This window comes from Dyella solisilvae, assembly GCF_003351225.1.
GTDB lineage: Bacteria > Pseudomonadota > Gammaproteobacteria > Xanthomonadales > Rhodanobacteraceae > Dyella > Dyella solisilvae.
In genome coordinates this window covers 1-115343 of sequence record NZ_QQSY01000007.1, presented here as the reverse complement: position 1 = coordinate 115343, position 115343 = coordinate 1, and the positions used below count along the sequence as shown (strand labels likewise).

Here is a 115343-nt window from a genome sequence, read left to right as displayed (position 1 = left end):
CACCGCATAGGAGAAGCCCGGCTGGATCGCGAACGCGCCGACCTCGCCGTGGTGATTCATCGCCAGGAAACCCACCTGCAGATCCTTCGATGCGTTCGGGCGCTTCCGGACGATGCGCATGACGGCCTCGTGACACGCCTCCTGCGGCGACCGTCCCTGACGCATCAGCTCCACCACCAGGAAGCTGCCGGCGTTGCGGATCACTTCCTCGCCGACGCCGGTGGAGGTCGCAGCGCCCACCTCGCCATCCACGTACAGGCCAGCGCCGATGATCGGGCTGTCACCGACGCGGCCGCGCAGCTTCCACGCCATGCCGCTGGTGGTGCAGGCGCCGGCCAGACGACCGCTGGCATCGATCGCGAGCATGCCGATGGTGTCGTGGTTGCCCTTGCCGCCGGGCATGCCTGTCTTGCCGTAATCGCGCACTTCGCTGTTGGCCGACGGCTGGTAGTGGGCGTTCTTGAGCCACTCCTTCCAGGCTTGCTCGGATTCGGGGGTCAGCAGTTCTTCCTTCTTGAAGCCCTGCTCCAACGCAAACTGCAGCGCGCCGTCGCCCACCAGCAGCACGTGCGGGGTGCGCTCCATGACCCGGCGCGCCACCTGGATGGGATGGGCAATGTGCTCGAGCGCCGCCACGGCGCCGCAGCTTCCGTCGGCATCCATGATGCTGGCGTCCAGCGTGACATGGCCGTCGCGATCGGGATAACCGGCGCGGCCCACGCTGTGGTTCTTGAGGTCGGCCTCCGGCACCATCACGCCGGCTTCGACCGCGTCCAGCGCATGGCCGCCCTTGGCCAGCACGGACCAGGCGGCTTGGTTGGCGGCCACGCCGAAGTCCCAGGTCGACACCACGCGTGCGCCCGCTTTGCTCTTGTCGCTGCTCCCGGCAAGCGCGTTCGCGCCACCCGCCAGCGCAAAGGCCGACGCGCCCAGCAGCGAGGCCTTCAGGAAATCTCTACGGTCCGCCATCTTTGCTCCCACGTTTCAGCCGCCCAAAAAGAAGCCCCGCGTCTTGCGACGCGGGGCTTCCTCGTTTACTGCACTGACCGGCGCAAGCGCCGGCTCGCCGTGATTAGGCGATTTCGACGCCCGAAGCCTGGGCGCCCTTCGGACCCGTGGTCACTTCGAACTTCACGCGCTGACCTTCCTGCAGGCTGCGGAAGCCCTTGGCGTTGATCGCCGAGAAGTGAACGAACACGTCCTCCCCACCGTCCTCGGGCGCGATGAAGCCGAAACCCTTGGCGTCGTTGAACCACTTGACCGTACCGAAACGCATTGCGTGAACCTCTGAATCATGGACTGGATGCACCACGGTAAAGCGCTGAACCACCTTGACCCCTTGGTCCGCCGCCCCTGGCACAGCGGAAGTATCAACATGTTTTATGGCAAAGCGCAATACGGTATCGTTTTTGGCTCGATCAAAACCCGATCTATTGCTCAGCTTTTGAGCAACTCGCCGAGGATACGGGGCACCTCGGCGGTGGCCGCGGCCAGATGGGCGAAGATTTCTTCGATGCTGATTTCCGCTTCATCCCCGCAACCTGCTGCAAAATTCGCCACCAGGGCAAGGCATGCGTAAGCCAGGTCGAGTTCGCGGGCGAGCACCGCTTCGGGCATGCCGGTCATGCCGACCAGATCGCAACCGTCGCGCTTCATGCGGGCGATCTCGGCCCGGGTCTCCAGCCGGGGACCTTGCGTGGCCCCATAGCAACCACCATCGATGACCGCCACGCCCGCCTTGCCGGCGGCTGCGATCAGTTGCTGACGCAACGATTCGGTATAAGGCTCGCTGAAATCGATGTGGCGCACTTCGGCGCCCTCGACATCGCAGAAGCTCGTAAAGCGGCCATGCGTGTAGTCGATGACCTGGTCGGGCACGACGATGACCCGTGGCCCCATGTCCGCCCGGATGCCACCAACCGCATTGACGCCCACCACGCTGCGGGCGCCCAGCGCATGCAGCGCCCACAGGTTGGCGCGGTAGTTGACCCGGTGCGGGGGCACGGTATGGCTCTCGCCATGACGGGCCAGGAAGGCCACGCGGCGACCGGCGAAGTCACCGATCACCACGTCGCCGGACGCGGCGCCAAACGGCGTGTCGACGCGATGGCGGGAAGCGTTTTCCAGGCCAGGGAAGTTGTACAAACCACTGCCGCCGATGACGGCCAGATCGATAGTCACGGGTCGTTCCTGTCTTTCCAATTAGAAGTCTTTCGCCGTCGCCGCCAGGCGCGCGGCGAACCCTTGCAGATGGCGCCCCAGCGCCTCGCGTGTGCGCTCGTCGGTGAGCCGTCCTTCGACCAGCTTGGTGTGAGCCTGGTACACCAGCACCTCCCCCTGAGGTTCGGTGCGGGCGCCGGCGCGGCGCAGCACCAGCCGCAACTGGTCCTGTGCGCGCACCGTGCCGGTGATGCCGGGACTGGCGCCGATGAGGCACACCGTCTTGCCGGCCAGCGGCGCCACCTTGCGCGACTTGCCGCTGCGCGAGGCCCAGTCGATGGCGTTCTTCAACACGCCGGTGATGCCGCCGTTGTATTCCGGGCAGGCCATCAGCAAACCGTCGGCCTGCTCGATGGCGTCCTTGAACGCCGCCACCGGCGCCGGATCACCCTGTTCTTCCACGTCCTGGTCGAACAGGGGCAGCTCGTGCAGGCGATGGATATGGATGTCCATGCCGCCCGGCGCAAGCTCCTGTGCCGCGTGCAGCAGCGCGGTGTTGAACGAGGCCTGCCGCAGGCTGCCGGAAATGCCAAGGATGTTCATGCGCCCTCTCCGTGCTCGTCGAACCGTCGCCCATGGCGACGGCCCTGGGTCCACTTACTTCAGCGCGTAGATGCCCGGCAGGTTGCGTCCCTGCTCGTGGTAGTCCATGCCGAAGCCGAACACGTAGCGGTCCGGCAGCTCGACCCCGTTGAAATCGGAAACGATGCCTTCGGCGAGGCGGTCGTGCTGCTTGGTGCACAGGCTCGCCACCAGCACGCGGCGCGCGCCACGGCGCAGGCAGTCGTCGCGCACGGCCTTCAGCGTGTGACCTTCGTCGAGGATGTCATCGACCAACAACACGGTGCGGCCGGCCAGGTCCGCCGCCGGCTCACGCAGCCAGTGCAGGTCCTTGCCGGTGGTGGCGCCGCGATAGCGCGTGGCGTGCACGTAGTCGAATTCCACATCCGTACGGATCGCCAGCGCCAGGTGCCCGGCGAAGATCAGCGCGCCATTCATCACGGTGAGGAACACCGCGCGCTCACCATCAAGCTCGGCGTCGATGCGTCGACCCATGTCGGCGATCACCGTTTCGAGTGCGCCGCGGTCGTACAGCAGATCGGCATCGGCGAGGGCCGCAGCCAGCGAGGGAGTGTTTGCAGTCATGCCTGGGTTGATCCTTCCACGGCATGCAGCGCCGTGATGCGCGCGATGAAACGCTCGCGCTGCGGGTTGTCGATAAGTCCTTCCCAGGTGGAGGCCACAGCCCCACGCAGGGCAGCCAGCCGTTCGGGAGCCGAGGCTGGGCGCCCGTGCACGGCGGCAATCGCCTCCTCCACCGCGTCCGGGAAACAGGCCAGCACGAGGTCGCAGCCTGCATCCAGGTGGGCGTTGACGCGAGCCGCCACACCGCCGGCGGCGCCGGCGGCGGCCATGCTGATGTCGTCGCTGATCACCGCGCCGTTGAAGCCCAGCTCCTGACGCAGCACCTCGCCGATCCAGCGTCGCGAGAACCCGGCAGGCTGCGCATCCACCGCGGGATAGATCACATGCGCCACCATCACCGCCTCCGCATGGGCGGCGATGCCTTCCGCAAAGGGCACGAGATCGTCGCGGCGAATCTCGTCCAGCGAGCGCGGATCAATTGCAGCAGCCTTGTGCGTATCCACCGCGACCGAACCGTGTCCCGGGAAATGCTTGAGCACCGTGGCCATGCCGCCCAGATGCATGCCGCGTACATAGGCCTGCGCCAGTTCGGCTGTGACCGCAGGGTCGGCGTGGAAGGCGCGCGGGCCGATCGCGGCGTTGCCGCACGCCAGGTCGACCACCGGCGCGAAGCTGAAGTCCACGCCGCTGGCGCGCAGCTCGCTGGACATCACCCAGGCGTGCTCCTCGGCCAGCCGGATGGCATCCTCGGCGTCGCGGTCGTACACGGCGCCGATCGCCGACAGCGGCGGCAGGCGGGTGAAGCCTTCGCGGAAGCGCTGCACCGGGCCGCCTTCCTGATCGACGGCGATTAGCATGTCCTCGCCGCCCACTTCGCGGATCGCTTCGACAAGCGCGACCAATTGGTCACGCGAGTTGAAATTGCGCGAGAACAGCACGACGCCCGAAACACCGGGCGCCGTGAGCCACGCATGCTCGGACGCGGCCAGCGTGGCGCCGGCCAGGCCGATCATCAACATGACAGCGGCTCCACCGCGGCGCTGCGTTCCTCCGCCGTCCACTGCGCATACGGGTGGTCGATCAGGTTGACGTTGTAGTAGCGCGGCAGATGGCTCACCTCACGCCCCAGCCACGAGGGCCGGGGGAACGAGGCATCGGTCGAGTCCAGCTCAACTTCAGCCACCACCAGGCCGGCGTTGTCGCCGAAGAATTCGTCGACCTCGAACAAGGCGCCGTCGACGGTGACGTAATGGCGGATCTTCTCCAGCACGCCGTCGCAGAGGGTGGCGAGCATCTGCTCGGCATCGTCCAGCGGAATGGGGTACTCGAACTCCGCCCGCTCGATGCCGAGCTGCGCGGACTTGATGTTGAGCCAGGCATGTTCGCCGGTGCGACGGACCCGCACCGAGGAGAGCGCCAGCCCGTCGCGCAGCGCCTGCGCGCCGATCAGATACCCCTGGGCGATGCGCTCGCTTCGCGAGGCGGCGTCGCGCCAGCCATCGCCGTTGAGGAGGAATTTGCGTTCGATCTCGATGCCCATGGCCTGAACCGTTGGATGGGTTGGAGGAAGGGAAGATGGCGGATGCAGGACAACTGCCCTGCCCCACTCACCTGCCTAGCGTTCGAACAGAGCGATCGATTCCACGTGGGCTGTATGCGGGAACATATCCATCACGCCCGCTGCGCTCAAGCGAAAACCGTGCTTCTGCACCAGGATGCCGGCGTCACGCGCCAGCGACCCCGGGTGACACGAAACGTACACAATGCGCCGGGTTTCCTTGTGCGGCAGGTATTCCAGCACCTTGTCCGCGCCGGCGCGCGGTGGATCGAGCAACATCTTGTCCCACGGCTGCCTGGCCCAGTGCGCCTGGCGCTGATCCTCGAACAGGTTGGCCACTTCGAAGCGCGCGTGAGTAATTCCGTTGCGCGCGGCATTCTCCGCGGCGCGCTCGACGAGCCCGTGCTCGCCCTCCACGCCAACCACCTCGGCCACGCTACGGGCGATCGGCAGGGTGAAATTACCCAGGCCGCAGAAAAGATCGAGCAAGCGGTCGGTCGGCTGCGGGTCGAGCAACTGCATCGCCAGCGCCATCATGCGCTGGTTCATGCCGGCGTTGACCTGCACGAAGTCCAGCGGCCGGAACTCCAGCTCCACGTCCTCGATCGCCGCATCGCCACTGGGAATGCGGAAGGCCAGGCGCGGATGCTCCGGCCACAACGGATGCACGCTGGACACGCCGCCGGGCTGCAGGTAGATGGCAAAGCCATGCTGCTGGCCGAAGGCGATCAGCGCCGCACGGTCGCGCTCGCTCAACGGAGACATGTGACGGAACACCAGGGCGATGGTGTCGTCGCCCGCGGCGAACTCGATCTGCGGAATCTCATTGGCGGCGTCCATGGAGCTCACCAGCTCGGCGAGCAGGCCGATCTTGGGACCCAGCGCGGGGTGCACCACCTCGCAATGGCTGATGTCGGCCACGAAACGCGGATTGCTCTCTTCGCGAAAACCCACCAGCACACGGCCCTTCTTGGCCACGGAGCGCACGGACAAGCGGCCCTTGCGTCGGTAGCTCCAGGGCTGGTCGGTCAGCGGCGGCAGCCACCGCGCCGGCTCGACCTTGCCGATGCGCTCGAAGTTGTCCTTCAGCACGCGCTGCTTCACTTCGATCTGCGAGTCTGCATCCAGATGCTGCAACGAGCAGCCACCGCACTGGCCGAAATGACGGCAGCGCGGTTCCACGCGGTGCGGCGAACGGGTGATCAACTCGACCACCTCGGCTTCGTCGTAGTGGCGATGGCGCTTGCGGATGCGCAGCTTCACCTGCTCGCCGAGCAGGGCGCCGCTGACAAACACGGCCTTGCCGTCGATGCGGGTGACGCCTTTGCCGTCGTGGCTGAGGTCGGTGATGGTGGCTTCAAGTTCGGTCATGGTGTGCAACATGGGTTGAAAACGCGCGCGCCCGGATCAGCAGACCCGGGCGCGACAATCGGGCAAGGGATGGGCGAACGGCTTACTTCTGCTTCCAGGCGCCCGAGGGGTCCTGATAATACCAGCCCGGGTGCGCCCGCTCGATCCAGCCCTTGGCGAAAGTGGCGCGAATCTGTGGTTCCCATTCGGGGTGATTGTTGGCGTTGGCCACCTCGCGATACAGCGCCTCACGGTCACGGTTCTCGTCGGCCACAGCGGCGCTGACGGCCGCGCGCTGTTCCAGCGGCACCTTGGCCGCATCGCGGACGGCTACCAGGCCATCCTTGGTGAAACCGACCACGCCACTGTCGAACAGCGCGTCCAGCGTGCTGTGGAAGCGCTCGCGCATGCGGTCGTGGATCGCGTCGGCGGCCGGGGTCTGCACGCGCAAATTCGGCACATCCGCCGCGTACGCGGCGGGAAACAGCAGGTCCAGCAACATCGCGGAAGGCTGGTTGCTCTTCTTGGGCGGTGGCGCCGGCTGCGGGTTCTTGGTGGCGGGAGCCGGGGTGCTGTCGAGCACGGTGCCGATGAACTGGTCGGCTGCCTTCTGCGCCGCCGCCTCGGGGAAATACACGTTGATGGTGACGCAGCCCACCAGCGCGACAAGCACCGAGGCCAGCAATCCATAGACAAGCTTGCGCATGTTCGACTCCTTCCGGGCGCCGCTCACGGGGGATGAGCGGCTTCAATGCACTTCGGGTCCGTTGCCTTCGATGGCCGCCCTCACGCGCCGGACCAGGGTGGGCCAATCTACCTGTGTCTGGTGGCCGATGACTTGCAGATGCGGCAGGCCGCTCCCCTCGACGATTGTGTAGCCATCCGCATCGCCGTCCAAGCCGCCCATATGGCATACCGAGGCTTCAAGTGTGCAAGTGAGGCCGATCCGCTTGTAATTGAAGGTCTTGAACAACTTCAACATGGCGCCCTGCAGGCCCGCCGCCCCGCCTCCGCCGCCAACGGCCGTGAGATTGTTGACCGCGCGCTGGCTGATCTTTCCGCCGCTGCCGGCCAGCAGGTTGGCCTGGAACGCCACCGGGCTCCAGTTGACCATGCGCAGCTGGTTGATTGAGCCATCCATACGTCCGGTGATGCTGCCGAAGTCGAAGACGCTGGTCATCGCCGCCAGGTCCAGCTGACGCAGTTGCACGTCGCTGGTGACCACCGACGTCTGGCCGAACGGCCCCTGCATCGACAGCCGGGTAATGTCGACGAAGCCACCGAATACGTTGATCGACAATCCGCCCTCGAGTTCGACGCGATCGTCCACCCAGCGCAACGCCGGGACAGCGCCGCCCAGCGTGCCCGGGAACTCGGGCCAGCCCATCGCGCGCGAGAAGGCCGCCATGTCGATGCCGGCGAACGCCAGGGAGGTCGACAGTCGACGCCCCCTGGCCGCGGCGGGACGCCATGCGAAGTCGCCTATGCGCGCCCTGCCATTGAGCACGGGCACCTCCAGCGGGCGCTGCAGGCTCAGTTCGCCGCCGCGACTCTGCCAATGCCCCTGCGCAGCGCCATGGGCGATGCGATAGATCTGAAGGCTCTGCCAGCCCAGGGTGGTGGGCGGGCGATCGCCCTCGACCTTCCAGTCCACGCTGCCGCGCAGCCCCTTGACCGCCAACCGGCCCGCGCCGTCGGCCACGTCCAGCCCGTCGGTCTCGAAGGCAAAGCTGCGCAGGCCGTCCGTGTCCAGATCAAGGCTGCCGCTGAGTTGCCCGTCCGTGCGCATGTCGCGCATGCCCAGCGTGGCCAGCCAGGCCTGGCCATAGCGCTGGTAGGCCGCCGGAAAGCGCGACTGCAGATGCGCCAGCTTGAGCTTCTGCAGTTCACCCTTGGCGTTGAAGGCCAGCGCGCCGTCAAATTGCAGCGCATCGGCGTCGGCGACACGCAGACGGTTGAAGTCCACGGCCCCGTTACGGGTCGCCGCCGCCAGGCTGACCTGGACCGGATGATCCGGCAACCGGGCAAAGATCGGGCCCAGCAGCAACTCGCCGCCACGCAGGCTCGCGTCGAGGTCGATGCGTGACGGCGTGGTGGTCGTATCGATGTTCACCCGGCCATTGCCATTGACCGCCTGCCCGGCGAGCGTGCCGCTGGGAGTATCGAAGCCGCCGCCGCTGAGCGCGAACTGGCCGGAGGCCTGGAAACCCTTGTCGGCCACATCCAATGCCATGTCGGCATCGAGCTTGCCGGCAGTGGTGCGGCCGGACCAGAAGGCGCCCAGCAGGCCCTGCAACCAGACCGTGGGCACGCCCTTCAGGCTTATCTGCGCATGCGTCGGCTGGTCCAGCGGCAGCGCCGTGCTGGCCCCGGCCTGCCCCTGGGTGATGTCGATCTGCAGCGTGTTGGCCGCCTCGTCGATCACCATCGCCACCTTGGCGTTGCCGAAGGCGCCGCCAGGCGCGCCCACCAGCTGCACGGTTCCATCAAACAACCAGCGCATGTGCACGTCACGCTGCAGGACGCCCTGCAGATCCAGCCCGACGCGCTTCCAGCCAAGCACCGGCATGTCGGCCTTGGCGGCCTTCAGGGTCAGCTTGAGGCCGCCCTGCCCATCCTCGCCCACCAAGGCCTGCACATCCTGCATTTTCAGGCCTGGCATGCCGACGACCTTGGCGCCCAGGGCGATGTCAGCCCGCGCCGGCATGGCCAGGACCATCCCTAGCAGGATGCCCAGACTGAGTAGTAGATGGCTTGATGTGCGACGCATGAAGCGTCATTCTGCCAAAAACAGCTGAACGACACGGACTAGTCATGTTCAACACGCTTTCCAGCAGTGCTTCGCGCGCCCCCGGCGTGCCCGAAACCGTCCGCGCCCTGGTCGCCGACGACGATCCCACCAGCCGCCTGTTCCTGGTTGAAGCACTGCGCGGCCTCGGCCTGGACGCGTGCGCCTGCCCCGACGGGGCCGCCGCCATCGCGCTGGCGCACGACCAGCCGTTCGACCTGCTGCTGCTGGATTGCCGCATGCCTGGCGCCGGGGCTGAGCAGGTGCTGTCGGCCCTGCGCCACGACCCTGGCGCATGCTCCAGCGACTGCACGGCTGTAGCCACCAGTGCCGAGATGGACGCCAATGAGCGTGAGCGCCTGTTGGCTGCCGAATTCAGTGAAGTCCTGCAAAAGCCCTGCAGTGTGGCGGACTTGCGGCGGATTCTCGGCTTGGTGCAGGCAGGCGCGGCAGCCATGCCACTGCTCGACGACGCGGCCGCCCTGGCCACCATGGGGGATGCGGGCGTGGTGGTCGCCATGCGCGACCTGCTGCGGGCCGAACTGGCCACGCTCTACCAGGACCTGGAAGAACTGCGCGAAGACCCCGGAACGCTCGCGGAACGCCTGCACCGCTTGCGCTCTTCCTGCGGATTCTGTGGCGCGGCGGCGCTCGCCGCGCAGGCCACGGTTCTGCAACGCCACCTCAAGCTCGGTCACCCCGGCTCGATGGCGCCGTTGTCACGCTTCCGCAAGATACTGCTGGCCACGCTCGACGCGCTGGAGCCGGCTGGCACGGTCTGAACCACCCTGCACCTCAGGCTCGATCAGCGTCGCGACATCGCCGCGCCCAGCACCTGCCAGGCGCGCAGTTCGCCACCACCCAGATGGAAGCGAATGACGTCGCGCATCATCACGCGCAAAGCCGAAAGGCCCGCCGCATCGGGTATTCGATCTTCAGCCAGCGCCAGCAGATCGCTGCCGCGCAGCGCATGCGCCATGCCCGGACGGCACGGCGATGGGCCCAGTTCGGCGGTGTAGAGATACAGCTGGGAGGACTCGACCGGTTCACCCGTTTCGGCCTCGAACTCCAGCTGCAACCCGTAGCCGATGGCCTCCAGCAGGTCACGCTCGAAGCGTCGCAGGCTCCAGGCCAGCGGCTCACCCGCGGCCAGCCGAGGCAACGCCAACGCGTAGGCTTCATACAGTTGCGGCTGCGGATCCTGGCGGCCGGTAAGCCGTACCACCAATTCGTTGAGGTACAGGCCGGCGAGGCCCGCGTCGCCGGTCAGGCGTAGCGGAGCCCCGAAGCCTTCGGCGGCCAGCAAGGTGGCCAGCTCGCCCCGGAACAACAGATCGACGGCCAGCGGCTGGAACGGCTCAAGCTGCGCGCGCTGAAGGCGGGCGCGTTCGCGCCGGACACCCCGCGCCACCACGCCTACGCGCCCGTGGTCGCGGGTCAGACATTCCAGCAGCAGCGAGGTTTCGCGATAGGGCCGCGAATGCAGGACATAGGCTGGCTGCTGCTCGATGCGCATATGTCTTCAGACGGTGGTTGCCAGGGAATTGCCGACGGACGCCGCGTTCCAGGCCAGCATCACCGTGACGGAGCTACTCATCGGCGGCCGGCCGAGGTCAATCGGTGTAGCCGAACTTCTTGAGCATGGTCTCGTCGTCCACCCAGCCCTCGCGCACCTTCACCCACAGCCGCAGGAACACCTTGCGTTCGAATGCACGCTCCATGTGGCGACGCGCGCCGCTGCCGATGGCCTTGAGCTGGGCGCCGCCATTGCCGATCACGATGGCCTTCTGGCCATCGCGCTCCACCCAGACCACGGCATGAATCTCGGCCACGCCGTCCGGACGGTCCTTGAACTGCTCGATCTCAACGGTGGTGGCGTACGGCAGCTCCTGGTCCAGGCGCAGCATCAGCTGCTCGCGCACCATCTCGGCGGCGAGGAATCGCTCGCTGCGATCGGTGATCTCATCCTCACCGTAGACCGGAGGCGCCACCGGCAGGCGCTTGAGGATGCCCTGCTCCAGTTCCTTCAGGCCCTTCTCTTTCAGTGCGCTGACGTAATACACGTCATCAAAACTGTGGTGGTTCATCAGTTCGGCCACGAAGGGCAGCATCGTGGCCTTTTCCTTGGCCAGGTCCACCTTGTTGATCACCAGCAGGCGCGGCGTCTTCTGCTCGACCAGCGCGTCGTACAGCGCCTGGTCCTCGTCGGTCCAGCGCCCCGCCTCGATCACCTGCACGACCACGTCGACTTCGCTGATCGCCGAACGCGCCGCGCGGTTGAGGCTGCGGTTCATCGCGCGCTTGGCGCCACGATGCAGGCCGGGCGTGTCCACGTACATGATCTGCCCCGCCTCGTTGGTGGCGATACCGAGGATGCGGTGGCGCGTGGTCTGCGGGCGCGGGCTGACAATGGACAGGCGGAAGCCGATCAGGGCGTTGAGCAGGGTCGACTTGCCCACATTGGGGCGACCCGCCAAGGCGACCGTGCCGCAGCGAAAATCGTCGTGGGGAAGCTCGGCGGGCGCGCCGCCGAGGTCGAATTCATCGTGGTCGTTCATGATCAAGGCCTGTATCGGTTGTTCCCGCGCGTGCCGGCATGCGCGGGCTACCCGGACGGGAAACAAGGGAAAGTGTAAGTCGTTGAAGGCGCGAGGTGATAACGCCGGCCGCCCTGGCGGTCACCGCGAGTACGCTCCGACCATACGGTCGATCAACCCTGCAGCTGTTCCTGCAGGCTGCGCAGCACGGTTTCAGCGGCCTCCTGCTCGGCCGCACGGCGACTGCTGCCGGTACCTTCCGCCCGGATCGCGGCCGGTTCAGCAATGGCGCACGCGACATCGAAGGTCTTGGCGTGGTCCTCGCCGCGGCTGTCGATCAGCTCATAGTGCGGCAACGGCCAGCCGCGCGCCTGCAGGAGTTCCTGCAGGCGCGTCTTGGCATCCTTGGAAGAACGCGGGATGGCCGCCACCAATGGCTCGAACAGCGCGCGCACGACGGCGCGGCATTCGGCGAAACCCGCATCAAGGTAAACCGCTGCGACCAGCGCCTCAAACGCATCCGCCAGAATGGACTCGCGCCGGAACCCACCGCTTTTGAGCTCACCGGAACCCAGCTTGAGCTCGTCGCCAAGTTCAAGCTCGCGCGCGATCACGGCCAGCGCCTGCCCGTTGACCAGTTGGGCGCGCAGGCGCGACAACTCACCCTCACTGGCGTTGGGATGGGCTTCATACAGCAACTCCGCGACTACGACGCCCAACAGGGCGTCGCCGAGAAATTCCATACGCTCATTGTTCGGCTTGCCCGCGCTGCGGTGGGTCAATGCCAACTGAGCGAAGGCCGGATCACGAAAACGGTAGGCGAGCCTGGTCAAATGCGGTGCCTGTGCTTAATCGCCGAGACTTCCCTGCAGCGTCACGCTCTTCTCGAAGTGAAGCAGGAAGTCGATGTTGTACATGAACGGAATACGCTTGTCGTAGCTGATGTTTAGTTGCGCGGTGTTGTTTTCACGCTTAATCGTGATGTTTTTGGACCCGATCGTATCGTCGCCGACATACTGGAAATCCATCTTCTTCATCAAGTCTCCTCGCACACTTGCCAGCGACTTGCCCTGTACTCCATCAGCTGCTTCCTGGTTCATAGCCTTGGTGACACCTAGGAACTCGGTGTACGCCGGCACCAGCTTCATGGCCATGAAGCCGAAAAACCCGGCGATGACCAACATGAACAGGAACCCGATCAGGGTGATGCCCGTCTGCTTCGATTTCATAGTCCCCTCGCTATGCCGCCGTGCGGCGTCAACCGGTTGTCCAACTGCTCGACCGCCGGCATGCCGGCGTCACGAACAGTATGCCCGCATTGTCGCCGCAAGCGACCCGAGCGTCACTGTCACCCGGTCAACCCGCGTCACGCTTTTATCAATGAATGACCGTGCCCATGCGGTTGAACGCCACGCCCGAGCCAGTCCAGCTCAACCAGATCAGGAAGGCCTTACCGGCCAGGTTTTGCTCCGGCAGGCATCCCCACCAGCGACTGTCGGTGCTGTTGTAGCGGTTATCACCCATGGCCAGATAGCAGCCCTGCGGCACCACCAGCGGGACGCGGGCATTGGGCAGCGGCGGGGGGATGGCGTAGTTCGGCATGCGGGCGGTCAGATGATTGACCACTCCACCCTGCCCGTTGGGTAGGTGCTCGTTCCACACAGTGGCGCCCATCTCGAGCATCAGGCGCGATTCGGCGCGCTTGGGATCACCCTCGTAGGGACCGACCAGGTCAGCCGCGACCGGCTCGCCGTTGATGATCAGCTGGTCGCCGCGCATCTCCACCCGGTCACCCGGCATGCCGACGACGCGCTTGATCCAGTTCTGGCTCGGTACGGGGGCGTGCGGGTCCACGCAGCTCTGGTCGCCGCTGCGCACCAGGCGGCCGCCGTCCTCGCAGAGGTAGCCGGGGAAGCGGAACACCACCACGTCGCCGCGCCTGGGCTCGCCGAGGCTCAGGAACTTGTTGTTGAACGCCGGCATGCGCAGGCCGTAGGCGAACTTGTTCACCAGGATGAAGTCGCCCACATCGAGCGTCGGCATCATCGAGCCGGACGGAATGCGGAACGGCTCGGCCACGAACGAGCGCAGCAGCAGAACCACAAGCACCACCGGGAACAGCGAGCGGGACCAGTCCACCAGCACCGGTTCGCGCAGCTCGGCGCCTGCTGCATCCGCCTTGGCCTTGCGCTGTTTGTAGAAGAACAGGCGGTCAAGACCCCACACCACGCCGAACAGCACGGTGAGGCCAAGCAGAATCGCCGAAAAGTCGAAATCCATGCCCTACTCCAAGGTTGTCCGGCGCGGGGGACGCCGAATCCGCAGGTTTGTTATTTGTCCACCTTCAATACGGCAAGGAAGGCTTCCTGTGGGATTTCCACGCGGCCGACCTGCTTCATGCGCTTCTTGCCTTCCTTCTGCTTCTCCAGCAGCTTCTTCTTGCGGCTGACGTCGCCGCCGTAGCACTTGGCCAGAACGTTCTTGCGCAAGGCTTTCACGGTGCAGCGCGCCACGATCTGCGCGCCGATGGCGGCCTGGATCGCCACATCGAACTGCTGGCGCGGGATCAGGTCCTTCATGCGCTCGACCAGGTCGCGGCCGCGGCGTTCGGCGTGGATACGGTGCACGATCAGGCTCAGCGCGTCCACGCGGTCGCCATTGATCAGTACATCCACGCGCACGAACGGACCCGCTTCGAAGCGCTCGAAGTGGTAGTCCATCGAGGCGTAGCCGCGCGAGACCGACTTCAGGCGGTCGAAGAAGTCCAGCACCACCTCGGCCAGCGGCATCTCATAGGTGATCTGCACCTGGCTGGCCAGGTACTGTATCGAGCGCTGCACGCCGCGCTTCTCCTCGCACAGCGTGATGATGTTGCCGATGTAGTCAGGCGGCGTGAGGATGTTGGCGACGATGATCGGCTCGCGAATTTCCGAGATCAGGTTCGCCGCCGGCAGCTTGGCCGGGTTGTCCAGCATCAGGATCGTACCGTCGCTCTTGAGCACCTCGTAGACCACCGTCGGGGCCGTGGTGATCAGGTCGAGGTCGTATTCGCGCTCCAGGCGCTCCTGCACGATCTCCATGTGCAGCATGCCGAGGAAGCCGCAGCGGAAGCCGAAGCCCATCGCCTCGGAACTCTCCGGCTCGAAGAACAGCGCGGCGTCGTTGAGGCGCAGCTTGTCGAGCGCCTCGCGCAGCGCCGGGTAATCATCGGCCGATACCGGGAACAGTCCTGCGAACACGCGCGGCTGCATGGTCTGGAAACCAGAGAGCGGCTTTTCGGCCGGCTTGCCCGCCAGGGTCAGCGTGTCGCCCACGGGGGCGCCGTGCACGTCCTTGATCGACGCGGTGATCCAGCCCACTTCGCCCGGCGCGAGCTTGTCGAGCTTCTTGCGCTTGGGCGTGAACACGCCCACTTCGCTTACTTCATGAGCGCGGCCGGTGGACATCACCAGCAGCTTGTCGCCGGGCTTGATCTCGCCCTGCACGACGCGCACCAGCGACACCACGCCCAGGTAGTTGTCGAACCAGGAATCGATGATCAGCGCCTGCAGACGGTCAGTGTCACCCACCTTCGGCGGCGGAATGCGCGCCACGATGGCTTCGAGCACCTCGACCACGTTCTGGCCGGTCTTTGCGCTGACCGCCACGGCGTCGTCGGCGTCGATGCCGATCACCGCCTCGATCTCGCCCTTCACCTTCTCGGGGTCGGCGGTGGGCAGGTCAATCTTGTTGAGCACCGGCACCACTTCCAGGCCCATTTCAACGGCCGTGTAGCAGTTGGCGACGGACTGCGCCTCCACGCCCTGGGCGGCGTCCACCACCAGCAGCGCGCCTTCGCACGCCGCCAGCGAGCGGCTGACTTCGTAAGAGAAGTCGACGTGGCCCGGGGTATCGATGAAGTTGAGCTGGTAGGTCTTGCCGTCGCGTGCCGTGTACGGCAGCGACACGGACTGCGCCTTGATGGTGATGCCGCGCTCGCGCTCGATCGGATTATTGTCGAGCACCTGCGCCTCCATCTCGCGCTCGGTCAGGCCGCCGCAGATCTGGATGATGCGGTCGGCCAGGGTCGACTTACCGTGATCGATGTGGGCGATGATGGAGAAGTTTCGAATCAGTTCCATGGAACACGCTGGCTGCGTTCACTGCCCGGCGCAGCGCGCGGGCAGCGTATCACCGGGATGGTGACACGAACCCGGCATTATCGCATGGAACCATCCCCCGACGGGCGCCGCAGCGGCAGCGGCCATCTGGGTGAACAAGTGGTGAAGTTCGTCGCGGGCAACCGAACGCCCCGTCCAGGCCGGGACGATGGTGGCCCAAGCGCCCACCGTCCCGGTCAGGACATTAACGGGAAAGCCCGGGCCGCCGCGCTGCCACGCGGCGGCCCGGATCGGTCACTCGTCGCCGCTTCCCGGAACGGTAAGGCCGACAAAGCCGCTCTGATCGCCGTGGCGGACCAGCAACAGCACGGTGTCGCCGGGCTTGGTGTCCTTGGTCGCATCACGGAAGGCAGCGGCGCTGCCCACCTTCTTCTGGTTGACCATCAGGATCACGTCGCCGGGCTGCAGGCCGGCGCGCGCCGCCACCGGACCGGAGACATTACTGATGCCCACGCCCTCGCCGGCCCTCAGACCGAGCTGCTGACGGGCGTCGCTATCCAGGTCCTGCACCGACAGACCCAAGGCCGTCGATCCGGCGTGGGCCGCCGGCTGGTCCGCGTCACCCGACGCCAGCACCGCGTTCTTGTCCCGAGGCATCTCGCCCACGGTGACTGCTACATCTTGCTTCTTACCGTCGCGCAGGATCTGCACGGTGGCCTTGCTGCCCGGCGGGGTCTGTCCCACCAGCGGCGGCAGGTCCGCGCTGGAATTGATGGGTTGGCCGTTGTAAGACAGGATCACATCACCGGCATGCAGGCCGGCCTTTTCAGCCGCGCTGCCCTTGGACACCTGGGTGACCACTGCGCCGGAGCCGCTGTCGAGCTTGAATGCCTTGGCGATGTCGTCGCTGACCGGCTGCACCATCACGCCGAGCTGGCCACGCGAGACATAACCCTTCTCCTTGATCTGCTTGACCACGTTCATGGCCACGTCGATCGGAATGGAGAACGCGACGCCCTGGTAGCCGCCGGTGTTGGAGTAGATCTGCGAATTGACGCCAACCACACGCCCCTGCAGGTCGAACAGTGGGCCACCCGAATTGCCGCGGTTGATCGGCACGTCGGTCTGGATGAAGGAGGTATACGGCTGATCCTGGCTGCCCAGGTTGCGGCCCACGGCGCTAACGATGCCCTGCGTCACCGTGTAGTCGAAACCGAACGGCGAACCGATCGCCAGCACCCACTGGCCGGCCTTGAGCGCGCGGGAATCACCGATGCTCACGGCCGGCAGGTTGCCCTTGGCGTCCACCTTGAGCAGTGCGATGTCGTACTGCGGATCGCTGCCCACCACCTTGGCGTTGAGGGTGCGGTGGTCCTGCAGCCGCACGGTCACCGTATCGGCGCCCTCGACCACGTGGTTGTTGGTGAGGATGTAGCCATCACCGGAAATGATGAAGCCCGAGCCCAGCGCGGTGTGCTGCTGTTCCTCCGGCGAGGGTTCCGTCGGCATGCCGAAGAAGCGCCGGAACATCTCCATCTGCGGGTCATCGTCATCGGGCGCGCTGGGCATGCCGCGCGCCGCGGAGCGCCCCTTGCTGCTCTTCTTGCCGGTGTACTTCGCCTCCACGTGCACGACCGCCGGCGCATTCTTCTGCACGATACCGGTGAAGTCGGGCAGACTTGACGCGGCGGGCGCGGCGCTCTGGGCCTGCACGCCGCCGGCCATGGCAAGGCTGATCAGGATGCCGCACGTGAGCGTGCGCAGGGTGTATCGATTCATCTATGTCTCCGTGGTGTTGCGCGCGCGCCCACGCACCAGCCCGATGCACGGGCTGGCTGGGACGAACGGTTTGGGTAGGGGTTGGGAACTGGCCGCGACTTGCAACTCACGGCCGAAAATCACTGGGCGTTTTCAGGAGCCTGCAGCGCCGGCTGCTGCTGATCAGGGTGGATCAGCAGCAGGTAGCTGCCATCGCCGTTGCTGACGGCGGGATAGCGCGCCACCCGGTAAGGCGACAGGCTGTTGCGCGAATACAACAAGGTGTTGTGACCTTCGCCCTCGAACGTCGCCGAGGCCTGCTGGGTCAGCTTGTAGGGCGAGTCGGCATAGGCATTGACCCAGGGCGGCGCCACGGCCGGCGTTTCCGCCCGGGCCATCAGGTTGCCGTGCTCGACACTCGCCGGCTCCGACGAGACCGCGGCGGTCAGGGGAGCAGCGCGGTCCGCGCCCGAACCGGCCGGCTGGGCAATCATCAATGCGGCCACGGCCACGCTTGCGGCGATCGCGCCACCCGCTGACCAGTGCAACCAATGCCGCCGCTTGCCCTGCACCACCACAACGTCCTGCTCGATCGCCCGCATGACGCGATCGGCAAACCCGCCGGACGCCAGCGGCGGCAATTGTCGGCGCAGACCATCGCGCGCGACGTGATAGCGCGACCACGCCTGCTGCAGGGATTCGTCGTGATCGAGGCGGCGCAGCAGGAAACGCAGCTCCTCCTTCGACAGGGCGCCATCCATGCCGGCAGACAGGTTTTCGCGTTGGTTATCAGTCATGGGGATTTGTCCTCGCGGTCGGACAACAATGGCCGCAGTTTCTCATCGATGGCTTCGCGCGCGCGAAAGATACGTGAACGGACCGTACCGATCGGGCAACCCATAGCTTCGGCGATTTCCTCATAGCTCAAACCATCCACTTCACGCAGGGTAATCGCAGTCCGCAATTCCTCGGGCAGCGATTGGACAGTGGAAAATACGGTTTGTTCAATTTCCTGCCGCATCAATTCACGCTCGGGTGTGGCGCTCTCCTGCATGCGGTCCGCCCCGGGCACGAAAGCGGCATCTTCGATGGCGATGTCGTCGGCTGGCGGACGACGCCCCATGGCGACCAGATGGTTCTTGGCCGTGTTGACGGCAATCTTGTACAGCCAGGTATAGAAAGCACTTTCCCCACGGAACGAGCCGATAGCGCGCCAGGCGCGCACGAATGCCTCCTGGGCGATGTCCTCGCACTCGGCGTGGTTCTTCACATAGCGCGACACCAGCCCGATGACCTTGTGCTGGTACTTGCGCACGAGCAGGTCAAACGCCCGCCGGTCCCCTTGTTGGACGCGCTCGACCAGCGCGCTGTCCAGTTCGTTTTCGCCCATCCGGGCCATCTCCTTCGTCGATGCTTCCACTCGCCCCCGGCGTGCCATCAAGAATGAGAGCGGTCTGCTCAGACAAGCTCAACCCATCCTAGTTCAGCACGCCCGGAGACGATTACCAACCCCGGGGGGAGCTGGCGCCGCCAGTGGCGCCCATAGGTGAAACGCACGGGTACGCAACGGGCGTACCGACGAGGCTGGGGAAACGACGACATCCACCCTCGCAAGGCCGCCTGCCGGGCGCACTCTAGGCCCGGCACCGGTCAATATGGGGACCGCGCGGGGCCGCGCAAGTCAGGCCGCGGTGCCGCTGACCCCGTCCAGCAGGCTCTGGCGCTCCTGCAGCATTTTCTCGAAGACGGGTTGCGGCAAGGGGCGGCAAAACAGGAAACCCTGCAGCTCGTCGCAGTGGTTGGCCCGGAGGAACTCGAGGTGCTGCTCGGTTTCCACCCCCTCGGCCACCACCCCCCGCTTGAGGCGATGGGCCATCTCGATGGTGGCGCGCACGATGGCCTCGTCGTCCGGGTCCACCCCGATGTTGCGCACGAAGCTCTGGTCGATCTTGATGCGGTCGGCGGGCAGCTTGCGCAGGTAGTCCAGCGAGGCGGCGCCGGTGCCAAAGTCATCGATCGCGATGCGGCAGCCCAGGCGATGCAGGCCCTGCAGGTTCTCCACCAAGTTGGGGGCGGCCTTGATGCTGATGCTCTCGGTCACCTCCATCTCAAGCAGGCCTGCTTCCAACCCGCTTTCGTCCAGCGCCGAGGCCACCACCTCGAGCAGGTTCGGCTGCATCAGCTGCACCGCCGAGAGGTTCACACCGAGGCGCAGGCGCAAGCCAAAACGACGCTCCCATTCCTGTGCATGACGGCAGGCGGCACGCAACACCCATTCGCCGATGGAGACAATCAGACCGGTCTCTTCGGCCAGCGGAATGAAGAAGCCCGGACCGATGAAGCCCAGCTCCGGGTGCTCCCAGCGCACCAGCGCCTCCATGCCGACGATATCCTCGGTCACCGCGTCGACCTGCGGCTGGTAAAACACGCGCAGTTCGCCCTTGTGCTCGGCATGGCGCAGGCCCGATTTCAGGGCAAGATTCTGCTGCTGGGACTGCTCCGCACGCCCCTCGAAGATCTGATAGTTGTTGCGACCCAGGCTCTTGGCTGCATACATCGCCTCGTCGGCGTGCTTGAGCAGGGTCTCGGCATCGGGGGCATCGTCGGGAAAGAAGCTCACACCGATGGAGGCGGTGACCTGCAGCTCCGTGCCGTCATCGATGCGCAACGGCGCGCTCATCACCTGCACGATCTTCTCGGCGATGCGCAGCACGTCCTCGCTCTTGACGATGTGCCGCAGGATCACCACGAATTCGTCGCCCGCGTAGCGCGCGACCGTGTCCGAGCCACGCACGCTGCCGCGCAGACGCTGGGTAGTGGTCAACAGCACCTGGTCGCCCACCGCGTGGCCGAGCGTGTCGTTGATGGTCTTGAAGCGGTCCAGGTCCACGAACAGCAACGCGAACGACTCGCCGGTGCGATTCGCCTCGCGGATCACCGTATCCAGTCGGTCATTGAACAGCAGTCGGTTGGGCAGGCCGGTCAGGGCATCCAGCAAGCCCTCGGCGCGCCCTTGCGCACGGGTATGCCGCAGCTCCATCGCGTGCGCAAAGCGCGACGCGGCGCAGCGCAGCACCGGCTGCATGATGGCCAGCGCCGGCAAGGGCTGGCGCGAACCGACCAGCAAGGCGCCCAGCACCGTGCGGCGCTCATCCTGCAACGGCCAACCGGCAAACCCGGCGAGGCCCAACTGCCCCAGCAGCGGATCGACCTGGGCCAGCCGCGCGGCATCAGACTGATGCAGCATCGCCTGCCCGCCCAGCACCAGGCGCAACGAACTCTGCAGATGCGGGCCCGGCCACGCCTGCTCCTCGCCACGCCAGTGCTGCACCAGTTGCACCGGCGCGCCGCCGTCGTCCTGGCGCGCCGACCACACGGCCACGTAGTCCAGACCCATCTCTTCATAGAGCAGGCGTGCGGCTTCTCCGATGCCTTCGTCGCCGCTGCCCGAGTTGAAGATCCGCGCCAGCAGCGTCAGCGCCGCCTCGGCCCGCGCGCCGGCACGGTCGCTGCGGAACACCAGGGCCACGGCATCGCGGCCGGCGTGGCGGATCGGGCGGGCGCTTGCCTCGCCGCCGTCGACGCCGCGCACCGAGCGGCGCCGCGCGGGATGCCATCGACGCGCACCCTCGGCGACAACCTGCTCCACGCTGACATCGGCGAACGCCAGGATGTCCTGCAACGGGCGCCCGCGCAGCTCATGATCGGCCAGCCCGCTGTGCCGCACCAGCGCCGGGCTGAATTCCACGATGCGCCCGCGCGCGGGATCGACGATCAGCCACTCGTTGTCGACCTCGTCGAAGGCGAAACGATAATCACCATCACCCGCCACCTGCACGGTCTGCGCCTGCCGCGTCGCCTGTTGCAGGCGCTGCCAGCGCGCCAGCAGTTCGGGACCAATCTGCGAGGCATACAACCAGTCCGACACGCCCGCCGGCAGCACGACCGGCTTGAGGATGGCGCCATCGTCCAGCACCGCGATCACGGGCGCCGACGCGCTGGCCGGCAGGCCGCGCAATACGTCGATGCCCGCCATCGCCTCGCGGCCATCACCCTCGAACACGATCACGATCAGCGCCAGCGGCGAACGTCCTTCCAGCAGGATGCCCGCGTGCGTGGCATCGCGCGCCGAGTGCACCACGAAGTGCCCATCACGATCGAAGGTGTCAAACAGGGCACGACGCAGCTCGCGCTGCGCCGCCACGACAAGAATTCCGGCGGGACTGGCCATATCAGATCACCCAACGGCCATCGCGCAGGCGCGGGCGCTGCGCCGGCTTGGACTGGCAGCTCAGGCGCGTCAGCACGTCGTTGAAACTGGCCACCAGCGCCGGCGGCGGATCGAGCAGCACGACCTTGCGCACATGCCCGGGCGTGGCCCGGGCCAACTGCCGCAGCACGGTGGCGTCACCCATGCTCAGGGGCAGCGGCACGCGCTGCAGAAGGTAAACGCCAAAATGGTTGCTCTGCTGCATGTAACGGAGGGCGATGCTCAGGCGTTGGGAGCTGGGCAGCCCGGTATGTTCCTCGCGCAGGTTGCCGAGGCCACCCTCCGGGTTCCACAAGTAGACCGCCTGGCCGCTACGGCGCACCAGCGGGCGCAGCAGCTCGCCCAGGTTCGCCTCCTCCCCGCCTTCCAGTGCAATCAGGTTTCCGCGCGCGGCCAGGATGCGCTCGAGGATATCGGCGCCGGCCGTCTGGGTCGGGGTGGGAATGGGCGTGCTCATTCAGGCGTAAATTACGTGGTCTGTCGGCGTTCGCATAGGCATTGTTGGCAAGCCTCCCTTGATTTGCGTCAGCGTTTTATGCGGCAGTGCACAGCTCGCATGTTTACGTGACCTTCATCAAGGCGCCCTCCCGGGTGGGCTGTCTCGCAATCCTCCCTGCGGGAAGGTATGGTGCGAAGCTTCCCGGCCATTCTCTACGCCCCCATGTTCGAAGGATTGCGCTTCAATCATTGGAAGACGAGCCTGGATGACAGTGGCATTGTCACCCTGTCCCTCGATCGCGCCGGCAGCAGCGTCAATGCGTTCTCCCGCGAGGTCCTGGACGAGCTCGGCCAGATCGTCGAACGGCTGGCGATCGAGAAACCGGCCGGCGTACTGATCCATTCGGCCAAGCCGTTTGGTTTCGCCGTGGGCGCCGACATCAAGGAGTTCGTCTCCTACGCCCAGCACGGCACGGTGCTGGAAAACATCGAGAACGGCCAGCGCGTGTTTGAATCGCTGGCCCGCCTGCCCTGCCCGACCGTGGCCGCCGTGCATGGCGCCTGCATGGGGGGTGGTACCGAACTGATCCTTGCCTGCCACCAGCGCATCGCCGCGGACGACGACAAGACCCGCATCGGGCTGCCCGAAGTGATGTTGGGCATCCATCCAGGCTGGGGCGGCAGCGCCCGCCTGCCGCGACTCATTGGCGCCACTGACGCCTTGCCAGTCATGCTCACCGGCAAGGCGCTGTCGGCCAGGCGCGCCCTGGCCCTGGGTGTGATCGACCGGGTCGCCCCGCCGGCCGAGCTGCTTGCCGAGGCCCGCGCCTTGCTGCGTCGACCGCACGCCCGCCGCTTCGCACTGCGCGCCAAGGCCTGGGCCACCAATACATGGCTGGCCCGCCAGATCCTGGCGCCGATGGTGATCAAGCAGACTGCCGCCAAGGTGCGCAAAGAGCATTATCCCGCTCCGTTCGCGCTGATCGACGTGTGGAAGCGCGGCGGCTCCAGCATCCAGCAGCGCCTGAAGCTGGAGGCGCGTTCAGTGGCCAAGCTGGCCGGGACGTCGACGGCGCAGAATCTGATCCGCATCTTTTTCCTGCAGGAACGCCTGAAGGGCCAGGGTGGCGGCATCGATCACGGCATCAAGCACGTGCACGTGGTCGGCGCCGGCGTGATGGGCGGCGACATCGCGGCGTGGGCTGCCCTCAAGGGATTCGAGGTCACCCTGCAGGACCGCGAGATGAAGCTCATCCAGCCAGCGCTGGATCGCGCCCGTCAGCTCTATGAAAAGAAGCTCAAGACGGCGGACAAGATCGAAGCCACCGCTCGCCGCCTGCGCGCCGATGTCGACGGCAAGGGCGTAGCCCAAGCCGACCTCGCCATCGAAGCGATCTTCGAAAACACCGAGGCGAAGAAGGCCCTGTACGCAGCCATCGAGCCGCAGTTCCAGTCCAACGAGCTGCTGGCCACCAACACCTCGACCATTCCGATGGACGAACTGCGCGTGGGCCTCAAGGCGCCGCAGCGCTTCCTCGGCCTGCACTTCTTCAACCCTGTGGCGCAGATGCCGCTGGTCGAGGTGGTGCGCCACGACCAGCTGGACCCGGCCGTGGAGAAGCGCGCCCTCGCCTTCTGCAAGGCGCTCGGCAAGTTGCCTGTGGCCGTCAAGGGCACGCCGGGTTTCCTGGTCAACCGCATCCTGATGCCCTATCTGCTGGAAGCGATGCGCCTGTACAGCGAGGGCGTGCCCGGCCCGGTGCTGGACAAGGAGGCCAAGAAGTTCGGCATGCCGATGGGGCCGATCGAACTGGCCGACACGGTTGGCCTGGACGTGTGCGCCTCTGCGGGCAAGGAATTGGCGCCGTTCCTGGGCCTGGAACTGCCGCCGGGCCTGGAGGACAAGCTGGCCGCTGGCAAGCGCGGCAAGAAAGATGGCCAGGGCATCTACGTGTGGCAGGACGGCAAGCCGCAGAAGCCCGAGGTGGATCCGGACTACGTGGCGCCAGCCGACCTGCAGGACCGCATGATCCTGCCGATGGTCAACGAAGCGGTGGCCTGCCTGGCCGATGGCGTGGTGGACGACGCCGACCTGCTCGACGCTGGCGTGATTTTCGGTACCGGCTTCGCGCCATTCCGCGGCGGCCCGATCCAGTACGTGCGCACCGAAGGTCCCACGGTGGTCAAGGGCAAGCTCGAACACCTTGCCCAGCGCTATGGCGAGCGCTTCTCGCCCAAGAATGGCTGGGATCTGCCCACGCTGACCCAATCCGGCTTCGAGTTGTCCGCCGCCACCGTGCAGGCTGAAGACGCCGTAGCCTGATCGACAGGGGCGGCGCCAAGCAAAACGCCCGGCCTAGGCCGGGGGTTTTTTTGTGGCTGACGTGATGCGTGTCGGCGCGCTCACCACACCAGGTCGTCGGGCACACCGTCTTCGCCAACGCCCGCTTCATTGCCAGGCTCGACCAGCAAGGCGAGCTGGTGCGGGTCGATCGCGCGCACCTGATCGGCGATTTCGCGCGTGACCAACAAATAGCGCCCCTGCTGTTGCACCACCCCGAGTTCGCCGCGATTGAGCGCAGCCATCTGCTCGGCGTCGACGTGCACGCGACGGATCTTGCCGCCGTATTCGAAGTGGCGCACCTGGTCGACCTCGGTCGCCTTGTTGAGCACCTTGCCTTCGAGCAACTGCTGGATCTTCAGCTTACGCTCGCGGCGCACGCGCGCCTCTTCCGCGGCGGCCTGCTCGGCGCGCTTGCGTTCGTTCGCCTCGGCCTGCGCACGGATCGCGTACGCCTTGGCCAGGTCGATGTCTTCCTGGGTGCCGCCGCGCGACGGCTTGCCCTGCGGCTTGTGCGGCGAAGGCTTGGGCTTGCCGCCGTGCTGCTGGAATGGCGGACGGCCCCCCTTGGACGGCTTGCCGCCCTGGGGCGTCGCGGAACGCTTTTCTTCGCGGACTTGTTGGACGATGCCGCTCTTGAGCAGCTGATCGCGCAGGGAATCGGCCATGATCGAAACTCGCTTGCGTGGTGCGTGTACTGAAGATGATGCGATCAATAGTGCGGCGGCGGCGGCTCGCTGTGCGGATCGTGACCTTGCGCGGACCGCAGCGACGACAATTCGCTGCGCAGGCCGCGGATCACCTCCTCCAGCGCCGCAATGCGCATGGACAGCTCGGCGTCCGCCGAGGCCAGCTCATTGACGGTATCGTCGATGAAGGTCAGGCGTACCTCAAGCTCGGTCAGCCGCTGCAGCAGCGAATCATCAGCCATGCTCAACGCCTCAGGCTGCGGCCACGGCCGATGCCGTAATAAGCCAGGCCCGCTTCCTCGACCGCGCTCGGATCATACAGATTGCGGCCGTCGAAGATCGCCGGTTCCGCCAGCATGCCGCGGATGCGGTTGAAGTCCGGGCTGCGGAAGGCCTTCCACTCGGTCACGATCGCCAGCACATCGGCGCCCTCGAGGGCCTGATAGCCGCCGCTGCACAGCACCAGGTCGTCGCGGTCGCCGTAGATGCGGTGCGTCTCCGTGCGCGCCTCCGGGTCATAGGCGCGCACCTTGGCGCCGGCCTTCCACAACGCCTCCATCAGATTGCGACTGGACGCCTCGCGCATGTCGTCGGTGTTCGGCTTGAACGCCAGGCCCCACAGCGCGATGGTCTTGCCGGCCAATTGGCCGTCGAAGTGGCGTGCGATCAGGTCGAACAGCTTGGTCTTCTGGTCGTGGTTGACCGCTTCCACGGCGCCCAGCAGGCGCGCGTCGTAGCCGACGCTGCGCGCGGTGCGCTCGAGCGCCTGCACGTCCTTCGGGAAGCACGAACCACCGTAGCCGGCGCCCGGATAGATGAAGTGGTAGCCGATGCGCGGATCCGAACCGATACCCTGGCGCACCAATTCCACGTCCGCGCCCACGCGCTCGGCGATGTTGGCGATCTCGTTCATGAAGCTGATCTTGGTGGCCAGCATCGCGTTCGCGGCGTACTTGGTCAGCTCAGCCGAACGCTCGTCCATCACCACGGTGCGCTCATGGTTGCGGTTGAACGGCGCGTACAGCTTGCGCAGCACGGCAACTGCGCGCTCGCTCGAGCTGCCGATGACGATGCGGTCGGGACGCAGGCAATCTTCCACCGCGTCGCCTTCCTTGAGGAATTCCGGATTGGAGACGACGTCAAACTCCACCGACGCGCCACGTTTGGCCAGCTCATCGGCAATCGCCTCGCGCACGCGATCGGCGGTGCCCACCGGCACGGTCGACTTGTTGACGACCACGGTGTAACGGTCCACGTGCTGGCCGATCGTGCGCGCCACACTGAGCACGTACTTGAGATCGGCGCTGCCGTCCTCGTCGGGCGGCGTGCCCACCGCGATGAAGACCACCTGGCCATGCGAGATGCCCAGCGCCGCGTCCGTGGTGAAGTCCAGTTGGCCGCTTTCGTGATTGCGCTTGACGATGGGCTCCAGGCCCGGCTCGAAGATGGGGATCTCACCCTGCTTGAGGCGCGCCACTTTACCCGCGTCGATGTCGACGCAGACCACATGGTTGCCCATCTCCGCCAGGCAGGCGCCGGTAACCAGACCTACGTAACCGGTGCCGAAAATCGTGACCTTCATTGTCGCAAGAACTCCCGGAAGCAAGACCCGCGATTCTAGCAGGCTGTCCGTTCAAGCAGACCGGTGAGCGTCAGCCTGTCGCAATGAAAAGAAAACGGGGCGCGAATTGCTTCGCGCCCCGTCGGGAAGAGCCGTTGCAACCGGCTAGCGATTACTTCGCGCCGCCCGGCTGCTCGCCGCCCTGGGTCGGACCAGTCTTGACCAGGTTGACGTCGAAGATGATCGTCGCGTTCGGCGGGAAGCCGTTCTGCGGCTGAGCACCGTAGGCGATGTTCGCCGGGATGAAGAACTTGTAGTGGCCGCCGACCTGCATCAGCTGCATGCCTTCACGGAAGCCCGGGATCACGCCAGCGAGCGGGATCGAGGCCGGACCACCACCCTCGTGCTTGGACGAGTCGTCGAACACCTGACCGTCGACAAAGCTGCCAACGTAGCTGACCTGCACCGTGTCGCTCGGACCCGGGCGGGCGCCGGTACCCGGGGTGATCACCTGGTACTGCAGGCCCGAAGCGGTGGTCTTCACGCCCGCAGCGGCCTTGTTCTTGGCCAGGAAGGCCTCGCCGTCGGTCTTGTTCTTGGTCGCGACCTGGGTGTATTCGGCCTTGGCCTTGGCCTGCAGGTTCGCCACGAAGGCGTCACGCACCTGCTTGGCTTCGGCTTCGCTCATGGTCGGCTTCTGGCCCGACAGCGCCGACTGCAGGGCGCGGGCGACGGTCGCCGGATCCACTTCTTCGCGGACGAGCGGCGGCAGCGAGCTGGCCAGATCCCAACCAACCACGTAGCTGGCCTTGGTCTTGTCGACGGCCGGCGCAGCGGTGGCAGGGGCGGCAGCCTTCGCAGCCTGTGCGTGCACGCCAGCGGTCATGCCCAGGGCAACAGCGAGCGCGGCCGCCGTCAGCGTGGGACGCAGAAATTGCTTCATTTGAAACTCCCTCGTATTTGGATATGCCGGCGCTACCGGACTACGCCCCCCCGATGGAGGCAGGCCCCGCATTGTGCGGTGCTTGTTGAGTCTTGGCAACGATGCGGGTCCTATGACTGTCGGTCGTGATTAAAAGTTCACGAAACGGCTCAACGGCGCGGTTTTTTACGATTTCTGCACATTCGCCGACGAACCCCTCCGGCCCCCGTTTCGGGTCAGTCGCCTATGCGTGTCCGTCGCCGGAGCGCCCCGGTTTGTCGAGCGTGTCACGCAAGGCCGCCTGCAAGCGCGCATGCACCTGCACCAGCCCGCGCCAAAGCAGCCAGGCCAGCAGCAACAGCACCAGCACCAGCACCACCGCCACTTCGCGCGGCGGCAAGATGGTGGACGCCAGCGCCGCCACCAGCAGACCAAGCACCCACATCGCGGCCAGCGGAATGAACCGCGCCAGCACTCCGCGTATGCGCATGTTGTAGGCGCCGCCGATGCGCTCGGGGATGCTCAGCTCGGCCAGCAACATGCCGAGCGCCGTCGCTTTTCGATACGCCGCCACGATCATCGGCAAGGAGACGAGGGCAGCGATCGACCACGCCAGGCTGCGCTTCACCTGCGGCCGGTCGGCCAGGAAATCCCAGTGGAAGAAGCCGCGGCGATACAGGAACGACATGATCAGGAACGCGGCGACCACCAGCATCATGTTGATGATCACATGCCATACGAGGCGCCGGATCATCTTGGCGACCATCGCGCCCTGCCCGCTCAGGCTGAGGTTGCCCATCCAGTCGGTATAGGCGGCGAACAAGCTCGACACGCCTTGCGGCAGGCGCCGCCCCAGCGCCGTCGCCAGAGGATCCGAAGCGCGGATGAGGTATGGGGTGAGGAAGGTCGTGATCGCGGACACCGCCACCGCAACCGGATAGAGGAAATCACTGGTCACCTTGAGCGTGAGGCCCAATGAGGCGATCACGAAGGAGAACTCGCCGATCTGCGCCAGGCCCAGGCCAACCCGCAGCGAAGTGCGCGCATCGTTGCCAGCCACGAAGGTGCCGAAGCTGCAGGTGATCACCTTGCCAAACACCACCACCGTGGTGACCAGCAGGATCGGTTCCCAGTACTGCAGCAGCGTGGCCGGATCGATCAGCATGCCGATCGCCACGAAGAACACCGCGCTGAACACGTCGCGTACCGGCCCGACGATCCGCTCGACGCGCTCTACATGCTGCGACTCGCCCACGATCAAGCCGATCATGAAGGCGCCCAGCGCCACGCTGTAACCCATCTCGGTCACGAGCAGGCAGAAACCGAAGCACAGGCCCAGCACCGCCACCAGCAGCACGTCGTCCCGCGCCACGGCCGCGATGTAGTCGACGACGCGCGGGACCAGCAGCAGACCGACCACCAGCGACACCGCCATGAAAAGCGTGAGTCGCCCGATCGCGCTCACGGCTTCGCCAGCCGCCAGTCCGCCGGTGCTGGCGATGCCGGTCAGCAGCGCCATCAACACGATCGCCAGCACGTCTTCCACGATCAGGATGCCGAACATCAGCTGGGCAAAGCGCTCGCGCTTGAGGTCGAGGTCGTCCAGCGCCTTCATGATGATCGTGGTCGAGGACATCGACAGCATGGCGCCCAGGAACAACGCATCCATCGGCTTCCAGTTGAAAAGGCGGCCGATCTCGTATCCCAGCCACAGCATCAACACAATTTCGCAGGTCGCCGCCACCAGCGCGGCGCCGCCGACTTCGCGCAGTTTCTTGAGACTGAATTCCAGACCCAGCGCGAACAGCAGCAGGATCATGCCGAGCTCGGAGAGGGTGCGGATCGTCTGCTCGTCGTGGATGAACACCACCGGAAACGTAAACGGCCCGACCAGCACGCCGGCGATGATGTATCCAAGCACGACCGGCTGACGAAGCCGCTGGAAGATCACCGTCGTCAGGCCCGCGATCAACATGACGGTCGCGAGGTCCTGGATGAAATGCAGATCGTGCATCGACGGATTCCGATGGGACGTCGGTCAAGACTAGCAATCGATCAACCGATGCACAGCCCCGATGGGCGTTATGTGCACGCACTCGCCGCGAAAGGCTCTTCGCGTGCAGCGCCACGCGAACTCCGATGCGATGTAAACGCCTGATGTGATTTGCGCGTGAAAAATAATTGAAAGAATTTCACGTCGAACGCTTGACGAAATCGCGATCCCTATCTATTCTTTCGGGCTTCCAGAGGCACACGGGGCCATAGCTCAGCTGGGAGAGCGCCTGCATGGCATGCAGGAGGTCGGCGGTTCGATCCCGCCTGGCTCCACCAAATTTAGACACGTCCCCATCGTCTAGAGGCCTAGGACATCACCCTTTCACGGTGGCGACCGGGGTTCGAATCCCCGTGGGGACGCCACTCTAACTCTAAACCGGGTTCCGGCGTAGCAGTGAGAGTGGTCATGGATGAAGTCGAGTTGGTGTTGCGTTGGAAGCAGTAAAAATGTGGAGCGGTAGTTCAGTCGGTTAGAATGCTGGCCTGTCACGCCGGAGGTCGCGGGTTCGAGTCCCGTCCGCTCCGCCACTTTACGAAGAGCCCGCCATTGGCGGGTTTTTTGTTGCCTGAAATAAACCACACGCTTTGCCCTGCCCTACGGATGCGCGCCATGGGCGACTTCCATTGCCTCAGGACAACCCGCCAAAAAGCGTTCGATTAACGCTGCGAGGCGCGCGCCCAGGGCACCCTCCTAGATTGGCGACGTTTCGTCCGGCCAGTGGTGATCTTCCAACCGTTCCAGGGTTCCCTTCGAATGCCCCTGCTCGCCCAGGTATTCCAGCCAACGCGAGAGGAAGCCGTTCATGCGCAGGCGGTGCTGGAGCACGGTGTGCGCCGGCGGAAACGGACCAAGCACCTGCCACAGATGCCGGCCCGGATGGCAATGCAGGGCTTCGGCCACGTGCGCATCGGTGTACATGCGCAATTGCGCGGAGGGCGAAGGCTGCCCGGTATGCGCGTCGAGGAAGTTGTAGGTGAGCTCCAGCTCCAGCGTATACGGGTGGCATTCCTGCACCTGCAGCCGCACATCGAGCCCGTCGTCCACGCTGGACAGGTAGAACCCCGGCGCCAGTTCCTGCGGCGCAAACAGCCGCACCAGCCGGTGGTAGTTCTCCGCATACAGCCCCATCAGGAAGCCGAAGCGTCCCGGCAGTAGTGCGTTGCGGCTGTCCAGTACGGCGCTCATGGGCGATGGTGGCTCCTTTAGAACATGGTCCGCTCGATGCCGAAGCGGTCAAAAATCTTGCTCGCGATCTCCTCGATGGAGACATGTGTGGTGTTGAGGCTGGGTATCCCCTCGCGGCGCATCAGCTTCTCGGCCTGAGCCAGCTCCCACTTGCACTGCTCCAGCTTCGCATAGCGGCTGCCGGCGCGACGCTGCTCGCGAATCTGCGCCAGCCGCAGCGGGTCGATGGTGAGGCCAAACAGGCGGTCGCGGTAGGGACGCAGGCGCGTCGGTAGCTCCAATTTGTCGAGGTCGTCGTCGGTCAGCGGGTAATTGGCGGCGCTGACGCCGTAATGCAAGGCCATGTACAGGCAGGTAGGCGTCTTGCCCGAGCGCGACACGCCCACCAGGATCAAATCCGCCTGGGCATAGTCCACGTCGATGCCATCGTCATGCGACAGGGCGTAGTTGGTGGCGTTGATGCGCGCCTCGTACTTGTCGAAGTCGACCAGGCCGTGCGAGCGGTTCACGGCGCCGGAGCGCTTGGCGCCCAACTCTTCCTCCAGCGGACCGATGAACGGGGCGAACACGTCCAGCATCAGCGCGCCGCTCTCGGCGACGATTTCGCAGAGATCGCGCGAGGCCATCGTGTTGACCACGATCGGGCGATCACCGGTCTGGGCGTAACGGGTCTTGATGCGCAGCGCCGCCGCCTCGGCCTTGTGGGCGTCATCGATGAATGGCAGGCGATGCTTCTCGAACTGGACCCCCTCGAACTGGGCCAGAATGCTGTTTCCGATCGTCTCGGCCGTAATACCAGTGGAATCGGAGATGAAAAAGATGGTTCGCTGCATGGGTAACCTGAAGTCCCGGACCGTTCTTGCCGCACACCTTAGCGCAACGTAAAAAGCCTGTCCCAGCTTGACTATCCGCTGACTGGTATGCAGCTGGCGCGGGTTTTGGCCGGAATGGTCTTCTTGTGCTGCGCACCATTGACAGCGGACAATACCAGTTCTTTGTAGCCCGATTCCGGGATGGATCCGGGCCTGCCCGCTTCAAAAACTTATGAGCTCTTGAGGAGATTCCCTTGAACGACCTGGTGCTTTGGCTCGATACGCTGCGCATGACCGACCTGGGCAAGGTCGGTGGCAAGAACGCCTCGCTGGGCGAGATGATCGGCAATCTCGCCAAACTCGGCGTGTCCGTGCCCGGTGGCTTCGCCACGACAGCCGACGCGTTCCAGCAGTATCTCGACAAGAGCGGCGTCGCCAAGCGCATCCAGGCGCGACTGGCCTCGTTGGACGTGGATGACGTGGAGACGCTCACCGCCGCCGGCAAGGAAATCCGTGAGTGGGTCACCGAAACCCCGCTGCCGGCCGACCTCGACCAGGCCATCCGTGACGGCTACGCCAAGCTCTGCAAGGACGCCGGCGCCGACAACATCGCCGTCGCGGTGCGCTCCTCCGCCACCGCCGAGGACCTTCCGGACGCCTCATTCGCCGGCCAGCAGGAAACCTTCCTCAACGTGGTGGGCATCGAGGACGTGCTGCACAAGGTGAAGGAAGTCTTCGCCTCGCTGTACAACGACCGCGCCATCGCCTACCGCGTGCACCAGGGCTTCAAGCACGAAGACGTGTTCCTCTCCGCCGGCGTGCAGCTGATGGTGCGCTCGGACGTGGGCGCCTCCGGCGTGCTGTTCACGCTCGACACCGAGTCCGGCTTCCGCGACGTGGTGTTCGTCACCGGCTCCTACGGCCTCGGCGAGATGGTCGTGCAGGGCGCCGTGAACCCGGATGAGTTCTACGTGTTCAAGCCCACGCTCAAGCAGGGCAAGCCCGCGGTGCTGCGCCGTTCGCTCGGCGCCAAGCAGCAGCGCATGGTGTATTCCAACACGCCCGGCGAGCGCGTGAAGATCGAGGAAACCCCAGCCGAGCTGCGCAACAAGTTCTGCATCAACGACGACGACGTGCAGGAGCTGGCCAAGCAGGCGCTCATCATCGAGCAGCACTACGGCCGCCCGATGGACGTCGAATGGGCGAAGGACGGCAACAGCGGCAAGCTCTACATCGTGCAGGCGCGTCCGGAGACGGTGAAGTCGCGTTCGCAGGCCACCCAGCTCGAGCGCTTCCACCTCAGCGAGAAAGGCAAGGTGCTGGCCGAGGGCCGCGCCATTGGCCAGAAGATCGGCTCCGGCAAGGCGCGCGTGATCCGCTCGCTGGCCGACATGAACAAGGTGCAGCCGGGCGACGTGCTGGTCGCCGACATGACCGATCCCGATTGGGAGCCGGTGATGAAGCGCGCCGCCGCCATCGTCACCAACCGCGGCGGTCGCACCTGCCACGCGGCGATCATCGCCCGAGAGCTCGGCGTGCCGGCCGTGGTCGGCACCGGCAATGGCCTGAACGTGATCCCTGACGGCGCCGAAGTTACCGTGTCCTGCGCCGAAGGCGACACTGGCATGATCTACCAGGGCGAGCTCAAGTTCGACCGCGTCACCGCGGACCTGGGCGACATGCCCGAGGCCCCGCTGAAGATCATGATGAACGTGGCCAATCCCGAGCGCGCGTTCGATTTCGGCATGCTGCCGAACGCCGGCATCGGCCTGGCCCGCCTGGAGATGATCATCGCCAGCCATATCGGCGTGCATCCCAAGGCGCTGCTCGAATACGCCAAGCAGGACGCCGCCACCAAGCAGAAGATTGACGAGCGCATGGCCGGTTATGCCGACCCGGTGTCGTTCTATGTCGATCGCCTGGGCGAAGGCATCGCCACCATCGCCGCGTCGGTGTATCCGAAGCCGGTGATCGTGCGCCTGTCCGACTTCAAGTCGAACGAATACGCCGGCCTCGTCGGCGGCTCGCGCTACGAGCCGCACGAAGAGAATCCGATGATCGGCTATCGCGGCGCCAGCCGTTATGTCGATCCGGGCTTCGCCGAGTCGTTTGCGCTGGAGTGCAAGGCGGTCAAGCACGTGCGCGAAGTGATGGGCCTGGACAACGTGTGGGTGATGATTCCGTTCGTGCGCACGCTCGGCGAAGGCCGCAAGGTCATCGAGGTGCTGGGCAAGAACGGCCTCAACAAGGGCGAGCACGGCCTGAAGGTCATCATGATGTGCGAGGTGCCGTCCAACGCGCTGCTCGCCGATGAGTTCCTGGAGATCTTCGACGGCTTCTCGATCGGCTCCAACGACCTCACGCAGCTCACTCTGGGCCTGGATCGCGATTCCAGCATCGTGGCCAACCTGTTCGACGAGCGCGACCCGGCGGTGAAGAAGCTGCTGGCGCTGGCGATCAAGACGGCCCGCGACAAGGGCAAGTACGTGGGCATCTGCGGCCAGGGCCCGTCCGACCACCCGGATCTCGCCGAGTGGCTGATGGACCAGGGCATCGAATCGGTGTCGCTGAACCCCGACACAGTGGTCGACACCTGGCTGCGCCTGGCCAAGCGCAAGGCGGCCTGATCAGTTCGGCAGTCACGGGGGCGGTGGAAACACCGCCCCTTTTTCTTTGGCACAGCCTAAGGATTCGCTGGGAAGCGCGCCGGCACAAAATACGGCAGTGGCGGACCGCTTCGATCCCGCCTGACGATCAGGAAAGTCGACATAGGTAGCGCCAACGGCGGATCGCCCGTGCGGCGTCGCGCCACAAAGCGCGGTCATCCTGTCGCCCTGCACCACCAACGCCCCGGCTCGTGGCCGGTGCCCGGAAAACTTGCGCGCAGCCCGATGCGCGAAAGACCCGCGTGTTCGCCCGTACCGGATTTTTCACTCCCCCATTGCCACCCGCCGCCGTACCGCGTAAGATTGCCGGCTCGCGTGGACCACACGCACCGCTTCGGAGAGGTGGCAGAGTGGTCGAATGTACCTGACTCGAAATCAGGCGTACGTGTAAGCGTACCGTGGGTTCGAATCCCACCCTCTCCGCCAGAAAAGCAAAACGCCCCCTCGTGGGGCGTTTTGCTTTTCTGGCGGTGACGGCTGGGTGAGAACCCACTCGGGTTCGACAAAATTGCCTGGAGCAACAAGGACAGCCGCAGGCTGGCCCCGCAGCGCGTAAGCGCGGAGGGGTCAGGGCCATGGATGGCCCTGACAATCCCACCCGCCACGCTGGCCGATGTCTTTTGGCCTCCCGACTCGAACTGCCACCAGCAACCAGCCAAATCGCATACCGAGACCGAGTCACTGGATGCCTGCTTTCGCAGGGATGACGCACCGACAGATTCGCCGCATCAACACTCTTCCACCCCACTGATTCTTTGCGCATTCCCCCCACTTCCGTCATGCTCGCACCGCATCGCCACACCAGGCCCTTCATGATCGAGTTTGGACACGGAACGCACGTCGGCCTGCGCCGCGCGCGCAACGAAGACACCTACCATGCCGACGCTTCGCTCGGCCTGTTCCTCGTGGCCGACGGCATGGGCGGGCACCAGCATGGTGAGGTGGCGTCGGCGCTGGTGCGGGACGCGGTGGCTGATCTGGTGGCGCGTGGACACAGTCTGGTCGAAGCCGTGCGCGCCGCGGACGAGCGCCTGATCCAGCACAGCCGCGGATTCCACGACGCGCGGCCCATGGGCACCACGATTGCCGCACTGCGCCTGCATGCGGACAGCTACGAAGTGGTCTGGGTCGGCGATAGCCGCGTCTATCTGTGGCAGAAGCATTTGCGCCAGGTGAGCCACGATCATTCGCTGGTGCAGGAACTCGTCGCGGCCGGCACGCTTGATCCGGCCCAGGCGGCTCGTCATCCGCAACGCAACGTGATCACCCAGGCGCTTGGCATCACCGCGCCCGATCAGTTGCACATCGGCATGGCGCGCGGCCGTCTCGAACCGGGCATGTGCTTCCTGCTGTGCAGCGATGGCCTGACCGAGGATGTGCCGGACAACGCCATCGCAAGCATCGTGTCGCGCCAGGACCTCTCGGCGCAGGAGTGCGTGGAGCACTTGCTGCTTGCCGCCCTGGAAGGCGGCGGCAGCGACAACATCACGGCGATCATCGCGCGCGTCAATTGACGGCGCGCTCCCGCATTCAATTCACCGCCGGCGCCTGATCACGACGCCACACGCTGGCGCCGCCGGCGTTCTTGTCGAGTGCATCCAGACGACGCTCGTGGGCGACCAATTCCTCTTCGTTCGCGCGAAGCACTCGCGGGCGCCGATCAAGGACGACAGGCGCGAGCTTGACGGTGGCGCCCTGCTCCTGCGCGCCTTCGAAACCCAGGTCCAGCACGACCTGGCCTGAGGTCATCGACAGGTATACCTCGGCCAGCAGCTGCGCGTCGATCAGGCCGCCATGCAGGTCACGCGCCGAGTTGTCCACACCGAGGCGCTTGCAGAGGGCGTCAAGGCTGTTGCGCTGGCCTGGGTAGCGCTCGCGCGCCATCACCAGCGTGTCGAGCACGTTGCAGCGATCCTCAATGCGCCCGTACGACGCGCCAAGCCGCGCCAATTCGGCATTGAGGAAGCCGACGTCGAACGTCGCGTTGTGGATGATCAGCTCGGCGCCATCAATAAAGGCCAGGAACTCCTCCACCACATCGCCAAAACGCGGCTTGTCGAGCAGGAACTCGTCCTCGATGCCGGTCACCTGGCGCGCGCCCTCGTCGATCGCGCGATCGGGATTGAGGTAGGTCTGGTAGTGGCGGCCGGAAGGACGCCGCTCGATCATCTCCACGCAGGCGATTTCGATCAGGCGATGTCCCTGGCGCACTTCGAGACCGGTGGTCTCGGTATCCAGCACGATCTGCCTCATGCCTTGCTCCTGAACTGTTCGGCCTGCTCACGGGCCGCGACATCAACGCGCTCGTTCTCCGCGTGACCGTTGTGCCCCTTCACCCAGTGCCAGCGCACCTGGTGCGGCTGCGTGGCCGTCGACAGGCGCTGCCAAAGGTCCTGGTTCTTCACCGGCTTCTTGTCGGCGGTGCGCCAGCCATTAGCGCGCCACTTCGGCACCCACTCTTCGATGCCCTGCATCACGTAGCGCGAATCGGTGGTCAACGCCACTTTGCACGGCCGCGTCAGCGCTTCCAGCGCGGCAATGGCGGCCATCAGTTCCATGCGGTTGTTGGTGGTATCCGGCTCACCGCCGGCCAGCAATCGTTCCGTTCCCTTGGCGCGCAGCAGCGCAGCCCAGCCGCCCGGCCCGGGATTGCCCAGGCACGCGCCGTCCGTAAAAGCTTCCACTTCAGTCATTGTCACTCGTCGACAGATCTTGGGTTGTTCGTCAGGATGCCGCGCTGCGCCGGACGCCGGGCGCGAGGCCCACGTTGACCGGCGCCGGGGCCGGCTTGGGCTTGAGGCGAATGGGTGTAGCCATCCGCCTGCGCTTGCGGGCGATCAGCAGATAACCGCCACCGAAGGCGTGCGCCGCATGCAAACCCGCGTAAGCGCTGGGCCACAGCTGGCCCACTCGTTCCACCCGCTCGATATCCAGCTCGATCCGCCGGACCCAGCGCTCGAGCAGAATCGGCGAGTGCACCGCGGGCGTGCGGCCGCCGGTACGCCAGACCATCCACGGCAGCCACGCACTGAACGGATGCAGCCCGGTCAGCGCCAATACGCCGCCCGGCGCCAGCACGCGCGACGCTTCCTCCAGCAGTTCGTGGGGCGCGGTCGATACTTCCAGTGCATGCCGCAGCAGCACCAGGTCGAAGGCATCATCCACAAACGGGAGGGGATCATGGCCGCTGGCGCGTACGTCGCCGGCGTAAGCGCCGCCATCGATGTTCAGCCGGGTCCAGTTGGCCAGCAGCGGCAGCACAGGCGGCACGTCTTCGCGTGCCGCACTGAGGAGCAGCGCGTGCGTGCCGGCGCAGCGCTGCAGTTCGGGCGCCAGCGCCACCGTCTCCTCGGCCAGCAGGCTGCGCAATGGCCCGCTGGTGTAGATGTCTTGGTCGCGCTGAGACATGCCTGGGCGGCCTGGTGGGATCAATGCCGACAGTGTACCGGCAGGGCGCTGTGGCGTGTCCTGGTTTGCAGGTCAGCCATTAACTCCGCCACAAGGCTGAACAGTGCAACGGCCCGTTAACATCTCACTAACCAGTGCGCCGCCAAGCCCCCTTATAGTCGGGCACTTCGCGCAAGCCAAGGATGCCTGCGTCAGTCGATACGAAACCGCGGAGGAACCCTCCTTGCACGTCGTACCGTTACCGGCGCTTGCCGACAATTACATCTGGCTGCTGCATGACGACGATGGCCAGGCCATCGTGGTCGATCCGGGTGACGCCACGCCAGTCGAGAAGGCGCTTCGCGAGCGCGGGCTCCTGTTGCGCGCCATCCTGCTGACGCACCACCACCACGATCATATCGGTGGCGTGGAGTCGTTGCTGCGCCATCACGCGGTTCCGGTCTATGCGCCGCACGACGAGCGCATCGAGATAGCCGCCCAGCGTGTCGCCGATGGCGACGTCGTCACGATCGCCCTGCCGCGCGCACGCTTCAGCGTCATCGCAGTTCCCGGTCACACCACCACGCATATCGCGTACAGCGGCGAAGGCGTGCTGCTGTGCGGCGACACCCTTTTCAGCATGGGCTGCGGTCGGTTGTTCGAGGGCACGCCGGCGCAAATGCTCGCATCGCTCGATCGTCTCGCCTCCCTGCCCGGCAACACGCTGGTTTGCTGTGCGCACGAATACACCGCCGCGAACGGCCGCTTTGCGCACACCATCGAGCCGGACAACGCGGCGCTGGTTGCACGCCAGCACGAAGTTGCCTCGTTGCGCGCGCACGACCAGCCCAGCCTGCCGGTGACCATGGCCACCGAACAGGCCACCAATCCCTTCCTGCGCACCGACAGCGATGGCGTGATTGCCTGGAGTCATCGCCACGGCATCCAGGGCGACCGCGTGGCGCGTTTCGCCGCGCTGCGCGCCAACAAGGACGTATTCCGCGGATGATCTCCCGTCGCCTACGCCCATTGCCCCTCGCGCTGACGGTCTTCCTGGCCGCCTGCGCTACCGGCCCCGCCCAGAAGCTCCAGGCGCCCGTCACACAAGCCCCTACGCCGGAACCCGTCCACGACATTCGCCATCCGGTATCGGCGCCGGTGATGCCTGAGCGCGGCGACGCCAACCTCTGGGATGACCTGCGCAGCAGCTTCGCCATGGCCGATTGCGACGCTGATCCCGGCATTTCGCTGTGGGCGCGCCGCTATACGCAAAATCCGGATCGCTTCGAAGACCAGATAGCCGCGGCGGCGCCGCGATTGGCGTACGTGCAACAGATTGCCGCGCGCCATCACGTGGCGGGCGAGTTCGCCCTACTGCCGTGGGTCGAAAGCCAATACCGCCCGATCTCCGGGGGCAAGAACATGCCAGCCGGCATGTGGCAAATCATGCCGGCGACCGCCAATGCGATGGGCATCCGCGTCGACAAGAATTTCGATGGTCGCCTGGACGTCCCGGCCGCCACCGATGCGATCATGGCGCTGCTGAGCCGTTACCACGACGATCTCGGCGACTGGCGCATGGTCGACTACGCATTCAACGCGGGTGAGTTCGGTATCCGCCGCATCGTCAATGAGCACGGGCTGCCGCCGGCGGAACCGGTCATCCCGAGGATGCCGGTGAAGGCCATCACGCGCGAGCACCTGGTGAAGCTGTTGGCCATCGCCTGCGTGATTCGCGACCCGGGCCGTTTCAATGTCAGCTTGCCCACCTTGGCGCCCGAGCACCGGCTGGTCGCGGTGAACATCGACAACTCCATGCCGATCGCGCATGCCGCCAGCCAGGCGGGCATGTCGCCCGAGGAGCTGAAGGACCTCAACGCCGGCTTCCGCAACGGCATGATCGACTCACAGGCCTCGCCCTACGTGCTGCTGCCGAGCGAACACGCCCAACAGTTCCGCAACTCGCTGTTGAGCGACAACCGCAACGCCGTGCAGAGCGTGCCTGGCGCCACGGTGTTTCCGCCGCTCAATGCCTCGCTCAGCGCCGCAACGAGCGATGACGCGTCTGCGCCTTCCGGCAAGACGCACACGGTGAAAAACGGCGAGACGCTGTGGAGCATCGCGCGTTGCTACTCGGTGGGGATCAAGCAGCTGGAACAGTGGAACCATCTCTCGGGCCAGGGCGTAAAGCCGGGCCAGGTGCTCAAGGTCAGCGCCCCCGGCTGAGCCGCCGAACGCACGCCGGTGGGCAAGGCGCGACGCTGCTAGACTCGGGCGCCAGGTGGTCGGCGAGCCGGCCCGGGGAGGACGCATGGGATTCCTGCACGGCAAACGGGCCCTGATCGTCGGCATCGCCAGCCAACGCTCCATCGCCTGGGGCATCGCCAACGCCATGCACCGCGAAGGCGCGCAGCTCGCCTTCACCTACCAGAACGAGCGCCTCAAGGACCGCGTCGACGAGGCCGCCCATACCTTTGGCTCCAACATCGTCCTGCCCTGCGACGTGGCGGAGGACGCGCAGATCGAGCAATTGTTCGGCGCGCTGCATCGCCACTGGGACACCTTGGACGTGCTCGTGCACTCGGTGGGCTACGCGCCCCGCGAGGCGTTGCAGGGGGAATTCCTGGACCATCTCTCGCGCGAGAACTTCAGCGTCGCGCACGACATCTCCAGCTACAGCCTGGCCGCCCTGGCCAAGGCCGCGCGCCCGATGATGCGCGGACGTGGTGGCGCCATCCTCACGCTCAGCTACCTCGGCGCCGAGCGCGCCATGGAAAGTTACAACGTGATGGGCCTGGCCAAGGCGAGCCTGGAGGCGAATGTGCGCTACCTCGCCTTCAACCTGGGACCCGAGGGCACCCGGGTGAACGCTATCTCAGCTGGCCCGATCAAGACCCTCGCCGCCGCCGGCATCGCAAACTTCCGCCGGATGCTCGACCACGTCGAAGCCCATGCTCCACTGAGGCGCAGTGTAACTATCGACGAGGTGGGCAACGTCGGCGCCTTCCTGTGCTCGGATCTCGCATCAGCCATCACCGGGGAAATCACCCACGTGGATGCCGGGTACAGCATCCTGGGCATGACCGGCCCGTAACCAGGCGCACGCGGCCACAAAAAAAGGCGGCCTTGCGACCGCCTTCTTTCGCCTTCCCGCTCGTGGTCGAGCTTACATGCGCTCGACCGCGATCTTGATCTCGGTCTTGGCACGGAGGGCATCAATGAAGGCCTGCGTGGCCAGCACGCCGTATGCCTGCACCATCTGACCGCGCAATGCATCGCGCTGCTGTGCGTTGATCTTGGACATGTCGCCGTCCTGCACCTTGTCCACCGCCAGCAGCGTGTAGGTACCGTCCTGCATGGACACGCGTGCGAACTGCGGCTTGCCGTTCACCGGGTGCGGCAGCAGGAAGGCCTGCTCAAGCACTTCCTGCGCCGGCGCCTGCTGCATGCGCAGGGCCTCCGGAGCGTTCTGCACCGCGGCGCCCACCGAAGCGGCCACGGCCTGCATGTCTTCACCCTTCTGCAAGCGCGCGAGCAGCGCGTCGGCGCGCTTCTGCGCCTCGGCGGCGGTGCGCTCATCCAGGATCTTCTGACGCACCTGGTCGCGCACCTCGGCGAGCGGTCGGGCCGCAGCTGCCACGTGCTTGTCCACGCGCACTACCACAGCGTGGTTCGTGCCCAGGTCGATCAGGCCGGAATTGTTGCCCTGGCCGAGCACGTCGTCAGAGAAGGCCGCCTGCACCAGCTTGGGATTGGCCAGGATGCCCTCGCCGCCCTTGCGCGAGAACAGCGAGGTCGTCTGGATCGGCAGATTGAGGGCCTGCGCGGCCGGCTCCAGCGACGACGGATTCTGATAGGTCTGGTCGGTGAGCTTGCCGGCCAGCTCACTGAACTGACGGTCGCGCTCGTTGGCCTGATAGTCCTTGGCGATCTGGTCACGCACTTCGGCGAACGGCTTGGCCTCGCCGCTGCGCACGTCGCGCAGGAACAGCACGTGGTAGCCCTCGTCTGAAAGCACCGGCTTGGAAATCTGACCCTTCTCCAGGGCGAACAGCGCCGCATCGAAGGCGGGGTTGGTCACGCCCTTTTCCAGCCAGCCCAGGTCACCGCCTGCGCGCTTGGAACCCAGGTCGTCCGAATCCTGCTCGGCGAGCTTGGCGAAGTTGTCGGCGTTGGCTTCGCTGGCGATCTTCTCGGCCTTGGCGAGCGCGGCCTTCTGCTGGTCCGGCGTGGCGTTCTTCGGCACGTTGATCAGGATGTGCGACACCAGGCGCTGCTCGGGCTGGACGTAGCGCTGCTTCTGTTCCTCGTAGCGCTTCTTGAGCTCTTCCTCGCTCGGCTGCGCATCGATCTTGAGGTCGTTGCCGTTGACTTCGATGTACTTGAGCGACACCTGCTCCGGATTCATGAAGTCAGCCTGGTGCTCCTTGTAGAAGGCCTCCAGCTGGGCATCGGTCACTTCGGTATCGGTCAGGGCCGGGCGCGGCAACGCGAACCAGCGCAGGTCACGGCGCTGGTACAGCAGATTGAGGTAACGGTCCATGTCCGCGTCGGTGACGATCGCGCTGCCGATGATTGCCTGCGGAAGCAGGAACGGCTCGAGCTGCGCGCGCTGGTTGGCCTCGAACATGGCCGGCGACATGCCCTGCGCGGCGAGGATGGCGCGGTAGGTGGCCGGGTCGAACTGCCCGTTGACCTGGAAGTCCTGCGCCGTGGCGATGCGATCGCGCAGGGCCAGATCGGACACCCTCAGGCCCAGCGTCTCATTGGCCTGGCGCAGCAGTTGCTCGTTGATCAGCTGTTCGAGCACGCGACGCTTGTTTTCCGGGCGGTCGAACTGGGTCGGGTCGAACTGGTCGCCCAGGCGCTGCATCTGGTCGCGGCGAACCTGGTTCAGGCGATCCTGAAAATCGCGCTGGGTGATCTCGTGCTTGCCCACCATCGCCACGAACGTGTCGGTATGCGACGCGAAGTAGGACTGGATGCCAAACAACGACATAGCCAATACGGCAAGGCCAAGAATGACGATGGAAGGCCATCCGTGAAGCTTGTTGCGCAACGCCTGCAGCATGGTTTGGTCTCGACTATGTCGTTGTGTAGCGCAGCAAGTGCGCCGTGCTCAAACAGCAAGGGCGCCACGCGGGCGCCCTTGCGAACTCTGGCGGAGCGGACGGGACTCGAACCCGCGACCTCCGGCGTGACAGGCCAGCATTCTAACCGACTGAACTACCGCTCCGCATATTTCTGGTGGGTGCTGTAGGGATCGAACCTACGACCCTCGCCTTGTAAGGGCGACGCTCTACCGCTGAGCTAAGCACCCGAAACTAAGCAAGTAGCCGCTTAGTTTAGGGCATCCTTCAGGGTCTTGCCAGCCTTGAACGCCGGAACCTTCGAGGCCTTGATCTTGATCGTCTCGTTGGTGCGCGGGTTGCGGCCGGTACGAGCGGCGCGCTTGCGCACGGTGAAGGTGCCAAAGCCGACCACGGACACGTCGTCACCCTTCTTCAGCGCCTTCTGCACGGTCTCGAAGAAAGCTTCGAGAGCACGGCCGGCGTCAGCCTTGGTGAGTTCGGCCTTCTCGGCAATGGCATTGATCAGATCGGTTTTATTCATTGAGACACTCCCTTAAACGGTTAGGCAGCCCGCGTGGTCATTCTGGGACCAGGCGACGTCGCCGCGGCAAGCAGCCGGGACATCACCAAGCAACCCCGCATCACTGCGCATCTGCTCGGCGTCAGGCTGCGGTGCCGCCTTTATACCAGTGGCCCTGAGGGTCCGCAATGACAAGCAATACCAAGGCTTCCCACGGTTCAGCGTGTTTCGAAAACGCTTGCAATGCCCATGCTGAAACGCTATGCGCGGGAGACCATACCAGTACAAATCGGACACAAAAACGGGCGGTCGCCCGCCCGTTTTCGGTGACCCCTGTCACGGATCAATGGGGTCGCGCGTACGACTCCTGCGACTCGTCCTGAGCCTCCTCACGGGGCGCCTCGACTTCGGGCTTGTCATTGCTCTCGCTCGCCTGCAACGGCTGCAGCGGACGCTCCAGTGCAATATCCAGCACCTCGTCGATCCAGCGCACGGGATGGATGTCGAGCGAGCCGGTGATGTTGTCCGGAATATCCGCCAGATCCTTCTTGTTTTCTTCCGGAATGATCACCGTGGTGATGCCGCCGCGATGCGCCGCCAGCAGCTTCTCCTTGAGCCCGCCAATCGGCAGCACGCGGCCGCGCAGGGTGATCTCGCCGGTCATCGCGACTTCCGAGCGCACCGGCACCTTGGTCAGGGCCGACACCAGCGCGGTGCACATGGCGATGCCTGCGCTGGGGCCATCCTTGGGCGTGGCGCCTTCCGGCACGTGGATGTGGATGTCGAATTTCTGGTGGAACTCTGGATCGATGCCGAGCCGATCGGCGCGGGCGCGCACGACCGATAGCGCCGCCTGGATCGACTCCTTCATCACGTCGCCGAGCTGCCCGGTGTTCACCAGGCGGCCCTTGCCCGGCACCACCGACGCTTCGATGCTCAGCAGGTCGCCGCCGACCTGGGTCCACGCGAGGCCGGTCACCAGACCGACCTCGTTCTGCAGTTCCTTGCGACCGAAGTCGAAACGACGCACGCCCAGGTACTGCTCGAGGTTGGCCGAGGTGACCTTGACCGCCTTCTTCGCTTTGGCCGTCTTTGCGGCCGACGTCTTCTTCGCCGCGACCTTCTTGCTGCTCACCTCGGCCAGGGTCAGCTCCTTCACCACCTTGCGGCAGATCTTGGAAATCTCGCGCTCGAGGTTGCGCACGCCGGACTCGCGCGTGTAGTAGCGCACGATGTCGCGAACGGAGCCCTCGTCGACGCTCAACTCTTCAGGCTTGAGGCCGTTGGCCTTCAGCTGCTTGGGCACAAGGTACTTCTGGGCGATGCCCAGCTTCTCGTCCTCGGTGTAACCCGGGATGCGAATGACCTCCATGCGGTCCAGCAGTGGCCCTGGGATGTTCAGCGAGTTGGCCGTGGCGATCCACATCACCTCGGACAGGTCCAGGTCGACCTCGAGGTAATGGTCGTTGAAGGCATGGTTCTGCTCGGGGTCGAGCACTTCCAGCAATGCCGACGACGGATCACCACGGAAGTCCATCGACATCTTGTCGATTTCGTCCAGCACGAACAGCGGGTTCTTCGTGCTCACCTTGTTGAGGTTCTGCACGATGCGACCCGGCATCGAGCCGATGTAGGTGCGACGGTGGCCGCGGATCTCGGCCTCGTCGCGCACGCCGCCCAGGCTCATGCGAACGAACTTACGGTTGGTCGCCTTCGCGATCGACTGGCCGAGCGAGGTCTTGCCCACGCCCGGCGGGCCGACCAGGCACAGGATCGGGCCGCGCATGGTGTTCACGCGCTGCTGCACGGCGAGGTATTCGAGGATGCGCTCCTTGACCTTCTCCAGGCCAAAGTGGTCAGCATCGAGCACGTCCTGCGCCAGCTGCAGATCCTTGCGCACTTTGGTCTTCTTCTTCCACGGCACGCCCACCAGCCAGTCGAGGTAGTTGCGCACCACGGTCGCCTCGGCCGACATCGGCGACATCTGGCGCAGCTTGCCAAATTCGGCGCGCGCCTTCGCCAGCACCGCCTTGGGCATGCCGGCGTTGTCGATCTTCTTCTGCAGCTCCTCGATTTCGTTCGGGCCTTCCTCGCTCTCGCCGAGCTCCTTCTGGATGGCCTTCATCTGCTCGTTGAGGTAGTACTCGCGCTGGCTCTTCTCCATCTGCGACTTCACGCGGCCGCGGATGCGCTTTTCCACCTGCTGCAGATCCATCTCACCGTCGACCAGTCCGATCAGCAGCTCCAGGCGCTGGCCCACGTCGGACGTTTCAAGCACCTTCTGCTTGTCGGCCATGCGCACGGAAAGATGCGCCGCAATGGAGTCGGCCACGCGCGAGGGATCGTCGATGCCGGACAAGGTGGCGAGCACCTCGGGCGGCAGCTTGCGACTCTGCTTGACGAGCTGCTCGAACAGGGAGATCAGCGTGCGCGACACCACGTCGAGCTCGCGCTCCTTGTTGCTGTATACCGGCTCGATCACGCGCGAGGTGGCGGTAAGCATGCCGCCATCCTCGTCGTAGTTCTCGATGATCACGCGCGACTGGCCCTCGACCAGCACTTTCACGGTGCCGTCGGGAAGCTTTAGCAGCTGCAATACGCCAGCCAGCGTGCCGATTTCGTGCAGGTCGCCGATCTTCGGATCGTCGATGTCCGGGCTCTTCTGCGCCACCAGCAGGATCTGGCGCTCGCCCTCCATCGCGCGCTCAAGCGCGCGCATGGATTTGTCACGCCCGACGAAAAGCGGAATGACCATGTGGGGATAGACCACCACGTCACGCAGCGGCAGCACTGGCAGGGCGTCCAGCAGAGCTCCGGTGACTTGGGGGTTGGGGGCGTTCTTTGCCATCGAAGAGAATCTCTCAGGGATGAATAGCGTCTTTTGCCCCGACACTGCGCCGGGGGCATCTGTACGTCAAGTGGTGGCAATCGGCCAAAGGCACAAGTGCATGACGGGCCGCACAAACGAAATGGCCCCGGCAGCGCTGCCGGGGCCATGACAAGATTGCGAGCAGCGCAGTAACCCGCTCAGGCGGCGTCACTGCCCTCGCCTGCTGCGCGCGGCTGCTTGAGATTGCCGCGATAGATCAGGTACGGCTCGGCCTGTCCTTCGATGACGGCGTCGTCCACCACCACCTTGCTCACGTGCTCCAGCGACGGCAGCTCGTACATGGTGTCCAGCAGCACTTGTTCGAGAATGGTGCGCAGGCCACGCGCGCCGGTCTTGCGCTTGAGCGCCTTGCGGGCGATCGCCTGCAGGGCCTCAGGGCGGAACTCGAGTTCCACGCCTTCCATCTCGAACAGCTTCTTGAACTGCTTGGTGACGGCGTTCTTCGGCTCGGTGAGAATCTTGACCAGCGCTGGCTCATCCAGCTCATCGAGCGTCGCGACCACCGGCAGGCGGCCAACGAACTCGGGGATCAGGCCGTAGCGGACCAGATCGGACGGCTCCACTTCCGCCAGCAGCTTACCCAGGTTCTCCTTGCGCTCCTTGCTGCGGACTTCGGCCGAGAAGCCGATGCCCACCGTCTCGGAACGCTGCTGGATCACCTTTTCCAGGCCGGCGAACGCGCCACCGCAGATGAACAGGATGTTCTTGGTATCGACCTGCAGGAATTCCTGCTGCGGATGCTTGCGGCCACCCTGCGGCGGCACCGAGGCCAGCGTGCCTTCGATCAGCTTCAGCAATGCCTGCTGCACGCCTTCGCCGGACACGTCGCGGGTGATCGATGGGTTCTCGCTCTTGCGCGAGATCTTGTCGATTTCGTCGATGTAGACGATGCCCGACTGCGCCTTGTCGACGTCGTAGTCGCACTTCTGCAGCAGCTTCTGGATGATGTTTTCCACATCCTCGCCCACGTAACCCGCCTCGGTGAGGGTGGTGGCGTCGGCGATGGTGAACGGCACGTTGAGCAGGCGCGCCAGGGTCTCGGCCAGCAGGGTCTTGCCCGAGCCGGTGGGACCGATCAGCAGGATGTTGGACTTGCCCAATTCGACGTCGTCGCTCTTCTGGCGCGACTCCATGCGCTTGTAGTGGTTGTACACGGCCACCGCCAGCGCCTTCTTGGCGCGGGTCTGGCCCACCACGTACTGATCGAGCGTCTCCATGATCTCGCGGGGCTTGGGCAGTTGGCTGCGCCCGGAGGCCGCCTTCTCCTCCAGTTCCTCGCGGATGATGTCGTTGCACAGCTCTACGCACTCGTCGCAGATGAACACGGAGGGGCCCGCGATCAGCTTGCGCACTTCATGCTGGCTCTTGCCGCAGAAGGAGCAGTAGAGAATCTTGCCGCTGTCGTTGGAACGGCCCTGCCGATCGTCGCTCATGCCTGGATCCTGCTAGTAAATCGATTGCGGTTTGAGAATAGCACAGCGTTCCGCGTCTGCAGCGAGACGCGGAACGACTTGCAAACCCGGTACCAGGTACCTGAAATCAGGCCGATTTCACCGATTCGACGGCACGGCGGTCCAGGACCTGGTCGATCAGACCATACTCCTTGGCCGCCTCGGCGCTCATGAAGCGGTCGCGCTCCATGTCCCGCTCGATCTTGTCGAGGGGCTGGCCGGTATGCTGAACATAGATATCGTTCAGGCGACGACGCAGGTACAGGATCTCCTGGGCCTGGATCTCGATGTCCGTGGCCTGGCCGCGGGCGCCGCCCGACGGCTGGTGGATCATCACGCGTGAGTTCGGCAGCGAGTAACGCTTGCCCTTGGCGCCAGCCATCAGCAGCAGCGAGGCCGCACTGCAGGCTTGGCCGATGCACATGGTGCTGACGTCCGGCTTGATGAACTGCATGGTGTCGTAAATCGCCAGCCCGGCGGTAACGGCGCCGCCCGGGCTGTTGATGTACAGATGGATGTCCTTGTCCGGGTTCTCCGATTCAAGGAACAGCATCTGCGCGACCAGCAGGTTGGCCACCTGATCGTTCACCTCGCCCACGAGGAAGATCACGCGCTCCTTGAGGAGGCGCGAATAGATGTCGTACGAACGTTCGCCTCGGGCGGTCTGCTCGACGACGATCGGTACCAGGTTGAGGTTCTGGATCGGGTCCATGGCCATGCTTTGTCGCTCTCCGGTTGATTGGCCTGAAGGATGCCTCAGGCGCTGACCGGGCGCATCACCTCGTCAAAGCCCAGATTCTGCACGGTGGTCGTGGCGTGATCGGCCACCCACTCTGCGACCTGGTCTTCCATCACGCGGTTCTGCAGCCCGGACATCAGTTGGGGGTCACGGTTGTAGAGTTCAATGACCTTCTCCGGTTCCTCGTAGGTCGAGGCGATCGCGGCCAGCTGTTCAGCCACGCGGCTACGGTCGATGGCCAGGGACTGCTTGCGGGCGATCTCGCCCATCAGCAGGCCGGCAATGACGCGCTTGCGGGCGATCGGCGCGGCGGCCTCGACCAGCTGCGGCGGAACCTGCTGGCCGCGCGGCACGCTGCCCTGGGCCAGGCCGTGGGCCTCGGACTGCACCATCACATTGGGCACGTCCAGTTCGGGATAGGCGTTGGCCAGCTTCTCGGCCACTTCGGACTTCAGGCGGGCCATCAGGGTGGCCTTCAGCTCGCGCTCGAGGTTGGCCCGCACTTCCTTGCGGAAATGCTCCAGGTCACCGTCGACAATGCCGAACAGCTTGGCGAACTCGGCGTCCACTTCCGGCAGCTTCGGCTCCTGCACCTTGATGATCTTGAACTGGCACTGCGTGGTCTTGCCGGCCAGGTTCTCGTTGCGGAAATCCGCCGGGAACTCGACATCGGCGGCGAACTCGTCGTCCGCCTTGCGGCCGGTGAGGACTTCGTCCAGCGCCTTGAACAGGTTGCCCGAGCCCAGCACGCTGCCGGCGCGCTCCAGGCCTTCGGCCGGGAAGCGATAGTCACCGGCCTGCGCCGAGTACTCGAACATCACGAAGTCGCCCTCGACCGAGGCGCGCTCGACGGGGTCGAAGCTGCGGCGCTGGGTGCGCAGGGTCTCGATCATCTTCTCGATGTCGGCATCGTTCACGTCGGCCACCGGGCGGGTGACCTCGAGCTTGGCGACGTCGATCTCGGGGAATTCCGGCATCACCTCGAAGGTGGCGGTGTAGGCGATCTCGCCATCTTCCGGGCGGCCGGTCGTGTTGATCGACGGGTTGGCGATCGGGCGCAGGTTCTCCTGGGCCACCGCCTCACGCAGCGTGCTGCCGATCAGGTCGGAAAGCACCTCGCCACGCACCTGGTCGCCGAAGCGCTGCTGGATCACCGTGGTCGGCACCTTGCCCGGACGGAAGCCCTTCAGGCGCACCGTGCGACCCATCTCGGCGATGCGGGCGCTCACCTGCGACTCGAAACGCTCCGCGGGGAACTTCACCGTGAGCTTGCGCTCGAGCTTGCCGACGTTTTCAACCGAAACCTGCATGACGTCTCCTGGAATACCGAAAAGTGCGCCCGTCAAAGGCGCATGGCGGCCCCCGGCCGCCTTCAAAAACAAAGGGATGGTGCGAAAGGTGGGACTCGAACCCACACGGGGGTTACCCGCCAGAACCTAAATCTGGTGCGTCTACCAATTCCGCCACTTTCGCATCAGAACAACTCTGAGGAAACTCCCGCAAGCATCGGATTTCCAAGGGAATTGACAGACGAAATCTGTCTCCATGCCCCGCCCCGCCAGCCTCCGGGCACTCCGCCCTAAGTCGATGATTCCCTTACACGAAAGCGAGTCATTTTACGGTTCGTCCGGGCGGCAGCACAAGCGGGGGTGAGAGGGTCTCAGGGACCCCGCGACCGCGTCCAGAATCAGCCGGAGCGGCCGCCGTACGCAATCGCCACAACCGATGGCGAGGTCATGGGCAGGATGTGCTGCAAGCGGGCCTTTTCAGAGTTCGCGCAGCACGCGGAAGCCGACGCGTCCACTGCGCACGCTGGCGTCCACCCCTTGGCGGTAGGCCGAGCGCACCTGGTCCGGCGAGCTGCCCCAGGAGCCGCCGCGCACGACCCTCACGCTGCAGCCGGGGTTGACCCAAGCGCTGCCGTCGCGGGGGGCGCGCAGGTAGCTCTCATGCCAGCAGTCCTGCACCCATTCGGAGACGTTGCCGCCCATGTCGTACAGGCCGAACGGATTGGGCGAAAAGCTCATCACCGGCGCCGGACCCCAGTAGCCGTCGCGGTAGCCGGGGAAGGCGTTGCTCCAGCGGCGGCCGCTGGGCGAACGATCGTTGCCGCCAGTGAGGTTTTCCACCTTGCCGGTCGGGTTGCCGTCACCCCACCAGTAGCGGCTGCCGGTCCCACCGCGCAGGGCGTATTCGAACTCGGCTTCGCTGGGCAGCCGAAAGGTCTTGCCGGTGCGCTGGCTGAGCCAGTCGGCATAGGCCTTGGCGTCGTTCCAGGACACGTTCACCACCGGCAGCCGGCTGTCGGCGTTGTGGCCGACGTAATCGTCCTGCCAGGTGGCGTTGCTGTCGTCGCGCATCGCCCCGGTGCCTTCGTCGTAGACGCTGGCGCCGCCGAGCTTCACCGAGTCGGGCTGGTAACCGCTGGCGCGGACAAACTCGCGGAACTGCCCGACCGTGATGGCCGTGCGCGATAGCGCGAATCCCTTGCTGATGGCGACCTGGTGCTGCGGGGTCTCGGCATCCTGGCGGCCGGCTTCCTCGTCCGGCGCGCCCATCTGGAACGTGCCAGTCGGCACCACCACCATCGACGGGCCCTGGCCGGGCATGTCGAGGAAGCGGTCGGTGAAGACCTGGCCCGGCTTGTAGTTGGCGTAGAGCCGGGCGTTGTTCAATCGATCGCCGAATTCCGTCAGGCCGGCGAGCTCGGGGCTGATGCCTTTGGCCTGGTCGGCCAGTTGCTGGGCAAGAGTGAGGTTGCCCGCATCCAGCGCCGAGCGGGCCTGGGTCAGGATGCCTGTCGCCCGCGCCTGGCGCATGCCATCCACACGCGTGTGCACATCGCGCAGCGCCTGCGAGTCGGGCAGTACCTGGGCGGCCTCGGCCAGCGCCTGGTCAGCCCCCTTGAAATCGTTCTGTGCAACGGCGGCGAGCGCGCGATCGAGCACCGCGCGCTGCACCTGCAGAACTCCCTGGGCAGCAACCGCATTGTCCGGATCCAGCTGCTGCACCTGCCGATACAACTCCAGCGCGTTATCCCCCGCCGGCTGGTCAACCTTGCCCTGCTGCAACAGAGTCGCGGCCTTGGCCAGCAGCGGACGCACCTGCGTCAGGGTTTTCAGCTTGGCGAGCAGCTGATTCACGTCGTCCGTCGAATCAGGAATTCCCTTGAGCGCTTCCAGCAGCTCACCGACCGACTCGGCATCGCCCACCGCGAGGTCCTGGTTGATTTCGGCAACGAGCCGCTGACGAACGTCAAACAGGCCCTCGGCAGCGCGACGACTGTCCGGCTTGTCCTTCAGGGCGAGCTCGAACAATGCGGCGGCGCTGTTGACATCGCCGGCCAGCTGGCCGGCGTGCAACGCCTTGCTGGCGCGCGTGAGCAAAGCCTCGACCTCGGGCGTGTCGGCGCTGAGCTGTTCGGGAAGGTTCTCGTTCTTCTTGCCCAGTCGCGCCACGATCACTTCGCTGGGCGCCAGGGTCACCGGCGGACCGGCGTCGATTTCAGCCAACGCCGGCGCAGACGGCAACCGCTGGTTGGGGGCGCCACTCGTCACCGGGCCGAGGTTCATCGCGCGCTTGGTGGTGACCGCCGACGGCTCGACGTGGAAGACCCGCGGAAAGAAGTGATAAACCAACGCCATGCCGAGCACGACGACGCCAAGGGTCCCACCCACGGCACGCTGTCGTCGTACGGTTTCCTTGCTCGGCATGTTGGGCGTCCTTGGGCGGCCTGTTATCGTGCTGCGCCTAACCATAGGCACAAACCGATGTCAGGACAATGCGCGAGCTCGCGTCCCCGGCATCTCCAGGAACACGCATGCAAGCACACGCCAACCCGGCTCCCGACGCCAGCTGGATCGAACATCGCGACGCCCTCGAAGCATGGCTGGCGACGCTGCCCGCCAACGCGGCGCTCGGCTTCGACACCGAGTTCATGCGCCGGAACACCTTCTATCCCCAGCTAGCCCTTGTCCAGCTTGGCTGGAATGGGCGCTATGCACTGGTCGACCCACTGGCGTTTTCCATCGGCGATGCGTTGCAGCCGCTGCTGGGCAACGGCGATGCCGTCACCGTGATGCACAGCGCAAGCGAAGACCTCGAAGCGCTGTCGCCGCTGCTGCCCCACGGACCGCGACGCCTGTTCGACACTCAGATTGCCGCGGCCTTCGTCGGCATGGGACTGGGTATCAGCTATCGCGCATTGGTGGCCGAACTGGCCGGCGCGGAACTGGACAAGGGCGAGACACGCTCGGACTGGCTGCAGCGTCCGCTGACCGCATCGCAGCGTGCGTATGCCACGCTCGACGTGGTCTACCTCAAGACCGTCCACGAACAACTGGCCGAACGCCTGGAGCAACGCGACCGCACCGCATGGCATGCGGAAGACTGCGAGCGCCTCAAGCAGCGCGCCTGTTATCGCGAGGGAGACCCGCAACCGCAGCGTGGCTTCCGCGGCGCCGCCGAGTGGCGACCGGAACAGCGCGCCCTGCTTCGCCGCGTACTGCTGTGGCGAGACCATGCCGCGCGCACGCTCGACCGTCCGCGCCCGTGGCTATTGGAGGACGCCGCCGCGATGAGCCTCGTGCAGCAGCGCCCCGCCTCTGCCAGCGAGTTGGATCAGCGCACGCGCGGCCAGCGCGCACTGCGTTCGGCGCAGCGCGAGGAACTGTTCGAGCAGCTGCGCCGGCCGCTGGATGCGGAGGAAATCAGCGGCGCCGCGAGCATCCTGGAGACACCGCAGGGCGAGGCCAAAAAGGCGCTGGCGGCGATGAAGGACCTCGTCGACCGGCGGGCCAGCGAACTCGACCTTCCCCCCGGCCTGCTGTGCCCGCGCAAGGCGCTGGAGGAATACGTGGTGACGGCCCAGTGGCCGGACTTTCTCGAGGGCTGGCGGCGCGGCGTGCTGCAAGACGATTTGGCCCGCTTGCTGCCCTGAGGACGGGGGCTTGGCGAACGCCACGAGCCGCTGGTAATATTTGCGGCTCGTGTGGGGCGGTAGCTCAGCTGGGAGAGCGTCGCGTTCGCAATGCGAAGGTCGGGAGTTCGATCCTCCTCCGCTCCACCAATCATTCCAGACCTGACAGCGCTTGCCCGTCACCGGCCAGGCGCTGTTTTGTTTTGGGCGCCAGGCTGGCTCCGGACACTGGCTCTCGGCAAATGCGGGTTCACGCCATGATGTTCACGCCGCCGTCGATGTAGAGCGTCTCACCGGAAACGCGTCGCGCGTACCGCGTCGCCAGGAACGCGCAGGTGAAGCCGACATCCATGATGTCCACCAGCTCGCCCAGCGGGGCGCGTTGCGACGCCTTGCTCAACAGCAGGTCAAAATCCTTGAGGCCGCTGGCGGCGCGCGTCTTGAGCGGACCGGGCGACACGGCATGCACGCGGATGCCAAGGTGCCCGAGTTCGTAGGCGAGGTAGCGAGCGCAGGATTCGAGCGCGGCCTTTACCGGACCCATCACGCTGTAGTTGGGCACCACCTTGTTAGCGCCGTAGTAGCTCATGGTCAACAGCGTGCCGCCGTCCTTCATCAGCGGCGCCGCCAATCGGGCCATGCGCACGAAGGAGTGGCAGGAGATGTCCATGGCCGCGCCGAATCCTTCGCTGGAGCATTGCAGCAGGCCGCCCTCGAGGTCGGCTTTCGGCGCCCAGGCGATGGAGTGCACGACGATGTCCAGCTTTCCCCACTCGCTCGCGATGCGCTCGAACACGGCTTCCAGTTCGCCGGGCCGCGCCACGTCGAGTGGCAGGAACAGTGGCGCCTGCAGTTCGGTGGCGAGCGGCTCGACATGCGGTCGCGCCTTGTCGTTCAAGTAGGTGATGGCCAACTCGGCGCCCAGTTCATGAAAGGCCTTGGCGCATCCGTAGGCAATCGAGTGCTCGTTGGCGATCCCGGTGACCAACGCCTTGGCGCCCTTCAGGATCGGTCGCGATGTTTCACTGGACATCACATGTCTCCTCTAGCCTGCCTGCGACTGACGTGACGGATCCAACTGAGTCCCTTCGATGGCCGCCCGTGCGCACCCTTTCCTTGCCTAGCCCATCAACGCCATGGTCTGGCGCGCGATCATCGACTCTTCGTCGGTCGGTATGACCCACCCGCCGACGCGGCTACCCGGCTTGCTGATGCACGGACCGCCAGCCTCGTTGGCGACGTCGTCGAGATCGAGGCCACACCATCCGACCAGCGACGCCACGCGCTTGCGAACGGCTGACGCGTTCTCGCCGATGCCCGCGGTGAATACCAGCGCGTCGATGCCGCCCATGGCGGCGACCAGTGAGCCCAGCTCCCTCGCGATCCGGTAAACGAAGAGGTCGACCGCGGCGCGCGCGTTCGCGTCGTCGCTGTGGAGCAATTCGCGCATATCGCTGGACACGCCGGACACGCCGAGCAGGCCGGACTGCCGATAGATCAGGTCGGCCACGCCTCGGGTGTCCATGCCCAACGCATCGATCAGATACAGGATCACGCCCGGGTCCAGATTGCCGCAGCGCGTTCCCATCGGCAGCCCATCCACTGCGGTGAAGCCCATGGTGCTGGCCACGCTTCTCCCCCCGACCATCGCGCACATGCTGGCGCCATTGCCAAGATGCGCCACCACGGTGCGCCCCGCGGCCGCGACCGGGGAGTAATCGGCGAGCACGCTCGCGATGTATTCGTACGACAACCCGTGAAACCCATAACGCCGTACGCCCAGATCCGTGATGGACGCCGGCAGTGCGTAGGCCTGCGCAACCTCCGGCTGGTTCCGATGGAACGCCGTGTCGAAGCACGCCACCTGCGGCAACTCCGGACGCCGCCGGTGGATGATGCGGATGGGCGCCAGGTTGTGCGGCTGGTGCAGTGGCGCGAGCGGCGAAAGTTTGTCCAGTTCGTCGACCACTGCCGGGGTCGCCAGAACAGCGGAAGTGAAATGTTGGCCACCATGCACGACCCGGTGGCCCACCGCGACGACGCTGTAGCCTTCGCCATGACCGCGCAGGAAATCGCCAATGTGCGCGATGGCCCCCTCATGCCCCAGTTCGCCGCCGTCCGGTGGCTGCAGCTCGGTGCGAGTGACCTCCCCTTGCGGGTCCACCACGCGGAAGCTGGCCTTGGTATACAGGCCGTCCACCTGGCCACGCATCGCGAGCTTCATACCTGCACCCACCTCGAACACCCTGAACTTGATGCTCGAGGAACCCGCGTTCAACACCAGAATGATGTCGATCATGCGCTTATCCCATGATCCTGCCGCCCTCGCGGCGCGAAAGCGCGACCATCACCGCCACCGCGCAGGAAGCGAGCCGCGTCACCAGCGAGTCGGCGCGACTGGTCAGGATGATCGGCACCCGCGCGCCCAGCACCACCCCAGCGGCATCCGCCCCAGCCAGGAACGACAGGCTCTTGGCCAGCATGTTGCCGGCCTCGAGATCAGGCACCATCAACACGTTGGCGCGACCGGCCACCGGTGAATGGATCTGCTTGATGCGCGCCGCTTCCTCGTCGATCGCGTTATCCAGCGCGAGCGGCCCATCGACCAGGGCGCCGGTGACCTGATGGCGATCCACCATCTTGCATAGCGCCGCGGCTTCGATGGTCGAAGGCACTTTCGGGTTGACCGTTTCCATCGCCGACAGGATCGCCACGCGCACCTCGGCAAACTGCAAGGCATGACCGAGGTCGATGGCGTTTTGCAGGATGTCGACCTTCTCCTCCAGCGTGGGTGCGATGTTGATCGCCGCATCGGTGATGATCAGTGGGTTTTCGTGCTGCGGCACGTCCATCACGAAGCAATGGCTGATGCGCCTGGCCGTGCGCAGCCCCGTGTCGCGTTTGACCACCGCCGCCATCAGCTCATCGGTATGCAGGCTGCCTTTCATGAGCGCTTCGGACCGCCCGTCCCTCACGCATTCCACCGCCGCGGCAGCGGACGCGTGACTGTAGGGCGCATCCACGATCGGATACGGCGTCAGGTCGATACCAAGTTCAGCAGCCACGGCCTCGATGCGCGCACGCGGCCCGACCAACACGGGCGCGATGAGTCGGGCCTTGGCCGCTTCCACCGCCCCCTCCAGCGAACTACGGTCGCATGGATGGGCGACCGCGACGGGCAACGGCGGCAGCGTCTGGCAAAACTCGATCAGCCGGTGGTACTTCGCGTGCTTCTGTTCCATCGACGCCTCCTCGGCGCATCGAGAGACTGAGCGACAACACGGTTTTCAGGACTGCGGCGGCGGCGCCACCTTGGCGGACTGCGGCAACAGGGACGGCTCTCCGAGCACGTTGCGTATGGTTGCCATGGCGGACGCCTGTTCGACGGTGTGCGAGTCCTTCTTCACACGCTCATCGGCCAGCAAGGCATCGATCAGGCCAAGCAGGCGGGTCCTGTCGGCGGGATCGGCAAGCAAGCGCGGCAGCGTCGCCACCGCCTGCTCGGGCTCGTAATGCACGATGATTTCCTGCTCGCCGCGAATCCTGCGCCATTGATCGTGCGGCAACGGCGGCAGGAACTGGGCGTAGTCCTTGCTCAGCTGGTCGCGCATGGCAAGCCGGCTCAACAGCAGCGGCTCGCCCTTGCGTTCCAGCAGATGGGCCACCCGCGCCACCGCCTCGGCGTATCCACCCTCCGCGATCGCGGCCAGCGCATGCTTCACATAGGGCAGCTCACGTGGATCCACCGCGGCGTGTGTGGCCGCCTCTTCACGCACCGCGTGCCGATTGGCCAGATGCAGCGAGAACAAATTCGCATAGACACCAAAGAACAGCGCTTCGGTCGCGGCGTCGCGCAGCGCCGTGCAGCAATCCAGCGAGGCGCTGAGCACGTCCGCGCCGGACTTCTCGAACGCGCGCCAGCCATTGGCGGCGTCTGCCGGCTTGCGATCGGCCTTGATGGCCTTGGCCGCCGGCCCCAACCAAGACAGCCACGGATTCATGTCCGACCAGGCCCATCGTTGCACCCGCAGCGGATGAAGCGCGCGCAACACCTGCGCGCTCGCCTCGCTCGACAGGGACTCCACGTAGGGCTGGGCAAACAGCTGATAGGCCAGCTGGTTGAATTCCGAGACCTCGGCAACGGCGGCGAACGGCTTCTCATCGGTGCGCCCGAATTTGTTCAGGCGCGCCGCGATGTCCTCTAGGCGAAGCTCGTGGAAGGAGACTTCATAAGCCGGCCCATGCTCGCCCGCTTCGGTCGCCGTGATGCTCATGCCATACAGGCCCGGCGGGAAAGTCTCGATCGCCTGCAATACGGAGACGATCTGTGCGTGTTCCTTTTTCGCCACCTTGCCCGACACGAAGATGCCGAGGTGACCAACGCTTTCATGCATCAGGCCGACGATGACCTGTCCGCGCGCCTTGATCTCGTCCGTGCTCTCGTAGAGGTCCGCCACCCAGTTGAACGCCTGTTGCGGCGGGGTGATGTTGTCGCCCATCGAGGCGAACAGGATGATCGGCGATCGGATGTCGCGCAGATCGAACGACTTGCCGTGGCCGTTGCTCACCTCACCGGACCAAAGTTTGTTGCCCACGAAGAGGTTGCGTGTGATCCATTCGATCTCCTCGCGGTTCATCAGGTAGAAGCCGCCCCACCACTTCTCGAATTCGAGGAAGCGTTCCGGCTCCGTGTCGATGTGCGCGTACAGGTTGTAGTACTTGTCCCAAAACGTGTTGGCGAGATTGAGGTTCTCGAAGTTCTGCACCAGCCAGGCGCCATCGAACTTGCCGTCGCCGAGGTCCGCGGTGTACGAGGCAAGCCAGGTTCCGCCCAGCAATCCGCCGGCGTAACGCATGGGGTTGTCGCCGGCCCCCTCGCTCCAGGCGCCGCTCCAGTAGGACATGGGCGCGCCGTTGATGACGATCGGCCCGGTCGTGTCCGGATCGGAGCTGGCCAGCATCATCGCGGCCCAGCCGCCCTGGCAATTGCCGATCAGCGCGGGCTTGGGGCTGTCCGGATGCAGGTCGCGCACCTTGCTGACGAAGCGTTGCTCCGCCGCGCAGACATCGAGCAGGGTCTGGCCCGGCTCCGGGTCGCGATAGAACACCACGAAATACACCGGATGCCCGGCGCGCAGGGCGACGCCCACCTGGGAATCATCCTTGAAGCCGCCAATACCTGGCCCGTGGCCCGCACGGGGATCGATGATCACGTAGGGACGCTTGCGCTCGTCGATGACCACGCCATCCGGCGGCACGATGCGCAACAGCGCGTAATTCACGGGGCGCTCGAAATGGCGCGCATCCAGCACCGTCTCATAGTCGAAATGCAGCACGGGCTTGAGCCCCTGCACCGCCGATTCCACGAAATCCGTGCCCCGCTCGCGCAGGGTGTCCCAGTAAAGGACCGATCGTTGCGCGGCATCCACCGCATAGCGCCAGCCTTCGATCGGATTGGCGAGGGCGGCCCACGATTTGAGCAGGCCTTCGTTGCGCCAATGAGGCTCCAGCGCCCGGCCCACTCGATCGCCGTAGTGCTCCAGCGCATGCTGGGTTCGTTTTTGCCAAAGTCGCGCGATCTTGGCGGCGACCTCCTGGCTGTGCACGACGTCTCTTCCTGTGTCCATGGCGTGGTCCCCATGTTTCGACTGGAATGCCCGGCGAACAACGACTGTGTCGTCGCAGGATGAATGAAACGGGCGGCGGCCCCGCGTATCAGGTGCATCGATACCGGGCGGGGCCATGCAACCCATCCACTGTCCGATAAAAATGATGACAACCGCGTGTGCGCCAAGTGCCCAATCACTCGACGGATGCGAAACGGGAATGATCCTCGTTGGTCTGCTTGATGGAATGACGCACGATTGCGCCGGATCTTCATCCACGCGCACGCCAGGGCGCGTCGGGTACGACGAATCGAGCAAGGTCATTGAAGGTTTCACCAGCAACCCATGACGGCCCGCGCCCGGCTTCGCAACTAATTGCGCCCATGCGCCAGCTGACTGGCAAGCAAATAAATCTGTCGTCCCCCTTGATGTCACGCGAGCCGGGCACACTTCCGGCACTGCCCGCCTGGCATGCTGCGCGCCACAGTGGACCCCGTTCGCTCATCCTTGGAGACACCGCAAGTCATGACCCCGCAGGAACAACAGCTACTCGATGATTTCCTCCAGCGCCTGGCCGCCACCGGTGGTGTGGCCAAGGATCCCCAAGCGGACGCATTGATTCGCCAGCGCCTGGCCATGCAACCCGATGCGCTGTACCTGCTGGTGCAACGCAGCCTGTTGCAGCAACAGGCACTGGAAGGCGCCAAGGCGCAGATCGCCCAGCTGCAGGCGCAGCTCGGCGCACAGCAGGGCGGCGGCAGCTTCCTCGGCGGACAGCAGCAGCCGGCCTGGGGCGCCGTCCCGCCGCCCTACCCGCCGCAGGCTCCGGCGCAACCGGCCGCAGCGCCGGGCTGGCGCGAGCGCTTGTTCGGTGGGGCGCCTGCGCAACCGCCGGCCGCGGCGCCCAGCTTCCTCTCGCAGGCAGCGACCACCGCCGCCGGTGTGGCGGGTGGCATGTTCCTGTTTGACGGCATCGAAAACCTGCTGGGTGGCCACCACGGCGGTGGCGGCTTCTTTGGCGGCGGCGGCCAGCCGACGGTGATCGAGAACGTCACCGAGAACAACTATTACGACGACGACCGCTCGCGCGACCGTGACGTCAGCAACGACCAGGACTTTGCCTCGTCGGATGATTTCGACGACGGCAGCGGCGGTGGTTTCGACGACAACAGCTGGGCGTAATCAGCCTCTGACGATCGGGCGTGCCGCCATGGCACGCCCGATCACGGATTGTTGTGGGAGCATCCAACGAACCGTGAGTGGCGCGAAGCCACCCATGGTGTCTAGAGCGACCCTGCCGCCAGCGCGCGCAACTGAGGATGTTGCGACTGGAGCAAGTCGCTGCGCAGCGCCTCGGCGAAATGATCGGGCGCCACGGCGATCGCCGAGCGCAGCAGCGCGCAGGCCTCTTCGATGCGTCCTTCCTCAGTGAGCACCGAGGCCCAGCTGCACTTGCCGCGATAGTCGCCCTTCTCGGCCGAACGCCGATAAAGTTCGCGCGCCGCCTCGGAGTCCGGCTCGGTTTCCCAACCGTATTCGTAGTACTGACCGAGGAAATGCATGGCGCGGGCGTGCCCTGCCTCAGCCGCGCAACGGAACCAGTGGAAGGCTTCCTTGCGGTTTTGCAGCACGCCCCGGCCATGGGCCAGCAGGCAGGCGTAGTTGTACATGCCCCAGTCCGAAGCATGCTCGGCGGACTCGCGATACCAGACCGCGGCCAGTTCGACATTCACCGGCACGCCCCAGCCGTTCTGGTGGATGCGCCCGATCATGTTCATCGCCATCGGCTCACCCTGGTGGGCCGCAAGCTGGAACCAATACAGCGCTTCAGCCATGTCGCGCTGGCAGCCGATGCCTTCCAGGAAGGTTTGCGCCACCGCCAACTGCGAGGCGGCATCCCCCGCCAGCGCCTGCGCCAGCAAGGTCGTGTGCACGCGCGCGGGCGACGTCCGCAGCAGATGCAGCAGCTCGTCGGTGCGTGTGGCGCCGTGCGTCCCGCTCATGTCCCGGACTTGGCGCACGGCAGGTTGTGGTGGTTGGCAGTCAATCGAAGCACGTCGGTATGCGGGGCGTTGGTCCGGATGAGACCCGGAATGGATACATCAGGTTCCGGGAGCTTACGACGCAGCCGCTCCTCGCGCATCGGATCCTGGATCCTGAACGATGACGCCAACCTCCTGCGGCGAGTCATCGGCTCCATGCCGTTCAGATGGCCGGCGCCATGCAGGATCATGCCCACCGCCGCGATCGCGGCCGGGTGGGCGCCGAGCCTGTCCCCGATGACCGGGTCGCCAGCGTCATCATTGGCCGGATTATTGAGGAACCATGTTGCGGAAAGGTCAGTACGCACGGGTACGCCCGTACGGCACGCCGCCGGTCGGTAAACCGCCGTCACACATTTCTCCACTGGCTGGCGCGGGCGGCGGTGCATCGGCTCGTCAGCAGTCAGTACGTCGGGAATGTGGAATAGCATCGCGTTTCCTTTGCTGACTGAACTGGTCGCTCGTCCTGCGGCCGGTCGGCGACCGTATCAGAAATGGAAGCGCGCGGTCACGATACGAGCACGGCAGCGCGCGCAGGCCACTCACCAGGCAGGCCCCCATGGCTTCAAGGTGGCGCAATTCGCTAACCGGATTGCGCTTTCCATGTGGCGACGCACATTGCCCTGACGGGCCGCGCCTCCTCTTGCGATCCAGCCCCGCTGGTCGCAGCAGTGGCCCAGCGCGAGAAACGCCCTCTGAATCAGGCGAAAAACTGCCGCCTTTTCCTCGTTGATTCAAAAGGTTGGGATCTATACACCAAACACCCCTCTCCTCATCGAGCGCCCGAGCGAAGACCCAGCGGCCCCGCCAACGCCCGGCTGCAGGCGCCCTCTCATCGAGCCCAGACGGGCGACTCACCGGTCCCAGCGCCAAGACGAATCCATGCGCAGCCCCAGCAAGCGGCGCCCACGTCACATCCGACACATTCACCTTCCGATAAGCCACCTCTGGCCTGGCGGAAAAGCCTGGCGACCCTGCTAGCCTTGCGTCGCCGACGCGCATGACGCACCGCCCGATGCATGCGATCTTGCGACGACGACACACAGGGGCATGCACCGACGCTGTGTTCACCGGGTGACCCATCGGATAACCTGCGGGTCTGCTCCATGCCCTACCCCACAGACAGCGGAAGCCCGGCATGCACAACCTGGAAGACACCAAGCTCGCCATCATTGGACTCGGCTACGTCGGATTGCCGCTGGCGGTGGAGTTCGGCAAGCGTTACGACACGGTCGGCTTCGACATCAACCACGGGCGCATCGACGAGTTGTGCGCCGGCCAGGACAACACGCTGGAAGTGAGCGCCGAAGAACTGGCCGCCTCGCCCCGGTTGCGCTTCAGCGCGCAACTGGCCGACCTCGCCGACCGCAACGTCTACATCGTCACCGTGCCCACGCCGATCGACTCGGCCAAGCGTCCTGACCTGACGCCGCTGGTGCGAGCCAGCGAGACGCTGGCCAAGGTGCTCAAGCGCGGCGACGTGGTGGTGTACGAGTCCACCGTCTACCCGGGTTGCACCGAGGAAGTGTGCGTGCCGATCCTCGAGAAGGGCTCGGGGCTGGTGTTCAACCGCGACTTTTTCGCCGGCTACAGCCCCGAGCGAATCAATCCGGGCGACAAGCAGCATCGCGTCACCAGCATCCTCAAGGTGACCTCCGGCTCCACGCCGGAAACGGCCGACTACGTGGACCGGCTCTACGGCTCGATCATCACCGCGGGCACGCATCGGGCCAGTTCACTCAAGGTGGCCGAAGCGGCCAAGGTCATCGAGAACACCCAGCGCGACCTCAACATCGCGCTGGTCAACGACCTGTCGATCCTGTTCAACAAGCTGGGCATCGATACGCTGGAAGTGCTGGAGGCGGCGGGCACCAAGTGGAACTTCCTGCCGTTCCGCCCCGGCCTGGTCGGCGGCCACTGCATCAGCGTGGATCCCTACTACCTCACCCACAAGGCGCAGGAAGTGGGCCACCACCCCGACGTGATCCTGGCCGGCCGTCGCACCAATGACGGCATGGGTCCCTACATCGCCAGCGAAGTGATCCGGCTGATGGTGCGCAAGGGCATCAACCCGGTGCAGGCGCGTGTGCTGGTGCTGGGCCTGGCCTTCAAGGAAAACTGCCCGGATCTGCGGAACACTCGCGTGGTGGATATCGTGCACGCCTTGCACGGCTATAACGCGCAGGTGGATGTGCACGACCCGTGGGTGAACGCCGCCGAAGCCGAGCACGAATACGCGCTGGCCCCGATTGAGCAACCGCAGGTGGCCAGCTATGACGCGGTGATCGTCGCCGTGGGACATCGCCAGTTCAAGGCGATGGGCGCGACCGGCATCCGAGCCTTTGGCAAGCCGTCGTCGGTGGTGTATGACGTGAAATACGTGCTGCCGCGCGAAGCCGTCGACGGCCGTCTTTAAGGACTCGCATCATGAAAGTGTTGGTTACCGGCACCGCCGGCTTCATTGGTTCCTACGTCGCCGAACGCCTGCTGGACCGTGGCGACGAAGTGGTCGGTCTGGACAACCTCAATGACTACTACGACGTGACGTTGAAGCAGGCGCGTCTCGCGCGTTTCGCGGAGCGTCGCGGCTACAGCCACGTCCATGCCGACCTCGCCGATCGCGATGCGATGGAGCGCCTGTTCGCCCAGCACCGCCCGCAGCGCGTGGTGCACCTGGCCGCGCAGGCCGGCGTGCGCTACGCGGCGGAGAACCCGCACGTGTACGCAAGCAGCAATGTGGTCGGCTTCCTGCATGTGCTGGAGGGTTGCCGCCAGCATGGCGTGGAGCATCTGGTGTACGCCTCCACCAGTTCGGTCTACGGCGCCAACACGGCGATGCCGTTCTCCGAGCACAAGTCCGCCGAGCACCCGCTCACTTTGTATGCGGCGACCAAGAAAGCCAACGAGCAGATGGCGCACAGCTACGCGCATCTCTATGGCATTCCCTGCTCCGGCCTGCGCTTTTTCACGGTCTATGGTCCGTGGGGTCGCCCGGACATGGCGCTGTTCCTGTTCACCCGGGCGATCCTGGCCGGCGAGCCGATTCGCGTGTTCAACCATGGCCGGCACAAGCGCAGCTTCACCTACGTGGACGACATCGTTGAAGGCGTGATTCGCACGCTGGACAAGGCGCCGCCGATCGACTCGCGCTGGGACAGCAACGCGCCCGATCCGGCCAGCAGCGGCGTCGCCCCCTACCGTCTGTTCAACATCGGCAACGAGCGCCCGGTGGAACTGCTGCACTACATCGAAGTGCTTGAGCAGTGCCTCGGTCGCAAGGCCAACATGGAGCTGCTGCCGTTGCAGCCAGGCGACGTGCCAGACACGGAGGCCGATGTTACCGACCTGATACAGGCCGTTGGCTATAGGCCGCAGGTTTCGGTAGAAACTGGCGTGGACAACTTTGTACGCTGGTATCGCGCGTACTACGGCGTTTGAAAGGCCGCAGCCAGTAGATCACCCCGCATGACGCGCCCGGCCCGCCCGGATCCGTTCCGCCTGCAACACGACGTTTGAACCCAAGCGTGTCCTTAGGGGAGTGGCGTGATCATCGATTACCTGACCGGCTCGCACCCGGCCGACATCGAAGCCGACCTGTGCGTGATCGGCGCCGGCGCTGCCGGCATCGCCATTGCGCATGCGTTCATCGGTACCGACATTCGGGTGTGCCTTATCGAGAGTGGTGGACTGGCTGGCGAGCAGCGTAACCAGGCGCTCTGTGAAGGCAGTTCTGTCGGCCCCGTGCCGTTTGATGCCGATAACTCGCGCATGCGCGTGTTCGGCGGCAGCTGCAACCTGTGGGGCGGCGGCTGCATTCCGCTGAGCCAGTACGACATGGCCGAGCGCGACTGGGTGCCGCACAGCGGCTGGCCCATCAGCTATGCCGAGCTCGAACCGTATTACGCACGCGCCCGCGCCTTCTGCCAGTTGGACGGGCTCGACTTCGCGGACGGTTCGTTCACCAGCCCGACGCCACGGCCGCCCATCGTTTTCGACGATGGCAAGCTGGTCAACCAGGTGTTCGGGCGCAGCCCGGTGCTGTTCGGCGACGCTTACCGCCAGCAGCTTGAGCAGGCGCCGAACATCGATGTGCTGCTGCACGCCAACCTGCTTGAGCTGGTTCCAACGGCCAACGGTTCGGCCGTGCGGTCGGCCACCATCGGCTCGCTGGACGGCCGCCGCGGCGCCGTGCGCGCGCGGCATTTCGTGCTCGCGTGCGGCGGCATCGAAAACGCGCGCCTGTTGCTGTTGTCCAATTCGGTGATACCCGAAGGGCTGGGCAACCGGCACGACGTCGTGGGCCGCTATTTCATGGATCACCCCAGCGGCAGGCTGGGCGCCCTCAGCACCGATGAGCCGCATCGTGTCACGCGCCCCTACGAACGCCATCGCAGTCGCCATCAGTTACCGGCCTTTCCGGAAATCGGGCTTTCGCACCACTACCAGCGCCGACATCGCGTGCTGAATGGGCGCGTCCATCCGTTTGCGGTGGAAGGCCCCATGCCGCGTGGCGTCCGCGCGTTGCGCGAATTGCGCTCGGCGCTGCGCCGCTCGGTACCCGATGAAAGTGCCTTGCTCGAAGCGCGCCTTTGCGCCGCCATGCGCAACGGCCCCGCGGCCGAAGCAGTGGCCGCGCCGGCCAGCCTCAGCATGACCGCGCTGCGGCTCGGGCTGGGCGTCGGCGACATCGTGCGGGCCTGCCTGCACAAACTGGCCGATCGTCCAACCGTCGCCAGCAGCCATATCGAACTGGTGGGCTTCTTCGAGCAGGCTCCGAACCCGGACAGCCGCATCACGCTGGGCGACGAAACCGACGCACTGGGCCAGCGCAAGGTCCACGTCGATTGGCGACTCACCCCGCTGGATCGCTACACCTATCGGCAGGCGGCGACGATGAGCGGCCATGAACTGGCGCGCGCCAGCAACGGGCGCTTCCAGCTCGAACCCTGGCTGGCCGACGACGCGCAGGAACCCCCTCAGGTGCACGGCACCGCGCACCACATGGGCGCGACGCGCATGTCTGACGACCCGCGGACGGGCGTCGTCGATCGACAGGGCAAGGTGCACGGCATAGACAACCTGCACATCGCGGGCAGCTCGGTGTTTCCCACCGGCGGCTGGGCTTTCCCCACCTTCACCATCGTGGCGCTCAGCCTGCGTCTGGCCGACGATCTGCGCCGACGGCTGACGTCCCACGCCGCCGGGCTGCCGTAACGCGATGTCACCGTAGATGCCTGCGAGCCATGCACGCCCCTGTCATCCTCGATACTGCATTTCGTGACGAGGCAGGCCGCGCCCTCGCCCAGGCGCCATGCCGCGACCTGGCTGTCGGCGCCGCGCTGGTGCTGTTGTTCGACAGCACGCCCTGGCAACGCTTCCGCGACCATGCCCTGCCCTTGCTGTCGGCGGCCGAACAGGTGCGCGCGCAACGCTTCCGCAACGGGCATCACCGCGATGCCTATGTGCTGGCGCACGCCATATGGCGCCTGGTGCTTGGAACCGTGCTGGAACTGGATGGCGCGCAGGTCCTGCTGACCAGTTCGCCGGAAGGGCAACCGCAGCTGCCGGGCACGCCCTACGCCACCAGTCTTAGCCACACGGGGAACATGGTGGCGATCGCCCTCACTCGCGCTGCATGCGTCGGCATCGACATCGAGCAGTCCCCAACGCGCGTGGCGCTGCGTGATCTCTCAAAAGTCGTGTGCACTCCGGCAGAGATCGTGGCGCTGGAGCAACTTTCGCCAGCGCAGCGTGACGCCGCCCTGCTCGCGCTATGGACGCGCAAGGAAGCGTTGTTGAAGGCGTTTGGCGTAGGACTGCGCGAGTCACCCGACCGCATCAGCGCCGACGCGGGAGTCTTGATTGCGCCGCCCCCGTCCGCGCCGGCGGCGCCCGCCTGTCGCGTGCATCCGCTGACGTTGAAGCCAGGCCTGGTTGGCGCACTCGCGACGCCGGCATCGATCATCCACATCGCCACGCATTGGATCGCGCCCCCGATGTCGGAAGGCATCGTCGACACGCCCTGAAGCGGTCGCCATGGGTGTAACAGCGCTGAGACAGCCGAACGGCTTGATGTGTCGTCTTACCTAAGTTGCATCGACACCCCGGAAAGGCTCGCGTTAGCCTTTCCACCTGCCTGAGGGATGTGGCTGCAACCTGGGGAAAGGGGGGATTCGGATGCTTCGTTTCCTGCGTCGGCAATCCGTGCGTTGGCTCATGCTGCTCGGCTTCTGCGAGCTGATGCTGCTTGCCATCTCGCTTTGCGCGGCCACCTATCTTCGCTACTTCCTCAACGCCGACGAGCTGGCGGAGTTCACGCGCCACCTGCCGGAGCGCGCGATGGTGTTCGCCAGCATCATCGTGATCGGCATGGTCGCGATGGGCCAGTACCAGGCGCACATACGCATGACTCGCTTTGGCCTGCTGGCCCGTCAGGCGGTGGCCTTCGTACTTGGCGGTTTCCTGCTGGTCGTGGGTTACTACGTAGTGCCGCAGGCCTACGTGGGCCGCGGCGTGCTGGCCATCGCGCTGACGCTGGGCTTCCTGCTGGTGATGACCTTGCGCCTGCTGTTCCTGCAGCTGGTGGAAGTGGAGGCGCTCAAGCGGCGCGTGTTGATCCTTGGCGCCGGCACGCGCGCGGCGCAGATCCACAACCAGATGCGCCGCCGCACCGACCGGCGCGGTTTCTGCGTGGTGGGTTACGTCCCGCATGCCAGCGAAACCGTCGCGGTGCCGCAAGAGCAATTGATCCGTAGCGGGCTGCCCTTGAGCGCCTACGTGCTGCGCGAGCAGATCGACGAGGTGGTGGTGGGTGTCGACGACCGTCGCGGCCACCTGCCGATGGACGACCTGCTTGAATGCCGCCAGATGGGCATCGCCATCACCGACCTCACCTCGTTCTTCGAGCGCGAGGCGGGCCGCCTGCAACTGACCATTCTCGATCCGTCGTGGCTGGTGTTTTCCGGCGGTTTCAACGGCACCCCGCTGCGCCAGCTCAGCAAGCGCTGCTTCGACCTGGTGGCCGCCTCCATGCTGTTGCTGCTGTGCTGGCCGCTGATGCTGCTCGAGATACTGGCGATCCGGCTGGAGTCGGGGCCGGGCCAGCCCATCCTGTATCGGCAGGAGCGCGTGGGCGCGCACGGCTGCACCTTCCAGTTGCTGAAATTCCGCAGCATGCGCACCGATGCCGAACGCGACGGCGTGGCGCGCTGGGCCAGCAAGAACGACGACCGCGTGACCCGCGTGGGCCGCATCAGCCGCAAGCTGCGCGTGGACGAGCTGCCGCAGTTGTGGAACGTGCTCAAGGGCGACATGAGCATCGTCGGACCGCGTCCGGAACGCCCGCAGTTCGTGGCTGACCTGACCACCCAGATCCGCTATTACAGCCTGCGCCACTGCCTCAAGCCCGGCCTGGCCGGCTGGGCGCAGCTGAGCTATCCGTACGGCGCCACCGTCGAGGAAGCGGCCGAGAAGCTCAAGTACGACCTGTTCTATGTGAAGAACCACAACCTGCTGCTGGATCTGCTGATCCTTATCCAGACGGTGGAAGTGGTGCTGTTCGGGCGCGGCGCGCGCTAGGGGTTGCGGGGTATGGCCGGCGACTCATCGGGCGTGCGGCTGGTGGCGCCAAGCGAATGCAGCGGCGAGCTGTACCAATCCACCACCTGGCCGTCCTCGAAGCGCACCCATGAGGGTCCGTACTCCCAGCGATCGCCCTGCTCGCTGAGCGGATCGCCAAGCATGCTTCGCACCTCTTCACGTGACAGGCCGCGCGAAAGGGTCGGCATGGGCGCGACCGTGCCGAGCGGCGGGCCCGCCTCGCCGGTGTTGCTCGCAGCCGATGAAGGCGACGTGCTGGTTGGCCGGCCCGCAATGTCCCAACCGAGCACCGCAAGCGCCACCGCCGGCACCAGCAAGGCCGCCGCCGGTTGCCGCCATAACGGCTTCGAACGTCTGCGCGCGGCGACCTGCGGCCTGGATGGACCAACGGGTTCGGGAACGGCGAAACGGACCCGCGAGGTCGAACCAGGCAGGCGTCCATGTTCGCGCTGGAATGTCATGGCGGCGTCGTACTGCGCCATCAGGCGCTGCAGTTGCATGGCGGAAGCCGGATCCGCGGGCGCGTCGCCCTTGCGGTCCGGATGCATGCGCGCCACGTGCCGGCGAAACGCCTGCTTGAATTCGGGCAAAGCGCAACCGGGACGCAAGCCGAGCGTCCGGTACATCTCGAGAAAGTCGGTCTCGCTGGCCAAGCCGGTTTCCCCTCCGGGTGGCATTGCCTCAGCGCCCATGACGCGACCCACACGGGTGTCGCGCTGGACGCTCGCCATTGTTCGCACAGCCTGATGCTGCCCGCAATATCCCCTGTTCGCTGGATGAGGAAGCGTGCCGGTCGGGGCCGCCATTCCCTTGCGTCAGGCTTCCATCGACTGGTGGCGACGACGCTGTCACTGCTCGCCATCAGCCTCGGCGCCCGGGGCCAGGCACTTGGTGATGCCGTGACCCAGGCGCCGACACTGGGGGCGCACACCCTGCTGACCCATTCCGAAGGCATGGGCGTCTCGCCCGCCGTCACCGAGCCAATCGACACGCAGGCAGTGGGCAGTTCCTTCATCGTGCTTAATGGTGGATACGTGAAGAACGCCAACGCGCCTACCGACAGCTATGGAAACCGCTGGAAGCGGGTGGGCCGCGGCGCGGAGTTCAACGGTTACGGCGGCGCCTTCAACGTCACCGCCTACGTGGCCATCGCCGGCAAGGGCGGCGACGGGCACACGGTGCGCATCGACAAGTCCGGCTATCCCGAGGGCGAAATCTCCGTGCCCTTTATCGAAGTGACCCACGCCGGCGTGCTCAAGGACGTGGCGCAGAACTATCCCGCGCCGGGCCTGGTGCTCACCAGCGACAGCGTCACCACCACCGGTCCGGCGACGCTGGTCGCTGTGTGGTGGGGCGATGCGGGCATCAAGCGCATGACCGCCCGCCCGGATGACGGTTTCACCGTGATCGACAGCTACCTGACGCTGCCGGACAACAGTGGCGTGCAATGCGCCGTGGCCGTACGACAGGTCGCCTCCGCTGGCACCTACCGCGTAAGTTGGGTGGGATCGCCGATCCAGGGCGCCATCCTGTGGTTGTTCGCATTCCAGTCCAAATGACCAGGCAAACCGGCTCCGCGTGAAGACGCGCGGGAATAGGCAGGAAGGGATAGGGGCAGGAATAGCCGGGATGGTCTAGGGAAAAACCCGCACGATCAGCCGACAATTCAGGCCATTCCAGGCGACGCATTGCCACGGCTCGAAGCCCGATATCCGGCCTTCGACCGCGGTATCGACCGGACACCAGGGGACTCGTTTCGACGGGTCAGTCCGCACCACGCGGGGGAGGGTGAATGCGATGCATGCCAGCAAAGCCGCTCTGATCGAAATGGATTGGGCAAACTTCGACCCATGGCGCATGCAGTCCGTGCGGCACGGGCTGGCCGACCATCCACTGCTGCAACCCGACCAGCTCGTTGCGCTGGGCAAGCGTTTCCAGGGCAGCAGCCATCTCTTCACCTTCAACAACAGCGCCGGCGCGGACGCCAACTTCGACGACGTCGCGCGGCTGTATCCGAACCGTCGCTCGGTAACCGACACCGTGCAGGGCATCAACGAGGCGAAAGCCTGGATGCTGCTGCGCCACGTGCAGGCCGACCCGACGTATCGCGCGCTGATCGACCAGGCGCTCGATCCGATCAAGCCGCACATCGAAGCGAAGGATCCCGGCATGTACTACCGCGCCGGATGGATCTTCATCGCCTCGCCAAACACCATCACGCCGTTCCACATCGACCGCAACCACGGCATCCTGCTGCAGATCCACGGCACCAAGAAGGTCTACGTGTGGGATGCCGAGGACATCGACGTGTGCAGCGAGCATGCGCGCGACTGCTTCCACACGCGCCACGAGCTGGACCTGGTGAAGTGGCGCGAGGAATATCGCGAGCGCGCGCATGTCTTCGAGGTCAGTCCCGGTACGGGCGTCTACATCCCCATCACCAGCCCGCACATGGTGGAGACCGGCGACGAGCCGTCCATCACCATCAGCCTCACTTACAGCACGCATGCCACGCGCCGCAATGCGATGGAGCATGTGGTGCACGACATGTTGCGGCGCAAGGGCATCGCGCCGCCACGCATCGGCTCGCACCCGTTGCTGGACAGCCTGACCTACCTCGGCGCCACCGCCATGATCGCCATGCGCGGCCTCGGCAGCCGTCCGCCCGCCTGTCCTTCGCTTTCGAGGCATAGCGACTACGCCGTAGCGGACTGAGACCCAACATCCGCCGCCCTCCTTGCTCGACCCAGCACGTGCAGTGAACGCGATGACTCCGAACCGTACCGACAACCGGAACCCCGCCCCGGCTTCCACCGGATTGTTCGATGTCTTGCCACGTGGTCCGGGCATCGCACAGGACGGCTGGAGCACCGCGACGCACGTGCTGACGGTCGCCGCCAGCGCGGCCGATCCTGTGCTGCTGTGCGCCGCTCTCGCGCTGACGGAAGCCAGGCTCACCGGCGCCGAACAGGTGGCCGCCACGCTGCTGGAGGGCAATGCCACACGGCAAGTACAACTGCCGGCGCCTGCGGATGCTTCGCGCGATGAGTGGCTGTCCGGGCTCGTGGCGCTGTTCGCCGATGCCGCGCCCGCGCAGGGCGAGGCGGCGTGGTGTGTCTCCGATACACCAGCCACGCCCTGCCCCCAAGCTTTCAGCGCGTGGCGGCTCGACACCTCCACGGCGCAGCTGCACGTCGGCCATCGCCTGCCGTTCGATGAAGCCGGCGCCGCCCTGTTTGCGCGCTGCGCATCGCGTGCGCTGGCGGGGCTGTTGGAGAACGGCGATCGTCCGTTGTCCAGCGTCGGTGTGATCGATGATGCCGAGCGCGCGCAACTGCTGCATGCGTGGAACGACACCAACGTGCCGCGGCACGACGGCGACACGGTACACAGCCTGTTCGCGGCGATGGCGCGGCGCCACCCGGCGCGCATCGCCGTGGCGGCCGACGGCGCGACGCTGCGCTATGACGAACTCGACGGACGCGCGGACCGCATCGCCGCCGGTCTCATCGAACGCGGCGTCAAGCCAGGCGACACAGTCGGCCTGCTGCTGGAGCGCTCGGCCGAAGCCATCGCAGCCATCCTCGGCATCCTCAAGGCAGGCGCTGCGTATCTGCCGCTGGATGCCAGCCATCCGGTCGAGCGACTCGCCTTCACACTCAACGACGCTCGCGCCGTGCTGATCGTGGCGCCGCCGCAGGCGGTGGCGCTGCCGGGCGTGGACGCGCCGATGCTGGCGCTGGCGAGCATCGAGGCCAGCACGCCGCCGCCCGCGCTGCCGGCGCTCGACGGCGATGCGCTCGCCTACGTGATGTACACCTCCGGCTCCACCGGCACGCCCAAGGGCGCGCAGATCATGCATCGGTCGATCATCCGGCTGGTGCGCGAGGTGGAGTACGTGACCTTCGGCGATGCGCCGCGCGTGCTGCACGCCGCCCCGCTGGGATTCGACGCCTCGACGCTGGAAATCTGGGGCGCCCTGCTCAACGGTGGCTGCTGCATCATCCACGAGGAGCGCATTCCCACCGGATGTGGCCTGGCGAAGACCATTCGCCGCCACGACGCGCGCATCGCGTGGCTCACCGCCGCGCTGTTCAACGCCATCATCGACGACGACGCCAGCCGGCTCGAGGGGCTGCGCCAGTTGCTGATCGGCGGCGAGGCGCTGTCGGTCGCGCACGTGCGCAAGGCGTACGCCGCGCTGCCCGAGGTGGTGATCATCAACGGCTACGGCCCGACCGAGTGCACCACCTTCTCGGCCACCTACCGCATCCCGCGCGCGCTCGACGCACAGGCACGTTCGATTCCGATTGGCCAGCCCATTCCCAACACCACGCTTCACGTGCTCAACGCGCGCGGCGAGCATGTGCCGGTGGGCGTGGCGGGCGAGCTCTACATCGGCGGCGCGGGACTGGCCCGCGGCTACCTTGGCCAGCCCGATCTCACCGCGGAGCGCTTCGTGCCCGATCCGTTCGGCGCGCCCGGCGACCGGCTCTATCGCACCGGCGACCTGGTGCGCTGGTTGCCGGAAGGCGTGGTGGAGTTCATCGGGCGCACCGACCACCAGGTGAAGATCCGCGGCTTCCGCATCGAACTGGGTGAGATCGAGGCCGCGTTGCAGCGCATCCCCGGCGTGCGCGCCGGCGCGGTGCTGGCGCGCGAGGACCAGCCCGGCCAGAAACGGCTGGTGGCCTACTACGTCGCCGACGATGCCACGCTCACCGCGCGCCAGATGCGCGAGCAACTGGCGCGCGCGCTGCCCGAGTTCATGGTGCCCGCCATTTACCTGCGGCTTGATGCGTTCCCGGTGACGGCCAACGGCAAGCTGGACCGTCGCGCGCTGCCGGCGCCCGATGGCCGTCGCCCGGAGCTGGCCGAGGCCTACCAGCCCGCCAGCGGCCCGCTTGAGCAGAAGCTGTGCGAACTGTTCGCCGACATGCTCGGGCTCGACCAGGTCGGGCGGCTGGACAACTTCTTCGAACTGGGCGGCCATTCGCTGCTCGCCGTGCGCACGGTGGCGCGCATCCATGCCGATCTCTCACAGGCGCCGACGATCCCCGCCTTCTTCGGCGACCCCACGCCGGCTGCGCTGGCCGCGCTGATTGAAGGACGCGGCGCACGCACCGCGCTGTCCACGCGCATCGCCAGCGGCCGCCACGACGACCACGGCGAGCCCGTGGCGATCGTCGCCATGGCCGGCCGCTTCCCCGGCGCCAACGACATCGAGGCGTTCTGGGACAACCTGTGCGCGGGCCGCGAATCCATCACCTATTTCAGCCAGGACCAGCTCGACCCCGCCGTACCCACTGCGGACCGCGACGACCCAGCCTACGTCGCTGCCCGCGGTGTGATCGACGGCGTAGAACTGTTCGACGCGGGCTTCTTCGGCATGTCGCCGCGCGAGGCCGAACTGACCGACCCGCAGCAGCGCCTGTTCCTGGAGCTGTGCTGGGAATGCATGGAGCGCGGCGGCTATGTGCCGGACGCGCACAAAGCGCCGGTGGGCGTGTTCGGCGGCATGCACAACGCCACCTACTTCCAGCGGCACCTCAGCACGAGGCCCGATCTGATCGACAAGCTCGGCGCGTTCCAGGTGATGCTGGCCAACGAGAAGGACTATCTCACCACCCGCGTGGCGCACAAGCTCAACCTCACCGGCCCCGCGATCAGCATGAATACCGCCTGCTCGACCTCGCTGGTCGCGATCTGCCAGGCCACTGCGGCGCTACGCGCGGGCCAATGCGATATGGCGTTGGCCGGTGGCGTGTCGGTCGCCTGCCCGCCGCGCAGCGGCTACCTGTCGCAGGAGGGCTCGATGCTGTCGCCGGACGGCCATACGCGCACCTTCGACGCGCAGGCCCAAGGCACCGTGTTCAGCGACGGCGCGGCGGTGCTGCTGCTCAAGCGCCTGTCCGACGCCGAACGCGACGGCGATCCCATCCACGCGGTAATCCGCGGCATCGCCATCAACAACGACGGCGGCATCAAGGCGAGCTTCACCGCGCCGAGCAGCGCCGGCCAGGCCGCCGTGATCACCATGGCGCTCACCGATGCGGGCGTGGACGCGCGATCCATCTCCTACATCGAAGCGCATGGCACCGCCACGCCGCTGGGCGACCCCATCGAGATCGAAGGACTCACCGCAGCCTTCCGCCAGGGCTCCGACGAGCGTGGCTTCTGCGCGATCGGCTCGGTGAAAAGCAACATGGGTCACCTGGTGATGGCCGCTGGCGCGACTGGCGTGATCAAGACCGCGCTCTCGCTGCGCGAGCGCACACTGCCGCCGACCCTGCATTACCAGTCACCCAATCCGAAGTTGGACCTCGCGGCGACGCCGTTCGTGGTCAATGACGCGCTGCGCCCATGGAACGCCGGAGCGACGCCGCTGCGCGCGGGCGTCAGTTCGTTTGGCGTCGGTGGCACCAACGCCCATGTGATTCTCGAGGAAGCTCCCGCGCGGACGCCTTCCGACGCAGCCGAAGGCCCCCAATTGCTGCTGCTGTCGGCACGCTCGGCCGACGCCGTCGCGGCGGCCGCCACGCGGCTGGGACAACATCTGTCGAACCTGCCGGGGCAGAACCTGGCGGACGTCGCCTACACCCTCATCCGCGGACGCAAGACGTTCGGGCAACGCCTGCACGTGGTTGCATCGACCGGTGCGCAGGCGGCGGAACGGCTGGCCACGCTGGCGCCGGGCAATGCCAAGGCCGCGAGCCAACGAGCGCCGGAAGTGGTGTTCCTGTTCCCCGGCCAGGGTTCGCAATACGCCGGCATGGGACGCGCGCTGTACGCCAGCGAGCCGGCGTTCCGCGTGGCGATCGACCAATGCACCAACCTGCTGCGCGAGGAACTCGGTTTCGAGCTGCGCGAACGCCTGTTCGCCGACGATGCCGATGCGCTGCGCGAGACCTCGCTGACCCAGCCGGCCACGTTCGCCATCGAATACGCGATGGCCCAGCTGTGGATGAGCATGGGCATCCGTCCCGCCGCCATGATCGGCCACAGCGTGGGCGAGTTCGTCGCGGCGGCGGTTGCCGGCACCATGCACCTGTGTGAAGCCCTGCGCCTGGTGGCGCGGCGCGGCCGCCTGATGCAAGCCTTGCCGGCCGGCGCCATGTTGTCCGTGCGGATGGATGCGGCGCAGCTCGCCGCCCGCCTGCCCGATCACCTGCAGCTTGCGGCCGAGAATTCACCCAACGCCTGCGTGGTGAGCGGTGAAAGCGCAGCCATCGATGCGTTCCGTCTTGCCCTCGAGGGCGATGGCGTGGCCTGCCGGATGCTGCAGACCTCGCACGCCTTCCACTCGGCGATGATGGATCCGGTGCTGTCGCCCTTCCGCGAGGAAGTGGAACGCATCACGCTGTTCAAACCCACGCTTCCGATCATCTCTACCCTTACCGGGCAGGCGCTGGGCGACGACGAAGCCACTTCGGTCGACTACTGGACGCGCCACCTGCGCGGCACGGTGCGGTTTTCTCGCGCGCTGCTCGATCAGCTTGACCAGCCGCAACGCCTGTTCCTCGAAGTCGGGCCGCGCACCGCGCTCAGCACGCTGGCCCGCCAGCATCCGCAGAGCCGTGGCCGCACCATCATCGCCTCGCTTGCGGACTCTCCCGACAACGAGCGTGCCAGCTGGCTCGATGCGGTCGGCCAGCTGTGGTGCGCAGGAGCCCCGATGGAGCTGTCCTCGCTTGACCGCCGCCAGCACCGGCGGCGCGTGGAGTTGCCGAGCTATCCATTCGAGCGCAAGCGCCACTGGATCGAGCCGGCTGTCCAGGCCGCCGCACCGGCGCCCGCCGTACCCGCCGTGCCCGACAACGTCATTCCCTTGTTCAACCCACCAACAGCCCCCGTTTCGGAGAGCCTCATGGATGCCAACCTCCCCGGCACGAACGCCGGCTCGGCGCGCACTGCCCGCCTGCTCGCACAACTCACCGAGCTTTTTGAGGACGTGTCCGGCAGCGAGCTGCAAGGCGTGGACCCGACGGCGGGCTTCGTCGAACTTGGCCTGGATTCGCTGGCCCTGACCCAGGTGGCGCTACAGCTGCAGAAAACCTTCGCGCTGAAGATCACATTCCGCGAACTGATGGAGTCGTTCCCCTCGTTCGAGCGTCTCGCCATGCACATCGACCAACTGTTGCCGCCGGACACTGCCGCGCCGGCCACGCCCGCACCCGTTGCCGCTGCGGCGGCCGCTGTTGCCCCCTCCATCGCCGCAGTGGCCATGCCCGGCATCCAGGCCGGCGCGAGCGGCAACGTCATGCAGGACGTGATCCAGCAGCAGATGCTGATCATGCAGCAGCAGCTGGCCCTGCTGGCCGCGGCCGCCAGCGGCGCGCCCGTGCAAGTGGCTACGCCGGTGCAGGCAGTTGCGGCGCCGCAGCCGGTCGCAGCGCCAGTGGTCGCCACCGCGCAACCCACGCCCGCCGCGGCGCCCGCGCAGGACGAGGAAGCAGCGCTGGCCCACACCACCTACGACGTGAAAAAGGCCTTCGGCGCCATCGCGCGCATCCACTCCACGACGACTGACCTGACCGAGCGGCAGCGCGCACGGCTGGATGCGTTCATGCGCCGCTACATCGACCGCACCCGCGCCTCCAAGGAATACACGCAGCGCCATCGCGCCCATCTGGCTGACCCACGCGTGGTCAACGGCTTCCGTCCGCTGCTGAAGGAAATGATCTACCAGATCGTGGTGAACCGCTCCAAGGGTTCCAAGGTGTGGGACCTGGACGGCAACGAATACATCGACGCGCTCAACGGCTTTGGCATGAACCTGTTCGGCTGGCAGCCGGAGTTTGTGCTCGACGCGGTGCGCCGCCAGCTCGACGCGGGCTACGAGATCGGCCCGCAGCATCCGCTGGCCGGCGAGGTGGCCGAGCAGGTCTGCGAGCTCACCGGCTTCGATCGCGCCGCGCTGTGCAATACCGGTTCCGAGGCGGTGATGGGCACGATCCGCATCGCGCGCACGGTCACCGGACGCGACACGCTGGTGATCTTCACCGGTTCCTACCATGGCATCTTCGACGAAGTGATCGTTCGCGGCACCAGGAAGTTGCGCTCGGTCCCCGCCGCGCCGGGCATCCTGCGCAACACGTCCGAGAACGTGCTGGTGCTCGACTACGGTACGCCTGAGTCGCTGCAGATCATCCGTGAGCGCGCCGCCAGCATCGCCGCGGTGCTGGTGGAGCCGGTGCAGAGCCGCCGCCCGGATTTCCAGCCGCGCGACTTCCTCAAGGAGTTGCGCGCGATCACCGCCGATGCGGGCGCCCTGCTGATCTTCGACGAAGTGGTCACCGGTTTCCGCTCGCATCCGCGCGGCGCGCAGGCGGTGCTGGGCATCGACGCCGACCTCGCCTCCTACGGCAAGGTCGTCGGCGGCGGCTACCCGATCGGCGTGATCGCCGGCAAGCGTCGCTACATGGATGCGCTCGATGGCGGCGGCTGGCAGTACGGCGACGCTTCCATTCCCACAGTGGGCGTCACTTATTTCGCCGGCACCTTCGTGCGGCACCCGCTGGCGCTTGCCGCAGCACATGCGGTGCTCAGCCATCTGAAGGCGAACGGCGCCGCCCTGCAGGAACGGCTCAATGCGCGCACCGGGCTGCTGATGGATGAGCTCAACGCGTTCTGCGCCAGCGTCGGCGCGCCGATCCAGCTGGTGCATTTCGCCTCGGTGTGGAAGACCACGTTCAGCGAAGACCACCCGCTGCAGGACCTCCTGTTCGCCATGATGCGCAGCCGCGGCATACACGTGCTGGACAACTTCCCGTGCTTCTTCACCACCGCGCACAGCGAGCAGGACTTCGTCGCGATCGCCAAGGCGTTCAAGGAATCGGTGCTTGAGCTGCAGGAGGCCGAATTCCTGCCGCGTCACAAGAACGTGGAAGCGCTGGCTTTTGACGCCACCCGTCCACCGGTGGCCGGCGCCCGCCTCGGCAAGGACCATGACGGCAACCCGGCCTGGTTCGTTCCCAATCCCGACGTGCCCGGCAAGTACATGAGGGTCAATGCATGAGCCCGAACGACACGACGCCGCTCTCCACCGCCGCCCAGGTCGCCGTGGATTACGATCCGTTCGCCGGCGCCGCGCTGGCGCGTGTAGTGCCCGCCACGGCTCCGCAACGCGAAGTATGGCTCGGCGCCACGCTGGAACCGGACGCCTCGCTCGCTTACAACGAGTCGATCTCCCTGCGCCTGCATGGCGAGCTGGACGTGCCCGCGCTGCAGGCCGCCCTGCAGCAGCTGGTAAACCGCCACGAGGCGCTGCGCGCGACCTTCAGCCAGGATGGCGAGGAGCTCTACATCGCTGACCAGCAGGAACTGCCCTGCCCGGTTCGCGACCTGTCGTGGCTGGGTGTCGATGAGCGCGAGGCGGACATCGAGTCCACCTTGCAGCACGCGGTCACCACGCCGTTCGACCTCGAAAGCGGCCCGCTGGTCCGCGCCGAACTGCTGCGCCTGGATCCGCAGGACCACCTGCTGGTGTTCACCGCGCACCACATCGTGTGCGATGGCTGGTCGTTCGGCGTGATCGTGCGCGATCTGGCCGCGCTCTATGCGGGGCAGCTGGGCGCCGATGCCGAACTGCCGCCAGTCGACGCCTTCGGCGATTACGCGCTGGCTGAGGCGAATCATCGCCAGAGCCAGTCCGGACGTGACGCGGAAGCCTACTGGCTGCAACGCTTCACCAGTCCCACGCCGTCGCTGGACCTGCCCACCGACCATCCGCGGCCGCGCCAGCGCAGCTTCACCTCGCAACGCGAGGATCTGGCGCTCGACGCCAGTCTGGTGGCCGACATCAAGCGCATGGGCGCCCAGCGCGGCGCCAGCCTCTACGCCACGCTACTCAGCGCCTTCGGCCTGCTGCTGCAGCGCCTGAGCGGCCAGGACGACGTGGTCATCGGCATTCCTTCCGCCGGCCAGGCGGCCGGAGGCCAGCAGTCGCTGGTGGGTCATTGCGTCAACGTGCTGCCGCTGCGCGTGGCGATCGATCCTGCCGCACCGTTCGCCGAGAGCCTCAAGCAGGTGCGCGGCGATCTGCTCGATGCCTTCGACCACCAGCAGTACACCCTTGGCAGCCTGCTGGCCCGCCTGGCCCTGCCACGCGATCCGGCGCGCCTGCCGCTGGCCGGCGTGCTGTTCAATCTCGACCAGGCGCTGGACGAGCGCACGCTGTCGTTCCCGGGGCTCAGCTTCGAGTTCGCCGGCAATCCGCGAGCCTTCGAGAACTTCGAATTGTTCGTCAACGCCGTGCAGGTACCGGACGGGCTGCGCCTCGAATGCCAGTACAACAGCGACCTGTTCGAGCGCGCCACCATCCGCGCCTGGCTGGACGCCTACGCCACCCTGCTGCGCCACGCAGCCGACATGCCCGATGCGGCTGGCAGCGCGCTCGGCCTGGTTTCCGAAGTCGCCAAGGTGGAGCTGCTCGCGTTGCAGCCGCAGCGCACTCCGTATGCCGAGGGCCAACTGGCCCACGAATATTTCGAGGCGCAGGTCGATCGCGCCCCGTCGCGCATCGCCATCACCGGCGGCGCGCAAACGCTGACCTACGCGCAACTGGAAGAGCGCGCCAACCGCATCGCCCACGTGCTGCGCGCACGCGGCGTGGCGCAGGGCAGCCTTGTCGGTCTTTCGCTCGCGCGCAGCCCCGACATGGTCGCGGCGCTGCTGGCGGTACTGAAGACCGGCGCCGGCTACGTGCCGCTGGACCCGAGCTTCCCCGCCGAACGCCTGGCCTTCATGGCGCAGGACGCGGCGCTGGCCGCGCTGCTGGTCGACGATGCCGCGCCGGATGCGCTGGCCCTGTCCGGCCTGCCGGTGCTGTCGCTCAGCCGCGATGCCGATGCGCTGGCCGCCGCCAGCACGGCGCGGCTGCCGCGCGACGCGCACGCCGCGACGCCTGAGTCGGTGGCTTACCTGATCTACACCTCCGGCTCTACCGGCAAGCCCAAGGGCGTGCGCGTGCCGCATCGCGCCACCTCCAACTTCATCCGCAGCATGCAGCAGGCGCCCGGCATCACCGAAGACGACCGGCTGGTGGCGGTGACCACGCTGTCCTTCGACATCGCGTTCCTGGAACTCATGCTGCCGCTGAGCGTCGGCGCGGCGATCGTGCTGGCCAGCTACGACGACGTTCGCGATGGCGGAGCCTTGCGCCGACTGGTTGAACAGAGCGAAGCCAGCATGATGCAGGCCACACCCGCTGGCTGGCGCATCCTGCTCGAATCGGGCTGGCCCGGCCGCGCCGGCTTCAAGGCCATCGCCGGTGGCGAGCCGCTGCCGCTGGACCTCGCCGAGTCGCTGCTGGAGCGCTGCGGCGAGCTGTGGAACGCCTATGGCCCGACCGAGACCACCGTGTGGTCCACGCTGTGGAAGGTGCACGCGCCACGCGCCGGCATCACCATCGGCCAGCCCATCGCGAACACCACGGTCTACATCCTCGACGAGCACGGCGCCCTTTGTCCCCTGGGCATGCCGGGTGAGATCTATATCGGCGGCGACGGCGTCACCCTCGGCTATCTCAACCGGCCCGAGCTCAACGCCGAACGCTTCCTGCCCGATCCTTATTCGCACGAGCCGCAGGCGCGCATGTACCGCACCGGCGACCGTGGCCGCTGGCTGGCCAACGGCGAGCTGGAACATCGCGGGCGCCTGGATTTCCAGGTGAAGATCCGCGGCTACCGCATCGAACTGGGCGAGATCGAGACGGCGCTCGCCGATCTGCCCGAAGTGGCGCGCGCCGTCGTGGTGGCGCGCGAGGATCGCCCGGGCGACGTGCGCCTGGTGGCCTATCTGGTGCCCAGCGAAGGCGCAGCCATCGAAGAGACTGATCTTTGCCCGCGCCTGCGCCAGCGCCTGCCCGACTACATGCTGCCGCAACACTTCATGGCGCTGGAGGCGATCCCGCTGCTGCCCAACGGCAAGATCGACCGCAAGTCGCTGCCTGCGCCGCCGGTGCACACGGTGGCGGCCGACCGCGAGCGCCTGGCGCCGCAGAGCGATACCGAGCGGCGCGTCGCCGCCGCCATGGAAGCGGTGCTGGCGCTGCCCGAGCTGGATGTGCGCGACAACTTCTTCGCGCTCGGCGGCCACTCGCTGCTCGCCGCCCAGCTCACCGCGCGGCTCAACCGCGAGTTCGACATCACGCTGTCGTTCCGCACGCTGTTCGACGCCCCGACCATCCAGAGCCTGGCCGCCACCATCGACCAGCTCAAGGCGAGCGGCAGCGCCAGCGGCGCGCCGCCGATCCTTCGCCGCACCGAACAGGGCCGCGCCCCGCTCTCGCTGATGCAGCGCCGCCTGTGGTCGCTGGAGGAGCTGCAGCCTGGCCGCGTCACTTACAACGCGCCTTCCGCACACCGTCTGCGCGGCCGCCTGCACGAAGAAGCCTTCCAGCAGGCGCTGCAGGAACTGGTGCAGCGGCAGCCGATCCTGCGCACCGCTTTCCGCCACGACGGCGACGACGTGGCGCAGGTGGTGGAAGACATCGAGCTGGCGCTGTTCCCGGCCGAGGACCTGTCGGCCTTGCCGGAGGCCGAGCGCGAGCCGGAACTGATGCGTCGCCTGCAGGCGCTGACCGACACGCCGTTCGACCTCACCCGCTCGCCGCTGTTCAGCGCGCGGATGTTCCGGCTCGCCGACGACGAGCACGTGTTCTTCTTCATGCCGCACCACATCATCTGGGACGGCTGGTCGTTCGACATCCTCTACGCTGAACTCTCGCAGCTGTACAAGGCCTTCGCCGAAGGCAAGCCCTCGCCGCTGGCCCCGCTGCCGGTGACCTACGGCGATTTCGCCGCCTGGCACGCGCAGTGGCTGGAGAGCGAAGCCTTCCAGGCGCAGCTCGGTTACTGGCGCGAGCGGCTGGCAAAGGCGCAGGAAACGCGCGCGTTGCCGACCGACTTCCCGCGTCGCCCCGGCATGTCCGGTGTCGGCCGCACGGAATGGATCCGCGTGTCGCGCGAAGCCACCGACGTGATGCATCACGTCGCCAAGCAGGCCGACGCCACGCTCAACATGGCCCTGCTCGCCTTGTACTACGTGCTTCTGAGCGGCCTCGCCGGCCAGCGCCACCTGGTGGTGGGCACGCCGGTGCGCGCGCGCAACCAGACCGAAGTCGAATCGGTGATGGGTTACTTCAACAACCTGTTGCCGCTGCACATCACCGTGGATCCGTCGCTGCGCTTCATCGATTTCGTGCGCCAGGTGAAAGACGCCGCCATCGAGAGCTTCGGCCATCCCGACGTGCCGCTGGAATACCTGCAGCGCGAGCTGCGCACCGGCCACGGCAATGGCGCGGTGCTGTACCAGGCGCTGTTCTCGTTCCAGGATGCGCGCCAGCGCGTGGTCGACTGGGGCGGTCTGAGCCACGAGCAGATCCTGCTGTTCCAGAGCGGCGCCACCGAGGATCTGGGCCTGTGGTTCCTGGAGAACACCAAGGGCCTGCTGGGCGGCGTCACCTACAACGCCGACATCCTGCAGGCCGACACCGCGCGCCTGCAGCGCGACCGTTACCTCACCCTGATGGCGCGGGTCAGCGCCGATCCCACCCAGACCATCGATGCGCTCAACGCGATCCGCGCCGACGAACTGGCCCAGCAGCAACAGTGGCACGCCAGCGACGCCGGAACCGAGGCCGTCGATCTGGTCGCGCAGTTCGAAGCGCAGGTCGATCGCGCGCCCCAGGCGCCTGCATTGGCCGTGGGCAACTGGAACACCTCGTACGCGGAACTGGAAACGCGCAGCAACCGCATGGCGGCCTGCCTGCGCCAGCGCGGCGTCGGTCGCGGCGCGGCCGTGGGCCTGTGCGCCGAGCCCGGCATCGGTCGTCTCGCCGCGATGCTCGGCACACTCAAGGCCGGCGGCACGGTGGTGCTGCTCGACCCGGAGGATCCGCCGGCCCGCCTCAACGAACTGATCGCCGACGCTGGCGTCAGCCTGCTGATCGGAAACGCCACGCTGGAAGCGGACCTTGGCTGGCCACATGCCAAGGCGCTGTGGCTGGACACCGACACTACCGAGATCGTCGGCGCTTCCTCGCAGCGCGACGGCAGCCAGCATCCCACGCTCGACGACGTGGCCTTCGTCAGCTACGTGCCTGGCGCGAATGGCCAACCCGGCGGCCACGCGGTCACCCACGGCGCACTGGCGCGACTGGTGCAGGGATTGCGTGACACGCTTTCCATCACCACCGCCGACGGCGTGCTGGGCATGGCCCCGGCATCGACCGGCGTGGGCGTGGTGGAGCGCCTGCTGCCGCTGGGCAGCGGCGCCAAGTTCGTGCTGGCGGGCATCCACCAGGTCGACGACGGCGAATCGCTGCTCAGCCTGGTGCAGGCCAGCCACGCCAGCGTGATCTTCGCCCCGAGCGCCGCGTGGCGCGCATTGCTCGCGGCGGGCTGGGAGGGTCACCGCGACTTGCGTGCGATCTGCGTGGGCGGCGCGCCGTCGCCAGAGCTGGCGATCGAACTCGCCGCGCGCAGCGCCAGCCTGTGGAGCCTGTTCGGCGCCGATGACAGCGCGCTGGTCGCCACGATCGGTCGCGTCGAGCGCCCCGCTGATGGCGTGCACAGCGGACGCGCGCTGGCCGGCAACCAGGTGTGGATCCTCGACGCACAGCAGCGCCCGTGCCCGATGGGCGCCATCGGCGAGATCCACCTTGGCGGGGCCGGACTCAACCGCGCCTTCGGACAACGTGCAAGCGCATGGGCTTCGACCTCGGTCAACATTTCTGGCGCGCCGCCGCTGTGGCCGACAGGTTTCCGGGGCCGTTGGCTCGCCGAGGGGCAACTGCAGGAACTGGGTCGTTTCGACCGGCGCGTGCGCGTCGACGGGCACGACGTCGACCCGGTGGCGGTGGAGGCGTTGTTGCTGCAGCAGCCGAACGTCGCCGCCGCGATCGCGATATCGCGCACCGACAGCCTGGGCGACTCCCAGGTCGATGCCTACGTGGCCCCAGGCGCCGGCGCCACGCTCGATCGTGACGCGCTGCGCGCCGCGCTCGGCCGCGTGCTCGCGGCGAAGGGCATGCCCAAGCATCTGGTGGTGCTGGATGCGTTGCCGACACTGGCCGACGGCACGGTGGACATCGCCGCCCTGCCCTTGCCCGGCGGTCGCGACGACGATCTCGGCGAGCTGGCGGTGCAGCCGAAGACGCCAGGTGAACAATTGCTGGCGGCGATCTGGCGCGACTTGCTGCACCTCAGCCAGGTGCGCACCAGCGACAACTTCTTCGACATTGGTGGCCATTCGTTGCTGGCGGTGGAAATGGCGACGCGCGTGCAGCGCGAGACCGGCGTACGCCTGAACCTGCTGGATATCGCCAACGGCTCGCTGGGCACGCTCGCGGCCGAGTTGGCGACATCACCGCCGGCGACCGACGAACGTCCGCCCGCACTGGGACAGCGCCTGCGCAAACTGTTCGGAAGGCGCTGAGATGACCGGGTCGGTTTGGGGGAAGCCGATATGAGCTCACTGGTCTACGCGGTGTTCCTGGCCAGCGCCTGGCTGCTGGCCTACACCTTCATCGTGTATCCCACCGGCATCTGGCTGCTGGCGCGGCTGCGACCGCAGCCGGTGGACAAGCAACCGGTGTTGCCCACAGTGAGCGTCGTCATGGTGGTCCGCGACGGCGCCATGCACATCCAGGCCAAACTCGCCAACCTCGGCACCCTCAACTATCCGCGCAGCCAGCTGCAGGTCATCGTGGTGTGCGACGGTTGCCGCGATGGCACGCCGCGGCTGGCGCGCCAGTTCAAGGACCGGCGCGTGCGCGTGCTGGAATTCCAGGAGCCGATGGGCAAGGCCGCCTGCCTGAACCGTGCGGTGGCGCTGGCGCAGGGCGAAGTGCTGCTGTTCACCGAGGTGCACCAGACGCTGGCGCCGATCGCCTTGCGCGAACTGGTGGCCAACCTCGCCGACCCTCACGTGGGCATCGCCAGCGGCGAACTGCTGTACACCGACAACCAGAGCGGTTTCGCCCAGGGCATCGATACCTACTGGCGCTACGAAAAGACGCTGCGGCTGGCCGAGAGCCAGAGCGGCTCGACCATCAGCGTGAGCAGCGGCCTGTACGCCATGCGCCGCCTGCAGTACGAACCGCTGCCGCCGGACACCATGCTCGACGACGTGCTGATTCCCATGCGGATGATCGCCAGCGGACGCCGCGTGGTGTTCGAGCCGCGCGCGCTGGCATGGGACCGGCTGGTGCAGCGGCCCGAGGAAGACCGCCCGCGGCGCATCCACAACTCGGCCGGGCACCTGCAGCTGGCGCGCCTGGCGCCGTGGCTGCTGTCACCGCAGGACAACCCGGTGTGGCTGCGCTTCGTCAGCCACAAGCTGCTTCGCCTGGCGGCGCCATGGCTGATGTTGAGCGTGGCGCTCGCCTCGCTGCTGCTCGCGCGGCGGCACATCCTGTGCGCAGCGACGCTGGCCATGCTGGTGGCCGGGATTTGCCTCGCGGCGGCCGGTCGCCTGCAACCGGCGCTGAGCCGCTGGCTGCCGGTGCGCCTGGCGCTGACGTTCTTCTACCTGAACCTGTTCTCCGCACAGGCGCTGCTCACCTTCTCACGCCACCGGGACAGCCAGCCATGGTGACGCGCCCGTACCGCCATGAGCCTCGCCTCGCTCGTCGTTCCCGCACACGCCGGGACGGGAGCATGCCGTCATGAGCACGGTCGCCTACACGGTGTTCTGGATCTGCGGCCTGTTGCTGGTGCATATCTTCGCCGGCTATCCACTGTGGATCTGGCTGCAGGCGCGGTTGTTCCCACGCCCGGTGCGCAAGCGTCCGATCACGCCCAAGGTCACTGTGGTGATCGCCGCCTATGACAGCGCGGCCTATATCCAGGCCAAGCTGGCCAATCTGGCCTGCCTCGGTTATCCGCGCGAGAAGCTGGACATCATCGTCGCCTGCGACGGTTGCCACGACGACACCGCGCGGCTGGCGCGCGAATTCGGCGACCCGCGCGTGCAGGTGCTGGAGTTTCCCACGCGCCGGGGCAAGGCCGCCTGCCTCAACAACGCGGTCGCTCAGGCGCGCGGTGACGTGCTGTTGCTCACCGACGTGCGCCAGAAGCTCTCGCCGCAGGCGTTGCGCGACCTGATGGCGAACCTCGCTGACCCTGCCGTGGGCGCGGTGGGCGGCGAGCTGATGCTGTCCGACCCGGACACCGGCTTCGCGCAGAGCGTCGATGCCTACTGGCGCTACGAGAAGCTGATCCGCCATGCAGAAAGCCGCTCGGGCTCCACCATCGGCGTCAGCGGCGCGCTGTATGCGATACGCCGCGAGCTGTTCGAACCGTTGCCCGAGGGCACGGTGCTCGACGACGTGCTCGTACCCATGCGCGTGATCGCCGCCGGACACCGCGTGGTGTTCGAACCGAGCGCGCTTGCCTGGGACCGCGCCACCCAGGCGCCGATGGAAGAACGTCGCCGCAAGATCCGCACGCTGGCCGGCAACTGCCAGTTGATCCAGTTGGCGCCGTGGCTGCTGTTGCCCTGGCGCAATCCCGCGTGGTTCCGCTTCGTCAGCCACAAGCTGCTGCGGCTGCTGGGACCGTGGTTGCTGCTGGGACTGGCGCTGACCTCCGCCTGCCTGGCCTCCAGCTACCTGCTGTGCGCCGTCACCCTGGCGCTGCTGGCGCTGGGCGCGGCCATGGTGGTGATCGGTCGGTTGCAGCCGGCCGCGGTGCGCTGGCTGCCGCTGCGGCTGGCGATGGCGTTCTTCTACCTCAATCTTTTCGCTGCACAGGCTGTCGTGACCTTTGCCCGCAATCGAGGACTCCACCTATGGTGACGCAGGTGCGCGACAGCGGCAGGCCGGCAGGCCTTCGGGGGCAGCTCGGCGAGCTATGCCACAGCAGCGGGCTGCTCGGCTCGCTGCAACGGATGCGCTCGTGGTTGCGCAAGGATCTTCGCATCCTCGCCTATCACCGCATCACGCCGCTGCCAGATCCCGACATCTACGAGTTCGACCTGGAGCTGATCAGCACCTCGCCGGAAGGCTTTCGCGAGCAGATGAGCTTCATCAAGCGGCATTACCATCCGATGCGCCTGAGCGACGTCGCCGAGGCCATCAATACCGGTCGCGAACTGCCCACCGACGCCGTGGTGGTCACCTTCGACGACGGCTACAACGACAACTACCACGTCGCCTTCCCGATCCTTCGGGAACTGGGCGTGCCGGCCACGTTCTTCGTCTCCACCGGGCATATCGACACCGGCCACCCGTTCGCTTACGACTGGCTGGTGCACATGATCCTGCGCACTGGCGCCCCAAGGCTTGAACTCCCGGAACTGGGCATGGACGAGCCCATGCCGGACGGCCGCGCCGCGCGACGCGCGCTGGCGACGATGGTGCTCGACCGCATGAAGGAAACCGACGCGCTCACCCAGTCGGCGATGACCCGTCGGCTGGAAACCCAGTGGCGCATTCCGAGCGAGGTGGCGCCGCCGGACTGCCAGCCCATGAGCTGGGACCAGGTGCGGGAGATGCACGCGGCAGGTTACGAATTCGGCTCGCATGGCGTGCACCACCGCATGCTTTCCAAGCTGCCGCAGGACGAGCTTGAATTCGAGGTGCGCCACTCCCGCGACACGCTGCAGCGCGAACTGGGGCCAGCCATGCTGCACATGTCCTATCCGGTGGGCGGCACGCGCGCGTTCGACCAGCGCGTGATCGACACCACCCGAGAGGCGGGCTTCGAACTGGCCTGCAGCTATATCAGCGGGACCAACACGCAGCGCGACTTCAACCGGTACGCGCTGTACCGCCTGGCGGTCGAACGCAACATGGGCATCGGCTGGTTCGCCGCGATGCTGGCGATGCCAAGCCTGATGAGTTATCCCAGTGGCGGACGCATGCACGAGTTCAGGTCGGACCCGACATGTTCCCACTGATCCTGCTCTACCTCGTACTCACCATCGTCCGCCCGCAGGACTACATCCCCGCGCTGGTCGGCGTGCCCGTGCTGCCGGTGGTGCTGGTGCTGGCCTTCCTCAGCTGGCTCGGCTCTCGCGCCAGGACGTTCGACGCGCCGCAGTTCGCCATCCTACCGGCCTTCCTGCTGGTGCTGATGATCTCGCAGGCAACCAACGGCTGGACCGGCGGCATGCTCGACCAGTTGGCCAAGTTCGGCCCGACGGTGATCTCCTTCTTCATCCTGTCAGCCGCCTGCACCACGCGACGCCATGTGGTGATCACCATGGCGGTGATCGCGCTGTGCTCATTCGTGCTCGCCCTGCACGGCGTGCAGCAGGCCAGCAATGGCGTCGGCTGGACCGGCATCCCGGTAGGCGAGGATGGCCGCATCCAGTACGTGGGCATCTTCAACGATCCCAACGATCTCGGCCTGCTGTTCGTGGCCGCCGTGCCAATGGCGGTCTACCTCGGCAAGCACAGCGGCATGCTGGGCAAGCTGCTGTGGTACTCCGGCACGTTGCTGTTGCTGTACGGCATCCGCCTGACCAATTCGCGCGGCGCGCTGCTGGCCGTGCTGATGATGGCCGGCATCTACGTGTGGTATCGCCGCGGGGCGCTGATGGCCGGCGCGCTCGGCGTGGTCGGGCTGGCCTGCCTCAAGCTGTTGTCCTCGCGCATGCAGGAACTCGATGCCGGCGAAGAATCGGCCAACGGCCGCGTCGATGCCTGGTACTCGGGCCTGCACATGTTCATGTCGCACCCGCTGTTCGGCGTGGGCGCGGGCAACTTCACCGAGTACAACGAACTGACTGCGCACAATTCCTTCGTGCTGGTGCTGGCCGAGGCCGGCTTCGTCGGCTACGTGCTGTGGCTCGCGTTCGTCTGCTACAGCTTCTGGATGCTGTGGCTGGTGCTGCGCTACCGCGCCGATGCCGCCGAGGCGCCGGAGGCCGCTGCGCAATGGCAGATCGAGCGGCCGCTGGCGCTGGCCCTGTTCATCGTGTTGTGCGGCATGTTCACCACGGCGTTCTTCCTCAGCCGCAGCTACATGATCGTGCTCTACCTGATCCTGGCCATGGTGGTCGGCTATTTCGTCGGCGCCAGGCAGCGGTTGCCGGGGCTGGAAACCATCCGCATGACGCGCGGGTGGTGGCGCTGGGTGCCGGCGGCGATGGGCAGCATCGTCGGCCTGTACGTGCTGGTGGCGATCCTGTTGAGGACCGCCTGATGAAACGTCTTCCCACTTTTGCGGTACCTGACATCTCTTGGGCGACCCACGCCTCGCCGGCCATGCCGGCTCACAACAGGGGGTATCCGACATGAGCAGCCTGTACGAAACCGCGTTCCGACGCGTGCTCTATCCCGCCTATGAAACCGGCCTGCGCCGCCGCGGCACGCTGGCCTGGCTGGATGAATACGAGCGCAGCCAGTGGCTGTCGCCGGCGCAGCTGGCCGAGCTGCAGTGGACGCGCCTGAAGCGCCTGCTGGAGCACTGCTACCGCGAGGTTCCCTACTACCAGCGCCAGTGGCGCGAACTGGGCATCACTCCCGATGACATCCGCAGCCTGGACGACTACGCGCGCCTGCCCACCCTCACCAAGGCCGACATCCGCAGCCATGGCGAGGACCTGAAGGCCATCTCGTGGCGCGACCGCATGCTGTACAAGAACACCAGCGGCTCCACCGGCGAGCCGCTGCGCTTCGGCTACAACCGCGAAAGCAACGACCGGCGCACCGCGGTGATGTTCCGCGGCTACGGCTGGGCCGGCGCGCCTCCGGGGCGCCGCAGCCTGGTGCTGTGGGGCGGTGGGCTGGGCAATCCGCCGCTGACGCGCCGCTGGAAAGACCAGCTGTACCACGCTGCGTTCGGCCGTCGCCTGGTCAACAGCTTCCACATGACCGAAGCGAACATGGGCACGTACGCGGACATGATCGACCGCCACAAGCCCGAAATCCTGCTCGGCTATTTCGGCCCGCTGCTGAAGCTGGCGAAGTGGCTGCTGGAGAATGGCCGGCGCGTGCATCCCCCGCGCGCCTTCATCGTCAACGGCGAGGCGATGCACGAGTTCGAGCGCGAGATCATCGAGCAGGCGTTCGGCTGCCCGGCCTACAACACCTACGGCTGCCGCGAATTCATGATGGTCGCCGGCGAGTGCGACCAGCACCACGGCATGCACGTGAACATCGACCACCTGGTGGTGGAGCGCGTCGCGCCCGAGGGCGCCGAACTCGATCCGCTCACCGGCGAGGCGATCATCACGGACCTGTTCAACTACGGCATGCCGTTCATCCGTTATGCCACCGGCGATCTGATCACCACCTCCACCGACCAATGCCCTTGCGGGCGCGGCCTGCCGTTGATCAGCCAGGTCGAGGGACGCCTGCTCGACGCGATCCGCACGCCGGATGGTCGCATCCTGCCCGGCATGTTCTTTCCGTTCCTGCTCAAGGAGGTGCCGGGCGTCGCCCAGTACCAGATCGTGCAGCGCCGGCTGGACCGCCTCGACCTGAACCTGGTGCGAGGCAAGGCCTTCAACGACGACTCGCTGGCCATGATCCACCGCGAAATCCGCAAGGTGCTGGGCGACGGCATCGAGGTGAACTGCCAGTTCGTCGACACCATTCCCCTCACCCGCAGCGGCAAGACCCGCCTCACCATCTCGGAACTGGCGCAGTGAACATCACGCACGTCGTCGAGAACCTCAACCGCGGCGGGCTGGAGCGGATGGTGCTGGAACTGGTGAAGATCCAGCACCGGCAGGGCCATCGCTGCCAGGTGGTGTGCCTGTTCGAACCGGGGGCGCAGGCGCACGAGCTCGACGCGTTGGGGATTCCCGTCGCGGGCTGCCACAAGCGCACGGGTCTGGACCTGCGCGCGCTGGCGCGGGCAAGGAAGATCATCGGCCGGCACGACACCGAGGTGCTGCATACGCATAACGCCGTCGCCCACTACCAGGCGGTGCTCGCCAGCTTCGGGCTGGGCGTGCGTCGCATCGTCAACACGCGGCACGGCATGGGCATGGGCCAGCGCGCCGGTCGGCGTGAATGGCTCTACCGACGTTCGCTGTCGCGCACGGACACGGTGGTCACCGTGTGCGAGGCGGCGCGGCGGGAGGCGGTGGCGCGCGGCATCGTGCCCGACACCAAGACCCGGGTGGTGCCCAACGGCATTGCGGTGGACCTGTTCGAGCCGCAGTCCGTGGAAATGCATCGGCGCCTTCGCGATGAACTGCGTCTTCCGAACTTCAGCACGCTGATCGGCAACGTGGGGCGGCTCAACTGGGCTAAGGACCAGATCGGCCTGATCCGCGCCTTCAGCCTGATCCACACGCGCCACCCCGAAGCCTCGCTGGTATTGATCGGCGACGGCGAGCTGCGCGAGCGCCTGGAACAGGCTGCCCGCGAGGAAGGGCTGGCGCAGCGCGTGCACTTCCTCGGCGATCGCAACGACGTGCATGGATTGCTGCGCGGTCTCGACCTGTTCGTGCTGTCCTCGCTGAGTGAGGGCTATTCCATGGCCCTGCTCGAGGCCTGCGCCACCGCGCTGCCGATCGTAGCCACCGACGTCGGCGGCAACCGCGAGATCGTGCACGACGGCCATACCGGGCGACTCGTGCCGGCCAGCGACCCGCGTGCGCTGGCCGACGCCATGCTGGCCTTCCTGCAGGCGCCGCAACAGGCCAGCGCCTGCGGACGCGCGGCGCGCGCATGGGTGGAGCAGCATGGTTCGCTGGAGGCGATGGCGGGCAGTTACGACACCCTCTATCAGGCCGCGAGGCACTGACCATGCGGCTGCGCGTGCTGGTACTCACCAACCTGTTTCCCACGCCATGGGATCCGCTGCGCGGCGCCTTCAACCGTCAGCAATTCGAGCGCCTGGCCCAGCACCACGATGTCGACGTGCTCACCGCAGTGGATTTCCGCGAGCGCATGGCCGGCGTGAAGGGCCAGGTGTCGGTCGACGGCGTGCGCACCGATCACTTCACGTTCGTCTATCCGCCGCGCATCGGGCGGTCGTTGCACGCCGCCTGCTGGGCGTTGTCGCTGTGGCTGCAGCGTGGGCGCCGCCTGCGCGCCGCCGGATACGACTGCCTGCTGGCGAGCTGGGCCTATCCGGACGCGGCCGCGGCCGGCTGGCTGGCGCGCCGCCTCGGCATCCCTTATGTGGTGAAAGTCCATGGCAGCGACCTCAACGTGCAGGCCGAGCATGCGTTGCGCCGCCTGCAGATTCGCTCGGCCCTGCGCGGCGCAGCGGCCGTGGTGACGGTCAGCCGGGCATTGGCCGAGAAAGCCGTGGCGCTGGATGCGCCGCGTTCGATGGTGCACGTGCTGTACAACGGCGTGGATCCGGCGCTGTTCTCGCCGGGCTCGCGCAGCCAGGCGCGCGCACACCTGCACCTGCCGCCAGACACCCCACTGGTGCTCTACGTGGGCAACCTCAAGGAGAGCAAGGGCTGTCTGGACCTGCTGGAAGCATTCCCTGCCCTCATGGCGGCGCAGCCCGCCGCACGACTGGTCTACGTCGGCGCGGGACCGTGCTGGGGTCCCTTGCTCGAACGCGCCACCGCCCTTGGCTTCGCCGAACGCGTGCATCTGGTGGGCGCGATACCTCACGACGCGCTGGGCGACTGGTTTCGCGCAGCCGACCTGCTGTGCCTGCCCAGCCACAACGAAGGCGTGCCCAACGTGGTGCTGGAGGCGATGGCGTGCGGCACACCGGTGGTGGCCACCCGCGTGGGCGGCATCCCGGAGGTGCTGCCCGACGTCGCAGGCCTGCTGACGCCTGCGCACGATCGTCAGGCGCTCTCCGGCGCACTGGTCGAAGCCAGCAGCTGTCACTGGGACCGCGAGGCTATTGCGCGACAAGCCAGCGCGTTCCGCTGGGATGACAATGTCAGCCGCCTGGCCGATATCCTGCGCGATGCCGCCGCCACTGCACCGGCGGCGGCGAGGGCGACGGCATGAACATGCGCCCACGCAAACAACAGTTGCTGCGCTGGTTGCCGGACCGGCTGCTGCGGACACATGCCTCGGCCCATGCCGGCGCGCGCTATCTCACTTTCGACGACGGCCCCGACCCGGAGCACACCCCTCGCCTGCTCGATCTGCTCGCTGCGCACGGCGTGCATGCGAGTTTTTTCCTGGTCGGCCATCGCGCCGAGCAGCATCCGACGCTGGTCGAGCGGATGGTCGACGAGGGCCATGTCATCGCCAACCATTCCTGGAGCCACTGGTCGTTCAAGCCCATGTCGCTGCACCAGCAGGTGGACGAGTTCCGCCGCACCGACCAGTTGCTGCGCCAGTTCGACGGCGAACCGCAGCACTGGCTGCGCACCCCGCAAGGCTATCTCGATGCGCGCCTGCTGCTGCATTGCGCGCGCCACGGGCGCAGCATCGTCTACTGGTCCTACGACAGCATGGACTACCAGAAACCCGCCACCGACGCGCTGGTGGCGCGGCTGCGCGCCCAGCCGCCGCAGCCGGGCGACATCGTGCTGATGCATGACGACAGCGACCTCGCCACCGACGCGCTGGGCGTGCTGCTGCCCGAGTGGCTGGCTCAGGGCCACCACTTCCGTGCGTTGCCAAGGAAGGAACCATGAGGATCCTCTACCACCACCGCACGCAGGGGCGCCACGTGGAAGGCGTGCACATCCGTGGCATCGTGCATGCCCTGCGCGACCTGGGCCACGAGGTCAGCGTGCTGTCCTTTCCGGGCGCCGATCCGGAACACGAGTTCAGCCCCGCCGCCACGACCGGCCGCGGAAGGCTCGCCGGCCTGGTGGCGCGCATGCCCGGCGTGCTGTTCGAACTGCTGGAGCTGGCCTACAACCTGGTCACCCTGGTGCGGGTCGGCCAGGCCATCCGTCGCGTGCGGCCGCAGGTGATCTACGAGCGCTATTCGCTGTTCCTGTTCGTGACGGTGTGGCTGGCGCGTCGCCGTCGCATTCCGATCGTGCTGGAGATCAACGACTCGGCGCTGGTGCACCGCGTGCGCCCGCTGAAGCTGAAGTCGCTGGCGCGATGGATCGAAGGCTGGTGCCTGCGCCAGAGCACCGGGCTGGTATTCATCTCCAGCTATTTCCGCGCGCAGGCCGAGTCTGCCTACGGCGACATTGCGCCCTCGGTGATCTCGCCCAATGCTGCCGACCTGCATCGTTTCGACCCCGGCCGCTTCGACCGTGAGCGCCTGCGCGCCGAGCGCGGCCTGGGCGATCAGGTGGTGTGCGGCCATATTGGTGTGTTTGCACGCTGGCATGGCGTGGATGGCTTCGTGGAGGCCATCGCCGAACGCCTGCGCGAGCAACCGGGACTGGTGCTGGTGCTGGTCGGCGACGGCCGTACTTTGCCGGCCGTGCGCGCGCTGGTCGACGAACGCGGTCTGTCCCACCGCGTGATCCTCCCCGGCCGCGTGCCACACGATGACGTGGCGGCCTGGATCGCCTGCATGGACTACGCCGTGCTGCCCGATTCCAACCTATACGGTTCGCCGATGAAGCTGTTCGAGCTGATGGCGATGGGCGTGGCGGTGGTGGCGCCCGATTACGCGCCGGTGGCGGAAGTGATCGACGACGGCCACACTGGCTGGCTGTTCCCGCGTGGCGAGCTGGACGCTTGCGTGCAACGCGTACTCGACCTCGCCACCTGTGCCGACGAACGCCATCGCATCGGCAGCGCCGCACGCGATTACGTGGTGCGCGAACGTCAATGGCGCAACAACGCCCAGCAGTTGCTGTCGCTGCTTCCGGCAGCGGGGGCCGCATGATTGTCGCCGCGCTGATCGTCCTTGCCTTGCTTGCGATTGCGGTCGCCCTGCTATGGCGCGCCATCCGCACACGAAACATGCACCTGTGGCTCGGCAATTACCTTCGTCGACGCGCGCCAGGAAAGGTCGACGGCCCGGTGCACGTGATGTTCTGCTTCGTCGATCATTTCGAGCCCGCCTGGGGCCGCGTTTCGCTGGAAACCCAACGCGCACGAGTGGACCGCTGGTGCCACGACTACCGGCTGCTGGCGGGCGCCCATCGCGATGCGGATGGCCGCCCGCCGCAGCACAGCTTCTTCTACCCCGAGGAGGAATACCTCGAGGAGCACCTGGACAAACTCGCCGCCCTATGTGCGGAAGGTTTCGGCGAGATTGAAATCCATCTGCACCACGACAACGACACCGAGGACAACTTCCGCGCCACCATCACCCGCTTCAATGAACTGCTGCACGCTCGACACGGCGCGCTTTCCCGCGATCCGGCCAGCGGCGAGCTGCGCTTCGGCTTCATCCACGGCAACTGGTGCCTGGACAACTCGCGCGCCGATGGCCGTTGGTGCGGCTTGAACAACGAGCTGGTGCTGTTGCGCGAGCTTGGCTGCTACGCCGACTTCACCCTGCCCTCCGCGCCCAGCGACACGCAGACGCGCACCATCAACGAGATCTACTACGCGACTGACGACCCGCTGCGCCCCAAGTCGCACGACACCGGCGAACGCGTCCGCGTCGGCGGCAGCCCCAGCGGCGACCTGATGATCGTGCAGGGTCCGCTGGGCCTGAACTGGCGCGACCGCCGCCGTGGCGTGCTGCCGCGCATCGAGAACGCCGATGTTCGCCGCTCCTGCCCTCCCACGCCCGGCCGCGTCGACGCCTGGATCCGTACCGCGGTGCACGTGGAGGGACGGCCCGACTGGATCTTCGTCAAGATCCACACGCACGGCACCCAGGAACGCGACATGGACACCCTGCTCGGCGAACCCATGCACGCCATGCACGAATATCTGGAGTCCCGTTACAACGATGGCCATCGTTACGTGCTGCACTACGTGACCTCGCGCGAGCTCTACAACATCGTCAAGGCGGCGGAAGCAGGAAAAACAGGCAATCCCGGCCAGTGGCGCGACTTCGAGCTGCCCCCGCCGCCGCTTGCCCACGCTGCCGCCAGGAGCGCGACGTGCGCACCGTGCTGATCTGCCACGAAGGCGATGACTTCGACCGCGCGGGGCTGGCGGCGTGGTTGGCGTCATTCTCCGAGCTGGCGGGCGTGGTGGTGCTGGCGGAGACGCCGGCGCAGATGCGCGCACGCGTGCGCCGGGAGATTCGCCGCGTGGGCTGGCTGCGTTTCCTCGACGTTGTCGCCATGCGCCTGTACCAGCGCGTGGCCCTGGCCCGGCGCGACCGCGCCTGGACCGCCGCCGCGCTGACGCGCATGCGTGAACGCTACGGTGAACCGCCCGCGGTTCCGCAACTGGTGGCCGCCGACGTCAACGATGAGGCCGTGGCTGCCTTCCTGCGCCACACCGCGCCCGACATCGTGCTGGCGCGCTGCAAGCAGTTGCTGAAGAAACGGCAGATCGCCATTCCGCGCATCGGCTGCTTCGTGCTGCATCCGGGCATCTGCCCGGAGTACCGCAATGCGCATGGCTGCTTCTGGGCGCTTTCCCAACGCGATCTGGAACGCGTGGGCATGACCCTGCTGAAAGTCGATGCGGGCGTCGACACCGGACCTGTCTACGGTTACTACAGTTACCCGTTCGACGAGCGGCGCGAATCGCATGTGGTCATCCAGTACCGGGTGGTGCTGGAGAACCTCGACCGGCTCGCACAGCGCTTCAGCGACATATTCGAAGGCACGGCCTCGGTAGTGGACACCCGCGACCGCCCCAGCGGAAGCTGGGGACAGCCATGGCTGAGCCGCTACCTGCGCTGGCAGCGGGCGGCGAAGGCAGCCGGCCCATGAGCCTTCCGGCGCTGATGTACCACGACGTGATCGAGCCGGGCTTTGCCGACGACAGCGGCTTCCCCGGCGCCGCCGCGGCCCATTACAAGCTGACCTTGGCCGACTTCGGCGTGCATCTGGCGCGATTGGCGGCCAGCGGCCTGCACTTTCCGCCGGTCGCCTCGTTGCGCGATGCCGGCCGATCCGCATGCCTGCTCACCTTCGACGACGGAGGCGCCAGCGCGTCGCACATCGGCGCCCAGCTGGCAGCGCAAGGCATGGCCGGACACTTCTTCATCACCACGCAGCGCATTGGCACGGCGGGCTTTGTCGGCGTTGACGACCTGCTTGCGCTACGCCGGCTCGGGCACGTGGTCGGCAGCCACTCGCATACACATCCGGCCGACATCTCCCATCTGGCCGATGACGCGCTCGCCGCCCAATGGCGCGACAGCCGCGATCGCCTTCAGCAGATTCTCAGCGAGCCAGTCACCGTCGCCTCGATACCCGGCGGTTTCTACACGCGGCGCGTCGCGCAGGCGGCGGCCGCCGCCGGCTACCGCTACCTGTTCACGTCGGAGCCGACCACCCACGCGCACGTGGTTGACGGTTGCCACGTGTTGGGACGCTACGCGCTGTGGCATGACACGCCGGCCGATGCAGCGCTGGCTCTGGCCACCGGCACGGGGAGGCAGCGCCAGCAGCAATGGCTGGCGTGGAACCTCAAGAAGCCGCTCAAGCGCTGGTCCCGCCCGGTCTACCAGCGGCTGCGCCGTCATTGGCTGGGCGAGAGCTGAGGATTCGCCAGCGACAAGTCGAAACACGGTGGAAAGCGGCGCAAGTCCTCGCTACGCCGGATTCGTCGCCTGCTCCCGTCGCATCCGACCATGCATCCAGCGATACAACCCACGCAGCGGCGCGATCAACCCGAACCGGGCCAGCGGCGAGGCTCCCCGCACCAGATAGAGCGAGCCGCACGCGGCCTGGCGATTGGCCAGCACGCGCTTGTACTGGTTGTCGCCGTAGCCGAAGTCGATCGTTTCGCCAGGGAAGCGCGCCATCACGTCCTGCACGGCCTGGAACACCAGGGCCGAGCCTGCGCCCAGCGCGGCGAATTCTTCGTCGTAACCCGTATCGTCCAGCAGATAGCGCCCGCCCAGGCGATAGCCATGCACGTAGGCGACGGGCCGCTCGCCCTGCATCAGCACGTGCGCGAGGAGCCGGCCGTCCTGCGCCAGCTGTCGAAACAGCGCCACGCGCGTTGGCAAGGTCCAGTCGACAGGCTGCTCCGCCGCATGCCAACTGCGCGCATACAGCTGGTTCATCAGCGCGGCGTATTCGTCGACGCTTTCGGGCGTTTCGAACACACGCAGTTCGGCCTGATCGCCGAGCTTCTTGTAGACGTTGCGCAACCGTCGCGAGAGGTCATTGCGCTTCTTCGAACCGAGCGCGGCCAGGTAATCGGCCAACGACGCCTGCGGTGTGATGCTCCAGTTCAGTTGATCCAGCATGTTCGACTGCACGAGGCTGAAGCGGCGCGCGCCGGTCGCCATGGTCGAGGCCAGCGCGTTTGGCAACGCCGTTTCCTGGATGCGCACGACGCGCGCCTGGCGATCCTCCAGCAGTGCGTCCGCGACCTGCCGCTCCACCAGATTGCGCTGCCCGGGAACGGCCACCACGCCCTCGCCCAGCAGGCGCAGCGCGCGACCGCGATAAACCTGCAGGTAGCGACTGCCGAAGTGGATGCGCGCGTGATGGACGTAGGCCAGCATCGGCGCGTAGCCGATCAGCTTGCCCTGCCCGTCGCGCACCATCACCAGATAGGGCGCCATGATGTCGCCGCGCCACGCCACCTCGAACAACAGCCAGTCCGGGTGCTGCACGATGCCCGAGGCGGCGCCGGGCAGTCCCGCCACCTGGGCCAGCTCGTCGCGCAACTCGCGCACCGCTTCGGCGCTGCGGACCGTCATGTGGGAGGGCTGGACAGGCGGCGTCATCATGACAAGGTATCCGCGCGCTGCCCCTGCAGGCTGTGGAGCCCGCGCAACAGCAGTCGCCCTGGTGGTCCAAATCGCTGGGCGATCGCCGCCAGCAGGCGGAAGTCGTCTTCGCCCCAGTAGCGCACGAGCACGCTCGCAGGCACGAAGACGCCGACGAACACCACGCCGCCGGGGATGAAACCCCACGGGCTGGGCACCGTCGATGTCACTGTCCACGCGATCAGCGTCGCCACGATGCCCACAGCAAACAGCCGCGCCATCGCCGCTACCGGCAGGCCACCGGTGGTCGCCTTGCGCAGGTAGTGCACCGCCAGCATCAGTTCGGACAGGCGCGAGATGGCATAGGACAGCACGGCGCCCAGCAGTCCGTACGCCGGCACCAGCGCGATGCCGGCAGCAAGGTTGATGAACAGCGCGGCGACGGTGATGCGGATGCGATCGTCCTGCCGGTCCACCACCGTCTGGTAGGCGGCGATGCCGTTACCCAGCAGCAGCAGACCGGCCAGCACCAGCATCGCCTCGATGGCCGGGATGGCGTCCGCGTAGCGATGGCCATACATCAGCGTGACCAGCCCGGGGGTGGTGACCAGGCCCAGTCCGGCGATCACCAGGCCCACTGCCCAGTAAAAGCGCGACGCCTCGCCGAGGAAGCGCACCGCATGCTCATGGCCGCGCTCGCCAAACGTCTTGGCCATATACGGCAGCAAGGTCGTGGTGAGTCCCACCGAAAACAGCTGCACGGCTCCCCTGGTCAGCGTCTGCGCGATGGCGAAGAAGCCCACCGCGGTGGATGTGGCGAAACTGTTGAGCAGGAATACCTCGATCCCACCGGCCTTGACCGACACGATGATGATCAACACCGCGGTCAGGCGCAGGTGGCGATGCAGTCGCACACTGAGTTCGACCGGCACGGGGCCTGGCGTGAACGGCTGGCAGTAGTGCCGGTACGCCCAACGGTTGATCAGGTTGAGCAGCAGGCAGCACACCGTGAAGATGCCGACGAAGGCGAGCAGCCCCGCTTTGGCCAGGGTCGCGGCCATCACCATCGCCACGTTGAGCACGCCGACCACCACGGTGGCGATCGCTTCGGTTTCGAAGCGTTCCTGACCCTTGGCGATCGCCACCCACATCGCGTAATTGGCTTTGCTCGCGGTGGCCAGGACCACCAGCGCCGCCGCCACCAGCGGCGCGTCGTGCCACTCCACCGGCCGCACCACCAGCAGCACAAGCAGGAACAGGCCGATCACCACCGCACTGCTCGCGTGTTGCACGCGATTGAGTCGCCAGGCGATGTGGGAGCCCGCCCCCGGATCGCCCAAGCCATCCGCCTCGGCGATGAACTTGGTGGACGAGGTGGTAAGCGCGTGGTTGCTGAACATGATCAACAGGCCGCATACCCACACGGTAAAGGCATAGCGACCGAAGTCCGCCGGTCCCAGCGCCCGGGCGATCCACACACCGACGAACAGCCCCAGTGCGAACTCGATGTAGCTGGAGACCGAGACGATGGTGACGCTGCGCAGCACTTCCAGCCGACGGCTAGCGGGGCGTGCGGCAGTCATGGCGCACCCCGTTGGGCCATCTGCGCAGCGCCTGAGCCCGGAGGCTGGCGAATCAGCCACTGCACCACGCCGCTGCCGCGGTTGTTCCAGTTGAATCGGCGCTTGGTGTCGGCGACGGCCGCGCAGGAGGTGCTGTACGACGAGGCCAGTTGCTCGAGCCGACGCTTGTAAGCCGCGCTTTGCTCCGGGTCACTTTCGAAGTAGTAGGCCGCCGCCACCGGCAGTGCCAGCTCCACGTTGTGGCCGTCGCTGTACCAGCCATCGGAGTCCTGGATCTTCTCTACCGCCTCCACCGGCGCGTGGGCCGAAGACCAGTACCAGGCGATCACCCCACCCGCGCCCGAGCAGCCGTTGCGCCAGTCATGCGGATGCACCAGCAGGTCGGAACTGATCCAGCCGTACTTCTCCAGATAACGGCCAAAATCCGTGATCATGCCGGGGATGCGCTTGTCGCCTGTCACCAGCCACGCATGCCACAGGCCGTCGATGATGTTTTCGCTCATCCACGGCGAGGAGCCGCGCACGTCCGTCTGCGGCTTCCAGTCGTCACCCTCATGGATATTCCAGCTGTTGCGCCAGGAGCCGTCGTCGCCGAGATGGTCCGGGTTGTTGCGCTGGTGCTCGTCGAGCCAGGTCAGGCGGTCGTTGATCATCGCCAGCACGTGCTTGCTGCCGGTCAGTTCATAGGCCGCGACGGTTTCGATGAGGCCGAGCCCGGCCAGGCGCTCCGTGAAATATTCATCCGGCCGCGTGTACGGCCCGGGGCGGTTGTTCCACCCGCCGCTCGCCCACAGCCCGACCATCTTGTTGACCGTGGCCGCGTCGTGGTCGCCGTCGTTGCCAGTAAGCGCCACTGACAGCAGGATCGGCTCGATGTAGACGTACTTCACATCGCAGACCTTGTCGTTGAAGGTCCAGCCACCGGCGCAGGACGGGCTCTCTGCGATGCCGTCGCGCTTGATGTACTTCATGTAGAAGCGATAGCTGAGGTCGGCGGCCTGCAGGTAGTCGAAGCGACCGGTGCGCACGTAGGCCTTGTAGAGCGTCGAGGGGCGATCGAACAGCCACGCGGAGAAATCGTCCACAGGCAGGGTCTTGGCCCACTCGAACTGGCGCGACACGTACTTGGCATAGGCCTCGTTGGGCGTGGCCGGCTCCTGCGGGCCGGCGATCAACGAGGCGCATAGCCAGGCGGGCGTGAGCGTGCCGAGCACCATCGGCACGCGAAGGCCCTGTGGGCCATCAACCAGCCCTGTCTCGTACGGCCAGCCTGCAATTTCCTCCTTACGCGGCTGACCAAGGGCGAAATAGAACGTCTCTTCGTCGCCCGACAGCGTCCCACGGAACTGCACGCGCACGGCACGGATGCTGTTGTCCTTGAAATGCCAGCGCAGCATCACCTGCACCGCCGCAGGCACTTCGTTGCCCTTCGCGTCGAGGATGCGCAGTTGCTGGGGATCAGTCAGGCGCCCCGGCGGAAACGGAATGCCCACTGAGGCCAGTACAGGAGAGCTGTTCCCCGCATTGCGATGAAGCACGATGCGTTGGTCAGGTACGAGATCCGCATTGGCAGGACTGCTTGCTGCGGGCGCGGGCGCCGGATTCTGTGTTGCAGCCTTGGACGACTTGTGCGGGGCCGCCATGCCCGTACCCGCGACGGCGAAAAGCGCTAGCGCCAGCGCCACCGTCCAGTGGCGCCACGCGCATGTGGTCCTAGCCTGCATGTTCCACCTGCCTCACCATCTTCTGCTCCCAGCGGAAGGCGGTGCCGACGATGAAGTCGAGGTCGTCATACTTGGGATGCCAGTCCAGCACGTCCTGCAGACGCGCACTGCGCGCGATCAGCATGGCCAGGTCGCCCGCCCGGCGGGGAAGCTCAATCACATTCAAGGGGCGTCCGCTGACGCGCTTCACCGCATCGATCACCTCGCGCACGCTGTAGCCGTGGCCGTAGCCGCAGTTGAGCGTGAGGGAGGAGCCTCCACGACGAAGATGATCCAGCGCGCGCAAGTGCGCGGCGGCCAGGTCCTCCACGTGGATGTAGTCGCGGATGCCGGTGCCGTCGGGCGTGTTGTAATCGGTGCCGTAGATGCACAGGCTGTCGCACTTGCCCACCGCATGCTCGCACGCCACCTTGATCAGCAACGTGGCATGCGGCGCCGAGTGACCGATGCGACCGGAGGGATCGCAACCGGCCACGTTGAAGTAGCGCAGGATCACGTGTCGCATCGGCGAGGCCGCGCTCACGTCCCGCAGCATGTTCTCCGACATCAGCTTGGACATGCCGTACGGATTGATCGGCTGCGTGGGCGTGTCTTCGTCGGCGATGCCGGCATCGGTCATGCCGTACACCGCCGCCGTCGAGGAAAAAATGAAATGCTGCACGCCGGCGTCCGTGCAGCTCGCCAGCAGATTGCAGGTATTGCAGGTGTTGTTGCCGTAATACTTGACCGGATCGCTCACCGATTCCGGCACCACCGTGTGCGCCGCGAAATGCATCACCGTGTCCAGACCGTGGTGGTCGAGCACGCGCGTCACCAGCTCGCGATCGCCCACGTTGCCCACCACCAGCTCGGCGTCGTGCACAGCCTCGCGGAAGCCGGTGGACAGGTTATCGATCACCACCACGCGCTCGCCGCGCGCAACCAGCTGCTGCACGACGTGGCTACCGATGTAACCGGCTCCGCCGGTGACGAGGACTCCATTCATGGCAAGGCACCTGCTTGGGCGATGGGGAAGTGGCGGGTGAGCCATTCGCCGATGTGGTCAATCAGGCGCTGGCGATCTCCGGTGAGCACATAGGTGTGGTCGGTTTCTCTCAGGTAGCGCGTGCTCACCGCCGGGTCGTCCACGACGCTGCCGAAGCACTCGCGGAACTGCCGGTGATGGTTGAAATACATGTGGATGCCACCGGTGTAGACCAGGTCCAGCTTCAGGCCACGCGCCACCATGCTGCCCAGGTCCTCGCGCACCACATGCTGCGGCAGCGGCGCCACGCCGAACACGGGCACATCGCCAGCGGCGTGCTCCTGCGCCTTGCGCGCCAGCCAGCGCTTCCAGCGGCGCACATTGAACATGCGCGGAAGGTAGTGCCGCACCCGGAATCCGAGCGTGCGGTAAGCGAAGTTGTCCAGGAAGATCGCGCCGGCCAGCTTTTCGTGGCTATGCGCCTCGCGCGCCACGTTGTGCGCCTTCTCGGCGCCGGAACACAGGCCCACCAGCACGAAGCGCTGGCAGCCAGAGTGCTGCCCCAGCAACGCCATGGCGTCGTCCACGTCGGCGCAGATCTGCTGGTTGCGGCTCTGCGATTCGCCGGTGGCGCCACTGTCGCCAATCGTCGAAAGGTCGAAGCGCAGCGTCGGGTAACCCAGCGCATTGAGCCGCCGGGTCAGGTCCACGTGCAGTCGAAACGGACCCACGCGGTGGACCAGGCCGGCATTCAGCAGGATGACGCCCACCGTGCCGTCGCCGCTGTCCGGCAGCCCGGCGATGCCCACTAGGTGGCGTGCGCGCCCGAAGCGGAAAGCCTGCTCACGCATAGGCGCGCTCCCGCCAGTGGCTCGCCACCGCCTGCACCAGCGGGTGCGAAATGACGGCCGCCTCCAGACGCGCCAGATCGTCCCACGGCGTGGTCGGCTCCAGGGATTCGATCCGCGTCTTCTCGCCAAACAGCTGCCGCCATTCGGCAGCCGGCCGCGCCATCGAGTCGAGCAGCAGGGAGGGCGCAACTCGCGACGCGGCGCGCCAGCCCTCCACCTGCCCGCGCAGGGTCGAACTCACGGGAAAGCCCAACCATTGCCCCACCGCTTCAGCTCGCTGACGCGGGCAGACAAAGCGATGGGTGTCCTGGCGCATCGCCTCCTGCATCGCGTCCTGCGTGGCGACGAAGGCCGCGCCATCCACCACGGGATCCCAGGCGACCACTTCGTCGATGCCTGCCGCCGCCGCCGCGGCCGCCAGCGCCATGCTGGCGCCAAGGCGCGCGCCGAATGCAAGCACCCGCTCCGCCCCGCTACGTGCGCGCAGTTCGCGCGCCGCCGCGGCGATATCGTCCAGGCAGCGCAGCCAGTCCACCTCGGCGCTGCCGCCGGCCGAATCGCCACAACCGTAGTAGTCGAAGCGCAGCACCGGCATGCCCTGCCCCGCCAGCGTGCAAGCGAGCTGCCGGTAAATGCGATGGCAACGCATGTGGTCCTGCCCCAGCGGCGCACACAGCAACACGGCCCGGGCCGACGGTCGCGCCGCCTGGTGGTAGATGCCGAACAGCTCCCCGCCTTCTCCGAAGAAGAAAGGAAGCTCGTGATCAGGCCGCGTCATCTCTTGTACACCAGGGTGAGGAAGTACGCGTTTTCGTGATACGACTGGCCGACCGCGTCGCTGTGCTGGATCTGCCGCACGTAGGACGCGCCCCAGTTCCAGTGCGTGGTGAACTCGTGATTGAAACCAAGCCCGAAGCGATAGTTCTTGTCGTGACGATCGATGTTGTCGTAAGTCACCCGCTCACCCGCAGCGAAGCCGGTTAGCGACACGTGCTGGGTGATCTTGTAATCAAGGGTGAAGCCCAGGCCCTTGCCAACCTGGTCCAGGGTGGTCGTGTTGATGTAGTTGAGCTTGCTGTACGAAGGCACCACCGAGAAGTTGGTTCGCTCGTCGCGATAGCTGTAGGTTCCCGCGATCGAGGATTCCTTGTAGACATCGGAGTTGATCACCACGTTGCCGACGCCGATGGTGCCGCCACGCGTCTGGTCGATGGTCTGCGACAAGGGCTCCAGCGGCACAAGCTCGCCGCCCACATTCACGTTGGTCGGCCCCAGCATGTCTTGGGCCGCGTCCGCATATTGATAGGCGCCATTCACCGTAATGGTGCTGCGCGGGGTCAGGCTCCAGCCCAGGATCAATCGCACCAGCGGCGAATCGTGCGAGCCGCCGTCGGTGAAGTCGATGTTCGACCAGCCCACGTCGGCGTCGATGCTGAGCTTGGTCAGGCGGCTGGTGTAGCGCAGGTAAGCCGCGTAGTCGTCGTAGTTCGAGCCGGCTGTGCTGCTGTTGAAGTTGACGTGTTCGTACTCGACATTGCCCGACAGCTGGTCCGTCGCGCTCAGGTCGCGGTACAACCGCAGCGCCGCCTGCCCACGCGAGGAGTTGAACTGGTCGACGCGGGAGGCGTAGCTGTTGATGTAGTGCAATTCGGCGTCGCCGGTCATGCCCTCCCCGAGCCTGAAATGCAGGGTGGGCCCGAGCGCCAGCACGTTGGTCTGCTGCTGGTTGCCTGGTGCATTGGCGGCCAGCGAGTTGACCGGCGCCACGCCCGCGAAGTCCTGCATGGTGAAGTCGAGGCGGTGCGGAATCGCGGCCCAGTTCACGACGCCGTTCAGCTGCCCCAGCGTCTGGCTGGCGAAGGCGCTGTTCGTGTAGTCGCGGTATTCAAGATTGCCATCGACGTTCGCCTGCACCGCCGAACCCTGCTCGGTGTACGCAAAGGTCGCGCCAGGCGCAATCACGTTGGTGCTGATCGGGTTGCTGGTGGTCAACGCGGCGTTGTCACTGTGCTCCCCGGTCAGGTAGAGCGAATAGGTGAACTGCTCCGCATAGACCCGCCCGGAACAGGCGGCCAGTGCAATCACGATCGATCGAGCGAGAGTGGTGCGTACCGCCATGGTCCTTCCCCCAGATGGAGTGGTCGTCGCAGAATTCGCCCCAGTCACATGTCGCGCGGCCCTTCAGGGCACGTGGTTGAACACCACCCCGGCCATCTTTTCGGGGTCGAAATTGGTCACCGCCTGGCTGATCGCCGCTGGTGTGTCACGCCCGTAACCGGCCACCACCACCACGAAGTCCGCCAGGTCCGACAGGATGCGGGCGTCCGGCGAACCCTTGATGGCCGGGCCATCGAGGAACAGGTAACGATCCGGATAACGGCAGCGCAGCGAGTCGAGCATCGTGCTCATGCGGTAGGAGGAGAAATACTCCCCGCTGTTCTCGCGCGCCTTGCCGGCCGGGATCAGCCGCAAGCGCGGAATCCCGGTGCGATAGAGCACCGGCTCGATGCCGAGCGAAGGCTGCTCGAGGAAGTCGATCAGGCCACCGCCGGCCGGGTCCACGCTCAAGGCGCGGTGCTGACTCGGATAGCGCAGATTGCAGTCGATCAGCAGGCTGGTCTTGGCCTCGTCGAAGGCAAATGCCGCCGCCAGGTTGCGCGTGACGAAGCTGCCACCCGAGCGCGGGCTGACCGCCACCACCAGGGTGACGAAGTTCTGCTGGCCGGCGATGCCGAGCAGCCGCGTGCGGATCTCGCGAAACGCATCGGACTGGCGGCGCACCGATTCTTCGCGATGGATCAGCCGACGCTCTTCCAGCTGCAACGGGACCAGCTCACGGCTGCCTTCGTTCATCCGCGCAATGGAATGGCCGGGCGACGTGCGACGCTGCAGATTCCGGGCCGCTTCCTCCAGCACGTTCTCGAAGCTGTCGTCGACGCCAGGATCGTTGTCGTCTTTCATGTTCATTGCTTGAGCCTCAACCAGAACGCGGCCAGGTAGACCGCGCCGATGCCCATCACCACGACCAGCAGGAACAGGTTGTGGCGGCGATCGCGACGCCGGTCGGCAGGCGTGGGGTAGAACGGAATCGACGCCATTACCATCAGCCCCGTGGCCTGCTCCAGCCGCTCCACCGAGCGCACCCGCGGATCGAGCTTCACCAGCCCGAACAGCAAGCCGATCGGCACCGCCAGCGCCAGCGCGATGCCGGCCAGGCTGAAGTGCATGAAACGCAGGCCCGACGGCATCAGCGGCATCACCGCCGGGTTCTGCACCAGGAAGGTCAGGCCGCGCTGCTCGGCATCCAGGTTCATGGAAACGCGCGCGTTCTCGCGGCGCTTCAGCAGGTCCTGGTAGACGTCACGGTTCACGTTGTAGTCGCGTGTCAGCTCCGCCGTCACGTTTTCGGAATTGGCGATGCGCGTGCTGCGCTGCAGTTCCGTCTGCAGCATCGACTCGCTGGCGCTCAGCCGCGCCGCCGCCGCGGCGCTGGACGCACGCGCGTTCGCCAGCTGGGTCTTGATCTGCTGGTAAGCCGGGTTGAACTGCACGTGGCTGTCCAGCGTGGTCGGCGTGCCGGACAATTGCGCCGCCGCCTTGCGCTGGTCATCCTGGGCCATGGTCTGGCGCAGGTCCTGCATCTGGTGGCGGATCCGGATCACGTCCGGATATTCCTCAGTGTAGGTCAGCAGCAACTTGTCCAGCTGCGCCTGCAGGTCGGCCATCTGCGTCTCGTAGATGCCACCCACGGTCTGCACCGTGCTCACTTCCGACTCGCCCGTCAGCTGCGCGGCAAGCGAACCTTCCTGCGAGCGCCGCTCCATCAGGTCCATGCGCGCCTGCTCGATCTGGCCACGCAACTGGCTGATGCGGGAGTTGGTGTCCGCCTCGCTGCCGGGGCGCGCATCGTCGTTGGTATCGCGGTAGGACTTGAGCTTTTCTTCGGCGTCGGTGAGCTTCTTGCGGTACGCCTCGACCTGGCTGTTGATGAACTCGTAGGCCTCGCGGCTCTCGCGCTGCTTCGACGCCAGACTCTCACTGATGAACAGTTGCGCGAACGTGCGCGTCACGTCGTAGGTGCGCTTGGCGTCGGTGTCGAAGTAGCTGATGGTGATCAGGTTGTCGCGCTCCATCTGCACCTTTGTGCGCGACTTGATGCCTTCGATGATGCGGTCCTGCTCGACCGGATTGGGGTGCTTGGCCATCCAGCCCCCCTCCACCATGATCTGGTCCATCACCTTGCGGCTGAAGATCACGTCACGCGCGATGCTCGCGCGATTCTTGTTCGCGGTGGTCTGCGCCGCGCCTTCCATCAGCGGCGAGATGATGCTGCTTTCCTGGGCGAGGATGGTGGTGGACGCCTCGAACTTCTTGGGCCACAACACCCCGGTCACCAGCGCAGCCAGTGCGATCAGGGCAAACACGATGCCGATGACGAGGCGACGACGACGGGCCTCGCTCACCAGTGCCGGCAGCATGCTCGCAAGCGGTGTGAGTTCCCCAGTCATGCCTCCCCCTCGATCCCTCGCCCCGGGCCCGCCGGGTGTCAGAAAGCGCGCAACGGCACAGTGACCACATCACCCGGCTGCACCGGGTAATTGGTCGCCAGGTCCCCGTTCTGCAGCACCTTGTCCAGCCGCACCGCATACGGCGTGGTCACGCCATCGCCCCCCTTGCGATACAGCTCGGTGCGATCGGGCGCCGCAAATTCCGTGGTTCCGCCCGCCGCCAGCACGGCGTCCAGCACCGTCATGCCCTGGCGATAGGGAATCGAAACCGGCGAACGCACTGCCCCGGTGACGCGCACACGCGACAGATACTCGTGACTGCGCAGCTCGGTGAGGATCACCGCGACCTGCGGGTCACGCACATAGGACTGCAGCTTGTCCTTGATCTCCGCGGCCACTTCCTCGGGTGTCTTGCCACCGGCCACCACGTCGCCAATCAGCGGCACAGTGATCTTGCCATCGGGGCGCACCGGCACGCTGACGCTGAGGTCGGGGTTGTGCCACACGGTGATCTGCAACTGGTCGTCGACGCCGATGCGATAGGTGGTGATCGCCTGCGCGGCAGGATCGATCTTGGGGGCCTCCGTCAGGCCACGGCCGCCGCCACAGGCCGTCAACAGCAATACCAAGCCCACTACGACAAGCAGACGAAGACTCTTCATGGCCGGCCCCTGAAAGTGAGAACTAAGTCACGATTGAGTATATCCAAACAAAAAACTGGCTTGACAAAACCATTAGACGTATGACTTGACGCACATGGACGCGCACAACAAGGCCCGCGAAGCCACGCTTGAAAGCGCTAACACCCCCGCCACGTACACGCCGCAGCCGGACGGCCTAAGCAGGACGCCCGGCACTGGTGGCGCCTGACGCCACATCACCGCACGCTCATCACTCTGGAACGCTCCGCCGCCGGGGGATTTAGACCGTTTGGCCGATGGCGGCCCGTGGGCGGCTGATCGAGCATCGGCCAATGCCGAACCCGCATGAGGCGGAGAGGTACGCCACGATGAGCGACAACAACAGCGTCACGTCGATGCCCGACGCAGCGCGGCACCAGCTTTGCCCGGTGGATCCAGGGCGCTACTCCACCTTCAAGGTTGGCAAACTCCAGCACACCTACCACCAGCATCCGTTGTTCCAGCTGCCCGAACTGGCGCAACTGGCGAAGGAGCTGATGCCCCTTGGCCATTGCCGTTTCGTGCAACCCGGGCTTACCCAGGGCTCGCCGTTCGCCCACGAGGAACGCCATCCGGACGGTCGCGGCATCGACGAATTCTTCCAGCGCATTGAAGAACCGGGTTCGTGGATCGCCCTTTACCACGTTCAGCACATCCCGCGTTATCGCACGCTGCTCGGTCAGATCATGGATACCGTGCGCCCGCTGGTCGAACGCGAGCAGCCGGGCGTGTTTGACGTGATGGGCTTCATCTTCATCTCCGCGCCGCCCTCGGTGACGCCGTTCCATATCGATCGCGAGAACAATTTCTGGCTGCAGTTGCACGGACGCAAGACGCTGAGCGTGTGGGACCCCGATGATCGCAACACCGTGCCGGCGGATGCCGTGGAGGATTTCATCGTCGACCGCTCGCTGAAGAAGGTACGCCTCAAGGACGAATGCCGCGTGCGTGGCCACCATTTCGACAGCGGCCCGGGCGATGGCGTGTACTTTCCCAGCACTTCGCCGCACATGGCTGAAGTGGGCAGCGACTGGGTGGAGCCAGGCAACGGCATCAGCGCCTCGATCGGCATCACCTTCTATACCCGTCATACGCGGCAGGTCGCGCGCATCCACCAACTCAACCGGATCCTGCGCAATCAACTGCACATCACGCCTGGCTACCCGGGCGACTCGGCGCTGGCCGACGCCATCAAGGCTCCGCTGGGCCACCTCGCGGGCCCCAGCCGAAACTTCGTCATCCGATGCCTGCATGCGCTGCGCGCGCGGCGATCCGGCGCGCGCATGGCGGAGGCCTGGCAGGAAGATCAGGCGCCGCCGGGTTCTTACTGAAAATCCGCGCGATGGGGCGGCGCCGTCAGTCCTCGCGACTGAGGTAATAGCCGAAGTAGCGATCGAGCGAGTGCGCGGGGTAGAACGGAATCTCGCACTGGCGATCGGTGTTCTCCCAGCGATCGCGCACCACATAGCCCAGTGCCTTCAGGCCGCCGATGAAATCACCTTCGGCGGTGACCCGGTACGGGCAGCACGACACACCTGTGTTCTGTACGGTGAAGTACGACACGCTGATGTGGATCGGCACCGAGTTGAGCAACAGATGCGATGGCGGCTTCGACAGCGAGGCGAGCAGGTCCGCCAGCGTGTAGTCGAGGTATTGCAGCGAGCCGGCGGCAAACAGGATGTCCACCCCATCGGCATCGCTACGCTTGCCGGTGAATTGCAACCGGTGCAAGGCGTCGTTCTTCCCCGCCCAGATTGCGCCGGCTTCCATCACCGCTGGTACGTCCATCACCCGCCAGCGCAGCTGCGCAGGAAAACGCATGAATCGCTGGTAGGCGTAATAAGCAATGCCGATGTGGCCGCCAAGGTCGAAGACCGAGCTGCTTCCCGCCTCGAACAAACGCGACAGCCACCACATCATCGGATAGTCGTTGAGGAACACCCGTCGCGTGCGCTCGCGGTAGAAACCCGCTGATTCGGTGTTGTCGTAGCCCTGCATGCTCGTGCGCGGAATGCTGGCCTGCGCCTCGGTGAAGCTCGGGTACACACCGCGATAGAGGTTGCGCATCGTCGAGTCGTGCGCGAGAAAGCGCCGCTCGTAGCGGGCCTGCAGCATCCGCCGCACAGCCGGCCACCTGGATGCGTGGTCCACGATACCGCGGATGCTGGGATGCCTGTCCACGTCTTCCATGCTCCCCTGCCCAATGCGGTCCGACACGAAGACCCGGCCAACGGCGACCTCCGCACCGGGACAACCAGTGCGCACTATCAGTCGTTTGCGTCGCCCGGTGGAGATTCACAAACGCTCTATGGCGATTAGCCTATGCAATGCTCCATCGACCGAGGTCCCACCATGAACCAGCCACCGCCCATCACCGCCTTTGCGCCCCAACCCCTTGAGGAACGGGTGATCCTGATCACCGGCGGCGCCCAGGGCATCGGCCGTGGCATCGCCCAGAGCGTGCTAGGCGCTGGCGGGCGCGTGGTGATCGGCGACCTGGACAGCAACGCCGGCAAGGCCTGCCTCGATGAATGGAACGTGGGCGGGCGCGCCGCATTCGCCCCGCTCGATGTCGCGCGCGAGTCCAGCGTCAAGCGCTGGGTGGCCTTTGCACTCAAGCGCTTTGGGCGCATCGACGGGCTGGTCAACAACGCGGGCATCGCCGATCCGCACACAGGCCCACTCGCCGGACTCGAACTCGCCGACTGGAACCGCTACCTCGCCACCAACCTCACCGGCCCCTTCCTGTGCAGCAAGCACGCACTGCCGGCGCTGGAGCAACAGCACGGCGCCATCGTGAACATCGCTTCCACGCGCGCATTGCAATCGGAGCCCGACACCGAAGCCTACGCCGCCAGCAAGGGTGGCCTCGTCGCATTCACCCACGCACTCGCCGTCAGCGCCGGGCCACGCCTACGCGTCAACGCTATCCTTCCGGGGTGGATCGCCACCTATGCCTGGCGCAACCCTCAGTCGCGCACCACGCCCAAGCTCCGTCGCCGCGACCACGCACAACATCCCGCCGGCCGCGTTGGCACGCCGGAGGACATTGGCGCCCTCGCCGTCTACCTGCTCTCACCCCAGTCTGGCTTCGTCACCGGCCAGCACTTTGTGGTGGATGGGGGCATGACCATCAAGATGCAGTACGTCTGACGCGCGCCCAACCGGGACTCCGACTGCAGTCGCGGGGCACTACGAGCATCACGTGCGCCCCTACCAGCAACCAGGGAGCCAACGATGCCGACAAGCGGAGCCAGATGGCCATCCTCGCCAGGCCTGTTTTCACGGGGCTGCCGATGGCCGCTGCCGGCCTTTCTCTTGTACTGACCGCCCCCGCAGCATCATCCCGATTCAATTCGGCCGGGCCATTGCCGACCGCGTAGTCATCGGTAGCATCCAGCTTTCGGTAGCGCCCTGCCTTCAAAAAGAATATGCCCTACGCGCGCCAAAGCCTTGGTGTGTATGACGGGCATTTGGGCATGCGTAGCATACGTACCTTACGGAGAAGGACACAATGGAATTTGTCGCCAACCTGTTTCGCAGCTTCTGCAATCTTCTAGCCTCTGGCATAGCGCTACTTATTGGCATAGCGGCGCTTGCGAGCGCGCTTGATCTGCCGGCTGACAGCCCTGGTTGGAAGAAAGATGGTCCCCTCGGCGCACTGGTCGTGCTGGCCGCTGCCGCCTTCTGCGCGTTTATGGCCCGTGGCCTCTATCGCCAGGGCAATGGGCGTAGTTCGTGGATCGCCTCGGCCTACCTCTTCGGGCTCGCCGGCATGGCGCTCCTTGCCGTTGTCGTCATCTGGGCGATGCGGCACTACTGAAGGCCCCACCACTCCCATGTCGACTCCTACCTGCTCCCGAAGCTGGGGCTATCGACAAGGAATGGTGGGGCGGTGCAAACCGTATTACCGCCCTGCACTGCTATCAACCGCCAGCCTGTGTAAGGACAGGCTGTCAGTAGTTGCCACCAACCTAACTCAACATGGACGAGTTCAATGAAAGGGAAACAGCTCTGGACCTTCGCAGCTGCGATTGCCCTGCTCACGGCTTGTCAGGTTAAGTCGGCCCCGACGAGTGCGACGCCTGTCACCACTGAACCGACACATACCCTGGTGCCCGACATCAAAGGTCTAACTCTTGGCATGTCCCCAGCCGCGCTAAAGAGTGTGCAGAAAAATGTCGAGTGCTGGGAAGACGAATCCGACTCTCAATATGTCACGTATCAGTGTCGGGATCTGGTTTTCAGTTATGGGTCGGGCAAGGCCCAACTCCACGTCACATTCAAGGACGATAAGGCTGTGCTGGTGCGTGTTTATAACCTCTTCGGCATGACCGCAGAGCCGATCATCTACGTCCTTGAAAAGAAGCTTGGCCCTCAACTAAGCGCCGAAGAGAAAAACGAGCTAAGGCTGGCGAGCAGAGACCCGGCATGGAGGGGCAAAGATTGGCTCTTCACCATGAGTCGCGACGGCATTGATAACCTCCCCAGCTTTAATCTGGCAACGCTCCAGTACGTCACCGAAAGCCTCGAACGCACTGAGGCAAAGATCGCGTCCGACATCTAGCGCCTGTATAAGGACATACAACTTACCCACCCCAGGTAGGTGGCTGAACACGCAGTCTACTTCCTGGGGTTCCACGCCCTGATCCGAGCGACGTACTCACGACGAATACGCGCAATATCTTCGTGGTCGCCTACGTGAAGCGCCTTACGCTCGCGAACCAGGCGACCGAACTCCGCTTCCTGCTCCGCGACGTAACGCCAATCAGGCTTCTCCTTCCCACTCTCCACTGAGATGTCGTGGGTGAGCTGGGCGCGAAGGTGGGCAATGGCATCACATGCCGCCTCAAAGGCGATGGCTTCGTCTTGGGTCCAGGCAGGCTTCCTTTGATTCATTTGCAACTCCACCGCACAGAGGAACGCCGGATGGTGCCATGTGCGGTGGGTCGCCTCTGTAAGGTTTGCCGGAAACGTGGTGCCGGGGCGACGTCCCCCCGCTTTTGAGTAGCAGAGCGATTTGGAGTCCAATCCCCCAACTGACGGAGATTGGACGTGAAGAAGCGCTTTTCCGAAGAGCAGATCATCGGCTTCCTGCGTGAGGCGGAAGCCGGCGTGGCCGTGAAGGACCTATGCCGCAAGCATGGCTTCAGTGAGGCCTCGTACTACCTGTGGCGCAGCAAGTTCGGTGGCATGACGGTGCCTGAAGCCAGGCGGCTGAAGGAACTGGAGGCGGAGAACACGCGGCTGAAAAAGCTCCTGGCCGAGTCGATGCTGGAAATCGAGGTCACCCGCGAGGCCCTCCGAAAAAAGTGGTGACCGCACCGGCACGACGGCTGCTGGTGCGGCAGATGACGAGCCAAGGACTGAGCGAGCGCCGCGCACTGACGGTGGTGCGCATGAGCGCCAGTGCGTATCGCTATGAGATGCGTCCTGACCGCAACGTGGCGCTTCGGCAACGGATCATGGCCTTGGCGCAACGGCACAAGCGCTACGGCGTGGGAATGATCTACCTGAAGCTGCGGCAGGAGGGGCTGCTGGTGAACTACAAGCGTGTGGAGCGTCTGTATCAGGAAGCAAAGCTGCAGGTGCGTCGCCGTAAGCGCAAGAAGGTGCCAGCGGGTGAACGGCAGCCCTTGTTCCGCCCGACGGCGCCCAACGAGGTCTGGTCGATGGACTTCGTGTTCGATCGCACCGCCGAGGGCCGCGTCATCAAGTGCCTGACGGTTGTCGATGTCGGTCTTGCCGGGGGCGTTTCAGTTGGACGTCGGCGTGGGATTCGGTTCGCTTACCTGTCGCCA

91 protein-coding genes, 8 tRNA genes and 1 pseudogene (1 of these 100 running past the window's edge) are annotated in these 115343 nt (G+C 66.1%); 40 read left to right on the top strand and 60 right to left on the bottom strand.

Translation table 11 applies throughout. The features are described from left to right. The 10 genes from DVT68_RS18710 to DVT68_RS18665 form a co-directional block, all read right to left on the bottom strand. Positions 1-969: the 5' portion of a glycosylasparaginase gene (locus DVT68_RS18710; protein WP_114826724.1), read on the bottom strand. It extends 51 nt beyond the left edge of the window; 969 of the gene's 1020 nt are visible here — the first part of the coding sequence; it begins with the start codon at positions 967-969; the stop codon falls past the left edge of the window. A gap of 103 nt (positions 970-1072) precedes the next feature. Then, on the bottom strand, positions 1073-1276 hold the full coding sequence (locus DVT68_RS18705) for a cold-shock protein (RefSeq protein WP_114826723.1): 204 nt from the start codon (positions 1274-1276) through the stop codon (positions 1073-1075). Positions 1277-1437: 161 nt separating this feature from the next. After that, positions 1438-2181, bottom strand: a complete 744-nt coding sequence (locus tag DVT68_RS18700; RefSeq protein WP_114826722.1) for an S-methyl-5'-thioinosine phosphorylase — start codon at positions 2179-2181, stop codon at positions 1438-1440. A 21-nt stretch (positions 2182-2202) separates the two neighbouring features. Beyond that, positions 2203-2763, bottom strand: coding sequence for an NADPH-dependent FMN reductase (locus DVT68_RS18695; protein ID WP_114826721.1), 561 nt, complete (start codon positions 2761-2763; stop codon positions 2203-2205). A 54-nt stretch (positions 2764-2817) separates the two neighbouring features. Further along, positions 2818-3366 carry a hypoxanthine-guanine phosphoribosyltransferase gene (locus tag DVT68_RS18690; protein WP_114826720.1) on the bottom strand — a complete coding sequence of 183 codons (549 nt, stop codon included), beginning with the start codon at positions 3364-3366 and terminating at the stop codon, positions 2818-2820. Then, positions 3363-4385 carry a beta-N-acetylhexosaminidase gene (gene nagZ, locus DVT68_RS18685; protein WP_114826719.1) on the bottom strand — a complete coding sequence of 341 codons (1023 nt, stop codon included), beginning with the start codon at positions 4383-4385 and terminating at the stop codon, positions 3363-3365. Before nagZ ends, DVT68_RS18690 begins: the two co-directional genes overlap by 4 nt. Then, positions 4379-4906, bottom strand: a complete 528-nt coding sequence (locus tag DVT68_RS18680) for a CYTH domain-containing protein (protein WP_114826718.1) — start codon at positions 4904-4906, stop codon at positions 4379-4381. Before DVT68_RS18680 ends, nagZ begins: the two co-directional genes overlap by 7 nt. A gap of 75 nt (positions 4907-4981) precedes the next feature. Next, a complete protein-coding gene (gene rlmD, locus DVT68_RS18675) occupies positions 4982-6295 on the bottom strand; it encodes a 23S rRNA (uracil(1939)-C(5))-methyltransferase RlmD (RefSeq protein WP_114826757.1) in 1314 nt (437 codons plus the stop codon). A gap of 82 nt (positions 6296-6377) precedes the next feature. After that, positions 6378-6980: a YdbL family probable chaperone protein gene (locus tag DVT68_RS18670; protein ID WP_114826717.1), complete on the bottom strand. Its 603-nt coding sequence runs from the start codon at positions 6978-6980 to the stop codon at positions 6378-6380. 42 nt (positions 6981-7022) lie between these two features. Continuing rightward, positions 7023-9044, bottom strand: a complete 2022-nt coding sequence (locus tag DVT68_RS18665; protein WP_114826716.1) for an AsmA family protein — start codon at positions 9042-9044, stop codon at positions 7023-7025. Between the two features lie 44 nt (positions 9045-9088). On the opposite strand from DVT68_RS18665, the gene DVT68_RS18660 reads away from it, so the two are divergent. Then, on the top strand, positions 9089-9844 hold the full coding sequence (locus DVT68_RS18660; protein WP_233523562.1) for a response regulator: 756 nt from the start codon (positions 9089-9091) through the stop codon (positions 9842-9844). A 23-nt stretch (positions 9845-9867) separates the two neighbouring features. Here DVT68_RS18660 and recO read toward each other — a convergent pair whose 3' ends face one another. The 11 genes from recO to DVT68_RS18605 form a co-directional block, all read right to left on the bottom strand. Beyond that, positions 9868-10578: a DNA repair protein RecO gene (gene recO / locus DVT68_RS18655; RefSeq protein WP_114826715.1), complete on the bottom strand. Its 711-nt coding sequence runs from the start codon at positions 10576-10578 to the stop codon at positions 9868-9870. 97 nt (positions 10579-10675) lie between these two features. After that, entirely contained in the window at positions 10676-11620 is a 945-nt protein-coding gene (era, locus tag DVT68_RS18650; RefSeq protein WP_114826714.1) for a GTPase Era, read from the bottom strand. Positions 11621-11772: 152 nt separating this feature from the next. Beyond that, entirely contained in the window at positions 11773-12432 is a 660-nt protein-coding gene (rnc, locus tag DVT68_RS18645) for a ribonuclease III (protein ID WP_114826713.1), read from the bottom strand. Between the two features lie 15 nt (positions 12433-12447). After that, complete coding sequence (locus DVT68_RS18640) at positions 12448-12828, bottom strand: DUF4845 domain-containing protein (protein WP_114826712.1); 381 nt, start codon at positions 12826-12828, stop codon at positions 12448-12450. Between the two features lie 148 nt (positions 12829-12976). After that, positions 12977-13879, bottom strand: a complete 903-nt coding sequence (gene lepB, locus DVT68_RS18635) for a signal peptidase I (protein WP_114826711.1) — start codon at positions 13877-13879, stop codon at positions 12977-12979. Between the two features lie 50 nt (positions 13880-13929). Then, the gene (lepA, locus tag DVT68_RS18630; RefSeq protein WP_114826710.1) at positions 13930-15720 is read right to left on the bottom strand and encodes a translation elongation factor 4; all 1791 of its coding nucleotides are present in this window, start codon (positions 15718-15720) and stop codon (positions 13930-13932) included. Between the two features lie 273 nt (positions 15721-15993). After that, complete coding sequence (locus tag DVT68_RS18625) at positions 15994-17478, bottom strand: DegQ family serine endoprotease (protein ID WP_114826709.1); 1485 nt, start codon at positions 17476-17478, stop codon at positions 15994-15996. Positions 17479-17597: 119 nt separating this feature from the next. Next, positions 17598-18254, bottom strand: a complete 657-nt coding sequence (locus DVT68_RS18620) for a sigma-E factor negative regulatory protein (RefSeq protein ID WP_114826708.1) — start codon at positions 18252-18254, stop codon at positions 17598-17600. Beyond that, positions 18251-18847, bottom strand: a complete 597-nt coding sequence (gene rpoE / locus DVT68_RS18615; RefSeq protein ID WP_199536144.1) for an RNA polymerase sigma factor RpoE — start codon at positions 18845-18847, stop codon at positions 18251-18253. The genes DVT68_RS18620 and rpoE overlap by 4 nt, the downstream gene beginning before the upstream one ends. A gap of 291 nt (positions 18848-19138) precedes the next feature. Then, a complete protein-coding gene (locus DVT68_RS18610; RefSeq protein WP_114826706.1) occupies positions 19139-21688 on the bottom strand; it encodes a putative bifunctional diguanylate cyclase/phosphodiesterase in 2550 nt (849 codons plus the stop codon). 1 nt (position 21689) lies between these two features. Further along, positions 21690-22184, bottom strand: coding sequence for a hypothetical protein (locus DVT68_RS18605; RefSeq protein WP_114826705.1), 495 nt, complete (start codon positions 22182-22184; stop codon positions 21690-21692). Between the two features lie 204 nt (positions 22185-22388). Between DVT68_RS18605 and DVT68_RS18600 the strand changes: the two genes are divergently transcribed. Then, positions 22389-24488, top strand: a complete 2100-nt coding sequence (locus DVT68_RS18600; protein WP_114826755.1) for a 3-hydroxyacyl-CoA dehydrogenase NAD-binding domain-containing protein — start codon at positions 22389-22391, stop codon at positions 24486-24488. Between the two features lie 80 nt (positions 24489-24568). Here DVT68_RS18600 and DVT68_RS18595 read toward each other — a convergent pair whose 3' ends face one another. From DVT68_RS18595 to DVT68_RS18575, 5 genes are all read right to left on the bottom strand, one after another. Further along, positions 24569-25174, bottom strand: coding sequence for a DUF2058 domain-containing protein (locus tag DVT68_RS18595; RefSeq protein WP_114826704.1), 606 nt, complete (start codon positions 25172-25174; stop codon positions 24569-24571). A gap of 44 nt (positions 25175-25218) precedes the next feature. Beyond that, positions 25219-25437 carry a SlyX family protein gene (locus tag DVT68_RS18590; RefSeq protein WP_199536143.1) on the bottom strand — a complete coding sequence of 73 codons (219 nt, stop codon included), beginning with the start codon at positions 25435-25437 and terminating at the stop codon, positions 25219-25221. A 2-nt stretch (positions 25438-25439) separates the two neighbouring features. After that, positions 25440-26777, bottom strand: coding sequence for a UDP-glucose dehydrogenase family protein (locus DVT68_RS18585; protein WP_114826702.1), 1338 nt, complete (start codon positions 26775-26777; stop codon positions 25440-25442). Between the two features lie 151 nt (positions 26778-26928). Further along, complete coding sequence (locus DVT68_RS18580) at positions 26929-27699, bottom strand: FKBP-type peptidyl-prolyl cis-trans isomerase (protein ID WP_114826701.1); 771 nt, start codon at positions 27697-27699, stop codon at positions 26929-26931. A gap of 223 nt (positions 27700-27922) precedes the next feature. Further along, a complete protein-coding gene (locus DVT68_RS18575) occupies positions 27923-29692 on the bottom strand; it encodes a cation:proton antiporter (RefSeq protein WP_114826700.1) in 1770 nt (589 codons plus the stop codon). A gap of 241 nt (positions 29693-29933) precedes the next feature. Here DVT68_RS18575 and DVT68_RS18570 point away from each other — a divergent pair. From DVT68_RS18570 to DVT68_RS18560, 3 genes are all read left to right on the top strand, one after another. Beyond that, positions 29934-30009, top strand: a tRNA-Ala gene (locus DVT68_RS18570). A gap of 11 nt (positions 30010-30020) precedes the next feature. Continuing rightward, positions 30021-30096: transfer RNA gene (locus DVT68_RS18565), tRNA-Glu, on the top strand. 88 nt (positions 30097-30184) lie between these two features. Then, a tRNA-Asp gene (locus tag DVT68_RS18560) sits at positions 30185-30261 on the top strand. Between the two features lie 163 nt (positions 30262-30424). Here the strand turns inward: DVT68_RS18560 and DVT68_RS18555 are convergent. Then, positions 30425-30919: a DUF1249 domain-containing protein gene (locus DVT68_RS18555; protein ID WP_114826699.1), complete on the bottom strand. Its 495-nt coding sequence runs from the start codon at positions 30917-30919 to the stop codon at positions 30425-30427. A gap of 17 nt (positions 30920-30936) precedes the next feature. Continuing rightward, entirely contained in the window at positions 30937-31752 is an 816-nt protein-coding gene (gene ppsR / locus DVT68_RS18550) for a posphoenolpyruvate synthetase regulatory kinase/phosphorylase PpsR (RefSeq protein WP_114826698.1), read from the bottom strand. A gap of 233 nt (positions 31753-31985) precedes the next feature. Here ppsR and ppsA point away from each other — a divergent pair, with 233 nt between their 5' ends. The 3 genes from ppsA to DVT68_RS18535 all read left to right on the top strand — a co-directional run bounded on the left by ppsA (position 31986) and on the right by DVT68_RS18535 (position 35911). Continuing rightward, positions 31986-34358: a phosphoenolpyruvate synthase gene (gene ppsA, locus DVT68_RS18545; RefSeq protein ID WP_114826697.1), complete on the top strand. Its 2373-nt coding sequence runs from the start codon at positions 31986-31988 to the stop codon at positions 34356-34358. Between the two features lie 375 nt (positions 34359-34733). Beyond that, positions 34734-34823, top strand: a tRNA-Ser gene (locus tag DVT68_RS18540). A gap of 386 nt (positions 34824-35209) precedes the next feature. Further along, a complete protein-coding gene (locus tag DVT68_RS18535; RefSeq protein WP_114826754.1) occupies positions 35210-35911 on the top strand; it encodes a PP2C family protein-serine/threonine phosphatase in 702 nt (233 codons plus the stop codon). Positions 35912-35927: 16 nt separating this feature from the next. On the opposite strand, the gene dnaQ is transcribed toward DVT68_RS18535, so the two are convergent. The 3 genes from dnaQ to DVT68_RS18520 are packed head-to-tail and all read right to left on the bottom strand — an operon-like array spanning position 35928 to position 37805. Next, positions 35928-36650 (bottom strand): DNA polymerase III subunit epsilon, encoded by a 723-nt coding sequence (gene dnaQ / locus DVT68_RS18530; protein WP_114826696.1) that lies wholly within the window; start codon positions 36648-36650, stop codon positions 35928-35930. Continuing rightward, positions 36647-37090, bottom strand: a complete 444-nt coding sequence (gene rnhA, locus DVT68_RS18525; protein ID WP_114826695.1) for a ribonuclease HI — start codon at positions 37088-37090, stop codon at positions 36647-36649. Before rnhA ends, dnaQ begins: the two co-directional genes overlap by 4 nt. A gap of 31 nt (positions 37091-37121) precedes the next feature. After that, positions 37122-37805, bottom strand: a complete 684-nt coding sequence (locus DVT68_RS18520) for a methyltransferase domain-containing protein (protein ID WP_114826694.1) — start codon at positions 37803-37805, stop codon at positions 37122-37124. A gap of 223 nt (positions 37806-38028) precedes the next feature. Between DVT68_RS18520 and gloB the strand changes: the two genes are divergently transcribed. From gloB to DVT68_RS18505, 3 genes are all read left to right on the top strand, one after another. Then, the gene (gene gloB, locus DVT68_RS18515) at positions 38029-38793 is read left to right on the top strand and encodes a hydroxyacylglutathione hydrolase (protein ID WP_114826693.1); all 765 of its coding nucleotides are present in this window, start codon (positions 38029-38031) and stop codon (positions 38791-38793) included. Beyond that, a complete protein-coding gene (locus tag DVT68_RS18510; protein ID WP_325050450.1) occupies positions 38790-40010 on the top strand; it encodes a LysM peptidoglycan-binding domain-containing protein in 1221 nt (406 codons plus the stop codon). Before gloB ends, DVT68_RS18510 begins: the two co-directional genes overlap by 4 nt. Before the next feature lie 85 nt (positions 40011-40095). Next, positions 40096-40878 carry an enoyl-ACP reductase FabI gene (locus tag DVT68_RS18505; RefSeq protein ID WP_114826692.1) on the top strand — a complete coding sequence of 261 codons (783 nt, stop codon included), beginning with the start codon at positions 40096-40098 and terminating at the stop codon, positions 40876-40878. Between the two features lie 72 nt (positions 40879-40950). On the opposite strand, the gene DVT68_RS18500 is transcribed toward DVT68_RS18505, so the two are convergent. The 10 genes from DVT68_RS18500 to DVT68_RS18455 all read right to left on the bottom strand — a co-directional run bounded on the left by DVT68_RS18500 (position 40951) and on the right by DVT68_RS18455 (position 52169). After that, the gene (locus DVT68_RS18500; RefSeq protein ID WP_114826691.1) at positions 40951-42855 is read right to left on the bottom strand and encodes a SurA N-terminal domain-containing protein; all 1905 of its coding nucleotides are present in this window, start codon (positions 42853-42855) and stop codon (positions 40951-40953) included. Between the two features lie 88 nt (positions 42856-42943). Continuing rightward, a tRNA-Asp gene (locus DVT68_RS18495) sits at positions 42944-43020 on the bottom strand. A gap of 9 nt (positions 43021-43029) precedes the next feature. Continuing rightward, positions 43030-43104 (bottom strand) — tRNA-Val (locus DVT68_RS18490). Positions 43105-43124: 20 nt separating this feature from the next. Continuing rightward, positions 43125-43397 carry an HU family DNA-binding protein gene (locus DVT68_RS18485; RefSeq protein ID WP_019465590.1) on the bottom strand — a complete coding sequence of 91 codons (273 nt, stop codon included), beginning with the start codon at positions 43395-43397 and terminating at the stop codon, positions 43125-43127. A 322-nt stretch (positions 43398-43719) separates the two neighbouring features. Further along, positions 43720-46224: an endopeptidase La gene (lon, locus tag DVT68_RS18480; RefSeq protein ID WP_114826690.1), complete on the bottom strand. Its 2505-nt coding sequence runs from the start codon at positions 46222-46224 to the stop codon at positions 43720-43722. A 179-nt stretch (positions 46225-46403) separates the two neighbouring features. Then, positions 46404-47699 carry an ATP-dependent Clp protease ATP-binding subunit ClpX gene (gene clpX / locus DVT68_RS18475; protein WP_114826689.1) on the bottom strand — a complete coding sequence of 432 codons (1296 nt, stop codon included), beginning with the start codon at positions 47697-47699 and terminating at the stop codon, positions 46404-46406. A 106-nt stretch (positions 47700-47805) separates the two neighbouring features. Continuing rightward, positions 47806-48435, bottom strand: a complete 630-nt coding sequence (clpP, locus tag DVT68_RS18470; protein ID WP_114238563.1) for an ATP-dependent Clp endopeptidase proteolytic subunit ClpP — start codon at positions 48433-48435, stop codon at positions 47806-47808. A gap of 38 nt (positions 48436-48473) precedes the next feature. Beyond that, positions 48474-49766, bottom strand: a complete 1293-nt coding sequence (gene tig, locus DVT68_RS18465) for a trigger factor (RefSeq protein WP_114826688.1) — start codon at positions 49764-49766, stop codon at positions 48474-48476. A gap of 77 nt (positions 49767-49843) precedes the next feature. Beyond that, positions 49844-49929 (bottom strand) — tRNA-Leu (locus DVT68_RS18460). A 293-nt stretch (positions 49930-50222) separates the two neighbouring features. Beyond that, on the bottom strand, positions 50223-52169 hold the full coding sequence (locus tag DVT68_RS18455) for a formylglycine-generating enzyme family protein (protein ID WP_114826687.1): 1947 nt from the start codon (positions 52167-52169) through the stop codon (positions 50223-50225). 107 nt (positions 52170-52276) lie between these two features. Here DVT68_RS18455 and rnd point away from each other — a divergent pair, with 107 nt between their 5' ends. Beyond that, positions 52277-53395, top strand: coding sequence for a ribonuclease D (gene rnd, locus DVT68_RS18450; RefSeq protein ID WP_114826686.1), 1119 nt, complete (start codon positions 52277-52279; stop codon positions 53393-53395). Positions 53396-53448: 53 nt separating this feature from the next. Then, positions 53449-53524: transfer RNA gene (locus DVT68_RS18445), tRNA-Ala, on the top strand. Between the two features lie 100 nt (positions 53525-53624). Here the strand turns inward: DVT68_RS18445 and fabI are convergent. The 4 genes from fabI to DVT68_RS18425 all read right to left on the bottom strand — a co-directional run bounded on the left by fabI (position 53625) and on the right by DVT68_RS18425 (position 59001). After that, positions 53625-54407, bottom strand: coding sequence for an enoyl-ACP reductase FabI (gene fabI / locus DVT68_RS18440; RefSeq protein ID WP_114826685.1), 783 nt, complete (start codon positions 54405-54407; stop codon positions 53625-53627). An 87-nt stretch (positions 54408-54494) separates the two neighbouring features. Then, positions 54495-55673 (bottom strand): acetate/propionate family kinase, encoded by a 1179-nt coding sequence (locus tag DVT68_RS18435; protein ID WP_114826684.1) that lies wholly within the window; start codon positions 55671-55673, stop codon positions 54495-54497. 4 nt (positions 55674-55677) lie between these two features. Continuing rightward, complete coding sequence (locus tag DVT68_RS18430; RefSeq protein ID WP_114826683.1) at positions 55678-56616, bottom strand: phosphate acetyltransferase; 939 nt, start codon at positions 56614-56616, stop codon at positions 55678-55680. Between the two features lie 45 nt (positions 56617-56661). Then, positions 56662-59001, bottom strand: coding sequence for a DUF3141 domain-containing protein (locus DVT68_RS18425; RefSeq protein ID WP_114826682.1), 2340 nt, complete (start codon positions 58999-59001; stop codon positions 56662-56664). 504 nt (positions 59002-59505) lie between these two features. Between DVT68_RS18425 and DVT68_RS18420 the strand changes: the two genes are divergently transcribed. Next, positions 59506-60162, top strand: a complete 657-nt coding sequence (locus DVT68_RS18420) for a DUF2076 family protein (RefSeq protein WP_114826681.1) — start codon at positions 59506-59508, stop codon at positions 60160-60162. Positions 60163-60263: 101 nt separating this feature from the next. Here DVT68_RS18420 and DVT68_RS18415 read toward each other — a convergent pair whose 3' ends face one another. Beyond that, positions 60264-60983, bottom strand: coding sequence for a tetratricopeptide repeat protein (locus tag DVT68_RS18415; RefSeq protein WP_114826680.1), 720 nt, complete (start codon positions 60981-60983; stop codon positions 60264-60266). Next, positions 60980-61453, bottom strand: coding sequence for a 2OG-Fe(II) oxygenase family protein (locus DVT68_RS18410; protein ID WP_114826679.1), 474 nt, complete (start codon positions 61451-61453; stop codon positions 60980-60982). Before DVT68_RS18410 ends, DVT68_RS18415 begins: the two co-directional genes overlap by 4 nt. Before the next feature lie 707 nt (positions 61454-62160). Here DVT68_RS18410 and tviB point away from each other — a divergent pair. The 5 genes from tviB (at position 62161) to DVT68_RS18385 (ending at position 68600) form a co-directional block, all read left to right on the top strand. Then, positions 62161-63438 carry a Vi polysaccharide biosynthesis UDP-N-acetylglucosamine C-6 dehydrogenase TviB gene (gene tviB, locus DVT68_RS18405; protein WP_114826678.1) on the top strand — a complete coding sequence of 426 codons (1278 nt, stop codon included), beginning with the start codon at positions 62161-62163 and terminating at the stop codon, positions 63436-63438. 11 nt (positions 63439-63449) lie between these two features. Beyond that, the gene (locus tag DVT68_RS18400) at positions 63450-64460 is read left to right on the top strand and encodes an NAD-dependent epimerase (protein ID WP_114826677.1); all 1011 of its coding nucleotides are present in this window, start codon (positions 63450-63452) and stop codon (positions 64458-64460) included. Between the two features lie 105 nt (positions 64461-64565). After that, positions 64566-66236 (top strand): GMC oxidoreductase, encoded by a 1671-nt coding sequence (locus tag DVT68_RS18395; protein ID WP_114826676.1) that lies wholly within the window; start codon positions 64566-64568, stop codon positions 66234-66236. 29 nt (positions 66237-66265) lie between these two features. Continuing rightward, positions 66266-67048 (top strand): 4'-phosphopantetheinyl transferase family protein, encoded by a 783-nt coding sequence (locus DVT68_RS18390; RefSeq protein ID WP_114826675.1) that lies wholly within the window; start codon positions 66266-66268, stop codon positions 67046-67048. Positions 67049-67199: 151 nt separating this feature from the next. Beyond that, on the top strand, positions 67200-68600 hold the full coding sequence (locus DVT68_RS18385) for a TIGR03013 family XrtA/PEP-CTERM system glycosyltransferase (protein ID WP_114826674.1): 1401 nt from the start codon (positions 67200-67202) through the stop codon (positions 68598-68600). Here DVT68_RS18385 and DVT68_RS18380 read toward each other — a convergent pair. Beyond that, on the bottom strand, positions 68597-69274 hold the full coding sequence (locus DVT68_RS18380; RefSeq protein ID WP_114826673.1) for a J domain-containing protein: 678 nt from the start codon (positions 69272-69274) through the stop codon (positions 68597-68599). The two genes, DVT68_RS18385 and DVT68_RS18380, sit on opposite strands and share 4 nt — an antisense overlap. A 180-nt stretch (positions 69275-69454) precedes the next feature. Here DVT68_RS18380 and DVT68_RS18375 point away from each other — a divergent pair, with 180 nt between their 5' ends. From DVT68_RS18375 to DVT68_RS18300, 16 genes are all read left to right on the top strand, one after another. Further along, the gene (locus tag DVT68_RS18375; RefSeq protein WP_114826672.1) at positions 69455-70180 is read left to right on the top strand and encodes a hypothetical protein; all 726 of its coding nucleotides are present in this window, start codon (positions 69455-69457) and stop codon (positions 70178-70180) included. Between the two features lie 238 nt (positions 70181-70418). Then, positions 70419-71336 carry a cupin-like domain-containing protein gene (locus tag DVT68_RS18370; protein WP_114826671.1) on the top strand — a complete coding sequence of 306 codons (918 nt, stop codon included), beginning with the start codon at positions 70419-70421 and terminating at the stop codon, positions 71334-71336. 52 nt (positions 71337-71388) lie between these two features. Beyond that, complete coding sequence (locus tag DVT68_RS18365; protein WP_114826670.1) at positions 71389-78639, top strand: hybrid non-ribosomal peptide synthetase/type I polyketide synthase; 7251 nt, start codon at positions 71389-71391, stop codon at positions 78637-78639. Continuing rightward, positions 78636-85061: a non-ribosomal peptide synthetase gene (locus tag DVT68_RS18360; RefSeq protein WP_114826669.1), complete on the top strand. Its 6426-nt coding sequence runs from the start codon at positions 78636-78638 to the stop codon at positions 85059-85061. The genes DVT68_RS18365 and DVT68_RS18360 overlap by 4 nt, the downstream gene beginning before the upstream one ends. Before the next feature lie 30 nt (positions 85062-85091). Continuing rightward, positions 85092-86222: a glycosyltransferase family 2 protein gene (locus DVT68_RS18355; protein WP_114826668.1), complete on the top strand. Its 1131-nt coding sequence runs from the start codon at positions 85092-85094 to the stop codon at positions 86220-86222. 70 nt (positions 86223-86292) lie between these two features. Beyond that, positions 86293-87423, top strand: a complete 1131-nt coding sequence (locus tag DVT68_RS18350) for a glycosyltransferase family 2 protein (protein ID WP_114826667.1) — start codon at positions 86293-86295, stop codon at positions 87421-87423. Next, positions 87417-88526, top strand: coding sequence for a polysaccharide deacetylase family protein (locus DVT68_RS18345; protein ID WP_233523561.1), 1110 nt, complete (start codon positions 87417-87419; stop codon positions 88524-88526). Before DVT68_RS18350 ends, DVT68_RS18345 begins: the two co-directional genes overlap by 7 nt. After that, positions 88514-89776, top strand: a complete 1263-nt coding sequence (locus DVT68_RS18340; protein WP_114826666.1) for an O-antigen ligase family protein — start codon at positions 88514-88516, stop codon at positions 89774-89776. Before DVT68_RS18345 ends, DVT68_RS18340 begins: the two co-directional genes overlap by 13 nt. A gap of 91 nt (positions 89777-89867) precedes the next feature. After that, positions 89868-91226, top strand: coding sequence for a phenylacetate--CoA ligase family protein (locus DVT68_RS18335; RefSeq protein WP_114826751.1), 1359 nt, complete (start codon positions 89868-89870; stop codon positions 91224-91226). Then, positions 91223-92332: a GT4 family glycosyltransferase PelF gene (gene pelF / locus DVT68_RS18330; RefSeq protein ID WP_114826665.1), complete on the top strand. Its 1110-nt coding sequence runs from the start codon at positions 91223-91225 to the stop codon at positions 92330-92332. Before DVT68_RS18335 ends, pelF begins: the two co-directional genes overlap by 4 nt. A 2-nt stretch (positions 92333-92334) precedes the next feature. After that, complete coding sequence (locus DVT68_RS18325) at positions 92335-93513, top strand: glycosyltransferase family 4 protein (RefSeq protein WP_114826664.1); 1179 nt, start codon at positions 92335-92337, stop codon at positions 93511-93513. Further along, on the top strand, positions 93510-94151 hold the full coding sequence (locus DVT68_RS18320) for a polysaccharide deacetylase family protein (RefSeq protein ID WP_114826663.1): 642 nt from the start codon (positions 93510-93512) through the stop codon (positions 94149-94151). Before DVT68_RS18325 ends, DVT68_RS18320 begins: the two co-directional genes overlap by 4 nt. Then, on the top strand, positions 94148-95314 hold the full coding sequence (locus DVT68_RS18315) for a glycosyltransferase family 4 protein (RefSeq protein ID WP_114826662.1): 1167 nt from the start codon (positions 94148-94150) through the stop codon (positions 95312-95314). Before DVT68_RS18320 ends, DVT68_RS18315 begins: the two co-directional genes overlap by 4 nt. Beyond that, a complete protein-coding gene (locus DVT68_RS18310) occupies positions 95311-96504 on the top strand; it encodes a hypothetical protein (RefSeq protein WP_114826661.1) in 1194 nt (397 codons plus the stop codon). Before DVT68_RS18315 ends, DVT68_RS18310 begins: the two co-directional genes overlap by 4 nt. After that, positions 96489-97274: a formyltransferase family protein gene (locus DVT68_RS18305; protein WP_114826660.1), complete on the top strand. Its 786-nt coding sequence runs from the start codon at positions 96489-96491 to the stop codon at positions 97272-97274. Before DVT68_RS18310 ends, DVT68_RS18305 begins: the two co-directional genes overlap by 16 nt. Beyond that, positions 97271-98050: a polysaccharide deacetylase family protein gene (locus tag DVT68_RS18300; protein ID WP_158543545.1), complete on the top strand. Its 780-nt coding sequence runs from the start codon at positions 97271-97273 to the stop codon at positions 98048-98050. The genes DVT68_RS18305 and DVT68_RS18300 overlap by 4 nt, the downstream gene beginning before the upstream one ends. Positions 98051-98101: 51 nt before the next feature. On the opposite strand, the gene DVT68_RS18295 is transcribed toward DVT68_RS18300, so the two are convergent. From DVT68_RS18295 to DVT68_RS18250, 10 genes are all read right to left on the bottom strand, one after another. Next, a complete protein-coding gene (locus DVT68_RS18295; protein WP_114826658.1) occupies positions 98102-99253 on the bottom strand; it encodes a GNAT family N-acetyltransferase in 1152 nt (383 codons plus the stop codon). Further along, a complete protein-coding gene (locus DVT68_RS18290) occupies positions 99250-100815 on the bottom strand; it encodes an oligosaccharide flippase family protein (RefSeq protein ID WP_114826657.1) in 1566 nt (521 codons plus the stop codon). The genes DVT68_RS18295 and DVT68_RS18290 overlap by 4 nt, the downstream gene beginning before the upstream one ends. Further along, complete coding sequence (locus DVT68_RS18285) at positions 100812-102458, bottom strand: hypothetical protein (protein WP_114826750.1); 1647 nt, start codon at positions 102456-102458, stop codon at positions 100812-100814. Before DVT68_RS18285 ends, DVT68_RS18290 begins: the two co-directional genes overlap by 4 nt. A gap of 70 nt (positions 102459-102528) precedes the next feature. Beyond that, complete coding sequence (galE, locus tag DVT68_RS18280) at positions 102529-103524, bottom strand: UDP-glucose 4-epimerase GalE (RefSeq protein WP_114826656.1); 996 nt, start codon at positions 103522-103524, stop codon at positions 102529-102531. Continuing rightward, positions 103521-104354, bottom strand: a complete 834-nt coding sequence (locus tag DVT68_RS18275; protein WP_114826655.1) for an alpha/beta hydrolase family protein — start codon at positions 104352-104354, stop codon at positions 103521-103523. Before DVT68_RS18275 ends, galE begins: the two co-directional genes overlap by 4 nt. Continuing rightward, positions 104347-105132: a serine aminopeptidase domain-containing protein gene (locus tag DVT68_RS18270; protein WP_114826654.1), complete on the bottom strand. Its 786-nt coding sequence runs from the start codon at positions 105130-105132 to the stop codon at positions 104347-104349. Before DVT68_RS18270 ends, DVT68_RS18275 begins: the two co-directional genes overlap by 8 nt. Continuing rightward, positions 105129-106472, bottom strand: coding sequence for a porin family protein (locus DVT68_RS18265; RefSeq protein WP_114826653.1), 1344 nt, complete (start codon positions 106470-106472; stop codon positions 105129-105131). The genes DVT68_RS18270 and DVT68_RS18265 overlap by 4 nt, the downstream gene beginning before the upstream one ends. A 63-nt stretch (positions 106473-106535) precedes the next feature. After that, a complete protein-coding gene (locus DVT68_RS18260; protein ID WP_233523560.1) occupies positions 106536-107315 on the bottom strand; it encodes a P-loop NTPase family protein in 780 nt (259 codons plus the stop codon). 2 nt (positions 107316-107317) lie between these two features. Further along, the gene (locus DVT68_RS18255) at positions 107318-108862 is read right to left on the bottom strand and encodes an XrtA system polysaccharide chain length determinant (protein ID WP_114826651.1); all 1545 of its coding nucleotides are present in this window, start codon (positions 108860-108862) and stop codon (positions 107318-107320) included. A gap of 38 nt (positions 108863-108900) precedes the next feature. After that, positions 108901-109524, bottom strand: coding sequence for an XrtA/PEP-CTERM system exopolysaccharide export protein (locus tag DVT68_RS18250; protein WP_114826650.1), 624 nt, complete (start codon positions 109522-109524; stop codon positions 108901-108903). Between the two features lie 347 nt (positions 109525-109871). On the opposite strand from DVT68_RS18250, the gene DVT68_RS18245 reads away from it, so the two are divergent. Beyond that, positions 109872-110873, top strand: a complete 1002-nt coding sequence (locus tag DVT68_RS18245; protein WP_114826649.1) for a cupin — start codon at positions 109872-109874, stop codon at positions 110871-110873. 25 nt (positions 110874-110898) lie between these two features. Here DVT68_RS18245 and DVT68_RS18240 read toward each other — a convergent pair whose 3' ends face one another. Then, on the bottom strand, positions 110899-111657 hold the full coding sequence (locus tag DVT68_RS18240) for a methyltransferase, TIGR04325 family (protein WP_158543544.1): 759 nt from the start codon (positions 111655-111657) through the stop codon (positions 110899-110901). A gap of 237 nt (positions 111658-111894) precedes the next feature. Between DVT68_RS18240 and DVT68_RS18235 the strand changes: the two genes are divergently transcribed. From DVT68_RS18235 to DVT68_RS18225, 3 genes are all read left to right on the top strand, one after another. Beyond that, the gene (locus DVT68_RS18235; RefSeq protein WP_114826749.1) at positions 111895-112695 is read left to right on the top strand and encodes a glucose 1-dehydrogenase; all 801 of its coding nucleotides are present in this window, start codon (positions 111895-111897) and stop codon (positions 112693-112695) included. Positions 112696-113056: 361 nt separating this feature from the next. Next, positions 113057-113365, top strand: a complete 309-nt coding sequence (locus tag DVT68_RS18230; RefSeq protein WP_114826647.1) for a hypothetical protein — start codon at positions 113057-113059, stop codon at positions 113363-113365. Between the two features lie 174 nt (positions 113366-113539). After that, a complete protein-coding gene (locus DVT68_RS18225) occupies positions 113540-114109 on the top strand; it encodes a hypothetical protein (protein ID WP_114826646.1) in 570 nt (189 codons plus the stop codon). A gap of 56 nt (positions 114110-114165) precedes the next feature. Here the strand turns inward: DVT68_RS18225 and DVT68_RS18220 are convergent, their stop codons facing one another. Then, positions 114166-114441, bottom strand: a complete 276-nt coding sequence (locus tag DVT68_RS18220; RefSeq protein WP_114826645.1) for a hypothetical protein — start codon at positions 114439-114441, stop codon at positions 114166-114168. 156 nt (positions 114442-114597) lie between these two features. Here DVT68_RS18220 and DVT68_RS18210 point away from each other — a divergent pair. Next, positions 114598-115343: pseudogene (locus tag DVT68_RS18210) on the top strand (transposase); the annotation flags it as partial.

Bases quoted from the DNA above. Each gene is read 5' to 3' on its own strand.
- DVT68_RS18705 (WP_114826723.1), bottom strand. From the start codon at position 1,276: ATGCGTTTCGGTACGGTCAAGTGGTTCAACGACGCCAAGGGTTTCGGC.
- DVT68_RS18695 (WP_114826721.1), bottom strand. From the start codon at position 2,763: ATGAACATCCTTGGCATTTCCGGCAGCCTGCGGCAGGCCTCGTTCAAC.
- DVT68_RS18690 (WP_114826720.1), bottom strand. From the start codon at position 3,366: ATGACTGCAAACACTCCCTCGCTGGCTGCGGCCCTCGCCGATGCCGAT.
- nagZ (WP_114826719.1), bottom strand. From the start codon at position 4,385: ATGTTGATGATCGGCCTGGCCGGCGCCACGCTGGCCGCGTCCGAGCAT.
- DVT68_RS18680 (WP_114826718.1), bottom strand. From the start codon at position 4,906: ATGGGCATCGAGATCGAACGCAAATTCCTCCTCAACGGCGATGGCTGG.
- rlmD (WP_114826757.1), bottom strand. From the start codon at position 6,295: ATGACCGAACTTGAAGCCACCATCACCGACCTCAGCCACGACGGCAAA.
- DVT68_RS18670 (WP_114826717.1), bottom strand. From the start codon at position 6,980: ATGCGCAAGCTTGTCTATGGATTGCTGGCCTCGGTGCTTGTCGCGCTG.
- DVT68_RS18665 (WP_114826716.1), bottom strand. From the start codon at position 9,044: ATGCGTCGCACATCAAGCCATCTACTACTCAGTCTGGGCATCCTGCTA.
- DVT68_RS18660 (WP_233523562.1), top strand. From the start codon at position 9,089: ATGTTCAACACGCTTTCCAGCAGTGCTTCGCGCGCCCCCGGCGTGCCC.
- recO (WP_114826715.1), bottom strand. From the start codon at position 10,578: ATGCGCATCGAGCAGCAGCCAGCCTATGTCCTGCATTCGCGGCCCTAT.
- era (WP_114826714.1), bottom strand. From the start codon at position 11,620: ATGAACGACCACGATGAATTCGACCTCGGCGGCGCGCCCGCCGAGCTT.
- DVT68_RS18640 (WP_114826712.1), bottom strand. From the start codon at position 12,828: ATGAAATCGAAGCAGACGGGCATCACCCTGATCGGGTTCCTGTTCATG.
- lepB (WP_114826711.1), bottom strand. From the start codon at position 13,879: ATGGATTTCGACTTTTCGGCGATTCTGCTTGGCCTCACCGTGCTGTTC.
- lepA (WP_114826710.1), bottom strand. From the start codon at position 15,720: ATGGAACTGATTCGAAACTTCTCCATCATCGCCCACATCGATCACGGT.
- DVT68_RS18625 (WP_114826709.1), bottom strand. From the start codon at position 17,478: ATGAATCGATACACCCTGCGCACGCTCACGTGCGGCATCCTGATCAGC.
- DVT68_RS18620 (WP_114826708.1), bottom strand. From the start codon at position 18,254: ATGACTGATAACCAACGCGAAAACCTGTCTGCCGGCATGGATGGCGCC.
- rpoE (WP_199536144.1), bottom strand. From the start codon at position 18,847: ATGGGCGAAAACGAACTGGACAGCGCGCTGGTCGAGCGCGTCCAACAA.
- DVT68_RS18610 (WP_114826706.1), bottom strand. From the start codon at position 21,688: ATGGCCAGTCCCGCCGGAATTCTTGTCGTGGCGGCGCAGCGCGAGCTG.
- DVT68_RS18605 (WP_114826705.1), bottom strand. From the start codon at position 22,184: ATGAGCACGCCCATTCCCACCCCGACCCAGACGGCCGGCGCCGATATC.
- DVT68_RS18600 (WP_114826755.1), top strand. From the start codon at position 22,389: ATGTTCGAAGGATTGCGCTTCAATCATTGGAAGACGAGCCTGGATGAC.
- DVT68_RS18595 (WP_114826704.1), bottom strand. From the start codon at position 25,174: ATGGCCGATTCCCTGCGCGATCAGCTGCTCAAGAGCGGCATCGTCCAA.
- DVT68_RS18590 (WP_199536143.1), bottom strand. From the start codon at position 25,437: ATGGCTGATGATTCGCTGCTGCAGCGGCTGACCGAGCTTGAGGTACGC.
- DVT68_RS18585 (WP_114826702.1), bottom strand. From the start codon at position 26,777: ATGAAGGTCACGATTTTCGGCACCGGTTACGTAGGTCTGGTTACCGGC.
- DVT68_RS18580 (WP_114826701.1), bottom strand. From the start codon at position 27,699: ATGAAGCAATTTCTGCGTCCCACGCTGACGGCGGCCGCGCTCGCTGTT.
- DVT68_RS18575 (WP_114826700.1), bottom strand. From the start codon at position 29,692: ATGCACGATCTGCATTTCATCCAGGACCTCGCGACCGTCATGTTGATC.
- DVT68_RS18555 (WP_114826699.1), bottom strand. From the start codon at position 30,919: ATGAGCGCCGTACTGGACAGCCGCAACGCACTACTGCCGGGACGCTTC.
- ppsR (WP_114826698.1), bottom strand. From the start codon at position 31,752: ATGCAGCGAACCATCTTTTTCATCTCCGATTCCACTGGTATTACGGCC.
- DVT68_RS18535 (WP_114826754.1), top strand. From the start codon at position 35,210: ATGATCGAGTTTGGACACGGAACGCACGTCGGCCTGCGCCGCGCGCGC.
- dnaQ (WP_114826696.1), bottom strand. From the start codon at position 36,650: ATGAGGCAGATCGTGCTGGATACCGAGACCACCGGTCTCGAAGTGCGC.
- rnhA (WP_114826695.1), bottom strand. From the start codon at position 37,090: ATGACTGAAGTGGAAGCTTTTACGGACGGCGCGTGCCTGGGCAATCCC.
- DVT68_RS18520 (WP_114826694.1), bottom strand. From the start codon at position 37,805: ATGTCTCAGCGCGACCAAGACATCTACACCAGCGGGCCATTGCGCAGC.
- DVT68_RS18510 (WP_325050450.1), top strand. From the start codon at position 38,790: ATGATCTCCCGTCGCCTACGCCCATTGCCCCTCGCGCTGACGGTCTTC.
- DVT68_RS18505 (WP_114826692.1), top strand. From the start codon at position 40,096: ATGGGATTCCTGCACGGCAAACGGGCCCTGATCGTCGGCATCGCCAGC.
- DVT68_RS18500 (WP_114826691.1), bottom strand. From the start codon at position 42,855: ATGCTGCAGGCGTTGCGCAACAAGCTTCACGGATGGCCTTCCATCGTC.
- DVT68_RS18485 (WP_019465590.1), bottom strand. From the start codon at position 43,397: ATGAATAAAACCGATCTGATCAATGCCATTGCCGAGAAGGCCGAACTC.
- lon (WP_114826690.1), bottom strand. From the start codon at position 46,224: ATGGCAAAGAACGCCCCCAACCCCCAAGTCACCGGAGCTCTGCTGGAC.
- clpX (WP_114826689.1), bottom strand. From the start codon at position 47,699: ATGAGCGACGATCGGCAGGGCCGTTCCAACGACAGCGGCAAGATTCTC.
- clpP (WP_114238563.1), bottom strand. From the start codon at position 48,435: ATGGCCATGGACCCGATCCAGAACCTCAACCTGGTACCGATCGTCGTC.
- tig (WP_114826688.1), bottom strand. From the start codon at position 49,766: ATGCAGGTTTCGGTTGAAAACGTCGGCAAGCTCGAGCGCAAGCTCACG.
- DVT68_RS18455 (WP_114826687.1), bottom strand. From the start codon at position 52,169: ATGCCGAGCAAGGAAACCGTACGACGACAGCGTGCCGTGGGTGGGACC.
- rnd (WP_114826686.1), top strand. From the start codon at position 52,277: ATGCAAGCACACGCCAACCCGGCTCCCGACGCCAGCTGGATCGAACAT.
- fabI (WP_114826685.1), bottom strand. From the start codon at position 54,407: ATGTCCAGTGAAACATCGCGACCGATCCTGAAGGGCGCCAAGGCGTTG.
- DVT68_RS18435 (WP_114826684.1), bottom strand. From the start codon at position 55,673: ATGATCGACATCATTCTGGTGTTGAACGCGGGTTCCTCGAGCATCAAG.
- DVT68_RS18430 (WP_114826683.1), bottom strand. From the start codon at position 56,616: ATGGAACAGAAGCACGCGAAGTACCACCGGCTGATCGAGTTTTGCCAG.
- DVT68_RS18425 (WP_114826682.1), bottom strand. From the start codon at position 59,001: ATGGACACAGGAAGAGACGTCGTGCACAGCCAGGAGGTCGCCGCCAAG.
- DVT68_RS18420 (WP_114826681.1), top strand. From the start codon at position 59,506: ATGACCCCGCAGGAACAACAGCTACTCGATGATTTCCTCCAGCGCCTG.
- DVT68_RS18415 (WP_114826680.1), bottom strand. From the start codon at position 60,983: ATGAGCGGGACGCACGGCGCCACACGCACCGACGAGCTGCTGCATCTG.
- DVT68_RS18410 (WP_114826679.1), bottom strand. From the start codon at position 61,453: ATGCTATTCCACATTCCCGACGTACTGACTGCTGACGAGCCGATGCAC.
- tviB (WP_114826678.1), top strand. From the start codon at position 62,161: ATGCACAACCTGGAAGACACCAAGCTCGCCATCATTGGACTCGGCTAC.
- DVT68_RS18400 (WP_114826677.1), top strand. From the start codon at position 63,450: ATGAAAGTGTTGGTTACCGGCACCGCCGGCTTCATTGGTTCCTACGTC.
- DVT68_RS18390 (WP_114826675.1), top strand. From the start codon at position 66,266: ATGCACGCCCCTGTCATCCTCGATACTGCATTTCGTGACGAGGCAGGC.
- DVT68_RS18385 (WP_114826674.1), top strand. From the start codon at position 67,200: ATGCTTCGTTTCCTGCGTCGGCAATCCGTGCGTTGGCTCATGCTGCTC.
- DVT68_RS18370 (WP_114826671.1), top strand. From the start codon at position 70,419: ATGCATGCCAGCAAAGCCGCTCTGATCGAAATGGATTGGGCAAACTTC.
- DVT68_RS18365 (WP_114826670.1), top strand. From the start codon at position 71,389: ATGACTCCGAACCGTACCGACAACCGGAACCCCGCCCCGGCTTCCACC.
- DVT68_RS18360 (WP_114826669.1), top strand. From the start codon at position 78,636: ATGAGCCCGAACGACACGACGCCGCTCTCCACCGCCGCCCAGGTCGCC.
- DVT68_RS18355 (WP_114826668.1), top strand. From the start codon at position 85,092: ATGAGCTCACTGGTCTACGCGGTGTTCCTGGCCAGCGCCTGGCTGCTG.
- DVT68_RS18350 (WP_114826667.1), top strand. From the start codon at position 86,293: ATGAGCACGGTCGCCTACACGGTGTTCTGGATCTGCGGCCTGTTGCTG.
- DVT68_RS18345 (WP_233523561.1), top strand. From the start codon at position 87,417: ATGGTGACGCAGGTGCGCGACAGCGGCAGGCCGGCAGGCCTTCGGGGG.
- DVT68_RS18340 (WP_114826666.1), top strand. From the start codon at position 88,514: ATGTTCCCACTGATCCTGCTCTACCTCGTACTCACCATCGTCCGCCCG.
- DVT68_RS18335 (WP_114826751.1), top strand. From the start codon at position 89,868: ATGAGCAGCCTGTACGAAACCGCGTTCCGACGCGTGCTCTATCCCGCC.
- DVT68_RS18325 (WP_114826664.1), top strand. From the start codon at position 92,335: ATGCGGCTGCGCGTGCTGGTACTCACCAACCTGTTTCCCACGCCATGG.
- DVT68_RS18320 (WP_114826663.1), top strand. From the start codon at position 93,510: ATGAACATGCGCCCACGCAAACAACAGTTGCTGCGCTGGTTGCCGGAC.
- DVT68_RS18315 (WP_114826662.1), top strand. From the start codon at position 94,148: ATGAGGATCCTCTACCACCACCGCACGCAGGGGCGCCACGTGGAAGGC.
- DVT68_RS18310 (WP_114826661.1), top strand. From the start codon at position 95,311: ATGATTGTCGCCGCGCTGATCGTCCTTGCCTTGCTTGCGATTGCGGTC.
- DVT68_RS18300 (WP_158543545.1), top strand. From the start codon at position 97,271: ATGAGCCTTCCGGCGCTGATGTACCACGACGTGATCGAGCCGGGCTTT.
- DVT68_RS18295 (WP_114826658.1), bottom strand. From the start codon at position 99,253: ATGATGACGCCGCCTGTCCAGCCCTCCCACATGACGGTCCGCAGCGCC.
- DVT68_RS18290 (WP_114826657.1), bottom strand. From the start codon at position 100,815: ATGACTGCCGCACGCCCCGCTAGCCGTCGGCTGGAAGTGCTGCGCAGC.
- DVT68_RS18285 (WP_114826750.1), bottom strand. From the start codon at position 102,458: ATGGCGGCCCCGCACAAGTCGTCCAAGGCTGCAACACAGAATCCGGCG.
- galE (WP_114826656.1), bottom strand. From the start codon at position 103,524: ATGAATGGAGTCCTCGTCACCGGCGGAGCCGGTTACATCGGTAGCCAC.
- DVT68_RS18275 (WP_114826655.1), bottom strand. From the start codon at position 104,354: ATGCGTGAGCAGGCTTTCCGCTTCGGGCGCGCACGCCACCTAGTGGGC.
- DVT68_RS18270 (WP_114826654.1), bottom strand. From the start codon at position 105,132: ATGACGCGGCCTGATCACGAGCTTCCTTTCTTCTTCGGAGAAGGCGGG.
- DVT68_RS18265 (WP_114826653.1), bottom strand. From the start codon at position 106,472: ATGGCGGTACGCACCACTCTCGCTCGATCGATCGTGATTGCACTGGCC.
- DVT68_RS18260 (WP_233523560.1), bottom strand. From the start codon at position 107,315: ATGAAAGACGACAACGATCCTGGCGTCGACGACAGCTTCGAGAACGTG.
- DVT68_RS18255 (WP_114826651.1), bottom strand. From the start codon at position 108,862: ATGACTGGGGAACTCACACCGCTTGCGAGCATGCTGCCGGCACTGGTG.
- DVT68_RS18250 (WP_114826650.1), bottom strand. From the start codon at position 109,524: ATGAAGAGTCTTCGTCTGCTTGTCGTAGTGGGCTTGGTATTGCTGTTG.
- DVT68_RS18245 (WP_114826649.1), top strand. From the start codon at position 109,872: ATGAGCGACAACAACAGCGTCACGTCGATGCCCGACGCAGCGCGGCAC.
- DVT68_RS18240 (WP_158543544.1), bottom strand. From the start codon at position 111,657: ATGCTGCAGGCCCGCTACGAGCGGCGCTTTCTCGCGCACGACTCGACG.
- DVT68_RS18235 (WP_114826749.1), top strand. From the start codon at position 111,895: ATGAACCAGCCACCGCCCATCACCGCCTTTGCGCCCCAACCCCTTGAG.
- DVT68_RS18230 (WP_114826647.1), top strand. From the start codon at position 113,057: ATGGAATTTGTCGCCAACCTGTTTCGCAGCTTCTGCAATCTTCTAGCC.
- DVT68_RS18225 (WP_114826646.1), top strand. From the start codon at position 113,540: ATGAAAGGGAAACAGCTCTGGACCTTCGCAGCTGCGATTGCCCTGCTC.
- DVT68_RS18220 (WP_114826645.1), bottom strand. From the start codon at position 114,441: ATGAATCAAAGGAAGCCTGCCTGGACCCAAGACGAAGCCATCGCCTTT.